103 protein-coding genes and 3 pseudogenes (2 of these 106 only partly in view) are annotated in these 113,468 nt (G+C 69.9%); 60 read left to right on the forward strand and 46 right to left on the reverse strand.

Annotation, left to right across the window (positions count from 1 at the left end):
• Positions 1–67, reverse strand: the 5' end (the start) of a protein-coding gene (locus O7624_RS27120; protein WP_282237806.1) for an SRPBCC domain-containing protein. 422 nt of this gene lie to the left of the window's left edge; 67 of the gene's 489 nt are visible here — the first part of the coding sequence; the start codon lies at positions 65–67; its stop codon lies off the left edge, out of view.
• Between the two features lie 141 nt (positions 68–208).
• Between O7624_RS27120 and O7624_RS27125 the strand changes: the two genes are divergently transcribed.
• Entirely contained in the window at positions 209–634 is a 426-nt protein-coding gene (locus O7624_RS27125; protein WP_282237807.1) for a helix-turn-helix domain-containing protein, read from the forward strand.
• Positions 635–911: 277 nt separating this feature from the next.
• Here the strand turns inward: O7624_RS27125 and O7624_RS27130 are convergent, their stop codons facing one another.
• The gene (locus tag O7624_RS27130; protein WP_282237808.1) at positions 912–1,517 is read right to left on the reverse strand and encodes a hypothetical protein; all 606 of its coding nucleotides are present in this window, start codon (positions 1,515–1,517) and stop codon (positions 912–914) included.
• 203 nt (positions 1,518–1,720) lie between these two features.
• On the opposite strand from O7624_RS27130, the gene O7624_RS27135 reads away from it, so the two are divergent.
• Together O7624_RS27135 and O7624_RS27140 are read left to right on the forward strand one after the other, a co-directional pair.
• Positions 1,721–4,426 carry a LuxR family transcriptional regulator gene (locus tag O7624_RS27135; protein WP_282237809.1) on the forward strand — a complete coding sequence of 902 codons (2,706 nt, stop codon included), beginning with the start codon at positions 1,721–1,723 and terminating at the stop codon, positions 4,424–4,426.
• 211 nt (positions 4,427–4,637) lie between these two features.
• Positions 4,638–5,108 (forward strand): UPF0158 family protein, encoded by a 471-nt coding sequence (locus O7624_RS27140; RefSeq protein WP_282237810.1) that lies wholly within the window; start codon positions 4,638–4,640, stop codon positions 5,106–5,108.
• A gap of 91 nt (positions 5,109–5,199) precedes the next feature.
• Here the strand turns inward: O7624_RS27140 and O7624_RS27145 are convergent, their stop codons facing one another.
• On the reverse strand, positions 5,200–5,829 hold the full coding sequence (locus O7624_RS27145; RefSeq protein WP_282237811.1) for a hypothetical protein: 630 nt from the start codon (positions 5,827–5,829) through the stop codon (positions 5,200–5,202).
• A 251-nt stretch (positions 5,830–6,080) separates the two neighbouring features.
• Positions 6,081–6,620: an ATP-binding protein gene (locus O7624_RS27150; RefSeq protein ID WP_282237812.1), complete on the reverse strand. Its 540-nt coding sequence runs from the start codon at positions 6,618–6,620 to the stop codon at positions 6,081–6,083.
• 419 nt (positions 6,621–7,039) lie between these two features.
• Between O7624_RS27150 and O7624_RS27155 the strand changes: the two genes are divergently transcribed.
• Positions 7,040–7,732: a response regulator transcription factor gene (locus O7624_RS27155; RefSeq protein ID WP_348774966.1), complete on the forward strand. Its 693-nt coding sequence runs from the start codon at positions 7,040–7,042 to the stop codon at positions 7,730–7,732.
• Complete coding sequence (locus O7624_RS27160) at positions 7,729–9,180, forward strand: HAMP domain-containing sensor histidine kinase (protein ID WP_282237814.1); 1,452 nt, start codon at positions 7,729–7,731, stop codon at positions 9,178–9,180. The genes O7624_RS27155 and O7624_RS27160 overlap by 4 nt, the downstream gene beginning before the upstream one ends.
• A gap of 352 nt (positions 9,181–9,532) precedes the next feature.
• Here O7624_RS27160 and O7624_RS27165 read toward each other — a convergent pair whose 3' ends face one another.
• The 4 genes from O7624_RS27165 to O7624_RS27180 form a co-directional block, all read right to left on the reverse strand.
• The gene (locus tag O7624_RS27165; protein WP_282237815.1) at positions 9,533–10,114 is read right to left on the reverse strand and encodes a VTT domain-containing protein; all 582 of its coding nucleotides are present in this window, start codon (positions 10,112–10,114) and stop codon (positions 9,533–9,535) included.
• Complete coding sequence (locus O7624_RS27170) at positions 10,105–10,752, reverse strand: DUF998 domain-containing protein (protein WP_282237816.1); 648 nt, start codon at positions 10,750–10,752, stop codon at positions 10,105–10,107. The genes O7624_RS27165 and O7624_RS27170 overlap by 10 nt, the downstream gene beginning before the upstream one ends.
• Entirely contained in the window at positions 10,749–12,509 is a 1,761-nt protein-coding gene (locus O7624_RS27175; RefSeq protein ID WP_282237817.1) for a glycosyltransferase, read from the reverse strand. Before O7624_RS27175 ends, O7624_RS27170 begins: the two co-directional genes overlap by 4 nt.
• Before the next feature lie 268 nt (positions 12,510–12,777).
• On the reverse strand, positions 12,778–14,196 hold the full coding sequence (locus O7624_RS27180) for a phosphatase PAP2 family protein (RefSeq protein ID WP_282237818.1): 1,419 nt from the start codon (positions 14,194–14,196) through the stop codon (positions 12,778–12,780).
• A gap of 183 nt (positions 14,197–14,379) precedes the next feature.
• Here O7624_RS27180 and O7624_RS27185 point away from each other — a divergent pair, with 183 nt between their 5' ends.
• Positions 14,380–15,588, forward strand: a complete 1,209-nt coding sequence (locus O7624_RS27185; RefSeq protein ID WP_282237819.1) for a monooxygenase — start codon at positions 14,380–14,382, stop codon at positions 15,586–15,588.
• A gap of 234 nt (positions 15,589–15,822) precedes the next feature.
• Here O7624_RS27185 and O7624_RS27190 read toward each other — a convergent pair whose 3' ends face one another.
• Positions 15,823–16,488 carry a response regulator transcription factor gene (locus tag O7624_RS27190; protein WP_282237820.1) on the reverse strand — a complete coding sequence of 222 codons (666 nt, stop codon included), beginning with the start codon at positions 16,486–16,488 and terminating at the stop codon, positions 15,823–15,825.
• Between the two features lie 557 nt (positions 16,489–17,045).
• Between O7624_RS27190 and O7624_RS27195 the strand changes: the two genes are divergently transcribed.
• From O7624_RS27195 to O7624_RS27225, 7 genes and pseudogenes are all read left to right on the forward strand, one after another.
• Positions 17,046–17,756 (forward strand): ABC transporter ATP-binding protein, encoded by a 711-nt coding sequence (locus tag O7624_RS27195; RefSeq protein WP_282237821.1) that lies wholly within the window; start codon positions 17,046–17,048, stop codon positions 17,754–17,756.
• A 53-nt stretch (positions 17,757–17,809) separates the two neighbouring features.
• Positions 17,810–20,287 carry an FtsX-like permease family protein gene (locus O7624_RS27200; RefSeq protein WP_282237822.1) on the forward strand — a complete coding sequence of 826 codons (2,478 nt, stop codon included), beginning with the start codon at positions 17,810–17,812 and terminating at the stop codon, positions 20,285–20,287.
• Positions 20,288–20,496: 209 nt separating this feature from the next.
• Entirely contained in the window at positions 20,497–20,892 is a 396-nt protein-coding gene (locus O7624_RS27205) for a DUF1232 domain-containing protein (protein ID WP_348774993.1), read from the forward strand.
• A gap of 823 nt (positions 20,893–21,715) precedes the next feature.
• Positions 21,716–22,099, forward strand: coding sequence for a DoxX family protein (locus O7624_RS27210; protein ID WP_093410945.1), 384 nt, complete (start codon positions 21,716–21,718; stop codon positions 22,097–22,099).
• A gap of 119 nt (positions 22,100–22,218) precedes the next feature.
• Positions 22,219–22,323, forward strand: a pseudogene (locus O7624_RS27215) (IS5/IS1182 family transposase); the annotation flags it as partial.
• Between the two features lie 276 nt (positions 22,324–22,599).
• Complete coding sequence (locus O7624_RS27220) at positions 22,600–23,577, forward strand: hypothetical protein (protein WP_282237824.1); 978 nt, start codon at positions 22,600–22,602, stop codon at positions 23,575–23,577.
• On the forward strand, positions 23,574–24,494 hold the full coding sequence (locus tag O7624_RS27225) for a hypothetical protein (RefSeq protein WP_282237825.1): 921 nt from the start codon (positions 23,574–23,576) through the stop codon (positions 24,492–24,494). Before O7624_RS27220 ends, O7624_RS27225 begins: the two co-directional genes overlap by 4 nt.
• Positions 24,495–24,721: 227 nt before the next feature.
• Here O7624_RS27225 and O7624_RS27230 read toward each other — a convergent pair whose 3' ends face one another.
• From O7624_RS27230 to O7624_RS27240, 3 genes are all read right to left on the reverse strand, one after another.
• Entirely contained in the window at positions 24,722–26,398 is a 1,677-nt protein-coding gene (locus tag O7624_RS27230) for a right-handed parallel beta-helix repeat-containing protein (protein WP_282237826.1), read from the reverse strand.
• A 538-nt stretch (positions 26,399–26,936) separates the two neighbouring features.
• Complete coding sequence (locus O7624_RS27235) at positions 26,937–27,686, reverse strand: SDR family NAD(P)-dependent oxidoreductase (RefSeq protein ID WP_282237827.1); 750 nt, start codon at positions 27,684–27,686, stop codon at positions 26,937–26,939.
• Entirely contained in the window at positions 27,683–28,648 is a 966-nt protein-coding gene (locus tag O7624_RS27240; protein WP_282237828.1) for an AraC family transcriptional regulator, read from the reverse strand. Before O7624_RS27240 ends, O7624_RS27235 begins: the two co-directional genes overlap by 4 nt.
• 228 nt (positions 28,649–28,876) lie before the next feature.
• On the opposite strand from O7624_RS27240, the gene O7624_RS27245 reads away from it, so the two are divergent.
• From O7624_RS27245 to O7624_RS27265, 5 genes are read left to right on the forward strand one after another with little or no spacing between them, the layout of a single operon-like run.
• A complete protein-coding gene (locus tag O7624_RS27245) occupies positions 28,877–29,416 on the forward strand; it encodes an RNA polymerase sigma factor (protein ID WP_282237829.1) in 540 nt (179 codons plus the stop codon).
• Entirely contained in the window at positions 29,413–30,219 is an 807-nt protein-coding gene (locus O7624_RS27250) for a zf-HC2 domain-containing protein (RefSeq protein WP_282237830.1), read from the forward strand. The genes O7624_RS27245 and O7624_RS27250 overlap by 4 nt, the downstream gene beginning before the upstream one ends.
• A gap of 14 nt (positions 30,220–30,233) precedes the next feature.
• Positions 30,234–31,040, forward strand: a complete 807-nt coding sequence (locus tag O7624_RS27255; RefSeq protein ID WP_282237831.1) for an ABC transporter ATP-binding protein — start codon at positions 30,234–30,236, stop codon at positions 31,038–31,040.
• Entirely contained in the window at positions 31,037–32,377 is a 1,341-nt protein-coding gene (locus O7624_RS27260; RefSeq protein ID WP_282237832.1) for a hypothetical protein, read from the forward strand. Before O7624_RS27255 ends, O7624_RS27260 begins: the two co-directional genes overlap by 4 nt.
• On the forward strand, positions 32,374–32,949 hold the full coding sequence (locus tag O7624_RS27265; protein ID WP_282237833.1) for a hypothetical protein: 576 nt from the start codon (positions 32,374–32,376) through the stop codon (positions 32,947–32,949). Before O7624_RS27260 ends, O7624_RS27265 begins: the two co-directional genes overlap by 4 nt.
• Before the next feature lie 17 nt (positions 32,950–32,966).
• Here the strand turns inward: O7624_RS27265 and O7624_RS27270 are convergent, their stop codons facing one another.
• Both O7624_RS27270 and O7624_RS27275 read right to left on the reverse strand, forming a co-directional pair.
• Complete coding sequence (locus tag O7624_RS27270; protein ID WP_282237834.1) at positions 32,967–33,425, reverse strand: MerR family transcriptional regulator; 459 nt, start codon at positions 33,423–33,425, stop codon at positions 32,967–32,969.
• Positions 33,426–33,440: 15 nt separating this feature from the next.
• Positions 33,441–34,460, reverse strand: a complete 1,020-nt coding sequence (locus tag O7624_RS27275; RefSeq protein WP_282237835.1) for an NADP-dependent oxidoreductase — start codon at positions 34,458–34,460, stop codon at positions 33,441–33,443.
• Positions 34,461–34,629: 169 nt separating this feature from the next.
• Between O7624_RS27275 and O7624_RS27280 the strand changes: the two genes are divergently transcribed.
• The 7 genes from O7624_RS27280 (at position 34,630) to O7624_RS27310 (ending at position 43,369) form a co-directional block, all read left to right on the forward strand.
• Positions 34,630–35,928, forward strand: coding sequence for a sensor domain-containing protein (locus tag O7624_RS27280; RefSeq protein WP_282237836.1), 1,299 nt, complete (start codon positions 34,630–34,632; stop codon positions 35,926–35,928).
• On the forward strand, positions 35,916–36,578 hold the full coding sequence (locus tag O7624_RS27285; RefSeq protein WP_282237837.1) for a response regulator transcription factor: 663 nt from the start codon (positions 35,916–35,918) through the stop codon (positions 36,576–36,578). Before O7624_RS27280 ends, O7624_RS27285 begins: the two co-directional genes overlap by 13 nt.
• Positions 36,579–36,708: 130 nt before the next feature.
• On the forward strand, positions 36,709–37,482 hold the full coding sequence (locus tag O7624_RS27290) for an ABC transporter ATP-binding protein (protein WP_164449663.1): 774 nt from the start codon (positions 36,709–36,711) through the stop codon (positions 37,480–37,482).
• A 3-nt stretch (positions 37,483–37,485) separates the two neighbouring features.
• A complete protein-coding gene (locus O7624_RS27295; protein ID WP_282237838.1) occupies positions 37,486–40,023 on the forward strand; it encodes an ABC transporter permease in 2,538 nt (845 codons plus the stop codon).
• A 95-nt stretch (positions 40,024–40,118) separates the two neighbouring features.
• Positions 40,119–41,354 carry a serine hydrolase domain-containing protein gene (locus O7624_RS27300; protein ID WP_282237839.1) on the forward strand — a complete coding sequence of 412 codons (1,236 nt, stop codon included), beginning with the start codon at positions 40,119–40,121 and terminating at the stop codon, positions 41,352–41,354.
• 195 nt (positions 41,355–41,549) lie between these two features.
• Complete coding sequence (locus O7624_RS27305) at positions 41,550–42,734, forward strand: serine hydrolase domain-containing protein (RefSeq protein WP_282237840.1); 1,185 nt, start codon at positions 41,550–41,552, stop codon at positions 42,732–42,734.
• A gap of 173 nt (positions 42,735–42,907) precedes the next feature.
• Positions 42,908–43,369: a hypothetical protein gene (locus O7624_RS27310; protein WP_282237841.1), complete on the forward strand. Its 462-nt coding sequence runs from the start codon at positions 42,908–42,910 to the stop codon at positions 43,367–43,369.
• A 134-nt stretch (positions 43,370–43,503) separates the two neighbouring features.
• On the opposite strand, the gene O7624_RS27315 is transcribed toward O7624_RS27310, so the two are convergent.
• Both O7624_RS27315 and O7624_RS27320 read right to left on the reverse strand, forming a co-directional pair.
• Complete coding sequence (locus O7624_RS27315; protein WP_282237842.1) at positions 43,504–45,306, reverse strand: carbamoyltransferase C-terminal domain-containing protein; 1,803 nt, start codon at positions 45,304–45,306, stop codon at positions 43,504–43,506.
• A 238-nt stretch (positions 45,307–45,544) separates the two neighbouring features.
• Complete coding sequence (locus O7624_RS27320; RefSeq protein ID WP_282237843.1) at positions 45,545–46,075, reverse strand: pyridoxamine 5'-phosphate oxidase family protein; 531 nt, start codon at positions 46,073–46,075, stop codon at positions 45,545–45,547.
• A gap of 248 nt (positions 46,076–46,323) precedes the next feature.
• Here O7624_RS27320 and O7624_RS27325 point away from each other — a divergent pair, with 248 nt between their 5' ends.
• The 4 genes from O7624_RS27325 (at position 46,324) to O7624_RS27340 (ending at position 48,900) form a co-directional block, all read left to right on the forward strand.
• Complete coding sequence (locus O7624_RS27325) at positions 46,324–46,833, forward strand: hypothetical protein (protein ID WP_139233254.1); 510 nt, start codon at positions 46,324–46,326, stop codon at positions 46,831–46,833.
• A 97-nt stretch (positions 46,834–46,930) separates the two neighbouring features.
• The gene (lepB, locus tag O7624_RS27330; RefSeq protein WP_282237844.1) at positions 46,931–47,581 is read left to right on the forward strand and encodes a signal peptidase I; all 651 of its coding nucleotides are present in this window, start codon (positions 46,931–46,933) and stop codon (positions 47,579–47,581) included.
• A 243-nt stretch (positions 47,582–47,824) separates the two neighbouring features.
• Positions 47,825–48,322 carry a response regulator transcription factor gene (locus O7624_RS27335; protein ID WP_282237845.1) on the forward strand — a complete coding sequence of 166 codons (498 nt, stop codon included), beginning with the start codon at positions 47,825–47,827 and terminating at the stop codon, positions 48,320–48,322.
• 71 nt (positions 48,323–48,393) lie between these two features.
• Positions 48,394–48,900: a hypothetical protein gene (locus O7624_RS27340; protein WP_282237846.1), complete on the forward strand. Its 507-nt coding sequence runs from the start codon at positions 48,394–48,396 to the stop codon at positions 48,898–48,900.
• Positions 48,901–49,005: 105 nt separating this feature from the next.
• On the opposite strand, the gene O7624_RS27345 is transcribed toward O7624_RS27340, so the two are convergent.
• The 3 genes from O7624_RS27345 to O7624_RS27355 all read right to left on the reverse strand — a co-directional run bounded on the left by O7624_RS27345 (position 49,006) and on the right by O7624_RS27355 (position 52,837).
• Positions 49,006–49,224, reverse strand: coding sequence for a hypothetical protein (locus O7624_RS27345; protein WP_282237847.1), 219 nt, complete (start codon positions 49,222–49,224; stop codon positions 49,006–49,008).
• Between the two features lie 127 nt (positions 49,225–49,351).
• Entirely contained in the window at positions 49,352–50,185 is an 834-nt protein-coding gene (gene pyrF, locus O7624_RS27350) for an orotidine-5'-phosphate decarboxylase (RefSeq protein ID WP_282237848.1), read from the reverse strand.
• Between the two features lie 66 nt (positions 50,186–50,251).
• Complete coding sequence (locus O7624_RS27355; protein ID WP_282237849.1) at positions 50,252–52,837, reverse strand: helix-turn-helix domain-containing protein; 2,586 nt, start codon at positions 52,835–52,837, stop codon at positions 50,252–50,254.
• A 482-nt stretch (positions 52,838–53,319) separates the two neighbouring features.
• On the opposite strand from O7624_RS27355, the gene O7624_RS27360 reads away from it, so the two are divergent.
• The gene (locus tag O7624_RS27360; RefSeq protein WP_282237850.1) at positions 53,320–55,245 is read left to right on the forward strand and encodes a serine hydrolase; all 1,926 of its coding nucleotides are present in this window, start codon (positions 53,320–53,322) and stop codon (positions 55,243–55,245) included.
• Between the two features lie 197 nt (positions 55,246–55,442).
• Here O7624_RS27360 and O7624_RS27365 read toward each other — a convergent pair whose 3' ends face one another.
• Positions 55,443–56,498: a sigma-70 family RNA polymerase sigma factor gene (locus O7624_RS27365; protein ID WP_282237851.1), complete on the reverse strand. Its 1,056-nt coding sequence runs from the start codon at positions 56,496–56,498 to the stop codon at positions 55,443–55,445.
• 77 nt (positions 56,499–56,575) lie between these two features.
• Here O7624_RS27365 and O7624_RS27370 point away from each other — a divergent pair, with 77 nt between their 5' ends.
• Positions 56,576–57,406 carry an alpha/beta hydrolase gene (locus O7624_RS27370; RefSeq protein ID WP_282237852.1) on the forward strand — a complete coding sequence of 277 codons (831 nt, stop codon included), beginning with the start codon at positions 56,576–56,578 and terminating at the stop codon, positions 57,404–57,406.
• 87 nt (positions 57,407–57,493) lie between these two features.
• On the opposite strand, the gene O7624_RS27375 is transcribed toward O7624_RS27370, so the two are convergent.
• Entirely contained in the window at positions 57,494–58,432 is a 939-nt protein-coding gene (locus O7624_RS27375) for an AraC family transcriptional regulator (RefSeq protein ID WP_348774967.1), read from the reverse strand.
• Positions 58,433–58,540: 108 nt separating this feature from the next.
• On the opposite strand from O7624_RS27375, the gene O7624_RS27380 reads away from it, so the two are divergent.
• From O7624_RS27380 to O7624_RS27390, 3 genes and pseudogenes are all read left to right on the forward strand, one after another.
• The gene (locus tag O7624_RS27380; protein ID WP_282237854.1) at positions 58,541–59,254 is read left to right on the forward strand and encodes an SDR family NAD(P)-dependent oxidoreductase; all 714 of its coding nucleotides are present in this window, start codon (positions 58,541–58,543) and stop codon (positions 59,252–59,254) included.
• 34 nt (positions 59,255–59,288) lie between these two features.
• A pseudogene (locus tag O7624_RS27385) lies at positions 59,289–60,149 on the forward strand (NAD(P)-dependent oxidoreductase); the annotation flags it as partial.
• Between the two features lie 566 nt (positions 60,150–60,715).
• Positions 60,716–61,459: a GNAT family N-acetyltransferase gene (locus tag O7624_RS27390; RefSeq protein ID WP_282237856.1), complete on the forward strand. Its 744-nt coding sequence runs from the start codon at positions 60,716–60,718 to the stop codon at positions 61,457–61,459.
• A 194-nt stretch (positions 61,460–61,653) separates the two neighbouring features.
• On the opposite strand, the gene O7624_RS27395 is transcribed toward O7624_RS27390, so the two are convergent.
• Entirely contained in the window at positions 61,654–62,022 is a 369-nt protein-coding gene (locus O7624_RS27395) for a nuclear transport factor 2 family protein (protein ID WP_282237857.1), read from the reverse strand.
• Between the two features lie 133 nt (positions 62,023–62,155).
• Here O7624_RS27395 and O7624_RS27400 point away from each other — a divergent pair, with 133 nt between their 5' ends.
• Positions 62,156–62,692 (forward strand): TetR/AcrR family transcriptional regulator, encoded by a 537-nt coding sequence (locus tag O7624_RS27400; protein WP_282237858.1) that lies wholly within the window; start codon positions 62,156–62,158, stop codon positions 62,690–62,692.
• A gap of 237 nt (positions 62,693–62,929) precedes the next feature.
• On the forward strand, positions 62,930–63,454 hold the full coding sequence (pyrE, locus tag O7624_RS27405; RefSeq protein ID WP_282237859.1) for an orotate phosphoribosyltransferase: 525 nt from the start codon (positions 62,930–62,932) through the stop codon (positions 63,452–63,454).
• Between the two features lie 87 nt (positions 63,455–63,541).
• Here pyrE and O7624_RS27410 read toward each other — a convergent pair whose 3' ends face one another.
• Positions 63,542–63,922, reverse strand: a complete 381-nt coding sequence (locus O7624_RS27410; protein WP_282237860.1) for a hypothetical protein — start codon at positions 63,920–63,922, stop codon at positions 63,542–63,544.
• A gap of 298 nt (positions 63,923–64,220) precedes the next feature.
• Between O7624_RS27410 and O7624_RS27415 the strand changes: the two genes are divergently transcribed.
• Positions 64,221–64,988 carry a class I SAM-dependent methyltransferase gene (locus O7624_RS27415; RefSeq protein ID WP_282237861.1) on the forward strand — a complete coding sequence of 256 codons (768 nt, stop codon included), beginning with the start codon at positions 64,221–64,223 and terminating at the stop codon, positions 64,986–64,988.
• 24 nt (positions 64,989–65,012) lie between these two features.
• Here O7624_RS27415 and O7624_RS27420 read toward each other — a convergent pair.
• Positions 65,013–65,639: pseudogene (locus O7624_RS27420) on the reverse strand (histidine phosphatase family protein).
• Positions 65,640–65,824: 185 nt separating this feature from the next.
• Here O7624_RS27420 and O7624_RS27425 point away from each other — a divergent pair.
• Positions 65,825–66,739, forward strand: a complete 915-nt coding sequence (locus tag O7624_RS27425; RefSeq protein WP_282237862.1) for an AEC family transporter — start codon at positions 65,825–65,827, stop codon at positions 66,737–66,739.
• A gap of 180 nt (positions 66,740–66,919) precedes the next feature.
• Positions 66,920–67,474, forward strand: a complete 555-nt coding sequence (locus tag O7624_RS27430; protein ID WP_282237863.1) for a GrpB family protein — start codon at positions 66,920–66,922, stop codon at positions 67,472–67,474.
• Between the two features lie 50 nt (positions 67,475–67,524).
• On the opposite strand, the gene O7624_RS27435 is transcribed toward O7624_RS27430, so the two are convergent.
• On the reverse strand, positions 67,525–68,451 hold the full coding sequence (locus O7624_RS27435) for a helix-turn-helix transcriptional regulator (protein WP_282237864.1): 927 nt from the start codon (positions 68,449–68,451) through the stop codon (positions 67,525–67,527).
• 133 nt (positions 68,452–68,584) lie between these two features.
• Here O7624_RS27435 and O7624_RS27440 point away from each other — a divergent pair, with 133 nt between their 5' ends.
• Positions 68,585–69,490 (forward strand): oxidoreductase, encoded by a 906-nt coding sequence (locus O7624_RS27440; protein ID WP_282237865.1) that lies wholly within the window; start codon positions 68,585–68,587, stop codon positions 69,488–69,490.
• A 68-nt stretch (positions 69,491–69,558) separates the two neighbouring features.
• Positions 69,559–70,116, forward strand: coding sequence for a dihydrofolate reductase family protein (locus O7624_RS27445; RefSeq protein ID WP_282237866.1), 558 nt, complete (start codon positions 69,559–69,561; stop codon positions 70,114–70,116).
• Between the two features lies 1 nt (position 70,117).
• On the opposite strand, the gene O7624_RS27450 is transcribed toward O7624_RS27445, so the two are convergent.
• Entirely contained in the window at positions 70,118–70,243 is a 126-nt protein-coding gene (locus O7624_RS27450; protein WP_282237867.1) for a hypothetical protein, read from the reverse strand.
• Here O7624_RS27450 and O7624_RS27455 point away from each other — a divergent pair.
• Positions 70,242–70,886 (forward strand): alpha/beta hydrolase, encoded by a 645-nt coding sequence (locus O7624_RS27455; RefSeq protein WP_282237868.1) that lies wholly within the window; start codon positions 70,242–70,244, stop codon positions 70,884–70,886. The genes O7624_RS27450 and O7624_RS27455 overlap by 2 nt on opposite strands.
• 210 nt (positions 70,887–71,096) lie before the next feature.
• Here O7624_RS27455 and O7624_RS27460 read toward each other — a convergent pair whose 3' ends face one another.
• Positions 71,097–72,035, reverse strand: a complete 939-nt coding sequence (locus O7624_RS27460; protein WP_282237869.1) for an alpha/beta hydrolase — start codon at positions 72,033–72,035, stop codon at positions 71,097–71,099.
• Between the two features lie 9 nt (positions 72,036–72,044).
• Between O7624_RS27460 and O7624_RS27465 the strand changes: the two genes are divergently transcribed.
• The 5 genes from O7624_RS27465 (at position 72,045) to O7624_RS27485 (ending at position 76,369) form a co-directional block, all read left to right on the forward strand.
• Positions 72,045–73,046 carry a WYL domain-containing protein gene (locus tag O7624_RS27465; RefSeq protein WP_198413264.1) on the forward strand — a complete coding sequence of 334 codons (1,002 nt, stop codon included), beginning with the start codon at positions 72,045–72,047 and terminating at the stop codon, positions 73,044–73,046.
• 69 nt (positions 73,047–73,115) lie between these two features.
• Positions 73,116–73,574 carry an FGGY-family carbohydrate kinase gene (locus O7624_RS27470; RefSeq protein ID WP_282237870.1) on the forward strand — a complete coding sequence of 153 codons (459 nt, stop codon included), beginning with the start codon at positions 73,116–73,118 and terminating at the stop codon, positions 73,572–73,574.
• A gap of 1 nt (position 73,575) precedes the next feature.
• Complete coding sequence (locus O7624_RS27475) at positions 73,576–74,349, forward strand: (Fe-S)-binding protein (protein WP_282237871.1); 774 nt, start codon at positions 73,576–73,578, stop codon at positions 74,347–74,349.
• A 17-nt stretch (positions 74,350–74,366) separates the two neighbouring features.
• Positions 74,367–75,776 carry a lactate utilization protein B gene (locus tag O7624_RS27480; protein ID WP_282240774.1) on the forward strand — a complete coding sequence of 470 codons (1,410 nt, stop codon included), beginning with the start codon at positions 74,367–74,369 and terminating at the stop codon, positions 75,774–75,776.
• Entirely contained in the window at positions 75,773–76,369 is a 597-nt protein-coding gene (locus O7624_RS27485) for an LUD domain-containing protein (RefSeq protein ID WP_282237872.1), read from the forward strand. The genes O7624_RS27480 and O7624_RS27485 overlap by 4 nt, the downstream gene beginning before the upstream one ends.
• A 511-nt stretch (positions 76,370–76,880) precedes the next feature.
• Here the strand turns inward: O7624_RS27485 and O7624_RS27490 are convergent.
• Positions 76,881–78,005, reverse strand: a complete 1,125-nt coding sequence (locus O7624_RS27490; RefSeq protein ID WP_282237873.1) for an NAD(P)/FAD-dependent oxidoreductase — start codon at positions 78,003–78,005, stop codon at positions 76,881–76,883.
• Between the two features lie 58 nt (positions 78,006–78,063).
• On the opposite strand from O7624_RS27490, the gene O7624_RS27495 reads away from it, so the two are divergent.
• The 3 genes from O7624_RS27495 (at position 78,064) to O7624_RS27505 (ending at position 79,958) form a co-directional block, all read left to right on the forward strand.
• Positions 78,064–78,669 (forward strand): TetR/AcrR family transcriptional regulator, encoded by a 606-nt coding sequence (locus tag O7624_RS27495; RefSeq protein ID WP_282237874.1) that lies wholly within the window; start codon positions 78,064–78,066, stop codon positions 78,667–78,669.
• A gap of 401 nt (positions 78,670–79,070) precedes the next feature.
• Positions 79,071–79,343, forward strand: a complete 273-nt coding sequence (locus O7624_RS27500; RefSeq protein WP_282237875.1) for a hypothetical protein — start codon at positions 79,071–79,073, stop codon at positions 79,341–79,343.
• A 174-nt stretch (positions 79,344–79,517) separates the two neighbouring features.
• Positions 79,518–79,958, forward strand: coding sequence for a DUF6223 family protein (locus O7624_RS27505; RefSeq protein ID WP_282240775.1), 441 nt, complete (start codon positions 79,518–79,520; stop codon positions 79,956–79,958).
• A 189-nt stretch (positions 79,959–80,147) separates the two neighbouring features.
• On the opposite strand, the gene O7624_RS27510 is transcribed toward O7624_RS27505, so the two are convergent.
• The 8 genes from O7624_RS27510 to O7624_RS27545 all read right to left on the reverse strand — a co-directional run bounded on the left by O7624_RS27510 (position 80,148) and on the right by O7624_RS27545 (position 87,482).
• Positions 80,148–80,909, reverse strand: a complete 762-nt coding sequence (locus O7624_RS27510; protein ID WP_282237876.1) for a serine protease — start codon at positions 80,907–80,909, stop codon at positions 80,148–80,150.
• Positions 80,910–81,061: 152 nt separating this feature from the next.
• On the reverse strand, positions 81,062–81,523 hold the full coding sequence (locus O7624_RS27515) for a hypothetical protein (protein WP_282237877.1): 462 nt from the start codon (positions 81,521–81,523) through the stop codon (positions 81,062–81,064).
• 224 nt (positions 81,524–81,747) lie between these two features.
• Positions 81,748–81,942 carry a DNA-binding protein gene (locus tag O7624_RS27520; protein WP_093411060.1) on the reverse strand — a complete coding sequence of 65 codons (195 nt, stop codon included), beginning with the start codon at positions 81,940–81,942 and terminating at the stop codon, positions 81,748–81,750.
• 92 nt (positions 81,943–82,034) lie between these two features.
• Positions 82,035–83,057, reverse strand: a complete 1,023-nt coding sequence (locus tag O7624_RS27525; protein WP_282237878.1) for a methyltransferase — start codon at positions 83,055–83,057, stop codon at positions 82,035–82,037.
• Entirely contained in the window at positions 83,054–84,217 is a 1,164-nt protein-coding gene (locus tag O7624_RS27530) for an aminotransferase class V-fold PLP-dependent enzyme (protein ID WP_282237879.1), read from the reverse strand. The genes O7624_RS27525 and O7624_RS27530 overlap by 4 nt, the downstream gene beginning before the upstream one ends.
• The gene (locus O7624_RS27535; RefSeq protein WP_348774968.1) at positions 84,214–85,479 is read right to left on the reverse strand and encodes a tryptophan 2,3-dioxygenase family protein; all 1,266 of its coding nucleotides are present in this window, start codon (positions 85,477–85,479) and stop codon (positions 84,214–84,216) included. The genes O7624_RS27530 and O7624_RS27535 overlap by 4 nt, the downstream gene beginning before the upstream one ends.
• Positions 85,480–85,565: 86 nt before the next feature.
• Complete coding sequence (locus O7624_RS27540) at positions 85,566–86,252, reverse strand: tryptophan 2,3-dioxygenase family protein (RefSeq protein WP_282237881.1); 687 nt, start codon at positions 86,250–86,252, stop codon at positions 85,566–85,568.
• Positions 86,253–86,627: 375 nt separating this feature from the next.
• Positions 86,628–87,482, reverse strand: a complete 855-nt coding sequence (locus O7624_RS27545; RefSeq protein ID WP_282237882.1) for a DUF6745 domain-containing protein — start codon at positions 87,480–87,482, stop codon at positions 86,628–86,630.
• A gap of 168 nt (positions 87,483–87,650) precedes the next feature.
• On the opposite strand from O7624_RS27545, the gene O7624_RS27550 reads away from it, so the two are divergent.
• Positions 87,651–87,938 carry a DUF2277 domain-containing protein gene (locus O7624_RS27550; protein ID WP_282237883.1) on the forward strand — a complete coding sequence of 96 codons (288 nt, stop codon included), beginning with the start codon at positions 87,651–87,653 and terminating at the stop codon, positions 87,936–87,938.
• Positions 87,935–88,063: a hypothetical protein gene (locus O7624_RS27555; RefSeq protein ID WP_282237884.1), complete on the forward strand. Its 129-nt coding sequence runs from the start codon at positions 87,935–87,937 to the stop codon at positions 88,061–88,063. The genes O7624_RS27550 and O7624_RS27555 overlap by 4 nt, the downstream gene beginning before the upstream one ends.
• On the opposite strand, the gene O7624_RS27560 is transcribed toward O7624_RS27555, so the two are convergent.
• The gene (locus tag O7624_RS27560) at positions 88,038–88,925 is read right to left on the reverse strand and encodes a LysR family transcriptional regulator (protein ID WP_282237885.1); all 888 of its coding nucleotides are present in this window, start codon (positions 88,923–88,925) and stop codon (positions 88,038–88,040) included. The two genes, O7624_RS27555 and O7624_RS27560, sit on opposite strands and share 26 nt — an antisense overlap.
• An 85-nt stretch (positions 88,926–89,010) precedes the next feature.
• Between O7624_RS27560 and O7624_RS27565 the strand changes: the two genes are divergently transcribed.
• Positions 89,011–90,324: an aspartate aminotransferase family protein gene (locus O7624_RS27565; RefSeq protein WP_282237886.1), complete on the forward strand. Its 1,314-nt coding sequence runs from the start codon at positions 89,011–89,013 to the stop codon at positions 90,322–90,324.
• Between the two features lie 70 nt (positions 90,325–90,394).
• On the opposite strand, the gene O7624_RS27570 is transcribed toward O7624_RS27565, so the two are convergent.
• The 9 genes from O7624_RS27570 to O7624_RS27610 all read right to left on the reverse strand — a co-directional run bounded on the left by O7624_RS27570 (position 90,395) and on the right by O7624_RS27610 (position 98,497).
• Positions 90,395–91,051: a response regulator transcription factor gene (locus tag O7624_RS27570; protein WP_282237887.1), complete on the reverse strand. Its 657-nt coding sequence runs from the start codon at positions 91,049–91,051 to the stop codon at positions 90,395–90,397.
• A complete protein-coding gene (locus tag O7624_RS27575; RefSeq protein ID WP_282237888.1) occupies positions 91,048–92,202 on the reverse strand; it encodes a sensor histidine kinase in 1,155 nt (384 codons plus the stop codon). The genes O7624_RS27570 and O7624_RS27575 overlap by 4 nt, the downstream gene beginning before the upstream one ends.
• Before the next feature lie 23 nt (positions 92,203–92,225).
• Complete coding sequence (locus O7624_RS27580; RefSeq protein ID WP_282237889.1) at positions 92,226–92,975, reverse strand: ABC transporter permease; 750 nt, start codon at positions 92,973–92,975, stop codon at positions 92,226–92,228.
• A complete protein-coding gene (locus tag O7624_RS27585; RefSeq protein ID WP_282237890.1) occupies positions 92,972–93,868 on the reverse strand; it encodes an ABC transporter ATP-binding protein in 897 nt (298 codons plus the stop codon). The genes O7624_RS27580 and O7624_RS27585 overlap by 4 nt, the downstream gene beginning before the upstream one ends.
• 169 nt (positions 93,869–94,037) lie before the next feature.
• A complete protein-coding gene (locus O7624_RS27590; RefSeq protein WP_282237891.1) occupies positions 94,038–95,090 on the reverse strand; it encodes an HAD-IIIC family phosphatase in 1,053 nt (350 codons plus the stop codon).
• Positions 95,087–96,223, reverse strand: a complete 1,137-nt coding sequence (locus O7624_RS27595; RefSeq protein ID WP_282237892.1) for an acyl-CoA dehydrogenase family protein — start codon at positions 96,221–96,223, stop codon at positions 95,087–95,089. The genes O7624_RS27590 and O7624_RS27595 overlap by 4 nt, the downstream gene beginning before the upstream one ends.
• A gap of 23 nt (positions 96,224–96,246) precedes the next feature.
• Entirely contained in the window at positions 96,247–96,495 is a 249-nt protein-coding gene (locus O7624_RS27600) for a phosphopantetheine-binding protein (RefSeq protein ID WP_282237893.1), read from the reverse strand.
• Positions 96,496–96,526: 31 nt separating this feature from the next.
• Positions 96,527–97,378 (reverse strand): 3-hydroxyacyl-CoA dehydrogenase NAD-binding domain-containing protein, encoded by an 852-nt coding sequence (locus tag O7624_RS27605; RefSeq protein ID WP_282237894.1) that lies wholly within the window; start codon positions 97,376–97,378, stop codon positions 96,527–96,529.
• A gap of 21 nt (positions 97,379–97,399) precedes the next feature.
• On the reverse strand, positions 97,400–98,497 hold the full coding sequence (locus O7624_RS27610; protein ID WP_282237895.1) for a ketoacyl-ACP synthase III family protein: 1,098 nt from the start codon (positions 98,495–98,497) through the stop codon (positions 97,400–97,402).
• 177 nt (positions 98,498–98,674) lie between these two features.
• Between O7624_RS27610 and O7624_RS27615 the strand changes: the two genes are divergently transcribed.
• The 7 genes from O7624_RS27615 to O7624_RS27645 all read left to right on the forward strand — a co-directional run.
• Positions 98,675–100,414 carry a condensation domain-containing protein gene (locus O7624_RS27615; RefSeq protein WP_282237896.1) on the forward strand — a complete coding sequence of 580 codons (1,740 nt, stop codon included), beginning with the start codon at positions 98,675–98,677 and terminating at the stop codon, positions 100,412–100,414.
• The gene (locus tag O7624_RS27620; protein ID WP_282237897.1) at positions 100,411–107,667 is read left to right on the forward strand and encodes a non-ribosomal peptide synthetase; all 7,257 of its coding nucleotides are present in this window, start codon (positions 100,411–100,413) and stop codon (positions 107,665–107,667) included. The genes O7624_RS27615 and O7624_RS27620 overlap by 4 nt, the downstream gene beginning before the upstream one ends.
• A complete protein-coding gene (locus tag O7624_RS27625; protein ID WP_282237898.1) occupies positions 107,664–109,301 on the forward strand; it encodes an amino acid adenylation domain-containing protein in 1,638 nt (545 codons plus the stop codon). The genes O7624_RS27620 and O7624_RS27625 overlap by 4 nt, the downstream gene beginning before the upstream one ends.
• Entirely contained in the window at positions 109,298–109,651 is a 354-nt protein-coding gene (locus O7624_RS27630; protein WP_282237899.1) for a deaminase, read from the forward strand. Before O7624_RS27625 ends, O7624_RS27630 begins: the two co-directional genes overlap by 4 nt.
• A 448-nt stretch (positions 109,652–110,099) precedes the next feature.
• Complete coding sequence (locus O7624_RS27635) at positions 110,100–111,947, forward strand: FAD/NAD(P)-binding protein (protein WP_282237900.1); 1,848 nt, start codon at positions 110,100–110,102, stop codon at positions 111,945–111,947.
• Positions 111,944–112,654 (forward strand): class I SAM-dependent methyltransferase, encoded by a 711-nt coding sequence (locus tag O7624_RS27640; RefSeq protein WP_282237901.1) that lies wholly within the window; start codon positions 111,944–111,946, stop codon positions 112,652–112,654. The genes O7624_RS27635 and O7624_RS27640 overlap by 4 nt, the downstream gene beginning before the upstream one ends.
• A gap of 92 nt (positions 112,655–112,746) precedes the next feature.
• Positions 112,747–113,468: the 5' portion of a kinase gene (locus O7624_RS27645; RefSeq protein WP_282237902.1), read on the forward strand. It continues 250 nt past the right edge of the window; the window shows 722 of its 972 coding nt (coding positions 1–722); it begins with the start codon at positions 112,747–112,749; its stop codon lies beyond the right edge, outside the window.

Consider the following 113,468-nt stretch of genomic DNA (forward strand, 5'->3'; position numbering starts at 1 on the left):
CCGTGAAGACCTCGCCCGGCGGCACGTCGAGGTGCCGCGAAATCGTGAACGTGTCGTGCCGGACCATGCCGTTCCTTCCGCCGTCACGGCCACAGAGGGTGGCCGCACACCAGTTACGATCAGTAAGAAACGTGCGCCCACCGGATTTAGTCCGGCTTTCCCATACGCACTTTGAAGTCAGCTACTGACCCATGAGGAACAAAGAGCCATGACAAGCACCCTTGGTGCCGTACTCGCACACCGCGGGGTCACGCCGGACTGCTTACAAACGATCGAGCTCGTCCGAGACGTACTCGCGCGGGTCGGCGACAAGTGGACGCTGCTGACCATCACGGCCCTGGCGTCCGGCCCGCTGCGCTTCACCGCACTACACGAACAGATCGCCGGCATATCCCAGCGGATGCTCAGCCAGACGCTGCGCGCACTCACCCGCGACGGGTTGGTGACCAGGACCGCATACCCGCAAGTACCTCCGAGGGTCGAATACGCCCTGACGCCACTGGGCCGCTCACTGAGCGAGACGGTGGATGGGCTCGTGCGCTGGGTCCGCGACCACCAGGGCGACATCGCCCGAAACCGCGACGAGTTCGACCAGGCGCCTGCCGCGAACACAGCCACCCCGCCTCACGCATAGCCGGGGGACTGCGGATGAAAGCCGTGGACGGGAGTCGGCTGCGGATCGGGTCGCGGAAGCTGGTCAGGGATCGTGTGGCGCGGTACCGGTCCTGAGCTGGGAATCGTCGCGGGTTCAGTCGGTCGTAGCGGGGGAAACCGGACTGCGCTGCTGGCGCAGCGGACGAAGGCGGCGCTGGACCTGGACCGAGACGGTAGCCGGTGGTGTGCGTGATGTCGCAGAGCCATCCCGACGACTCTGCGACATCACGCTGAATCGGCGATCGTACCGGGCGGGATCAGAGGCGGACGCAGCCCATGGTGAAGTCGTCCCAGGCGATCTGGGCCCAGTAGGGGTTGTTGAGGAGCCCGGTGGAGGTGAACGGGTAGGCGTACAGGCTGATCTCGATTGCGGTGGTGTTCGCGGTGAAGCTAGTCAGCGTGACCTTGGTCCATCCGCTGTTCGCGGGGAGGGTCTGGGTCACCGAGCGGAGGCCGGTGCCGTTGCTGGCGCGTTCGGCCCTGACCCGCACCCGCTGGCTGGTCGGCGACAGGTTGCGGACATAGACCGTTGCGGCGCACGTCGTCGCCATCGTGTTGTACGTGAGGGTACGTCGCGCCTCACCGGGGGAGTCGGCGCTCATACTGTTCTCCTGCATCAGCACACCCCAGCTTCCGCTGCGGACCGCCGAGGCCTGGGTCGTGCGGCCCACCCAGTGTCCCCAGTTGATGTACTGCCACGCCGGCTCGCCGGCCTCCCAGCTGACGTAGTGATTGGTGCTCGCGGCCTGGGCGGGCGTGGCCACCCCGACCACGCCCACCAGCGCCAAGGCGACGGCGGCGCCGATCCGGCCTGCCCAGGTGCTCCTGCGGCGGACGGGGCCCTGGCTGGCTGTGCGTGACATGCGATTCTCCTTGAGCTGTGGCCACTATGGATGGAGGTCCGTGGTGACCTTCGGATTGGTGATCAACACGCTACGGCTGCGCACCGTCGACATTCGTGAGTAGTGGGCACTCAACTTCGGCCGGGCGCGGTACTCACGTCCGCGCACACCGGCAGCCCTGGCCCACCCGCCAGGTGCGTACAGTCCACTGTGGGAGGTGTCTGGTGGAGGGATCGCGAGCGACGGTGATCGACCGGACGGTGCCGTTCGTCGGTCGCGAGGCGCAGCTGGCCCGACTGATCGACACGATCACCTTGCGCCCGGGCGCGGTGATCGTGACCGGGGCACCGGGGGTCGGCAAGACGCGCCTGGCCGAGGAGGCGCTGCGGGTGCTGGCCGGGCGCGGCTGGCGCTGCCTGCGCGGGTACGCGGTGGCAGCCGGGCGGGACATCCCGCTGGCCGCCCTCTCCGGCATCGTCCCGGCCATGCCGCCGATAGATGCGGACGGGCCGGCGGGCCTGCTAGCCGGCGTCGTCACCGCGCTGAACTCGCTCGCCGAGACTGGTCGGATCGTCGTGTTCGTCGACGATGTGCACCAGCTCGACAACGTGTCGGCGGTGGCGCTGCACCAGGCGGTCCGGGCCGGATCGCTGGCGCTGCTGGCCACGTTGCCCACCGGGGCCGAGGTGCCGGAGACCATTGGGGCTCTGTGGCGGTCCGGCCGGGCAGCCCGGATGGACGTCGACCCGCTGGACGCGGCGGATCTCGAACAGGTCCTGGTCGGCTGGTTGGGCGGCCCGGTGGCCTGCGGAACCCTGGACCAGGTGCGGCGGGCCACCGCCGGTAACCCGCTCTACCTGCGTGAGCTGGTGCTGGCCGCCCACGACAGCGGTGCGTTGACCCACGACAACGAGCTGTGGCAGTTGCGCGAGTTGCCTGCGGCGGCTGGTCGGCTCGACGATCTTGTCCGGTGCCGGCTGGCTGGGCTCGACTCCGCCGAGCGTACCGCGCTCGAGGTGCTGGCCCTGGCCGAGCCGGTCGGCGTCCGGCTGCTGCACGACGTGCTCGGCGGTGACGTGGTGGAGACCCTTGAGCGGCGCGGCCTGATCACCGTCCGAGCCGACGGCCGCCGATGGGAAGCGCAGCTGGCCCACCCACTGTATGGGGAGGTCCTGCGCGGCAGGATCCCCACCAGCACCCGTCTGCGGTGGTACCGGAGGCTCGCCGACGCCCTGGAAGCGTACGGCGTGCGCCGGTGGAGCGATCTGCTGCCGTGGGCCGTGTGGCGGGTCGACGGGGGCGGCCCGGCTGACTCGGCGCTGATCGCCGCCGCCGTGCGGGAGGTCGCCGACCAGCCCGCCGACCCGCGTCTGCGGGAGCGGCTGGCCCAGGCGGCCTGGGAGTCGACCGCCGACCTCGACGCCGGGCTGCTGCGCTGTCGAGTGCTCATCGAGCAGGGACGCACCGGCGCGGCCCTGACCGCACTGGAGGACGTGGCGGCGCACGCCGGTGACGACCGCGCCCGCCGGGACGTGGCGACCGCCCGGTCGTGGTTTCTCGGCTGGTGCCACGGGTCGGTCGCGGATGCGTTGTGGCGCCTGCGTCAGGACGCTGCGGCGCTGGCCGACCCGGTGTCACAGGTGACCCTGCGGGTGGATCGGGCCAACCTGCTGGCCTGCGCCGGCCGGCCTCGCCACGCCGCCAGACTGGTGGCCGACGTGGATGTTGCCGACTCTCCCGAGTTGACGGTGCGGGTCGCCGCCGTCCAAGGGGTGGGGCTCCTGCTCTCCGGCCAGCTTGACCAGCTACGAACCGCACTGGCCGGCGCGGTCGCCCCGCCGGTGAGCCGGTGCGCCATGTATCCGGCCGAGTACGCCTCCGGCGCGCTGCCGGTCGACGTGTGGGCGTACGACGGGATGATCGCGCAGGCCCGGGAAACCGGCCACGAGGTGCTGACCCACACCTACGGCCTGGGCGACCGGATCGCCCACGCTTCCGCGTTGACCAGCCTTGCCCTTGCCGAGATCACTGCTGGCGCGCTCGGTACCGCCCGGCGCTATGTGACCGAGGCGCTTCCGGTGCTGCGCGACTTCGGGGTACGCCACCATGAGGGACGGTGCCTGGCGGCTGGGCTGCTCGCCGCCACCTACCAGGGGGATGAGGCGGCGGCCGACCGGTTCGAGAGCCGGCTCGCCGAGATCTGGCCGGCCCTCGCGCAGATCGAGCTGTTCCGGTTCGAGGTGGACCGGGCGCGTGCCTGGCGGTGGTGGCAGCGGGGCGAACCCGGGGCCGCTCACGCGCTGCTGGCTGCCAGCGCCCGGCGCTGGGACCATCGGGGCGGCCTGCTTCCAGCGGTGCTGCTTGCCAGCGATCTGGCCCGGATGGGAGAGCCCACGACTGCGGCCCGCCTGCTGCCGGCGGATCCGATACCGGCGCGTTGGGGGCTGGGCGTGGCGTTGGTGGACCTGGTCCGGGCATTGGCCGCGCCCGACGTGGCGGAGCTGGAGCGAGTCGCGGCGATCCTGGCCGAGCTGGGATGCCACCTTTACGCCGCTGAGGCGACCGCCGCAGCCGCGGTGGCGGGGGCTCGCCGCCGGGCGACCGGCCGGACGGGTACCGGCGTCCGCCGTGGCGAGGTGGATGACGCCGCCCGCGCAAAGGCCCGGGCGGCGGTGGCAGCCGGCCGGTGCGATAACGCGCGCACCCCGCTCCTGGCCTCGGTCGGCGACCGTTCGCACCTGACCAGACGAGAGCGGGAGATCGCCGCGCTGGTGGCGCGAGAGCTGTCGAACCAGGCGGTCGCCGAGCAGCTTGCCCTGTCGATACGCACGGTGGAGAACCACCTCAACCGGATCTTCGCCAAGCTCGGCGTTCACGGCCGGGCCGAACTCGCCGACGTGCTGCGGCAGGGCCGGCGCGACCAGCTCTGACTCGAATTCTGCGACACCGAATCCTGCTCGGCTGACCGGCACTCACCGTCACCACCGAATGTGAGACAGAGCCATTCGCCTTGCGGTCGGCCGGACTTCGATGCCAGCTGTCGCAATGTCTAGCGGGTGCTGCCAGCGACAGTGCCCGGATCTGCCGCTGGTCGCGCTTTGGCTGGTCGAAGCTTGGACGGTAGTGGTTTAGGGTGGCCGGATGCTTGACCTGAGCAGGTTGGATCTGGAGGAGATCGCTACCGCGCTCGAGGACCAGACGTACTACGACCATCGATGGCTGATCGACCCGCGAACCGGTGAGATCGTGTTCTGGACGACGGACGGGGGCGTCGACGGGCGTACGCCGGTTGACCTTGACGACCTTGACCTGGTGGGTATCGATCCGCTGCCGTCCTCCGTGTGGTACCGGGACATGGTCGACTTCGCTGAAGGAATCAGTGACGCGGCGGTCGGCCGCAGACTCGCGCGAGCGATCCAGGGCCGGGGTGCCTTCCGCCGGTTCAAGAACACGTTGCATGAGGAGTATCCGCACCTGCTGCCGGCGTGGCACGCCTTCCGCGACGCGCGCTCACGGCGGCGGGCGGTGGAATGGCTGGTCGACAACTCGCTGATCGACGACGAAACGGGCGAGCGTTGCATGGTTGAGCACCCGGATCCCGACCTTCCCTGAGCTGGCGCCTGCGCCGCAACGTCCCCGACGACGAAGGCACGCACCTACCGCTGGTGCTTGCCGTCGTTCGCCCGCTGCCTACACATGGGCGTTACTGCGAGTAGTCGGCGTGTAGTTCGGCGTACGGCCGACGTTGGTCAGGGTGGCGGCGGATTCTGCCCATGCTGATCTCGGCGCAGCAGTGCGTACCCGGCGTGCGGGCACGATGAGCCGGACACTCCTCGGCCAGGGCGCGGACCTGGTCGGCTTCCAACTCGAATGCCTCGCGGCTGCCGGTCAGCACCAACGTGTCAGCGGCGATGTCCCACCGGAGATGATCACGGAACTCCTGATGCCAGACTCGTTGATGGTCGGCGACCGACCGCACCGGCCATGCATCGTCGGGTAGGACGACGGTGTGCGGCCGGCCGGTCCCCAACCGGGACCGGACCTGCTTCCACCGTGACGGCGGGAACGCCAGACGGCGATGCAGCAGCACCAGGTCGAGCGGGCGTCCCCAGACATGGTGGGTGGGCAGTTCCGCGCGGCGCAGCGGGAGGCAGACGATCGTGTGCGGCGACCGGGCAGCCAAGCCCCACGCCAGGGCGAACATGGCTGCCGTTTCCTTGTCGAGGCAGAACTGGGCGCCGAGACGGCCCTCGTAGAGGCCGGCGAACCTCGGTGCCTTCGCCGGGCGCACGACTCGATAGCGGCGGCCGCCGAGGTGGACGGTACTGACCATCACCGGCCATTCGCATCCGCCCAACCGTCGACCCACTCCCGCAACACCCTTCGACACGTGCCGTCTCGCCGTTCGGCGAGCATTGTTGCCCGACCTGGCACAACACGGCGACCGAGTTACCTGACGGCATTTTCCACCCGAGTCCGGATCGAGTGCGCTCCAATGCCGCGTGTGGCGCGGTTTGCACTTCGTGACGGAGATCAGTTGCCCGGATTGGCGTCCTTCCGGTGGGCGGGGGTGATGAGCAGGGCTCAGCAGATCGATGGCGGCCAGCGATGCCTGCGCCACTCGTCCCATGTCGTGAACCCGGTCGGTGGGTTGTCAACGGGTTCACTGCCGTCGAGTTCACCTGGCGTGGGGATATCGAAGCGGTCAGCCCACTGCGCGAGTTCCCGATCGGACATGGGCCACGTGGTGTGTGGCGCTGCCGCTTGCCGCTGGTCGCGTCGTCTCCGCTGCTCCGTGGGGGTGAGTTCGAAGTAGCGCATCTCCACCGCCGCACCGAGGTCTGCTGCTGCCTGGCGGAGCGCGGAGCGCTCGTTGCGGTCCCAGAGGCCGAAGTCGATCACAACGTTGTTGCCGAGTTCGAGGACGCGCAGCCCGATCTGGAGGAGCCGTCCCTCGATCACGTCCCCGGCCGAAGGCGGATTCTCGTGCCCGTAGAGGGCCTTCACCCACTCGTCCTTCGTCAGGCGAAGCGCTTTCTGCTCGACCTCAATGCGCCGAGCGGCCGTGGTCTTCCCGGTGCAGGGGAGCCCCACGGTCAGGAACAGTGTCGGTTGCCCCACCATCACCTCCGTACGGACGCCCCATCATTGCTGACACCCGCTCATGCCGCGGCGCGGGCGCGCGGATCCGGATCTGCCGCGGACCGTGCGTCACGTTGAGTGAGGGAGTGGCGGCGCTCGATGCGCGGTCCTGCCGCTGGGCGTACGTCGTATCGTGTTGGTCATGGTCGAGGCCGTTGCACACACCGAGCGCTTTTGATCGACCTCGACGCACCCGATGCCGTCACCGTCTACCTGTACGCCAGCCGCGGCTGAACCCTTCAGGCGTACCCTCCGCCGCAAGCAGCGGACGCCGGACGTCGGCTGCGGATCGGACTTCAGTATTCGTAAGAGCGCGGTTCCCCAGCGACGCTCTAATCCTGGCCTCAGCTTGATCGGGGACGATGAGCAGCAAGGCATCGACTGGAAGGGGGCGGGTCGGCGTGCGGATCATGATCGCGGATGACGACGCGGCCATTCGTGAGTCGCTGGAGCGGGTGCTCCAGGTCGAGGGTTACGACACCAGCACCGTCGCCAACGGCCTCGCCGTGCTCGACGAGGTCGGTGGGGCCGGCGGTGACACCTTGGATCTGCTGATCCTCGACGTGATGATGCCCCGCCTCGGCGGGTTGGAGACCTGCCGGCGGTTGCGGGCCGCGGGTCGGGATCTGCCGGTGCTGATGCTGACCGCCCGTGACCAGGTCTCCGACCGGGTCGCGGGGCTGGACGCGGGTGCCGACGACTACCTGCCCAAGCCGTTCGCCACCGAGGAGTTGCTGGCCCGGGTACGGGCCCTGCTGCGCCGGCGCACGCCGGGCGACGGCGAGTCGCAGGTTCTGTCGTTCGCCGATGTCCGGCTCGATCCCGACAGGTTCGAGGCGCTGCGGGGCGGACGGCCGCTGCGCCTGACCCGGACCGAGTTCCTCCTCCTGGAGGTCCTCGTGCGTAACGCGACCCGGGTGTTGACCCGCGAAGCGCTGTTCGAGGCGATCTGGGGCTTCGACATGAGCGCCACCGCCAACAACCTCCAGGTGTATGTGAGCTACCTGCGCCGCAAGATGGAGGCCGAAGGTGAGCCACGTTTGATCTACACGCTGCGCGGCCTGGGATACACGTTGCGGGAGACTCCTCCGTGAGCAGGCCCGCGGGCCGGGAACCGCGTCGGCTGACCCGATGGTGGCGTCGACGGTCCCTGCGGACCAGGTTGACGGTGATCGCGGCGACGGCCATCGCCGTCAGCGTGTTCCTGGCCTTCCAGGTGTCCAGTGAGCTGCTGGACTGGCAGCTGCGGGACAGCGCCGAGAATCAGCTGCGCGCCGACTCCCGCGTCCTGGCGGCGACCGCGGAGCGCGCCGGTCTGGGGCAGGTCCCGCTACCGCCGTATCCCGGATCCGGTCCGCTGGTGCGGGTCATCCTGCCCGACGGCTCGACCCGGACGCCGGTCGGCCAACCCGCGCTGCCCCCGGTCAGCGAGCACGCCGGGCGCGTGGCGCAGGGCGGCTTGGCCGACCTGATGGAGTCGAACGACAGCGACGAGGACGGCTACGTCATCTACACGCTCCGGGCGGGCGACGGCGCGGTCCAGGTGGCCCGCGTCGTCGACGACAGCCCGATCAACCAGTTCGGGTTCGGGATGCTGCTGATCGGGCTGCTCTGCGTGGTCGGCGGCGCCCTCGTCGGGCGGACCGTGGCGCGGACCGGGCTGGCACCGATCGACCGGCTGGCCGCCGCTGCGGAACGTGTCGCGCACACCCGGGATCTCGACGCCCACATCCCGGATGAGGGCGGTGGGGAGATCCGGCGGCTGATCCAGTCGATCAACGACATGCTCGCCGCGCTCCGCGACTCCCGGCAGGCCCAGCGGCTGCTCGCCGAGGATGCCGCCCACGAGCTCAAGACCCCGCTCACCAGCCTGCGCCTCAACGTCGAGCTGCTTATCCGGCTCGATCGGCGCGGCACCCTGGACAGCGCACTGCCGGCGGACAGCCGAACCCGGCTGCTCAACGATCTCGGCGGCCAGGTGGCCGAGTTGAGCACCCTTGCCGCCGAGCTGACCGACCTGGCCCGCGGTGACGTCAGCGACGAAAACACCGAGCTGCTCGACCTCGCCGACCTGGTGGTGGCCGCCGCGACCCGGGCGCGTTCCCGCGTACCCGACATCGAGATCGCGCTCGACCTCATCTCCGTGTGGGTGAGCGGCCGTCCCGCCGCGCTCCAGCGGGCGGTGCTCAACCTCATCGACAACGCTGGCAAGTGGTCCCCTGCGGACCAGCCGGTCCAGATCCGGCTCCGTGCCGAGGGCACGTCGGCGGTGCTCGAGGTCGACGACGCCGGACCGGGCATCGACGCCGCCGACGTACCTCGGGTGTTCGACCGTTTCTACCGTGCCGACAGCGCCCGGGCGTTGCCAGGATCCGGTCTCGGGCTGTCGATCGTGCAGCGGGTCGTCGACGCCCATGGCGGCCGAGCCACCGTCGCACGCTCCGCACGCGGTGGCGCGCTGCTCCGGGTTGATCTTCCGGCCGCGACCCCGCCCGCCCCGATCGCGCGCCGTACCGCGGGGGAGGACAGCGCGGTGCGCTGACCCGTCCCCCCGCCCGGCGGACGCGGCGTAGGACAAGGGACGGCGGCCCTCGGGCATGGCTCCGGGGGATGGCCGGTCAGATCCGCCTGCCGAGCACCCACGAGCACCGCTGGGAACGGCGTCAGCATGGCCAGACGCACCCGACCTCATCCGACCAAGGGTGTCTCTGGGCCTGGATGAAACGCGGGCGTCACCACCATCGCGTCCACGGCGTCGACCACCTCGCCGACCTGGTCCGACAGCTGCTAGTTGGGTCGGTGTGTCGTGGGGTGGTCCGGGTGGGGGCGGGCAGCTGAGCCCGCCCGCACGTAGGCGTACGACTCGGGTACGACGTACCCGGTGCCCGACGACGTCATCCGGCCGCGATCGCCGCTCGGCGGCGGCGCAACACGTAGCGGACCAGCTCGCCGAGCGCGGTGATGGACAGGGCGAGACCGAGGCCGACCGCCAGGCCCAGCATCCGGTCGGATTCGAAGGCGGCGCCGCCGAGGTAGCCGATCAGGCCGGAATAGCCGGCCCAGGTGACGGCCGCGATGGCGGCGAACGGGGCGAAGCGGGCAAGCGGGTAGCCGGTGGCACCGCTGGCGGTCACGATCGCGGTACGGCCGCCGGGGACGAACCGGCCCGCGATGATCAGGGCGCCGCCCCGGCGGTGCAGGTGCGGGGCGATCCTGTCGGCGGCGCGGATCAGGCGGCCGCCCGGACGGCGCCTGCGCAACAAGCGCCCGATGAGGAAACCGATGTGATCACCGACGAAGGCGCCCAGCGCGGCGAACACGATGATCAGCGGAAGCGACGGGATGCCCGACACGGCGAAGACCGCCGCCGCGATGACGACCGACTCCGACGGCAGGAACGGCAGGAACGCGTCGAGGATCGCCAGATAGATGAACGGAGAGGTCATCGCGTTCTCGATCGTAGCCATCAGGTCCATCGGGACCGCTCCTCCCCTTCGAGCACCCAGGCGCAGAGCCCGACTACGGCGAGCACGAGCGCCAGCAGAACCCGTTCGGCCAGGCCCGCGAACGGGAGATGGCCTTGGCCGAGCAGCACCGCCGGCCCGTTCGCCGCCGCGAACGCGACGCACGCGGCGAACGCGGACCACCCGGCCGCGCGCAGCCAGCGAACCCGCGCCGGGTCTGCCCCGCGCCCGGCACGCCGGGCGATGTGCAGGGCGAAGAGCGGTGGCAGCGCTGCCATCAGCGCCGCCCCGAAGCGGTGCACCGCGGCGGCGACGTCCGGTTCTGTCCCCGGGAGGTTCGTGGGGAATGCCACCACCGCGACCAGGGACACGCACCACACCGACAGCAGCACGGTGAGGGGCCAGGACGGTGGCAGCGCGCGCCGGGCGCCGACCAGGAGCCATGCGCCGGCTGCCGCGAGCCCGCACGCCGCCAGGGCCAGCAGGACGGCGCCCGGCACCGTCCGGATCGATTCGCTGACCATCTGGTCCACCGGGTCGACGTCGCCGACCAGCAGCAGGCCCGCCCCGGCCGCCGTGCCCAGGCCCAGGCTCAGCTGGACGTTGCGATACCAGCGGGAGGAGCCCGCTCGGATGATCGTCGCTGTCATGCGGCGACCTCGGCGGGCGCGGGCGACTCACGGGCCGGACGCATCCGGTAGAGCTGCTCGAACGCGGACACCGTGTGGGTCTGGTCGTGCTCCTCGGCCACGGCACGAGCCCGGTGCCCCAGCTCTTCTGCGTGCTTCGGGTCGCCGAGCACGGTGAGCAGTCGCTCGGAGAGCACGACCACATCGCCGGGCGGGAACAGATAGCCGGTCTCCTTGTCCCGGACGAGGTGGGGCAGGGCTGCGGCATCGGCGCCGATCACGGGCCTTCCGCTGGCCATCGCTTCGAGCGTGACCAGGCTCTGCAGCTCGGCGGTGCCCGCGTTGACGAAGACCGCCGACGCCGCGTATGCGGAGGGAAGGTCCTCATCAGAGATGAAGCCGGTGAACGTGACATGCTCGGCGACGCCTAGTTCCCCGGCGAGCGACCGCAGCGTCCGGTCCTCGGACCCGGTGCCGACCAGAAGCAACTGGACGTCGAGGGAGCGCCGCACCACCGCGAACGCCCGCATCACGACGTCGAGGTTCTTCTCGGCGTCAAGCCGGCCCACGTACGTGATGGTGGGCTTGTGCGCGAGGCTGTAGGCCGATCGGAACTCGGCCGCGGGCGCCTGCTCGCGAAAGCGGGTGAGGTCGATGCCGCACGAGATGGGCAGGACCGGTCCGGACACACCGGAGACGACGGCGAGCGTGGCGGCGTACGGGGTCGGGGCTGTGACGATGTCTGCCTTGGCGAACACCCGGGCGGCGTCGCGCCATGCCCAGTTGTGCGCCCTCGTCCGGCCAGCGTTGCCGATGGGCAGGTAGTGGATCAGGTTCTCGGGCATGAAGTGGTTGGTGGCGATGACGAACAGGCCGCGCTCGTGCGCCGCGTCGACCAGCGCCCGGCACAGCGGGAAGTGGCTCTGCACGTGCACCACGTCGGGCTGGACCTCGTCGAGGATCCGGCGGGCTGCCGCGCGCAGCCCCAGCGGCGGGCAGAACCGAAAACGTGGGTGGCCCGGCACCGGCAAGGAACGCACGCGGTGCTCGACGACGCCGTCGCTGGACATGCCGGCATGGTTGCGGGTGTCCGTCGACGGCGCGACCACGTGCACCTCGTGCCGGGCGGTCAGTGCCACGGCCAGGCGCTGGGCGAAGTAGGACGCCCCGTTGACGTGCGGGGCGTAGGTGTCGGCACCGATGAGGATGCGCATGGGACGAACTACCTTTCGTCGGTGGTATCGCTTGATGACGAGGCGGAAGACAGAGACCGGCACGGCGACGGCTGCGGTGAGCAGGAAGATGCCGCCGGGCAGTGCGAGCAGGCCGGACAGTTGGCTGCCGAGCAGTGCACCGAGACCGATCAGCACCAGGCCGCGTACGGCGGCGGCGGCACCCACCCAGGCGGCGAATCTTGGGTACGGGAGCCCGGCGAGCCCGGCCGACACGAACGCCGGGAGGGCGAAGACGTCGACGAGCTTGGCGGTGATCACCAGCCGAGGCAGTGACATCCCGGTCAGCCGGTCGAGCAGCGCCGTCGCCTTGAACCTGCTCAGCAGTGACGCCACCCAGGGCCGCCGGGCCGACCGGCCGATGAGGTAGAGCAGGCTGTCGCCCACCACCTCGGCCAGCGCGACGATCAGCCAGATCGGCCAGAACGCCGCAGCGCCGGCGCCGACCAGGGTGCCCGCGGTGATCGTCGCGGCCGGCCCCTCGATGAGCACGAAGGGACCGAGCACCAGGTAGGGGTGCTCAAGCACGGCCTGTGTCAGATCCATGTCGTGACGCTTCGGCCGAAGGCTGTGCACCGGTCGTTCCTGCGCGAGGCCGAGCGATGCAGCTCCGTGGTAGGGGCTCCGATCACCGACCGCGGCACCCATCGGCCTGCCAACCGACCGGCCCGCGCTTGCCCGGGCGGCGCTGCGTTGACTGCCATCACTAGCCCCCTACGTGCGGGTTACGTCGCTTGTCTGAGACCTACTGATACCGAGCGAATCTGAGGCGAGCGTTAATGCGGCGCTCAGCCCGGGTGGCCGAACCGGGTGCTCACGTACGCAACTCGACCGGCACCGCCCGCGCGTTCGGCCGTAGCGCCCACCACAGCAGGCCGACCCAGAGCGCGGTCAGGATCGCGGCGCCGAGCAGGTCGGTCGGGTGGTGCATGCCGCGGTACAGCCGGGACAGCGCGACACCGGCCGGCATGACCACCGCGAGCACCACGGCGAACCAGCGCCACCGGCTGCTCACCCGGCCCATGATCAGGACCGCGATCGCCACCGAGATGCACATCGTCGCGGCGATGTGCCCCGAGGGGAACGACGACGTGGGCATCGGGCCGTCGAGCTGCGGCACCGGCGGGCGGTCCCGCTGGACGCTGGCCACGGTGCACAGGAACAGGGTGAGCTCGCCGACCATGGTGAGCACCACGAACACCACCGGTCGCCACTGCCGCCACACGACCAACGCGATCAGGCAGAACACCAGCGATATGGCCAGGATGGCGCGGGTGTCGCCGACCTTGCTCCACACCCAGCTCACGTCGTCCAGGGTGGGCGTGCGCGACGTCCGCAGCCACCGGACCACGCCGTCGTCGACACGTCCGAGCCAGGTGCCCTCGGTGTGGTTCTTCACCAGGTAGCCGACGACGTACAGGATGCCGAACGTGAACACCCAGCCGGTCAGGATCTCGGTGGCCTTGACCCACCGGTACGGAACAGGTCGGCCGGAGTCCGGCACCGGTTCGATCGCCTCGACGGCCTCCGGCTCCAGGCCGTCGTCGAGCGGCGCCACCGGGTGACCCGTCTCGCGCCGCCACAGCCGGAACGCGTACGCCGTGACGCTCAGCCACAGCGCGCCGAGCAGCCAGCCGGCCAGTACGTCGGTCAGATAGTGCACGCCGAGCGCGATCCGGGTCACCCCGATCGCGACCACGAGCAGCGCGACGGCCGCCGTGAACAGCTTCCGGTAGCGCACCGCGGGCAGGAACACGAGCAGCAGCGCGCCGTAGACCACCATCGACCCGAGCGCGTGCCCGCTCGGGAAGCTGTTGCCGAGCCCGATCGCCACCGGTGCCTCGACCACCGGGCGCAACCGGCCGACCAGCGACTTCACCGACGGGTCGAGCAGCAGCGCGCCGGCGGTGGTGGCCAGCAGGTAGACGGCGAGGCGGACCCGCCGGCGCACCAGCAGCAGCGCGGCGACGCCGACGAGCCAGAGCATGACCGGCCGCCCGCCCAGCCGGGTTATCCCGTTGAGCGCGTCCACCAGGTACGACCGGGGCGACACGACCTCGTTGAGCTCCCGGGCAACAGCTTGGTCAACGCTCGTCACCGGCTCCAGGTGCAGCCGGACAAGGAGCACCAGCAGCCCGAACCCGAGCCCGATCGCGACGACCAGCAGCGGCGCCCACCGGTCGGCCAGCCGACCGGGCGGCGCTTTCCCGCACGGCGCCGCGTCGGTCGCCATCAATCGCCTCCAGGTACGAGCTGCATCGCTTATCCGATGCGAATTCGTACCGAGCGAATCTGAGGCGACGATTAATAGACATCCGGGCGGTGAGGTGAAGTGGCACCGTGGTACCGCCTCACTGCGGAGGATTGCAACCGCAGTACGACGAAACAGGGCGGAATCGGGCCTAGCTTGGAGGCTATGACGAAGCTTGACAGTCCACTGAGGAGGGTTGGTGCGGCCACCATGGCGCTGGCGACGGCGCTCGCTGCCGTCGCCTGCGGGTCGGACGCCGACAACAGTGCGGCGCCTGTTGAGGCCGGCTCGCACAGCGCGCACGCGGGCGGGTCGTCAGCTCCCTCGCAGCCGCTGCGCGCTGGCGAGCGGTTCGTCGGCCTGAAGATGGCCGAGGCCTACACGCCTGCGCCGCCGGAGGGGGGCGGCTCGGACGAGTACCGGTGCCAGGTGCTCGATCCGGGCCTGACCGCCACGGCGTTCCTGACCGGGACCCAGTTCATGCCGGAGAACGTCGCCATCGCGCACCACGCCATCGTGTACGCGGTGCCGCCGGGCGGCGCGGCCGCGGTGCGCGAGCACGACGCGAAGACCCCCGGCCTCGGGTGGCAGTGTTTCGGCGGGACCGGCGTGGCCGGCGCTGAGGTAGAAGAAGGGGACGCGGCGTGGGTGGACACCTGGGCACCGGGCGCCACGGAGACGCTGCTCAGCCAGGACGCCGGCTACAAGCTGGAGCCGGGCAGCCTGCTCGTGCTCCAGATCCACTACAACCTGCTCGCGACCGGCGGCAAGCCGGCCGGGTCGGACCGCTCGGCGGTGCGGCTGCGGCTGACGGACGGTACGCCACGGACCCGGGAACTCGATACGTGGTCGCTCGACGCGCCGATCGACCTGCCCTGCGCCGCCGACGAATCGGGTCCGCTGTGTGACCGGGCGGCCTCGATCGTGGACGTGACGAAGCGTTTCGGGGCGGAGGTTGGTGAGATGGCGGACCGTCAGGTGGAGGAGTGCAACCAGGGCGGCGTGCCGAAGCCCGGTGACATCCAGACCTGCGATCACAAGGTGGAGGCGCCGATGACGTTGTTCGCCGGGTTCGGCCACATGCACATGCTCGGGCGGGCCTTGAAGGTCGAACTCAACCCGGGCACGTCGAAGGCCAGGGTGGTGTTGGATGTGCCGCAGTTCGACTTCGACAACCAGCGGCTGATGAGGCTGCCGTCGCCGGTGGAGATCGGTCCGGGGGACACGCTGCGGGTGACCTGTACGCACGACGCGGGGCTGCGGAAACTAGTGCCGCAGCTGAAGAAGCTGCCACCGCGCTACGTGGTGTGGGGCGACGGTACCAGCGACGAGATGTGCATCGGCATCATGGTGGTCTCCCCACGCAAGCCCTGACGAAGCGTCGAACGTGTGTGAGTTCACGGAGGTCACAAGCCGAACAGCTCCGAGCTCACACACGTCCGCACTGAACTCATACGCGTACGGCGTCGTGGCGGTGGGACGGGCGGTGACGTGAGCGGCTGCAGGCTGATCCGGCGGCGGAGCTGTCGATCACGCGGAGCGGATCGGCCCGGAGCAGCGCGGCTGGGAACTACGGTCGCGCTTCCGACGGACGCGCGAGATGAAGCGTCAAACCGGGCGGGCGAGTCTCAGGTCGTAGGCGAGGGTGACGGCCTGGATCCGGTCTCGCGCGCCGATCTTGGCTAGGACCCGCCCGACGTGGGTCTTCACGGTCGACTCCGACAGCGTGAACCGTTGCGCGATCTCGCCGTTGGTGAGGCCGTGGCCGATGGCGACGAAGACCTCGCGCTCGCGTTCGGTGAGGGAGTCCAGCCGGGGATCCTGCCGCTGCACGGGCCCGCGGAGTTCATCGTCGATTCGGTCGGCGAACGCGTCGAGCAGCCGCCGAGTCAGCGCCGGCGCGATCACCGCGTCCCCGGCGGCGACGGCCCGGATGCCGGCGAGCAGCTCATCCGGGCGGGTGTCCTTGAGCAGGAAACCGCTCGCCCCGGCCCGCAGCGCGGCGAGCGCGTTCCGGTCCACGTCGAGCGTCAGCAGCAGGATCCGCGAACGTCCGCCGGCGGCGACGATGCGCCGGGTGGCCTCGATCCCGTCGCCGTCCGGCATACGGATGTTCATCAGGACCACGTCGGGATGCAGCTCGATGGTCCATCGAACGGCCTCGGCACAGTTCTCGACCTCGCCGACGATCTCGATGTCGGGGGTGTTCTCCAGCAGCATGCGAAACCCGAAGCGTTGCAGCGGCCGGGTCTCCACCACGAGCACAGTGATCATGAATGGCCGCCTTTCCGGGTCGCGTGCACGAAGCAGCCGCCGTCCGGTGCGGGCCGGCGCTGACCGTGCCGCCGGAGGGCGCGGCGCGCTCGGTCATGCCGGCGGGGCCGAGAGCCGCGTCGCCCGGCGATGCCTACTTTCATAGAGGGCGAACCTGAGACGACTGTTAGAACCAGTGACGTACGGGGCACGTGCCGCCGACGTCGTACTCCCACATGTCAGGGCGGACCGGGGTGATCTCTCCCTCCGCCACCAACTTGTGCGTGGCGCTGGGCAACTGGTCCGGCCACCCGGCCTGAGCGCCGCATTAACGGTCGCCTCAGGTTCGCTCGGTACCACTAGGCCTCAGACAGCGACGTAACCCGCAGTAGGGGGCTGGTGATGGCAGTCAACCCAGCGCCGCCCGGGCAAGCGCCAGCCGGTCGGTTGGCAGGCCGGTGGGTGCCGTCCCTGACCAACCACTCATCGGAGGTCTCGTGTCGTCACGTCCAGGTTCCACGGTCGTCGATAGGCAGCCCGGCAGCCCGCTGCCAGCCAACGCTGATGACGCTGCGGCCATGCTCGTCGGCGCCGTCAAGCGATACGGCTCCGACCGGTCGGCCGTCGTCGCGCTCGACGATGTCACCATCGCGTTCCCGGCGGGGAAGTTCACGGCCGTGATGGGCCCGTCGGGTTCGGGAAAGTCGACGATGATGCACTGTGCCGCCGGGCTGGATCAACTGACGTCGGGCCGCGCATTCGTCGGCAACACCGATCTGTCGACGCTCAACGATCGCGAGTTGACCAGGCTGCGCCGAGAACGGATCGGGTTCGTGTTCCAGGCATTCAATCTCGTGGCGACGCTCACGGCCGAGGAGAACATCTGCCTGCCGATGACGTTGTCGGGGCGCCGGCCGAGTGTCGCAGTGCTCGATCAGGTCGTGTCGCTGCTGCGCCTGGATGATCGGATGCATCATCGGCCGGCGGAGCTCTCGGGTGGCCAGCAACAGCGAGTTGCCGTCGCCCGGGCGCTGGTCGCCCAGCCGCAGGTGGTCTTCGCCGACGAGCCCACCGGCAACCTCGACACCCGGTCCGGACAGGAGATCCTCGGATTCCTGCGATCAGCAGTCGATCTGCATCACCAGTCGATCGTGATGGTCACGCACGATCCCAACGCCGCTGCCTGGGCGGACCACGTCGTGTTCGTCGTAGACGGCCGAGTGCACGACGTGATCGATCACCCGTCGGCCGATTCGGTGATCGACGTCATGAAGGGCCTGGGGCGATGAGCCAGATGATGCGGAGTGCGACTCGAAGCGTGCTCGCGAGTCGGGGTAGGTTCGTGCTGACGGGCACGGCGATCATGCTGTCGGTGGCGTTCCTCGTCGCGACGCTGGTGCTGTCCGACTCGATGCGCGGCCGAGCAGCCGGTGACATCGCCAAAGCGTTGGCCGGGACGGATGCCGTGGTGCAGGGCGTCGTCCTCGGCGAGCCCGGCGGAGGGCCGGGAGATCCGGAAAGGTCGGTTCGGCGCTCGCTGGATCCCGACATCACCGAACGCGTCGCTACGGTCGATGGCGTCGACGGCGCCGCCTCGCAATGGATCGGCTTCGCGAAGCTGGTCGTCGACGGATCGTCAGTCGGAACGGGCACGGCGAGCGACGTCGGTCGCAACTGGGTTGCCGACTCGGCGCTCAATCCGTTCCGGCTCACGAGCGGGCGACCACCGATCGAGGTCGGAGATATTGTGATCGACCGGTCGCTCGCCGATGACGCGCGCTTGGCTCCGGGTGACGTCGTACAGGTCCTGACCACGACGGGGATGCACGACGCGACCATCACCGGTGTCGCGACGTTCGCGTCGGCGGACGCGGCACCGCTGCAGCGAACGGTGTTGTTGCCCGACGGAGCGGTGTCCGCCTGGCTCGACACCGCAGCGCCGACGGAGGTGCTCGTCGACATCGCGGAGGGCGCTGACCGCGCCGAGGTGCTCGACCGATTGTCAGCGCTGACTGATGCCGAGGTCATCGACAGGTCCGACCACGTCCGGACGATGCAGGACGCCGCGACGTCACCGCTGCAGTTCCTGACCGTGTTCCTCCTGGCATTCGCCGTGGTCGCGGTGTTGATCGGTGTGACGATCATCTTCAACACGTTCGCGCTCACCGTCGCCCGCCGCCGGCGGGAATCGGGGCTGCTACGTGCGATCGGTGCGGAACGACGCCAAGTGCTCGGCGGAGTGGTGATCGAGGCGGCCCTCGTCGGGACGATCGCCACGCTTGCCGGCCTCGTGTGCGGGGTCGCGGGAGTGGGCGCGCTGCGCTGGCTCGTCGGACTCGCCGGGGTCACGTTGCTCACCGGGCCGTCGATCGTGAGCACGACCTCGATCGCGGTCGCCGCGACCGTCGGAATCGGCGCAACGATCCTCTCGGCCTGGATCCCGGCTCGCCGCGCGGCGGCGACACCGCCGATCGAGGCGCTACGCGAGAGCGCGGCGGAACCCCGGATCGTGAGCCCGGCGCGAACTGCGAGCGGGCTCGTGCTCGCCGCGGCGGCGATCGCTGGAGGAACTGTGGCTGTGGTGCGCTCGAGCGCGACGTGGGTCATGCTCATCGCTGCAATCGTCCCGGCGCTCGTGCTCTGCGGCCCGGCGATCGTGACCGCCGCAGCGCGTGGGAGCGCTCAGTTGGCCCGCCGCGCCGCCGGTGTGTGTGGCTCGATCGCAGCGGGCAACCTGGCTGCCAGCCCCCGTCGATCGGCGTCAACGGCGCTCGCGCTCATGCTCGGCACCGCGATGGTGACGATGTTCGCCATCTTCGCGAGCTCACTGACGAGCGCAGTCGGGACGGACGTTCGTAAAGGACTGCAGGCCGATCTGGTGGTCACGTCGGCGACCGCCGACTTCCCGACGATCGATCCCACCCTGGCCGGCCGGATCGCAGCGCTGCCCGACGTCGACGCAGTCGCTGCGCTGTCGGTCGCCGAAGGGATCGTGGCAGGTAAGGCCGAGGCGATCGGCGGCATCGACCCGACGGGACTGCCCACCATGTTCGACCTCGACCCGATCGCCGGCGACCTCGCCGAGCTGAGCGAGGGGGGCGTGGCCGTGGTCGGCGACGACCCGACGCTGCTGGGCGGCACCCTCGCGATCGAGTTCGAACGCTCGACACTTGAGGCGCCGATCGTTGCCGTGGTGGCGAGGAGCACCGGCGGTTTCGAAGCCCCTTTGTACTTCGTCGACCGTGCGACGCTCGACGACTCGGTCGGTCGTTTGCTCGACGCTCTGTTGTTCGTCGACCTCGCCGACGGAGTGGTCGCGGACGCCGAGGAAGCCGTGCGGGCCCTGGTCCGAGCCACGCCCGGATCGTTCCTCGAGACCCGGGCAGAACACGTCGCCAACAGCGGGAGCGAAATCGTCGCGTTTCGGAACTTCATCGACGGAATGCTCCTCCTCGCTAGCTTCATCGCGCTCCTCGGAGTCGCCAACACCACGGCGCTCGCGATCAACGAACGCTCTGGAGAGCTCGGGCTGCTGCGAGCGGTCGGCGCGACTCGCCGCGAGCTGCGTCGAATCGTGCGGCTCGAGGTGGCACTCCTGTCGTTCGTGGCAGCATCGATCGGTATCGCCGTCGCAGTCGGTTTCGGCTGGGCGCTGATCGACGTCACCGGTGGCACGGAGATCCCATCCGTCGTCGTACCGTGGTCCCGCCTCGCAGTGACGCTCGCCGTTGCGGTCGCAGCCGGAGTCGTCGCCGCGGCGTGGCCCGCGTTCCGGGTCTCCCGGGTACCCGTGCTTGAGCTGGCGGGCCGGGACCGCTGATGCGCAGATCCTGTTCAAGCAGAGAGTGGCAGCACCGGTGTCACCGATCTGCTGGTGATCGTGTCACAGCCGACGTCGCAGCAGAACGGCTCGGCCGACGACTACACCTCATCACCGACGCGCCCTGCTGGTCGCGGTGATTCGCGGCTGGGCGTACGTGCTCGATGTGCTCGCTACCGGGACGCCAGTGGCATGCTGAGCCCGTGAGCGTGCGTGACTGGCTCGTCGGCGCGGCCATCGCGGTCGTGCTGCTGCTTGTCTCCTGGGCATTGCTGATCCTGCTGGTCCGTCGCCTGCCACCGGGCATCATGCGCGACCTGGCCGCCTTCGTCCCCGACTGCGTCACCACCGTCCGTCGACTGCGCGCCGACCCGCGAGTGCCCCGCCGAGCAAAGATCGCCGTGCTGATCGCCGCGATCTGGGTAGCCAGCCCCGTCGACCTGATTCCCGAGTTCCTGCCCGTCATCGGCCCCCTCGACGACATCGTCGTTGTCGCGCTCGCTCTGCGTTACGCCGCACGCCGAGTACCTCGAGACGTCATCCTCGCGGCCTGGCCCGGTCAACCGCGGCTGATCGAACGGCTGCTCGGCACGCCGCCACCCTGACAGACCGGACCACCCAGGCAGACTGACCTTGTGATCGTGCACAACCTGTGTTGATCCGCGCCGCCGGTACGCCGCCCTGCGCCCTGGCGCGCCATCTCGCGGTCGCCGGTCTCGACGGCGGGACGCTGCTGCCCGTGCCCATTCAGCAGCCGACAGTTCCCGGCAGCTCGCGTCTCGCGGGTCGTTGATGGTGTATCTCGCTGCCCCGGCCAGGCGGCCATGGCCAGTTCCGCAGTGTCGCTGAGCTCGGCCGTCGTGGCGCCATCGCGGGCGCGCTGGGACATGCCGTGCATGACGGCCCAGATGGACTCGCCGGCCGGGGAGCGGCCGTACGTCTCGATGACCTCGTTGAACAGGGACCGCTTGTCGCCGAACGCCGCGTAGAGGCTGCCGGGGTCGGATGCCCACCGCCCGGGTCAGGTCGTTGATCGAGGTCCCCTCGTATCCGTTCTCCCAGAACAGGCGGGTGGCGGCTGCCAGTGCCGCCGCCCGGTTGAAGGTCGGCGGCCGGCCTCAACTCGCGGCGCAGCAGACGGCGCGCGTCGCCCTCAGTCGGCTGGGCGAGGCGGACGACGTGGTCAGCATCATCGCCTTCCTCGCCTCCGAGTTCGTGGGTGGCGTTGATGGTGCGTGTTGGCCCACGCCTGTGCAGTTGTCTGCCTCACACCACGTCAGAAGGATCAGGCACGCGGTGTCTTGAGGCTGAACCCCTGGAAACGAACGGAGGGCCTGCCCTCTTGGTCACGCATCGGCGATCCCCATCCATCGGTGCTGGACGCTTCCAGGACATCTGAGCCATCTGCACCCAGCAAGGAGAAACCGGATGAACCTGGCTCTTTGGATTGCTGCCGGACTGCTGGCAGCGGTCGCCCTAGCCGGCGGCATCAGCAAGACATTCGTGCCCAAGGAGAAACTGGCTGCGCACAGTGGCGGGGAGTGGACCGGACACGCCAGCGTCGTCTTCGTCAAGACTCTCGGGGTCCTCGAACTCCTGGCTGCGGTTGGCCTGATCCTGCCCGCCGTGCTCGACATCGCGCCGTTCATGGTGCCGGTGACCGCCGTCTGCTGGATCTTGCTCATGGTCGGCGCGATGATCACCCATGGCCGCTTTGGTCAGCCCAAGTTGGTAATGCTGAACTTGGTCTATCTTCTGCTTGCAGCCTTCATCGCGTGGGGCCGCTTCGTCCTTGAGCCTTTTACCGGCTGACGAAGACGTGCCGCTGGCCGGGGTGGTGTCCTGTGCGCGGGTAATCCGCAGCACGGGCCGCCCCGGCGGTGGCTTCGGCCGGATCGACCGGCTGCCTCTCGTGGTCGGTCGTCGGGCGCGGGAAGAAGTTCAACGGCCGCAAGCGGTTCATCGTCACCGATGCTCTGGGCCTGTTGGTCATCGTCCGGGTCCTGGCCGCCTTGTGGCAGGACCGCGACGGCGCCAAGGGCGCTCTGCTCGCCACGTACACCATCGAGCAGCGAACTGTATTCCGTCATCCGGGCGAATCGCCGCCAAAGGATAGAATGCTCGGGCACGACGAGTGGCCATAGTGGATCACTGGAGGCGATCTGGTGCGGTGGCAAACGGCGGCGATGCACGACCCGCGCCTACCGCTCCGGCTGTCCGAGCGGGCCGGCGCGCCGTCAGGCCGGCGTCATCTCCCGGGCGCGGCACCGTCGGCCGGCCAGGCGCCGGCGCGAGCCTGGTCAACGAGGGCCATGCTCGCCGGACTGGTGAGTCTGCTGCTTGCCGGTTGCACCACTGAGCCGGAGCCGACCCGACTGGACGGCACCGATCAGATCGTCGAGCCGATGGTCAGCACTGCGGCACCGCCCGGTCCTGAGTTTGACCTGGCCCGTCGGAGTCTTGCCGGCGCCCAGCTCACCCGGGACGGCAAGTATCAGGCTCGGCTGGCCGGTGACTGGGTGGTCGTCTCCACCGCCGACGGTGCCGAATTCGACCGGTTCGGCACCGGCGCCGAAGACGCCCGGATCAAGATGGACTTCTCTCCCGACGGGCGATACCTCGCGGTCGGACTACCGGACTCGGTGGTCCTCTACGACTTCACCACGAAGAACCCCACGGCGCTGCCCCTGCCGGAGGAGGTAAGGCGGCCGGACGGCGCACCCCAGCCGCGCGCCGGCAGGTTGCGCTTCTCGGCCGACAGCGGCCATCTGGTGGTCGAACTGTTCGATGAACGGAACAACAGTCGCTACTGGCTCCACGATCTGCACAGTCGTCGCGAGATCGTTTCGCCGCTTCCGTCGAGCATCGAGGTTCCGAGTGATCCGGGTTCCATCTTGTATGTGGCTGGGCTGGCCGTGGTCAACGGCGGAAAGCGGGTGGTGATCGCGGGTCAAGAAGGCTTCCTGGTCTGGGCACCGGACGAGCAGACATTCCAGTGGCGGCTCTGCGCCTGCGGCAGCACGCTGACCAGCACGGTGGACCGGCAAGCTCGGCACGTGGCATTCCTGACTCTGAACGACGAAGTGGTGCTCTGGGACCCAGGCCCTCCCCAAGAGGTTGGACACTGGAAGGTGCCGGCCGTGCCACTTGGCGCCAAACCGGCAGTGAACCCCGCCGAGATGGAGTTCACCGAAGACGGCGGCTGGCTGCTGGCCGGCCCGGAACACGGCCACGTGTGGTCGGTCCCGGACGGCAAACTGGCGGGTTCGTGGCAGGGGCCCGGGTCGTGAGCGGTGGCAAACCGAAACGGCGGCGCGGCACCAGCGGTCGGGACCGGAAGAAGGCAGTCCGGGGTGGGCGTCCGACAGCGGCCCAGGACAAACCGGGTGGCGATCAGCCGCTACCGCGGCTGCGCCGGGTGCTGGGATCGTTACATCGGGCCTGGTGGTTCGTGCTGGGCACTGCGGTAGCCGCCCTCCTCGGCGCCGTCGCGGGCATCTATGTTCCCAGGTGGGTTGACCATCTGGACCCGCAGGTCGTCGCGGTACACGTCGTGGCGAATCCGGCCACCGTGGACACCTGGGGCACTGCTGAGTTCGCCATGGTGCTGCCGAAGGACGTCCGGCCCCCCGATGATCCACCGGTGGGCTGCGCGACGCTGATCGACTGGGCGCGCGCCCTCGGCGCTGTCGATCACAAGGTGAGCCGGGTGCGCGTCGTCGTGCAGGGCGCCAGCGATCAGGGAGTGCTCATCGACAACCTGCGTGCTCGCGTGATCCGGCGCAGCCAAACTCCGGAACCGGCCGGTGTGCAACTGCGCTGCGGCGGCCAGCAGGGAGCCGTCGAACCACGGGACGTCGAGATGGACCTGGACGCTCCCCAGCCGGCCGCACGCTACCGCACCCTGATCGAGGGGCGCAGGCCACTGTTCGGGTTCACCCTCGCCAAGGGCGAGACCGAGGTGTTCGACCTGACCGCGTCCACCACCGGCACGGTGGAGTGGACTATCGAACTCGACCTGGTGGTCGCTGGGAAACGGAAGCGGGTCGAGGTGACCAACCGGGGTCGGAGCTTTGTCACGACCGCAGCGCCCGGACCCCGGACCTACCAGGTACCCCCAGGCGGCGACCACTGGATCGAGTGTGCGACGCCCCGCCGCGCATGCCCGGAGGGCGGTCCGCCGGCACACTTCAGGTACGACTCCTGACAGCTCCTCAGCCTGCAGGAACGGTTCCCTCCTATGCGAAGACGGTCGGCTGCAGCTGACCTTCGTCGATGCGGCAGTCGTGGCCGTACCCGGCGGCAGGCGTCGCCCGCGCGTCGGTAGAAACCGACGGCAGGGCGCACCCGGTCTACGGACGGCTGCAGATCCCCGGTGGACCAGAGCCGATGCCGGCGTCGCCTCGGCGGTGACGCCGGCATCGGCCGCGCTCGTTACGGAGTGACCACTCGGCCACCGAAGGTCACGACCAGCCGACCGTCGGAGGCGAAGGACCAGCCCAGAGCGCCGGTGTACGACGAACACCGGGTCCCGTTGGTGCCGGACCAGAACTGGTTCGAGCTGTCGGAGTTGCCGATGATCCGGTCGTTCGAGCCGCCGTTGCACGAGGTGTTGTTTCGGAACACCGAGGAGCCGCCGTCGAAGTTGAAGTTGCGCTCGGCGTTGCCGATGTTGGCGTTGTTTGACACCGTCATCGTGCCGAGGTTGCGGTTGTAGGTGAACCCGTGCTTGCCGTTGGCGTAGGCGATGTTGCCGCGGATGGTGTGGTTCACCGCGATGTCCTCGCCGCCGAGCTTGAATCCGTTGCGGTCGCCGTTGCCGGCCTGGCCGCCGTTGCTCAAGGTGCCGTTGTGGTAGGCGAGGGAGGACTCGATGGTCACCGCGCCGATGGCCCCGGTGTCGCTCTTGGTGTAGAGGTCGTAGCCGTCATCGATGTTGTTGTGTGCCACCGTGTAACGGAAGACGTTGCCGGGACCGACGGTCAGCTTCGGGGCGAAACCGTCGGCATCCTCGCCGTCGGAGTCGACGTTGTCGTGCGACACCGTGCTCACCACGAGGTTGTTGGAGGGCCACTGGTCGCGGGGCGCGTTTGCGATCAGCCGCGAGAGTTGCAGCCCCGAGTCCCGGTTGTGGCGGGTGATCGTACGCTCGATGATGTTGTTGTTGCCGGCCAGCAGGATGCCGTTGTCGCCGGCCCGCTCGACGATGATGCCGCGGATGTGCCAGTACGATCCGCCCACCGCCAGGCCCCGGTTGGCCGGGTCCTCGCTCTGCGCCGAGAAGTTCAGGATCGGGGTCTCACCCGCGTACGCGAAGATGTTCTTGCGTGCGCTCGACGTGCCGTTGTTGCCCTGGGCGATGGTGATGGTCTGCGAGTAGCGGTAGGTGCCGCCGCGCAGGAAGATCGTTCCGCCGGTGGGAATCCGGGTGATCGCGGAAGTGAGCGTCGTCGGGTTCGCAAGCGTGCCGGCCGCGCTGTCGGTGCCGGTCGGCGCCACGTACAGCGTGCCGCTCGACGGCGGGGGCGGGCTGGTCGGTGGGGGCGTGCTCGGTGGCGGGGTGGTCGGCCCGGTCGTCGGCGGCGGGGTCGTCGGCCCGGGCGTGGCACCTGAGGCGTACGTCTCGAACTCGGCGATCCTCGGCGTGCCGCTTGCGCCGGTGATCTCGAAGTTGATCTTTCGTAGCGAGGTGGCGGGGAAGTTGATGACCCCGGCCCCGGCGCCACTGGCCAGGGTGGCGCCGGTGTCGTTGTTGACGAGACGCCAGGAGCCGACGACACCTACCGCGCCGGCCGCCTCCCGGATGTTCACCGACGCCACGGTGGTGGCGGTGCCCCACTTGACGGAGATGCGACCGGTCGTGCCGGTCGGCGACCAGTAGCTGCCCATGTCGCCGTCGATCACGTTGCCGTAGCTGGTGCCGCTGGCCTTGCTGGAGCCGTCGGCGCCGGCCCCGAGACTGAGGTTCGTCGCGTTGGCGCTCACCGATGCGGCGGCGAATCCGTCGGCCGAGCCGGACGCTTGGGACACCGGCAGCGCCGAGGCAACGGCGGCTGCGGCGGCCACGGCGGTGCCGCCGGCGAGCAGCCTTTGTCGCACGGTAGTTCTCACTGTTCGTCTCCTCGGGGAGTGAGCACGGTGCGAGGCGTCTCCTGCGCAGCTCGACACCGCAGGATGGCTACATGTTCATGTCATCAGCCTGGCTATAGAGCTAAACATCGATGTAATGCCAGGCTAGGAAAGCGCTTGCCGGCATGGCAAGCCCAGCGATGTGCAGGTTTGTTGCAGGATTGTGGGCAGCCGCCCGTCGAGCCGAGAAGACACGGGCAGCACGGCGGCGCGAACCGCCTCCACCGCGCACGGCCCGCATGTGCAACCCGGCTGGAGCAACGGGCAGCCAAGGTACGCGCGAGACTCGCCACGATCGACACCGAACGTTCGACGCGCGCCATGGAGCCTTGAGACGCTGACGTCCTAGGACGATCTGCAGCGGATGAGGCGTCTCATGAAAGCGAGGATCAAGCCCACCCGTGACGCCTTACCGGCAGCCGGCAAGGACTGGTCGGGGCGGTCAGCGGTAGGGCGTTGCAGGGCTCGCCAGCGGGGGAGGCGATGGGCTGGCCGGTCGCCCAGCGGGTCCGGCGGCCGGTCAGCCGTTGCGTAGGACGCGGTAGCCGAGCGTGGGTGAGAGCCGCATGATCGTGCGTAGCAGCTTGGTCCTACCGACGTAGATCTCGTCGCCGCCGCGGCGCATGCCGTCGAGGACCGCAGCCGCCGCCTGACTGGCGCTGATCTTGCCGCGGCCACGCCCGTGCGTCATATCGGTGTCGACGAGGGCCATGACTGCATCGATCACCCGTACGTTCGGGGCTGCGTCCTGGCACTGGTAGCGAAGCGCACGGGTGAAGGTGCGCACACCCGCCTTGGTCGCGCAGTACACCGGTGCCGATTGTTTGGGTGCCAGTGCCAGCCCGGTGGAGACGTTCACGATCGCTGCGGAGGGCTGCCGGCGCAGGTGTGGCAAAAGGCCGGTGGACAGCGCAATGACGGCGTCGAGATTGACGGCGACCTCGCGACGCACGGCCGGCCGCAGGGAATGCGGGTCGGCGCCGAGGAAGTCGGTGAGTGTCTGCACGCCGGCATTGTTGATCACCACCGAGAGAGCGGGGTGTCGGTCGGTGACCTCGCCGATGAAGGCATCGACCGCGTCGGGATTTGCCAGGTCGACCGTCCAGGGGTGGACGCGGCCGCGGTGCTCGGCCTCCAGCGCGGCGAGCTGGCCGTAGTCGCGTCCGACAGCCACCACCTGTGCTCCACGTTCGACCAGTTGCCGAGTGAGCTCTCGGCCGATGCCCCTGGCGCCGCCTGTGACAAGGATCGTTCTGCCTGCGAGGTTCATCGCCCCGCCTCCTTTACTCGCGCCAATTGGTGGTCCCGGTTGCCGAGGTGAGGCTGGGAGGTCGGGCGGGCGAAGGCCGTCCGGTACGCTGCGGGCGTCATGGCGGTCCGGCGTCGGAACTCGCGGGTGAAGTGCGGTTGGTCGGCGTAGCCACAGGCGAAACCGACCACGCCGAGCGAGTGTCCGGCGTTCATCAAGAGGTCGGCGGCGGCCTCGGCGCGCGCGGCGGCGAGCAGCACGGCGAAGCCGCCCTCGGCCTGCAGCCGGCGTTGCAGGCTGCGTGGCGCCATGCCCAGCTCGGCGGCCAGGGTACCCAACGTCCAGCGGTGGGCGAGGTTGCCGGCGAGCAGACGCCGGGCCCGGGCTGCCACGTCGGTTCCGGTGAGCGGCCGATCCGCCCTTGCCGTCGGCGCAAGCGACGACCATGCCAAGTGCCAGACCGCGGTGGCGTGACCGGGCGGTGGGGCCGTGAAGACCCCGTCGGCGTACACGACCAGCACCGGGCGTGAATCGAGCGCGACCGTTACCCCGCGCGCACCGATCGCCGCCAGCAACGCAGTCAGCACGCCGAGGATCAGCGCGTCCTCGGCGGGCTCGGGCGGCGCTCCGGGCGGCCCGACGTGCTCGGCGACGAGGTGGGACGGGCCCGCCTCGCGCACCACGACCCGGTGGCGCGAGTGGGTGAAACGCTCCAGCCGGCCCCACCGCGCGAAGAGGTCGTCGGGGGTCCTGGCTGCCGCGAGCGCCAACAGGGCCGGATCCGGCGGCAGCCGCGGCAGGAACAGGCCCACGCGCAGCAGTGGCAGCAGTCCGTGGGCCTGCGCTACGCCGGCCAGGAGCCGGCGTTTGGCATCGAGCGGCATCAGCGCACCACCCGACGGGTACGCCGGGACCGCGATCGCCTCCTCGGCGAGCGCGCGCCGCACCGCTGCGATCAGGACCGCGCTCGCGAACTCGTCCACCGGCTCCTCGTCCCATCTCCCAAACTGTTTCGGGGAAGGCTATGCCGGCAGCGACCGGACGTCTTGAACAATGACGCCAGCCCTGCAACGCGAAGGTCCCCCCGGGGGGCCTCGACTGCGAATCCACAGACCGCAAAGATCGGGCCGCCGGCACGCCGCCTGGCTTACCAGCAGCCGAGTTGTGGAATCATCGGCGACGAGAACCTGATCTTGGTGGTCGGCGTCTGTATGGACGTGAGGCAAGACGAAGGGGAGTTGCTGCGGCGGATCGCGCGTGGCGACGGCGCGGCGTTCGACGAACTGTACCGCCGGACGTCTCCGTGGTTGCTCTTTCGTCTCCGCCGCCGCTGCGCGGACGACGACCTGATCGCTGATGTCATCCAGGAGACGTATCTCGCGGTGTGGCGGGCCGCCGACTCCTACGCGGGTATGAGTGCCGGTAGCGCGGTCGGCTGGCTGTGGTCGATCGCCGCGCGGCGGCTCGTCGACGGATTTCGGCGACGCGCGAGGGAATCCCAGGCGGTACCGCTGCCGCTGGCCCTGGAGGACTCGCCGGCGGCGGAGGACGTGGTGTTGGCCAGCGCGATCGGCGACGACATGGGTGATGCGCTGCGCCGGCTGGCACCGGAGCTGCGCCAGGTGCTGCACGCTCTGGTGTTGGACGGACTTTCGGTCCGGGAGACCGCGCTCATGCTCGGCCTTCCGGAGGGAACCGTGAAGACTCGCGCCCGTCGTGCGCGACTGGCACTGCGGGAGGCGTTGTCGTGAACGCACACATCCCGGTCCGGGCATTGGGCCGCTATGCCGCCGGTGATCCGGGCATCGCAGCGGACGTCCTGTGGGCGATGGAGACGCACCTGGAGCAGTGTGCCGACTGTCGGAGTCGGCTGGCGGACGCCAGCGACGGTGATTCGATGGCGCTGCTGGCCACCGTCTGGGTGAAGGTGGAAGCTGCGATGTCCGCCGCCGAGCCGGCGACTGTCCGGCGCCGGTGGATGCCTGCGCGGTCCGCCCGGTGGGTGACGCCGGTGCTCGTTCCCTGGCTCGTGACGACGGTGCTGGTGGTGCTGGTCGCACTCGGGTTCGACCTGGCGGTCGCCGGCCGGGGCGTGGCACCGCCGTCGCTGGTGGTGCTCCTGGCGCCGGTCGCGCCGCTCCTCGGGGTCGCCACCGCCTGGACCGGGCGGCTCGATCCGGCCCACGAACTGGTCGTCGCGACCGCCCGGGCCGGCCTCGGGATGGTGCTGCGACGAACCCTGGTCGTGCTCGTGGTGGTGATCCCGGTGCTGACGGTGGCCGGTTGGATGGTCGGCGCATCCCCGGCGCGCTGGTTGATGCCCTGCCTGGCGTTCACGGCGGGTGCGCTGGCGCTCGGCAAGGTGGTCGGTCTGCCGAGGGCGGCGTGGGGCCTGGCGTTGCTCTGGGCCACGGTGGTCGTCGGGCCGAGCATCGTCACCGCCCGGCTGCCGGTACTGCTGACCGAGGCCGCCCTGCCGGGCTGGGCGGCGCTGACCGTGATGGTGGCTCTCGTCCTCCTGCCTCGTCGCAGTGGTTACGCGGAGCTCCGATGAGAAGAAGGTACGGAATGAGGAAAGGGATCAGTGCCGCCCTCCTGGCGCCGACGACATACGCGTGGGCGATCCGGGCGGTGGAGCTTCGGGTGCGAGCGGGCAGACGCCTGGCCGTCGATGGCCTCGACCTCTCGATGGGCAACGGCGTGCACGGGCTGCTCGGGCCCAACGGAGCCGGCAAGACGACGCTGATGCGGGCGCTCGCGACCGTGTCGCGCCCGGCCGGCGGCGTGCTCGAACTACTCGGTCACCCCGTGCACGCACGATCCGACCTGCGGACGTTGCGCCGGTCGATCGGCTACCTTCCGCAGGAGTTCGGGTTCTACGGCCGGTTCACGGTGCGGGAGTTCGTCGAATACCTTGCCTGGCTGAAGGAGGTGCCGGCGCACGACATCCCGGACGCGGTGCAGCGTGCGTTGGAACGTGTGGGCCTGGCCGAGCGTGGCGACTCACGTCTGAAGACGCTGTCCGGTGGGATGGTACGGCGAGCCGGCATCGCGCAGGCGATCGTCAACGATCCGGAGATCCTGCTGCTGGACGAGCCCACGGTAGGTCTCGATCCCGAGCAGCGGCTGGCCTTCCGCTCGCTGCTGCGCGAGCTGGGCGAGCACACCTGTGTCGTCGTCTCCACCCACCTGGTGGAGGACGTGGTCGCTGCCTGCACGAACGTGGTGCTGATGGATGCCGGTCGGCTGGTGTTCCACGGTGGTCCGGCGGATCTGGTGGAGCTGGGCCGCGAGGGGGTGGGCGACAGTTCGGCCGAACGCGGGTACACCGAGCTGTTGCGCCGGCACCGCGCGGCGGGGGAGCACACCGCATGACCGGCCGGATCCTGCGCATCGAGATCCATCGGTCGGTGGCGCCCTGGACGGCCCTGGGCGCCGCGCTGGTCGGCGCCGCCCTGCTCTACGTCGCGCTGGACGGTTGGGGGGGACGCTGGATGCTGCTGGCGCTCTGGCAGCGGGAGTTTCTGTTCATCCTCTGGCCCATGGCGCTGGGCCTGGGCGCGTGGCAGGCCGGCCGCGACCGCCGCTGCCGCACCGAGGAACTGGTCGCGGCGACCGCCCGTCCGCGGTGGCAGCGGGTGCTGCCGGCAGCCACGGCGATGGCGCTCGCCGGGGCCGCCGGCTACGTCCTGATGTATCTCGGCGGCGCGGTCCAGGTCGCGGCGTATGCGAGCTATCTGCCGGGGCAGTCCATCGTGATAGCCGGTGTCGGTGTGCTGTGGATGGTGTCCGGCGTCTGGCTGGGCATGACCGTCGGGGCACTCGCCCCGTTCCGCCTGACCCCACCCGTCACCGCCATCGTCGGCGCCACCGTGGCGCTCGTCGCCATCACCGACCGGGGGTACGCCCACGTGCCGAAGATCGTTCATCTGCTGACGCCGTCACCGTTCGGGTTCTGGGGCGACTTCGTGACGGTGCTGGGCAGAGTCAGCGTCGCCCACACTGTCTGGCTGGTCGGCCTGGCAGCGAGCGCGCTCGCCGGCTTCCTCTGCGCCACCCGGACCGCCCGGATGGTGGCGGCCCTGCCCGCCGTGGTGGCGGCCGTGGTGGCCCTGGCGGTACTTCCCGACGGCCGGCAGCGGCTGCCGGTGCCCGATGCGGCGGCGGTCGCGCTGGTCTGCACCGCCGGACCGGGGCCCGAGGTGTGTGTCACCCGGGTTCACGCCAGCGCTCTGGCGGAGCTGCGGGATCCGGCGCGGCAGGCGCTCGCGACGATGTCGGCGAAGCTCCCGCAGGCACCGACCTCGGTCCACGAAACACCTGAATCCTGGTACGAGAACCAGCCGACACCGCGACCGGGCGATGTGCTGCTCGTGGAACTCGAGCTCGCGCCCTGGGGTGGCGTGAAGGGAACCCCCGACGAGTTGCGGTGGCGTCTCCTCGACGGGGCGGGCACCCGGCCGTGTGCGTACACCATCGGAAAACCCGACGCGGCCCGGGCGAACCGCGTCGCGCGGCTGGCCGCGGCCGCCTGGCTGGCCGACAGTGCGCCACCGGACGGCCCGGACGGCGACGCGGCACGCCAGGCGTGGCAGGCACTTCGCGCGTTCCCGGCGGCCGAGCAGCGGGACCGCGTGGCCGCGCTGCGGAGGGCGGCGCTTGCCTGCACCGAGGTGAATTTGCTCGACCTTCTGGTCGGTGACCACCCATGAGATGGCTCACGTTGTACCTGCGGTGCCGGGGCGTCCCGGCCGCCGCCGGGGCGGCGGCGGCCGGCGTACTCGTGTTGTGGGGGCTGGGCCAGACGGCCGAGGAGCCGCGACTCAGGCTCGCGGTCGCGTTGTTGTCGACGCTCGTCGCCGTCGTCGCGTTCGGTCCCGGGCTCGCCGGCGCCGATCCCGCGTTGGAGCGGACGGCGTCCCTGCCGTGGCCGCCGCGCCGCGCCGCGCACATCCTGGCGGTGATGGCCACCGCGACGCTCATCGCCGCGGTGCCGGCGCTGACCGGTGAACCGCTGGCGACGGCGGCGCTGATGATCAGGAACACCACCGGGCTCGGTGGGCTCCTCGCCGTCGGTGCAGTCTGGGGTGCGCAGTGGGCCTGGCTTCTCCCGGTCGGGTGGACACTCGTGGTGATCCTGTCCGGGCCGGCGAGCGGGCACCTGTATCAGGAGATCCTGACCTGGATGCTGCAGCCGGCCGCCACCGCCTCGGCCGCTGCCTGCGCCGCGACCATCGCCGTCGTCGGCGTGGTCACCCACGCCGTTCTCGGGGGCCGCCGGTGAGCACCCGTCCCGGCGGATCACCGAATCGCCCCGGCCCGACCCGGAGCACGGCCGTCACTGTTCCGACCGAGGGTGTCTGCCGTCGCGGGCGGCGCTTTCTCGGCCAACTGAGCGTGGCAGACGGACAGCAGTTGCCGCAGTCGGGTCAGTCGGGCGATGTGCTCGTCGATGATCTCCAGCCGGCGGCGGAACATTTCGCTCGCCTGTGGCAGCCGGATGTGGTCGGGCACGGTGTGTTCGGGCAGAGTGTCGCCGTCGAGCAGATGAAGATGGGCGCTGAGCGTGGCGATGTCGTCGACGGTCAGGCCGAGCGACAGCAACTCGCGGATGATCTTCACTCGGCCCACGTCGGCATTGCTGTAGGTCCGTTGCCCGGTGCGGGTGCGTATCGGTGGCGCCAGCAGTCCCCGCTGTTCGTAGAAGCGTAACGCCCGCGGTGTGGTTCCCGCTGCCGCTGCGGCGTCACCGATACGCATCGTGCCTCCCGAGTGTCAGAGCGCTACGAGGACGGCGCCGACATGCCGTCCCTCGACGACCTCCTGGAACGCTCGGGCGGCGCGGTCGATTCCATGGATGCGGGTATGCGGAAACCGGATGCTGCCAGCCTGTAGCCAGTCGCCGAACCGCTGCGTCCATTCGGCGAGCGCGTCGGGGTGGTCGGCGGCGTTGAACCCGCGCATGCTGATTCGCTTGAGCACGATGGGCGCGAGGTCCAGTTCCAGCGGTGCGGTCGTGCCAGCGCCCTCGGCGGCGAGTTGCGCCGACAACGCGCCGATCAGCACGATGCGGGCGTGGGGCCGGGCGGCTTGCACCGCAGCCTGAAGTTGTTCGCCGCCGACGGTGTCGAGCGCCACGTCGATGCCGTCGGGGGCGGCGGCGGCGAGTTGCGTGGTGATCGGTTCCGCTCCGCGTACGACGACCGCATCGTAGCCGAGTTCGGTGGTCAGGAGGCGGGCCTTCGCCGGTGAGCCGGTGGTACCGATGACTCTGGCCGCGCCGAGACGACGGGCGATCTGGCCGGCGAGGGAACCGACGGCACCGGCGGCGCCGGTGATGAGCACCGTGTCGCCGGCACGAACGGCGGCGGTGCGGGTCAGCGCCGCGTACGCGGTCCAGCCCTGCGACAGGTGAGCCAGCGGATCCGGTAGCGAGTCTCCGAGCCGACGGCACTGATCGACCGGGACGACCGCGTACTCGCGCCAGCCGAGGTCGTGCCCGACCAACTCGCCCGGACGCAGGCCGCTGGAGTCAGGGGCGGCGACGACCTCGCCGATCGCGGCGCCGGGCAGCGGATCGCCTGGTCGCGGACCGGGCAGTCCCGCCGCGGCCGCGCCGATGAGGGTCCGGAGCAGGGCCGCGGAGACCAGGAAGGCACGGTTGCGGACCAGAACCTCGCCGGACGAGCGGGGTGGCACCGGGACCTCAACGAGGGTGAAGTCTTCCGGGCGCGGCAGGCCGTCCGGAGTCGTGAGCAACTGAACCTGACGATGGGTGGAAGGCAGTGAAGGCACGTGACGCTCCTTGCTCGGTCGGTGGAGCGCGACCGTAAACCCTGACCCATGCGTCAGCTGCAAGTCTCAAGGGCACACCCACATGACTGGTACAGCAGGCTGTACTTTCTGGGCCGCGGCACGCCGGAGCCGACCTTGCGTCGCTATGGTCTCTGCCGGGAGGTACGGGATGCCGCGCAGGGACGCCGCTGGCGCTTCGGCCGCTGTGGGACGACTGGGCCCGCAGCTCTGGCGGGCGGCGCGGCGACACCTGCGTCGCCGCCTACGAATGTCTGTCGACGCCGTCGAACACCTCGTCGGCGGCCTCGGCACGTCGATCCTGGCGCTGGCGGCCGTACTGCTCCTGGTCCTGGTGGCGCTCGCCAGCGTGGTCGGCGTCGGCCTGGCGATGGTCCCGTCGGTGGCGAAGGCGGTCCGGCTCGCCGCCAACCGGGAGCGGGCCCGGCTGTCGCGATGGGACCGCGATCTGCCCCTGCCGCCGGCGGTCCCCACCAGCCTGCGCGACGTCCTGCGCGATCCGTGGTTTCGGCGTGAGTGCGCGTTCGTGGGCATCCACGGCACCGTCGGGTTCGGGCTGGGTGTGCTCGGGCTGTCGCTGCCGATCTCCGCCGTGCAGAACCTGCTCTTCCCGCTCTACTACTGGGTGCTGCCGCCGGAGGCGGGCGGCCCGGGTTTCATCGACTGGCGGATCGACGGGCTCCCCGACGCGCTGCTGGTGGGGCTGATCGGGGTCGGCTGGCTCGCCGCGACCGTGGCGCTCAACCCGCCGCTGGCCGGGCTGCAGGCGCTGCCGGGGCGACGGTTGCTGGCACCCCCGCGCGACGTCGACATGTCGCTGCGGATCGCCGAGCTGACCGCCACCCGGGCGGCTGCGCTGGACGCGCACGCCGTCGAGCTGCGGCGCATCGAGCGGTCCCTGCACGACGGGGCGCAGAACCGGCTGGTCGCGGTCACCGTGCTGCTGGGTGCCGCGCGGCGGGCGATGCTCCGGGATCCGGCGCGGGCGGTGGAGATCCTGGACCGCGCGCACGACTCGGCCGAACTGGCCCTCGCGGAGCTGCGCAGCGTCGTACGCGGGATTCTGCCCCCGGTGCTCGACGACCGTGGGCTCGCCGCCGCGCTCGACGGACTGGCCGCCGGCTGCGGGGTGCCGTGCACGGTGGAGGTCGACGTCCCGGGCCGATGCGCCGCGTCGGTCGAGGCGACGGCGTATTTCGTGGTCGCGGAGGCGTTGACAAACGTCGCCCGGCACAGTGGTGCCGCCTCGGCGGCGGTCACCGTGCGGCGCAGTATCGACCGGCTGTACGTGTCGGTCGTCGACGACGGCCGGGGCGGTGCCGACGAGGGCCACGGCTCGGGCATCGGCGGCATCCGGCGGCGGGTGCAGGGCCACGACGGCCGGTTCACTCTGACCAGCCCACCCGGTGGGCCGACGACCCTACTCGTGGAGCTGCCATGCGGATCGTGATCGCCGAGGACGACGCCCTGCTGCGGGAAGGTCTGTCGCTGTTGCTGCGGGCCGAGGGGCTCGACGTGGTCGCCACCACCGACTCACCGACGACCTTCCTGGCCGCCGTCGACGAGTTCCGGCCGGACGTCGCGATCGTCGACGTCCGGATGCCGCCCACCCACACCGACGAGGGCATCGTGGCCGCCGTCGAGGCCCGGCGTCGTCGACCCGACCTCGCGGTGCTGGTCCTGTCGGCGTACGTCGAGCAGGCATTCGCCACCGACCTGCTCGCCGGCGGCGCGGTCCGGCTCGGCTACCTGCTGAAGGAGCGGGTCGGCCGGGTCGAGGAGTTCCTCACCGCACTGCACCGGGTCGCCGAAGGCGGTACGGCGATCGACCCGGAGGTGGTCGGCCAGTTGTTCGCCCGCAGTCGTCCCGACAGCACCCTGAGCCGGCTCAGCGCCCGGGAACGCGACGTGCTTGCCCTGATGGCTGAAGGGCTCGGCAACGGGGCGATCGCGCAACGGCTGTTCGTCACCGACGGGGCCGTGCACAAGCACATCCGCAGCATCTTCGCCAAGCTCGGTCTCGCCCCGGACGACCGCGCCGACCGGCGGGTGACGGCGGTGCTGCGCTACCTCGAGGACGCCCAGCGCCGCAGTTGGTGAAGCCGGCGACGCGCGATTGGTACAGCCTGCTGTACCCCGGTTGGCCAGCACGCTAGATCGTCCGGCAACCCATCTGACCATAGCGTTCTCCATGTCATCGTCCTCTGACGACATGGAGAGGTTGGTCCAGATGTCCGTCCGCGTTGGACGCCCCGCCGACCCGGCGGTCCGCGTGATACAGCTCGCCCGTACGTATGGTTCCGGACCGCAGGCCGTCACCGCGCTCGCCGGCGTCGACGCGGAGTTCCACCGCGGCACGTTCACGGCGGTGATGGGGCCGTCCGGTTCCGGCAAGAGCACCCTGCTGCAGACCGCAGCCGGCCTGGACCGGCCCTCCTCCGGGCAGGTGTGGATCGGCGGCCAGGATCTGTCGCGGCTGTCGGAGACGAAGCTGACCAAGCTGCGGCGCAGCCGGATCGGCTTCGTCTTCCAGGCGTTCAACCTGATCGGCGCGCTGACCGTCGAGGAGAACATCCACCTGCCGCTGCGGCTGTCCGGGGTACGCCCGGACGCCGCCTGGCTGCGCCAGGTGGTCGAGCGGGTCGGGCTCGGCGACCGGTTGCACCACCGCCCGGCCGAGTTGTCCGGCGGGCAGCAGCAGCGGGTGGCGATCGCCCGGGCGCTCGCGATGCGTCCCGAGGTGATCTTCTGTGACGAGCCGACCGGCGCGCTGGACACCCAGACCGCCGCCGACGTGCTGGCCCTGCTGCGGTCGGTGGTCGACGACGCGCAGCAGACGGTGATCATGGTGACCCACGATCCGGTGGCGGCCTCGTACGCCGACCGGGTGATGGTCCTGGCCGACGGTCGGATCGTGCGGGACATGCCCCAGCCGGGTGCGGAGCAGATCGCCGAGCAGTTGGCGTGGCTCGGTCGCCGCCAGCTCGTCACCCAGGAGAGCTGAGCCATGCTGATGCTCGCCCTCCGGATGCTGCGCCACCGCATCGGCAGCGCGGTCGCCACCCTCGTCGCGCTCACCTGCGGCGTCATCATCCTCATGTCGATGGGCGTGATGGTCGAGTCCGGGATGCGGTTCACCCCCGCACCCCAGCGGTACGGCGCCGCCGACATCCTGGTCGCGGATCGCGACATGACCATCGAGACCACCGAGTTCGGGGAGACGTCCGCGGTCACCGTGGACCTGCCCACCGGCGGAAGCGTGCCGGTCACCCTCGCCGAACGCATCGGGCAGCTGCCCGGCGTGGCGGTCGCCGCCGCCGACCGTTCGATCCAGGCGGTCGTGCCGATCGACGACTCCGCACAGGGGGCGGTCGCGCACGGTTGGAGCAGCGCCGCGCTCACCCCGTACCGGATCGTCGACGGCAACCAGCCGGACACCACCGAGGAAGTCGCCATCGACGGCCGGCTCGCCTCGGCAGCCGGCGCCCAGCTGCGGCCCGGCGACCAGATCACGGTCCTCGCCGCCGGCTCGGTCAACCAGTACCGGATCAGCGGCATCGTGGACCGTACCGCCGCCGGTGACACCCCGTCCGCGCTGTTCTTCACCGACGAACACGCCGCGGCGCTCAGTGGCAGCCCGGACCGGGCCGGACTGATCGGGATCGTCCTGGCCGCCGGCGCGGACTCGGCGGCCGTGACGGCCGAGGTCGACCGGCTGGCCGCCGACTCCGGCGCGACGGTCTACACGGGCACCGAACGGGCCGGAGTCGAACAGTCCGAGGCGCTCATGGCGGCCGACATGCTGATCCAACTCGGTTCGGTACTCGGTGGCTACGTCGCCGGGCTCGTCCTGTTCGTCGTCGCCGGAACGATCGGCCTGGCGGTCCGCCACCGCCGCCGCGACCTGGCCCTGTTGCGCGCTGTCGCGGCGACCCCGGGACAGGTACGGCTGCTGGTCGTCGCCGAGGTCGCGCAGCTGGCCATCGTCGCGGCGGCGATCGGCATCCCCGCCGGCCTGTGGGCGACCGACTGGGTGCACCGACAGCTCATGGACCGCGGCTTCATCCCCCACGGCTTCCCGTTCGACGGCGGGGTGCTCACCGCGGTGGCGGTCAGCGTGGCGACCGTGCTGGTGGCGGTCTCGGCGGCGCTGATCGCGGCCCGTCGCACGCTGCGGATCCGGCCGACCGAGGCGCTCGGTGAGATCGCCGTGGAGCCGGCCCGCAGCAGTCTCCTCCGGCTCTTCGCCGGTCTGATCGCACTCGGCGGCGGCGTCACGTTGACCATGTTCACCACCGCCCTCCGTGGCCAGGCCGGACTCGGCGCGGCGCTGGGCATGCTGTTCGTCTTCGTCCTCGCCGCCGCACTGCTCGCGCCGTGGATCAACCGGTACGCCGCACAGGTACTCGGCCCGGTGCTGCGCGCTGTGTGGGGCGACAGTGGATACCTGGCGGCGGCCAACCTGCGGGCGAACGCGCAGGGTATGGCGACCGTGCTGACCGCGCTGGTGCTGTCGGTCGGCTTCGGCGGCTCGATCTGGTTCCTGCAGGACAACCTGGACCGGGAGGCCGTCGCCCAGACCCGCGACGGGCTGCTGGCCCAGCACTCGCTGGTGTCGGCGGTCGGGCTGCCGGCGAGCGCCGCAGCGGACGCCCGCGAGCTGCCCGGCGTCGTCGCCGCCACACCGATCCGGCGTACCTCGGTGATCGTGCCGGTGATGGGGGGCGTCGAACCTGTCGGTGCCCAGGCGATCGACCCGGACGGGGCCGACCAGACCATGGACCTGTCGGTCACCGAGGGCAGCCTCGCCGACCTGCGTGGCGACACCGTGGCGCTGTCGAACCTGCAGGCTTCCACCCAGGGGGCGGAACTCGGCGACCAGGTCGAGATCTGGCTCGGCGACGGTACCCCGGTGACGCTGCGGCTGGTCGCCATCTACGAACGCGGGCTCGCCTTCGGGGACGTGACCCTCAACCGGGAGACGGTCGACGGCCACGCCCCGACCAACCTCGACGACGAGGTTCTGATCCGCACCGCACCGGGCGACGCCGAGGCCGTCGCCGGGCTTGCCGGCCTGGTCGAGCGGTACCCGGGCAGCGGCCTGGTCGACACCGGGGCCGTCGGCGCCCAGCTCGCCACCGACCTGGCGCTCAGCGCCTGGATGAACAAGCTGGTCATCGGCGTCATGGTCGGCTACGCCGCCCTCGCTGCCGCCAACACCATGATCATGGCCGCGCTGACCCGGGGCCGTGAACTGGCCCTACTGCGCCTGGTCGGTGTCACGACCCGTCAGGTCAAGCGGATGGTGCACGCCGAACAGGTCGGCCTGCTCGGCACGTCGCTGCTCATCGGTGGTGCCATCGCCGCCGTCACGTTGGTCTCGGTGGTCCGGATGATGACCGGACAGCTGATCCCCTACGTCCCGCCGCTCGGCTGGGTCTCGATCATCGGCGGTACCACGCTGCTCGCGCTGGTCACCACCATCGCTCCCATCAGCGCACTCCTGCGGATCCCGCCGGTCAACAGCATCGGCGTCAAGGAGTGACCGTCAGCCAGTCCACCGCAGGCTTCGACGAATCGTCGTCGGCTCCGTGGATCGGCGCACAGGGCGCCCGATCCGAACACTCACCAGGAGATTCCATGTCACCGCAACACACGGACAGGTCCGGTAAGGCGATCAACAACGACGATGGCGCCGCGACGCCGCGTAAACGGTTCGGCGCCGGCCGTCGCACCGCCGCCGCACTGGCGCTCGTCGCGCTGGTCGCGTCCGCCGGCATCGGCATCCAGTACGCCGACGCCGCGCAGGCCCAGCGCCCGAAGAAGGACACCGTCCAACGTAGCCTGGACGCGCTGGTCAAGGCCGGCGTCGCGCCCGGGGCGCTGGCCTCGGTACGGGACAGCAAGGGTCGCGTCACCAACTACACCGCCGGCGTCAACGACCCGCGTACCCGGGCGAAGGTGCCCACCGACGGGTACGTACGGATGGCGAGCAACACCAAGATGTTCACCGCCGTCGCCGTCCTGCAGCTCGTCGACGAGGGCAAGGTGCAGCTCGACGAGCCGATCGAGATGTACCTGCCGGGGCTGGTCCGCGGCAAGGGCTTCGACGGACACACCATCACGGTCCGGCACCTGCTGAGCATGACCAGCGGGCTGCCCGAGTACGACCTGCCGGACGTCTCCGTGTGGGGCAACAGGTACTACGAGCCGCGCGACATGCTCGACTCGGCGTTCGCCCGCGAGGCGCACGCTCCGGCCCCCGGCGGGCAGGTGCAGTACCGCAACGCCAACTACATCGTGGCCGGTCTGCTGGTGCAGAAGGTCACCGGTCGCCCGATCAGCGAGGTGATCACCAACAAGATCCTGAAGCCGGTCGGGCTGCACGAGACGTACTGGCCGGGTGTCGGTGACAAGACCATCCGCCGGCCGTACGCCAAGGGCTACCTGCCTGACCCGGAGACGATGAAGTGGGTCGACACCACTCAGGTGGACCCCTCCATCGCCTGGGCGGCCGGCCAGATGATCTCCACCCCGAGCGACCTCAACAAGTTCCTGGTGGCGCTGCAGTACGGGAAGCTGATCTCGCCGGCGACCCTGGCCGAGATGCGCGACAGCAAGGTCTTCCACCCCGGTGGCGAGGCTTTCCCGGACCTGGTGTGGCAGTACGGCCTCGGCGCCACCGGGTACGACCTCTCCTGCGGCGGTCGCGCCTGGGGGCACGGCGGCGACATCGACGGATACTCCAGCCGTTCCGCCATCACCGCCGACGGTCGCGCCGTGACCATCGTGGTGACGGCCGGATCGAGCCCGGTCCCCGACGGCGTCTTCCAGGTCCTGGACGCGTTCGACGCCGCCCTGTGCGCCGGCAGGTAGCCGTCGCCGGTCAACTGACCCGATCCCTTCGCCCGACCCGCCACCGACGGGGCGACCCGCCTCGCCGGACCGCCGCCTGGACACCGCCTCGGCTCGACCGAGGACTTCGACACGGGCCTAGCCGGAACGCCTGGCGCACCCGGGCCGGGCGGCGGTCCGGCCGCCATCCGTACCCAGTCCAAGGAGCAGCCTGCCATGCCCACTCACCCCACTCGACTCCGCCGGCCCACCCGGTCGCGTCGCCGGGTCGTCGCCATGGCGACGACCGCGGTGATCGCGGCGGGCGGTCTCACGGCCGCCGGCCCGGCCGGCACCGCCTGGGCCGAGACCCGTCCCGACGCCATCGGGCAACGCATCGAGAAGCTCGTCGGTACCGATCGGCACCCGGGGGCGCTGGCCGCCGTCCGGGACCGTCGCGGCCGGAACCAGCACTACTCGGCCGGGCTCGCCGATCTGCGCACCGGCGCCAGGGTGCCGAAGAACGGCCGGGTACGCATCGGCAGCGCCAGCAAGATGTTCGCCTCCGTCGTCGTGTTGCAGCTCGTCGGTGAAGGCACACTGGATCTCGACGAGTCGGTCGAGACGTACCTGCCGGGTCTAATGCGCAGCCCTGGTGTGGACGCCGACGCGATCACGGTCCGCCAACTGTTGCAGCACACCAGCGGGCTGCCCGACTACACCGACACGATGTTCCCGGAAATGATCGACATCCCGCGGTACCAGCACACCTACTTCGAGCCGCGGGACCTGCTCGACATGGCCAACGCCAGGGCAGGCCGGCCGGCCGGCGACTGGGCCTACAGCAACACCAACTACCTGCTGGCCGGCCTGATCGCCCAACGGGTCACCGGCCGGCCGTTCAACGAGCTGGTCACCACCCGGGTCATCGAGCGGATCGGCCTGCGCGACACCTACACGCCCGGGGTCGGTGAGGAAGGTATCCGCGGCCGGCATCCCAAGGGTTACCAGCTCGACGAAGCCACCGGCGAACTGCTCGACTTCACCCGGATGGACCCGAGCTGGGGATGGGCCGCCGGCCAACTGGTCTCGACTCCGGCCGACCTCAACACGTTCCTGCGGGCCCTGCTGACCGGCAAACTGCTCAAACCCGCGCAGCTGGCCGAGATGCGGACCACCGTCGCGCTGCATCCGCGATCGGGAGTGGGGTACGGGCTCGGTCTCTTCCGCACCCCGTTGAGTTGCGGCGGGGTGGCATGGGGCCACGGCGGTGACATCCCCGGTTACTCGACCGTCAACGGCGCCACCGACGACGGTCGCGCGGCGACGCTTGTGGTCACCTCGCTCAACGGGTCGGTCACGGACGGCTCCCTCGCCGCCGACCGGGCCGCCCTCGTCGACGCCGCGCTCTGCGCGAAGTGACCGGCATGGCAGGAGTACGACTCTCAGCATCGCCCGATCAGCAGTAGGCCATGCTCATGGGAAGTACCGCAGGACCGGGGTTGCCGGTCAACGCCGGCTGAACTTCTCAGGCGTAGCCGACACTGCGCGACATGGGCGGGTCAGGTGTTGGTCGATGTCAGTACCCTGCCGACATGTGTCGGTTCGCCCGCAACCGCGTCAGAGGCCACACGGTGCAGGGTTTGCCACCCGCCGCGTACGGCGGCTTTGTGCTGGTTTTCGGGGTGGTCCTCATGGTGATGGGGGCCGAGCGAAGCTACGCGTTCGTCGCCGGGGTGCCAGGGCACGTCGCGGTCAGTGATTGCCACTTCGAGTCTGACGGTAAGCGGGACGGTTGGGCGTGTTCGGGTCCCTTCACCGCAGACGACGGCAGCGTCCGCATCGACCGGGTACACATCCGCCCCTTGCGCTACGACCGGCCCAACGGCGCGATCAGGGCCAAGGTGGCGCGGCCGGGCGCCACCTTGGCCTGGGAGCCGGACCCCTGGTTGCTGCTGCCAGCCGGCGGAGGTCTGGTCCTTTTCATGCTCAGCGCCTTCGGTCTGTGGTCGACGCTGCGCCCCGACCGGGGCGGCCCGGAGTTCGCCACCCCCTGACAGGCGGTGGCTCCGGTGGGGAACACGTGCACCCGCCACTGCGTCGACGCCCGCAGCTCTACGGACAGCTCCTCAAGTCGACGTACCGTTGCCGCCAGGTCCACGTCCCGTTACCGGAGGGCGCCTCATGACGCTCAGGCACCCGCGACACGCTTGGCGACCAGGCGGTTGCCGAGCACGAGGTGGTCGATCTCGGTGCTCAGGAAGCAGTTCAGCGCGTCGGTCGGGCTGCACACGATCGGTTCGCCGGCCACGTTGAAGGACGTGTTGATCAGGCACGGCACGTCGGTAAGCGTGGTGAACCGCTGCAGCAGCGCCGCCAGCCTTGGGGTCTGCTCGGTGGTGACGGTCTGCACCCGGGAGGTGCCGTCGACGTGCACAGCACCTGGGATGACCTCCCGGAACTCCGGCCGGACCGGGAAGACGAAGGTCATGTAGGGCGACCGGATCTTCCGGCCCATCTCGAAGACTCTCGGCGCGTCGTGCTCCATCACCAGCGGCGCGAACGGCCGGAACGGCTCCCGGTGCTTGACCCGCTTGTTGATGATGTCTTTGATGTCGGGGAAGTTCGGGTTCGCCAGGATGCTGCGGTGCCCGAGGGCCCGGGGCCCGTGCTCGATCCGGCCCTCGAACCAGCCGATCACGACCTTGCCGGTGAGCAGCTGGGCCACCTGGTCGACGACCTCGTCATCGGTCAGCCGGGCGGTCCACTCCACCCGGTCGGCGAACTCACCGAGCGCCCGCTCGACCTCGACATCGTCGTACTCCGGACCGAGGTAAGGGGTGACCGACGGCGCGTACTTCACCTCGGCGGTGTTGGCCGGGTGGTTGACCCACGCGAACACCGTCGCGCCGATGGCCACACCGGTGTCACTGGCGCCGAAGCTCACCGAGACGTCGGAGAACCGCGAGCCCTCCAGCAGCTCGGTGTTGTTGACGCAGTTGAGCGCCACCCCACCCTCGACCAGCAGGTGATCCAGGTCGGTCCGGGTCTCCAGCGCCGCCACCTGGTGCCGGGTCACCACGGTCACCATCTCCTGGACCGCCGCCGCGACCCGGGACTGGTACTCGATGGTGGCCTCCGCTGGACCGAAGTGCTTCTCGATCAGGGGCTCGAACTGCCGCGGGTTCTCCAGGTCGTTGGGCAGGACCATGGTGTACCGCCCGCCCTCGTGCAGTTCGACGAAGTGCTCCAGGAACGGGTTGGGAGACGGCGGCTCGCCGAACCCGGCCAGGCCCATCACCTTGTATTCATCGTTGTTGGGCACGAATCCCAAGAACCGCGTGACGCAGGAGTAGAGATTGCCCAGCGAGTCATTTGCCGTCACGAACGAGTCCTCGAAGACCCGGATCCGGCCGTCCCGGATCTCCCCGGTCAGCGACGACAGCAGCTCGGCCCGGCCGTCGCTGATCAGGAATGCCGCGTCCTTGACCCCCGCCATGTAGTACCCCGTCATCGCGTGGGCGAAGTGGTGCGGGACGAATACCACCTTCGCAGGGTCCGGGGTGAAACCGGTACGAGCGGCGAAGTCGGCCAGGATCGCGTCGTGTCCCAGCACCGTGGCGAACACCATGCCGATATGGTTGAGACGAACCAGCTTCTCCATCGGCGGCATCGGGATCGATGCCAGTTCGCCCAGCGTGCTGTCGAAGACCTTGGCGTCGAAGTTCCACGGGATCGCGATCAGGTCGACGTCACCGAAATCGATCCCCGCATGATCCAGGACCCAGCGGATCGAGTTGATCGGGAAGTCTGAGGTCTTCTTCTGCCGATTGAGGCGCTCCTCCTCAACCGCGGCGACCAGCTCGCCGTCCACGAGCAGCGCCGCGCCGGCGTCGTGCCCGAGCAGGTAATGCTTCTCGGTGCCAACTGCGCCATAGTGTTCGGCAAACATCTCCGCACTGCGGGAAAAACCGTTGCACCCCAGAATGATCATCAGCTGGCATCCTTTACTCTGGCGTCACGCTGCGGTTTCGGCTGCGTTGCGATTAGATCTCCCTATCGGAAGCTATCCGGGTGCCGATCACCGGGCAAGGTGCGTAACACACCAGTGGGCATGCATTCCTCACGGCTGTATTCCGTTTCTGGCTTGAACGGTTCGCCCTTGGCTAGGCGGTAACGAGACCTCCGACGAAGCGGGTCTTGGACGCGCATCGGTTGGCCGGTGCTGTGGATCAGGGCTGGGACGCCACGGTGAGCTTTGCGATGTCTGGGGCATAGACGGTCATCCAGTGCGGATGCAGCCGGTAGTAGACCACGTCGTTGTCCCAGTCGAAGAGGTCTTCGCCGTAGAAGTCCTTCAAGTACGCGAGCACGTCCGGCCAGTCCGCGGCGTGGTCGCCGTTGCGGGGGTTGAGGATCTCCACCTTGCCGTGCGTGAAGACGCCGAGGTCCTCACCGCGCATATGTGCGGCGCTGACGGCGGGCCGCGCCGCGAGGTGGCGCGCCTTGGCGGCGTCGGGCGCCGTGCCGAAGTACCACTTGCCTCGCAGGAAGTGCCCGTCCACGCCGCTGATCCGCGGCTCACCCTTCGCCGTCACGCTGGCCAGAGCGAGGGTGCACATGCCGGTGAGGACCTGGGTGAGCTGCTCTGCGTTCAGTGTGCGCGCGGTGTTGATGATCGAGCGGAGGTGGGAGGTGGAGCCGGCGAGGGAGGCGTCAAGGAGGGCTTGGAGCTTTTCGAGATCTTCTGGGGTTTCGCGCATGGAGGTCCTTGTCTTTCCCTATCTATCTGTGCCGAGGTCCGTGCCTGTCACCGGCGCCGACCGATGAACCCATGCTCCACCCAAAACCTGACACCTTGCGTCATATTTCTTCAACCCGGCTTGCGGACACCAGCTGGCCGCACGGCAGCCGGCGCGACATGAATGGCTCCCGGCTGGCGACGCGCACGCTCTGCGGCTGGAAGAGGACGGGCTCACGTTCGCCCGACGCGATCGTCATAATCGGCCTCGTGAGAGAGGCGCTGTTCGCGTTGGCAGGTACTGCCTTGGGTATCGTCGGCACTCTGCTCACCGACCTGTGGCGGGCCAGAAAGGCCGACATCCGCGAGCGGCGCGAGCGGCTGCGCAATGCGTGCGTCGACTTCACTGCGGCCCTCGTCCGCCTGCGGCAGGCATTCTGGGGGCGAGGCTACGATGCGGAGGGCCGCCGTACGACGATGCGGGAAGCCCACGACGAGGCCCGGGTTCAGTTCGAGCGGTTGAGGTTGAGCACGACCTCGCTCCAGGTGCAAGAGGAAGCCCGGTACGCATTGCGGTACGGCTACGGACTCCTGCGCCAGCTCGAAGGGCTGCCGCCGCGGGAGGACGAGGTCGAGCCGTCGGCGCTGGATCAGCTCGAAGACCACCTGGTCCGGCTGTTCGTGGAGGTCCGTCAGGAACTCGGGGTCCCACGCCCCCACCACGTACTGTCCGAACGCGCCTTCTTCGAGAAGATCTCCCCGACCGCAGCCGTCGATTGATCGACAATCGCCGGAGTCCCAACCACACTCCGAGGACGTGCCACACCGACCGACTTTTCCTCGTGTTGGCGAACGGACACTCACTCCGAAGCCCCGCATGGCCGTCACCACCACGGGCACGAGCGGACGGCGGCATGACAGCGCATGTGACCCTGGGGCAGCAGTACCGAGTAGCGCCGCGCCCGGCGGACCGCACGGCACCGTCGATTCTGGCAGGATCCGTCGGATGCGCAGACTGCTGGTGTTCCTTCTCGTGATGGCTGTTGCCGGCTGCGGCGACGGTGACGCGACCGGGACGGGAGCCACCGAACAGTTCACCCAGGGCGGCGTCAGCATGGAGCCGACGGTCAAGGCCGGCCAGGTTGTCACCGCACAGACAGTAACCGGCACCTATGAGGCACGGCGCGGCGATGTCGTCCTGCTCCGTTCCCCCGGCGGTCTCTGGGGTGACCGTAAGGCGCCGCTGCTCAAACGCGTCGTCGCGGTCGGCGGCGAAACCATCGCCTGCTGCGATACCTCAGGCAAGGTGACGGTCGACGGTAAGCCACTGGCCGAGCCCTATGTGAGTGAGGACGCGTCGCTCGACGAGCCGCCGAACCCGAACTACTGCGGGCCGCGCCGGTTCGCCGCGGTCACCGTGCCGGCCGACTCCGTCTTCGTCATGGGCGACAGCCGCGCCCGGTCGAACGACTCCCGGTGTGCCGGGCCGGTGCCGGTGTCGTCGGTCTTCGCCGTAATGGTCGACTGACCAGGGCGCACCTGACACTTGCCACGGACGCGCCCGAGATGGCCGACGCTGAGCGATCGGACGGCGGCATGAGCGCACAACTGCTCTTGACGCATCGTAAGGAGCCCCGGGCCTGACCTGAGGTTCTGATCTGTGGCAGATCGGTAGCTGTGACCGGCCACCGCAACCCCAAGGTGGAGCATGGCGAGAGGCAGGATTTCCCAGGTTAGGCTCGACGCGGTTCCTGACTTCGGGGAGTTGCCGATGCGCGTCACCGCCTGGCTCCGATCACCGTCCATCCGCAGGCGCCTGTCCATCGCCGCCGTGCTGGTCGGCTGTTTCGTCTGGGCGATCGTCATCGTTGGGCTATCGTTCGCGATGGTGGAGCGCGGCAGCGGACAATGGTGGGTGATCCCGATTTTCGGCGCGTTCGTGCTGGCGATTGCGGTGCTGGCCGTCAGCTGGGTTCCTGCGGCACCGTCTCGGGCCCACGCGGCACCAGCAGGTCTGTCCGTACTCGTCGCCGCCCAGGGTCCGCCGCCGGTTGCCGTGCAGCGCAAGCCCGCCGAGACGCTCAGCTCGCGCGAACTGGAGGTGCTGCACCACCTGGCGGCCGGCCACACGAACGCGGAGATCGCCAAGATGCTCTTCGTCGCGCCCGGCACGGTGAAGGCGCACCTCAACCACATCTTCCGCAAGCTCGAGGCGGCGAGCCGTCTGCAGGCCGTTGCCCACGCCCGCGAGGCCGGTCTGCTCGACTAAACCCCTTTTAAACCGCCGGTAGACCGTTCGGCAGATGCCTTACCCGGCGGTCCCTCCTAGCGTCCCGGGGCATGAAGCAGCGTGCTGATCGGATCGCGTCGTTCGCCCTCGTCGTGGCGTTTACGGTCGTGGTGCAAGGTTTGTCCCTGATGGAGTTCCTCCCACTGCCGATCGCACTGCTGATCGGAGCCGGATGGGCGGTCCTCATCTGCATTCCCATCGCGATCGCGGCGAACGTCCCCACCGAACTCGTCATCATCCCGGTTCTGCTGGTCCTCGGATGGCGTCCCGGCAGCCGCCGGATCCTCTTCGTCACGGCGGCCGCGCTCTACTTCGTTCACCGGATCTGGACCTACCTCGTGTTCGCCCCCGACCGCCTGGACTTCGCCGCGGCAGAGCGGTCCACCGCCGTGTTGACCGCGGCGGAGAAGGACCAGTTCACCGCAGCGCTGCATGTCGACGACCCCCGGTGGATCAACAACCTGTTGATCTTCGCGGTCCTCCTACTTTCGGCGTTCTTCTCCCGGCTACGGGAGGTCAACAGCCCCACCGTTGCCGCGCCCACCGCCCGCGGCTGACTCGGCTCCGTGGGCCCAACGCACTGACATCGGCCACGTCCGGACGCTGGGTGGCCTCGGGAGCAGTCACCGCCCGTGGCACGCGGTCGGCGGTAGATCTGCGTGCTATCCGCCGCGTGTGGAAAGGTCCTCACCGCTGATCACGGTGCAGTCGAACATCTCGCCGAGGACGGCCCGCTGGTGCTCAGCCAGCGGGTTCGCGAACACCACCACCTGAACCTGCCTCGCCCGACAGGCATCGGCGACTTCGCGGGTCTTGCCCCCGCTCACCAACGTCCGCCGCGAGAACGGAGCAGAACAGGCCCACGAGTAACACCTCGGCACCCGGCAGCACTCGCGCTGACTCCGTCCGGCGTTGGGTCACGCAGCGATCATGCCAACGCCGGCCGCTTGGCGCACTCATCAGCACGAGCGCGCACACCCCGCCCACGCCGCAGAGGTTCAAATCAAGTTAGGGGCGTGTGGTGGATGCTGAGGCGAGGCGGGCGTTGAGCGTGCTCGCTGCACGGTGGGCGGCGTCGGCGAAGTCATCTCCGGCTGACGCGTACAGGATGTCGCGGGAGGAGTTGACGATCAGACCGAACGTCGCGCCAGCCGTGCCGCCGCTCAGGCACGCGTCGATGTCGCCGCCCTGTGCACCGATCCCGAGAAGGAGGATCGGCATCTCCCCGACGGCAGTGCGGATGCGAGCGAGCTTGGCAGGATCGTTCGCACCCGCGGTGACCGCACAATTGGCGTGGACATTCCACTTCTCCGCGACCGTTCGGCAGACGTGCTCGAACAGCGTCGAACCGTCCGCGAGAGCGAGGTCCTGGAACTCGGTCGCCCCAGGATCGGAGTTGGCGCCCATGACGATGGCACCCTTCTCCGAGCGGCGGAGGAATGGTTTGAGCGAGGCTCCACCGAAGTACGGGTGAACTGTCACGACGTCGGCGCCCCATGTGTCGAACACCGCGGTCGCGTAATACTCGTTGGTGTTTGCGATATCGCCGCGTTTCGCGTCCACGATGACGAGGACACTCGGGTGCCGATCCTTGATGTAGGCGATCACCCGCTCCATGGCCACGATCCCGTCGGCACCGAGCGCTTCGAAGAATGCGCTGTTCAGTTTGAACGCGGCAGCGTAGTCGTGGGTAGCGTCAACGATCTCACGACAGAAGTCAGCGGTGCGACGCGCGTCACTGCCCCGGATGACCGACGGCAGCCGAACTGGATCGGGATCGAGCCCGACGCACACGAGCCGTCCCGCAGCCCACCGACTGCGCACCATCTCGTAGAAACCCATCGAGCCCTCCAGCGACCAGGCTACCGACAGCGGCCCTGAACCTGACCGACCTCAGGCCCAGCAGGTTCATGTAACCCCGCCGCGAGTCGAAGCAGTGTCCACCGGACGCCGCGGCACGCTTGCCGGTCGGTGGTCCCGCAGCCTGCGTCGCCTTGAGCGTCGACTGATCGGACGCGCTCTTCTGCTCGTCGCGCGTTCGTGTCGCCCGCCCCGGGTGATGCGGACGATCTGCTCGCGGACGCACTCCGCGTCGGGGTGACCGAGCTCGTCAAGGATGCGCAGGGCCCGCTGCCAGGTCTGCACGGCACCCGCCCGGTCGCCCGACGAGCGTCGGCTGGCACCGAGCCGGATCAGGCTCTCCGCTTCGTCGTACCGGTCACCGATCTGCACGAACAGGCGCAGCGCCCGGTGGTAACACCGGACCGCTCGACGGTGGCGACCGAGACGGTCGTGGATGAAGCCGAGGCTGTCCCAGGTGTTCGCCTCGCCGTGCCGGTCGTCGGTCTGGCGCAGCAGCACCAATGCCCGCCGGCAGTGTTCGAGCGCCGGCCCGTACTGGCCGAGTTGCGCGTACGCCCAACCGATCCCGTTCTGCGCGCTGGCCTCCCCGGACAGGTGGCCGACGATCCGATACAGATCCGCGGCGCGTTGCGCGTGGTACAGGACCTCGGTGTGCCGACCGAGCCGGTCCAGCATTGCGCAGAACGCCCGATGGGTACGCGCCTGCCCGGCGTGGTCGTCGAGTTCACCGAAGAGCTTCAGCGCTGCGCGGTAGTGACTCTCCGCCCTTTCCTGCTCGCCTGTGCGGGCCAGCACCCGGGCGAGGTCGCGGTGGGCGCTGGCGTGCCCGGACGGGTCGTTCGATCGCCGAGCCGCGGCCAAGGCGGTCTGCTGCACGTCGACCAGGTCGAACCAGTGGCCCCGGCGTTGCAGGAAGTCGACCAGGGTGCGGGCCAGCCGCCACGCGTGCCCCTCGAACCCGATCCGCGCTGCCTGGGCGACTGCCGCGAGGAGGACGCGATGCTCGGCGGTGAACCAGGCCAGCGCGTGGCGGTGGTCGCTGATCGCCTCGGGCACCACCCCGGGTGGGGTAGCGGCCAAGGGGATCGGATCCCAGCTGGGCTGCAACCGCAGCGCGGCGTTGTGTGCCGAGTGCAGGTAGTGGTCGAGGCCGCGTTGGATCGCCGCGCGGTGGGTCTCGGGTGTCTCGGTGTTCTCGATGAGCTCGGCTGCGTACTCACGTAACAGGTCGTGGGTGCCGAACCTGCCCGGCGCGTGTTCGGTGACGAGGTGGGCGTTGGCCAGTTCCGTCAGCAGCCGGTGCACCTGATCGCGGGGCAGCCCAGCCAGGCTGGCGGCGGCGGGTATCCCGATTTCGGGACCGCAGTGACAACCGAGGAGCCGGAACAGTCGCGCGGCGGGCGGGGTGAGGCTCTGGTACGACCAGGAGAAGACCGCCTGCACGTCGGTGACGACGTCGCAGGCGTCGAACGCGTCGCGTAGGCACTGCGTCTGCCGCAGTTCGGCGGCGAGGGTGGCCAGGGGAAACCCCGGGTGTGCCAGTCCTCGGGCGGCGACCACGGCCAGCGCGAGCGGCAACCGCGCGCACCGCTCGATCATGTCGTCGACGGCCCGTGGTTCGACCGTCAACCGGTCGACACCGAGGCGCCGGGCCAGCAGCTGGCGTGACTCCTCGACGGTGAGCAGGTCAACGGTTATCGGTCGGGTTCCCTCGGCGGCAACCAGACCGCTGAGACGGTTGCGGCTGGTCACCAACGCCAGGCAGCCCGGGCTGCCGGGCAGCAGGGGGCGCACCTGGTCGGCGTCGTGGGCGTTGTCCAGCACCACCAGCATCCGCCGGCCGGCGAGAAGGCTTCGGTACAGCCCCACCTGTGCGGACAGTTGGGCGGGGATGCGCTCGGGTGGCACGTCGAGGGCCTCAAGGAACCCCCGGACCGCCTCGGCGGGCGTCGTCATCGGGCCGGCGGGATCGAATCCCCGGAGGTTGACGTAGAGCTGTCCGTCCGGGTACCGCTCGGCGACCCGGTGCGCCCAGTACACCGCAAGGGTCGTCTTACCGACCCCTGCGGTGCCGGAGAGCACGACGCTCGTCGCGGCGGGTTCACCGGCGCCACCTGCGTCCGGGACGGCAGACCCGTTGCCGACACCGCCGGCGGCGTCGAGTTGGGCGAGTTGCGCGGTACGGCCGACGAAGCTGGCCAGGGCCGGTGGTAGCTGGTGCGGGACGACGGTCGATCTCCGCACGGCACCTGCTGCCGGAGTGCTCGCCTGGGCCACCGGGACTTCGGTTTCCTCCTGCCGGTCGGCCGGATTCGGCGGCCGCCGACCTTCCTCGACCCGGTCACGCGCGGTGGCCAGCGCTCCCTGCTCGGCGCCAGTGGCGCCGAGCAGACCGGTCAGGATGTCGAAGCGCTCGGTGGAGGGCAGCACGTTTCCCGCGAAGTACTCCCCGATGACGCCGCGCGACCAGCCGGTCTTCGCCGCCAACTGCCGGTACGTCAAGGGGGTGTCGCCCTGCTGCCGGGCATGTCGGCGCCGCAGCTGGCGCAGCAGCCCGGCCAGATCGTGCACCGTCCGCACCTCGGCGGCCTCGCGCACGATGGCGAGTGCGGAACGGGATCCCTCAGACATACGGTCGATCGCCGGTCGGGCGTCGGGACGTACGGACATGCGGCCTCCGCGTGCTGGCCGCCCGGCGGTGGGCGCTGGTATCCGGGAGCGTAATCAACCCGGTTGATCACCGAGAGCAGATCGACCGATATCCGTCAATGCACCCAGACTTCGGGAAGGCGCTTGCTTGCGGCGCGTCCGTCCACGGTGGTGGACGGTCGGCGCGGGCCCGGCATCCGGGTCGAGGGTGGTGGCCGGTAGCCGGCAGATCGGTTTCGACGGTGCCGACCGGCACCGGTGTCTACCCCGGTTCGGTCTCGTCTGCCCGTGTCCAGTGGCGTCCAGTGGCGTCCAGGATGCCCCGCGCTCGGCTGGAACGCGTGCCACCGTCCGTGGGCGGGATCGTCCCGCCCATCAGATCGAGGAAGGAACACGACGTGAACTTCCGGCATGTGACACCGCGAGGTCCGGCGACGGCACCGCGCGACCGAAGGGGAGGCCCCATGACAGACACCGATCGCCTGCTGCGCGTCAGCCGCACCAACTCGACGGTTCTCATCAGCCCTCAGCGGCTCGGCGCCCTGCTGTTGGCGCTCGTCCTCGCCACCGTCTTCGCCGTCTGGATCGACCAGCGGCCGGCGCGGGCCGATGCCAACGCTCTCACCGACGACAAGTCGGTGTCCGTCGCCACCGGATGGTGGTCCTACACCAACGTCACCGAGCAGTACGTGACGGACCGGCTCGACGAGCACGACGCCCGGTTGACCGATATCGAGGTGTACGACGCCGCCGCCGGCACCTACACCGTCGTCATGGTCCGTGACTCGGGCGCGTACGCGGTGCCCGGCTGGTGGTGGTACCCCAGCCTCACCTTCGCCGAGGTGGGCCAGAAGATCAACCAGCACACCGCTCGGCTGATCGACATCGATCCGTACGTGATCAACGGCCAGGTCCGGTACGCCGTGGTGATGGTCTCCAACACCGGCTCCGCCGCGCGCGCCTGGTGGTGGTCGAGTGGCGTCACCTCCGCGGCGGTCGGTGACTTCCTGGCGGCGAACAAGCCCAACGTCGGTGACCCGGTCAAGCGTCTGACCGATCTGGAGACGCACACTGTCGGGGGCAACAAGGTGTACTCCGCCATCTACGTCGCCAACACCGGGACCGACGCCAAGTCCTGGCAGTGGTGGCTCAACCAGAGCGCTGCCTCGGTGCGGCAGAAGATGGACGATTTCGGCGGACGGATCACCAACCTGGAACGTCAGGCCGACGGAACGTACAACGTCATCCAGGTGCACAACTCGGGCAGCGACGCCAAGGCGTCCTGGGTGCATTTCGGCCTCACCTCGCTGAGCCAGGCGCTCGACGTCGCGGCGCAGCACGGGGCGCGAGTGTTCGACGTGGACACGTACCTGGTCGGCGGCGCACGCCGGTACGACGCTGTCATGATCGACAACGTCAGCGCGGAGACCCGGCGGCTTACCGATCTCATCGCGCCCGCGTACACCGACGCCGATGGGCTGCCAACCGCCGACTTCGGCTTCTACCTCAAGCGGGTGGGCGGCAGCCAGAGCACCGGCCTGCGAACCACCTTGCAGTACGAGCCGGCCAGCTCCATCAAGGCGGTGCACAACCTGACCGCCATGCGCAGCGTACGCAACGGCGAATCGCTCAACTCGTCGTTCACCTACTACAACTACCCGAACAGCCCGTTCAACGCGAACACGAAGGACGCCTGTCCGATCCCGGCGGACGAGGTGCTGGCCAACCGGGTCACCAGCACCCTGGACTTCGGAAAGGACAACATGATGTCCATCTCCGACAACCGCACGACCAGAGGCATCGTCCTGAGGTACGGGTTGGGAGCGGTCCAGGGCGCGGCGAACGCGGCCGGGATGACCTCGACCACCATCAATCAGGACCAGGCCGGCTGCGCGTACCTCGGCGGGAAGCGCAACTTCACCACGCTCGTCGACATGGGCCGGCTCTACGAGGGGGTGGAGGACGGCACCCTGCTCGGCGCAGGGCAGTTCCGCACCGAGTTCTACCAGCCGATGAACACCGGCGTGGGTGGCGGCAGCCCGCTGGCGGCGATCGTGACGGCCGAGGCCAACGCGCAGGGCAAGGGCGCCGTGGCCGCCCAGTTCATCGCCCTCATGCGCAACCACTTCAAGGGCGGCAGCTACAACGTGCCGTGCTCCCAGGTCGGTTGCTCGAACGGCTGGGTCTACGTCCGCACCAACGCGGGCAGGATGGCCCTACCGGTCAAGTCGGGCGGCGTCGTGGGCGAGCGGGTCTTCGTGTACGGCACGTTCGTGGACAATCAGTACGTCTGCAACACCTGCTCGACGGTGTCGCTGGACAACGCCGTGGGGACGATCAACGCCGAACTGTTCCGCGCCGAGATCCGATCCGCCCTGCTCACCTGGTAGTCGAAGGGCCCGACCCCGACATCAGCAGGACCGCACCGCTGCTGTAGCCGGTGGGGCGTGCCGCGTCGCGCGCCCCACCGGTCATTGAAGAGACATCTGGTCCGGCGGGTGCGGCCGTCCAGCCACGCCGAGAGCGATCGATTCGCTCAGGTAACACACCGGGGGTGGCTACGGCAGCCCGAGACGGTGTGCCGTGATCAGGCAAGGGTGTCCGGTAGCCGGAAGTGCGCGAAGTGCGCCGAACCGATGAATGAGGTAATTGCAGCGATCTTCTCGCCGTCCAGGGTCAGGACGTTGATCGACCAGGCAAGGTACCTGCCGGCGTCGGCGTTCCACAGATAGCAGCCGACGGTGGGCTGGCCGTTGGCGCTGGTCGGCAGGTGCCGCCAGGAGCCGCATCCGGTCAAAGGGACCCGCACCGCGAAGTCCATTACCGCATCGACGCCCTGGTACCAGTGGGGCAGCGGCGGCATCGACCAGGTCACGTCTCTGGTCAGCAAGGTGACGAGGCCGTCGGCGTCACCGTTTTCGAGCGCGGCGGAGAACGCGACGACGATCTCTCGTAGGCGGCCGTCGTCGATCTTGCGCAGTGTCTGCTGTTGCGAGCGGGAGGGAGTCCGTTGCGCGATGACCTTGCGGGCGCGCGCCAGCGCGGAGTTCACCGATGTCGTCGACGTGTTCATCATGGTGGCGATCTCGGCGGCGGTGAAGCCCAGAACGTCGAAGAGCAGCAGCGCAGCCCGCTGGTTGCCCGGTAGGTGCTGGAGGGCGGCCACCATCGCGAGTTCGACGGCTTCGCGCTGTTCGTACCGGGCGTGCGGGCTCGCCCGGCCGCCGTCGAGACCCGCGTCCGGGTATGGCCCGAGCCAGGCGACGTCGGTGCGGGGGGCCGCGTCGAGCACGGTGTGTTGGCTGGACGGGCCAAGATCGACAGGCACGGCTCTCCGCTGCCGGGTTTCCATGAGATCCAGGCAGGTGCGGGTGGCCACCGTGTAGAGCCACGAACGCAACGAGCCGCGCCCCTCGAACCGGGCGAGTCCTCGCCACGCACGAAGCAGCGCTTCCTGCAGCGCGTCGTCGGCGTCGTGGGTGGAGCCGAGCATGCGGTAACAGTGGGCGTGCAGTTCCCGACGCAGCGACTCGACCAGGCGCGTGAACGCGGCGTTGTCGCCGTCGCGTGCACGGGCCAGGTCGGCGTCGGCACCGTCCGCGGTCGTCGCATCCGGCGTAGGCCTGAGAAAAAGATCGCTCACGAGCGACGATTCTGCCCCACGACGCGAGTCACCTACTTCCGAAGGAGCAACACAGTCCTGTTCCCAGGAGGATCACGATGAACGCCGCATCGACCGTTCCCGTCACCGCCGCGACGCTGGAGGTACCCGGCGCGCGGCTGTACCACGAGGTCCGCGGCCAGGGGCCACTCGTGGTGCTCGTCGGCGCCCCGATGGACGCCAAGTCGTTCGCGCCCCTGGCGGACCTGCTCGCCACCGACCACACCGTGCTCACCACCGACCCCCGCGGCATCAACCGCAGCCCCGTCGACGACCGCGACCGGGACTCCACCCCCGAGATGCGCGCCGATGACCTGTCCCGGCTCCTGTCCCATCTCGGCCGCGGCCCGGCCGCCGTGCTCGGGTCCAGCGGCGGCGCGGTCAGCGCACTCGCCCTCGCCCAGACCCACCCCGAGCAGGTTCATACGGTGATCGCCCACGAGCCGCCGCTGGACGAGTTGCTGGACGACCGCCAGGAACTGCGCGAGCAGACCGAGGACATGATCGCCACGTACCTCTCCGGCGATGTGCGGGGTGCCTGGACGAAGTTCCTGGCTACGGCGAACATCCAACTGCCGGACGAGGTGTTCGAGGCAATGTTCGGCGAGCGGGACGCGCAGACGGCCGCGGACGAACACTTCCAATTCGCCCACATGCTCCGTGCGACCACCCGCTGGCAGCCGGACGTAGCGGTCCTGCGCTCCGCGCCGCCCCGGATCGTCGTCGGCATCGGCGAGGACTCCAGCGGCCAGCTCTGCGACCGCACCTCAAGGGCCCTCGCCGCGGCGTTGGGTATCGCCCCGACCATGTTCCCCGGCGGCCACATCGGCTTCGTCGAGGACCCTGAGCGGTTCGCCACCCGGCTGCGTGTCGCTCTGCGTGAGGGCTGATGCGACACCGGGCCGCCGCACGGAGAGACAGCGGGGGACAAGGGGATACGGCGGTGGCCCGGCGGTCGGCCGTGTCGTCTGGTGTGGTTACCCGGTGGCGGCGTGTCGGCGGTAACGGCCGGGTGGTTGGCCGTGGGTGCGGGTGAAGGCGCGGTTGAAGGCGAATTCGGAGGTGTAGCCGACCTCATGGGCGATGGCGGCGACAGGCCGGGTGGTGTCGCGGAGCTTGCGTGCGGCTACGTCGAGGCGCCAACGGGTGAGGTAGGTCAGCGGGGGTTCGCCGACGTGGTGGGTGAATCGTCGGGCGAGGGTGGCGCGGGAGACGTTGACAATTGTGGCGAGGGTGTCCAGAGTCCAGTCGTGGCCGGGGCGCTCGTGTAGCACGGCGAGGGCACGTGCGGTGACCGGGTCGCGCAGGCCGCGTAGCCACGAGGGGGCCATGGTGTCACCTTCGGTATCGAGCCAGGCTCGGACGACGTGGATCAGCAGCAGGTCGAGTAGGCGTAGCGCGGCGGTGCCGGAGCCGGTGGCGGTGTGGCTGCGGGTCTCGTGGGCCAGCAGGTCCAGCACCGAGCGCAGCCAGGGTCCGCTGTCCGGCTGGGCGGTGGCCACGTGCAGCACCGGCGGCAGCAGCCCCAGCACGGGATGGGCGATGTCGGTCGCGTACTGGTAGCCGGCGCACAGGATCCGGGTCCGCGCCCCCGGCCCGTCGAGGACCAGTTCCCCGTCGGGACGGATGAGGCTGCGCTTGAGGTCCTCGTCGAAGCGGCGGGTCGGCAGGCCCGGATCGGTGGCCAGTTGGTGGCGGGTCCCGGCGGGCAGCAGCACGAGGTCGCCCGGGGACAGCAGGCGAGGCGGCGCGGCGTCGGTGGTGAACCAGCAGGTGCCGGTGACTACGGCGTGGAATGCGGCTCCGTGGCGGGCCGGCAGCTCGATGGCCCAGGGTGCTCGCGCGTCGAAGGTTGCCATGAGGCTCGCGTCGACCCGGGCCAGCGCCAGTACGTCCCCCAGAACATCCACCCGCACAGCGTAGGGCCGTAGCAGGGACAGCAGCGGACCGGATGAGACGGACGGGCAAACAAATGAGTAGCGCAGGCATTCATGTCCTCATCGGCGAGCGGCAGGGTGGTCGGCATGGAGATCACCGGAAGCACCGCCCTCGTCACCGGAGCCAACCGGGGCCTGGGCCGCGCCCTCATCGATGCCCTGCTGGAGCGCGGCGCCGAGCGTGTCTACGCCGGTGCCCGCGACCCGGGCATGGTCCGCCCCGATGAGCGGATCACGCCCGTCGCCCTCGACGTCACCGACCGGGCCGCCATCGCGCAGCTCGCCACCGTCGCCACCGACATCGACCTGCTGATCAACAACGCTGGCGCAGCCGCGTTCGCCCCCGCCCCGGACGCTGACCCGGACGGGCTGGCCCGGGAGTTCGCCGTCAACTTCACCGGCCTCTATGACATGATCCGGGCGTTCACCCCGATCCTCATACAGAACAAGGGCACGCTGGTCAACGTGCTCAGCCTGCTCGCCTACGCGCCGGCACCCCCGATGGCGGGCTACTCGGCATCCAAGGCCGCGGCACATTCCCTGACCCTCGCCCTGCGGCCGGCGCTGACCCGAGCCGGGATCGGTGTGCACGGCGTCTACCCCGGCGGCATCGACACCGACATGCTCGCCGGTGTGGACGCGCCCAAAGCAGCGCCTCGCTCCGTGGCCGCCGCGATCTGCGACGGCATTGCGGCCGGAGACGAGGACATCTACCCCGACCCGAGTTCCGCGCACATGGGCGAACTGTGGAATCGCGACCCGCGGGCCTTCACCGCCGCGTTCGCCGCGATGGGCTCCTGACCGTCGCACCGCCACCCACCGACAAAGGAAAATTATGAAGATCACTGTGTTGGGACTCGGCGCGATGGGCTCGCGGATGGCCCGCCGACTGCTCGCCACGGGCGAGCACGACATCACCGTATGGAACCGCACGGCCGAGGCGACGCGGCCCCTGATCGAGGTGGGTGCCGCTGCGGCGACGACGCCGGCGGCCGCCGCCGAGCGGTGTGACCTCGTGCTCAGCATGCTGCGCGACGACGACGCCGGCCGCGAGGTGTGGCTGGCGCCGGAGAGCGGCGCGCTGACCACGATGGCACCTGGGACGGTCGCCGTCGATTGTTCCACTGTGACCCCGGCGTTCTCCGCCGAACTCGCTGCCCGGTGCAGCCGGCGCGGGGTGGATTTTCTCGACGCCCCGGTCCTTGGCTCGCGCCCCCAAGCGGACGCCGGTACACTCATCTTCCTCGTCGGCGGCCGACCGGCGGTGGCGCACCGGGTGGAGCCGGTGCTGCGACAGATCGGCGGCGCCGTGCACCAGATGGGACCGACCGGGACCGGCGTACGGATGAAGCTGCTCCTCAATTCTCTGTTTGCCGTCCAGGTCGCCGCCGTCGCCGAGCAGCTCGGCGCCCTGCACGGCACCGACCTGGACACCGCCCGTGCGGTCGAAGTCCTCGCCGCCACTCCGGTGGCAAGCCCGGCCGCCGCCACCGCCGCCACCGCCATGCTCGGCCACACGTTCCCGGCGTCCTTCCCCATCGATCTGGTCGCCAAGGATCTGCGATACGCCGCCGCAGACGCTGCCTCCCGTCACGTCACCGTCGTCCTGACCCACACGGCCGCCGACACCTACCAGCAGGCGATCGACCGAGGACATGGCCAGGACAACATCACCGGAGTCGTTCAACTCTTCCGAGCGTTGCGGCCCGCCTGACAGGCGGCGGCGCACCTCGGCGATGCTGCCAGCAGCAGCGCCAACACATATCGGCTTCGTCGCACCACCTAGACGTGGATAGAGCGGAACGTCGGATGCTCCGTCATCCGGGTGTTCGCCGGACACCAGGGACGGTCTGAGGCGGGCACGGCCATCGCGCGCGTACGGGCCGACATCTACGACATCGCACAAGGCCACGCGCTCACGGCGAGAATGACCCCACGCCTCACCGGCAGGCCCCGACGGGCTATGACCACCGGAGAGGGGCACGGGCCGTGTCGGCTGCCTTTCCCGGCTTGCCGCCGCCGTTGGCCGTTACGCCCTTTCAGGGCTCACTGTTCCCGGTCCCCCGGTGTCCGGCCGCCGCAGACGGGTAGACGTCGGCGAGGGCTGGTCGATCGGTTGGGCCAGACGATGGCCCGGCGGACCCGGCCACGCGCCGAGAAACGCGACGCCCTCGGGCCGCTCGTGAGCAGCAAGGTCAGGCGCTCGGGCAGAGCCGCCTGGCCCTGACCAAGGGAGTCGATGTCATGCACATTCCTTACGGCATGATCGACGAACTCCGCGGGAGCGTCGTCGCGCCGCAGGCCCCCGATCTGGTCCCTGCCGTCGAAGGTCGGCTTGCGCTCCGCCAGGCGGGGTCTCGGGATCTGCCGGCGATGTCCCGGGCTCACGTCCAGTTGCTTCCGATCGGGCTGTTCCCGTCGCTTGGAGCCCGCTTCATCCGCCGATGGCAGCGCACTTATCTGAACTCACCACACGGCGTGGGTGTCGTCGCCGTCGACACCGCTGCCCCCCAGGATGAGGTCGTCGGGTTTGTGCTCGGTGCCAGAGACCACGCCGCCTACACGACCGAGTTGACGAAGGACAGGCGCGTACTGGTGCCCCTGGCCCTCGCCGGGTTGGCCGCGCTTGCGGTCCGGCCCCATGTTGCCCTCCGCGTCCTACGAACGCGGGCCCGGCCGTGGATCCGCCGGGTGCTGGGACACCGGGCGACTGTGGTGAGACCGGCGCGCGCTGGGTCGGTTGCGGCTCCACAGGTGGCGGTCATGACTGCGCTGGCGGTGCAGCCGGAATGGCGCAAGAGCGGCATCGGGATGATGCTGGTTGATCGTTTCGTCGAGCTTGTGCAGGAAACGGGCGCGAGGTGGGTCGAAGCGCAAACGTCGACCGGGCCCCTGGGGGCTACCGGATTCTACGAACGGTTGGGTTGGGAGGCTCGGACCCACTGGTCCACACCCGACGGTGACCGGGTACGGACCTACCGCTGCCGGGTCGGCCGCGCGGATTGAAGCCCTGGGCTCCTTCGGTGGCTGCCGACTGGGGTGCGGTATCGACAACCCGCCGATGACACTCTCGGTGCCGAGCGCTTCCCGGCAATCAGGACGCCCTGCGGGTTGCAGGTACGACAGTCAGCAGGTGTCGGCGAGCAGTGCGGTGATCCGTGTGCTGGGTTGGGCGGTCGCTGACCTGGGTCGGGCCCGGGTCAGCGTCCGGGTGACACGTCGCGGGTGACCTGGTCGATCCGCCGAAGTCGCCCGTCCGCCGAGAGCTGCCCGAACATGTAGATCTCCGTCGCGATTGTCTTCCCGGTGGCCATGTCTGCGGTCAGGGTGTATCGCGCGGCCACCCGTTCAGCCGAGTTCACCGTCTCATGGACCTCGACGCGGACGCTTGTGGCGCGCTTGCGGGCCGGTCGGACGTGCGCCAGGAGCCTCTCCCGATCGAGATGGATGCCGTCATTGCACATGACGAAGTCGGGCGTGTGGTATCGGTCGAACACCGTTGCCGCGTCCTCCCCGAAGGTGACCTCCTGCGGGTAGTGCATGAGATAGGCGGTGACATTGGCATCCATGTGTTCGCCTCCAGGTGCATCAACGTAGCTCTGACAGTACCGTCAAATTTAGCGCCACCCGGTAGGCTTGACAAACGTGTCTGAGCTAGGGGAGTCGCGGCAACGACGGCAGCGGGCCGACGCGAGGCGCAGCATGGCCGCAGTCTTGGACGCCTCGGTCGCGTTGCTGGGGCGGCAACCAGACGCGTCGATGGAGGAGATCGCAAGGGCGGCCGGGGTCTCCCGCCAGACGATCTACGCGCACTACCCATCGCGCAGCGCGCTGCTGGAGGCTGTGACGCAGCACGTCACAGCAGAGGTCGCGCGGGAACTCGGCGGCGTCGACCTCGACCGGGGCAGCGCCCTTGACGCCCTGGGACGGTGGGTCGACGCCAGTTGGGCACTGTTGGAGCGTTACCCGGTGCTGCTCACTCCGGCGATTGCCGCATCGGGGGACGGCGACGAACGGGAGCGCCACGAGCCGGTCGTCGGCGGACTGCTGCGGCTGTTCGAGCGAGAGCGCCGCTGCCGCGAGTTCGACCGGGCGATGCCGACGACCTGGTACGTCGCCGCGATCATCGGCCTCGGCCACGCCGCAGGTCGGGAGGTCACCGCTGGCCGGATGACACAGGCCGAAGCCGGTGCGGCATTCCGGGAGAGCGTGCTCAGGGTGTGCCGCGCCCCGCTGTGACAAGGCGTGCAACACCCCGCCGATTTGGCGGACGAAGGAGGGCGGCAGAGGTGTGCAGTCGGGGTTGGGGATCGAGGCAACCCGGCATGGATCGTCAGGATGGATGCCGCCGTCAGGTCGGCAAGGGATAGTGAGGCGTTGTCCCGCAGAAGCATCACCGCAGGCTCCGCTCGGGACACCACGATGCTGACGCGGGCTCGGTGTTCCCGATTCAGACCGGGATGCGAGGCTGGGCGGGTGACCTACCCGCTTGCGCGTCGCGTCTACGACACCTGCCATCTGACCGGACGGTTCCGTCTGCGCTCCGGGCAAATCAGCGAGGAGTACTTCGACAAGTACCTGTTCGAGGGAGAACCGGATCTGTTGCGCGAGGTCGCCGAAGCGATGGTGGCGCTGCTGCCGGAGTGCGACGTGCTGGCGGGGATGGAGATGGGCGGCATCCCCCTGGCCACCGTGATGTCGCAACTGACCGGGCTGCCCACGGTCTTCGTGCGGAAGCACGCCAAGGAGTACGGCACCAGCAAGGTCGCCGAAGGCGGTCCCGTGAACGGGCGGCGGGTCGTTCTGATCGAGGACGTCGTGACCACCGGAGGCGCCCTCCTGGCGTCGTGCGGACAGCTCCGCGCCATCGGCGCCCAGGTGGACACCGTGGTCTGCGCCATCGACCGTGAACAAGGCGGTCGCGAGAACCTGGCAGCCGAGGCGCTACAGCTCCACGCCGCCCTTACCCGTCGCGATCTGGAAGCCTCCCTGATGGCGTGAAAACACCGGTGCCGGCTCGATCTGCGGCAGAAGGAGTGTGCGTCGGCCGCCCGGTATGAGCGGCTGTGGCATGCCGAGGAGTCCGGATCAGAGCTCATCCAGCAGCAGAACGCCCTGTGGTGAGTAGAAGTAGTCGCGTACGTGCCTCGCCCAGTCTTCGATCTTCGGGTCCTCCGCGTGCACCAACCACTCGGACAGATGCGCGTACTCGTCGGTGTATCCGTTCTCCCAGAGCCACCGCAGCGTTTCGTGTCGACCCGCTCCGAAGATGGCCTGGGCGTCGAAGCCGGAACCCAGATCCATGTCACCAGTGCGGAACTTCGCGCCGTACAGGCGGCACGAGTCTGCGGGATCACCGATCAGGAATAGCAGGAAGGCAGCTACGTAGATCTGCTCGTACTCGTCGCTCTCCCCGTCGTCGGGACTCTCGCGCCAGGCCCTTTCGCGGTCGAAGATCTCTCGCAGCATCCCGTGATGGGGACGCGGGTCGCCGACGTCCACTATCCGGAGTGCTTCCCGGCGCGAAGCCGGACTCGACAGGTCCACAGACATGGGCACGCGTGCACAGTAGTCGAGCACGATTCGTCCAGTTGAGTCGTGGAAGAACAGGCTCGCCCTGGGTTGCCGAGCACGACGGCAGGTAGCTGACGATTCCCGGCCCCTCGGGCAGATCCATCCTGACGGATGGGCCTTTCGTACGATGGCGACGCAAGAGACACGGGACAAAGTGGTTGCCTCCCGGGTGCTCGTGCGACAGGTTTCCCGCATGGACGAGATGACGCTCGCCAACCGCACCGCTTGGGACAAGGCGTACCAGGCGCAGCAACTCCACGCCTACGACGAGATGTCGGCCGAGGCGGCGACCGGCGTCACGCTTGTCGCCAGTGAACTCGAGCTGCTCCGGGACATTCTGACGGCACGGCCCGTGGTGGTCCATCCACAGAGCGGCAATGGACAGGATGACATCGCCCTGGTCCAGGCCGGCGCTCGTGAGGTGATCGGGGTCGACTACAGCGAGACCGTGGTCCATGCCGCGCGGGGACGCGCAGACGCCCTCGGTGTCGCCTGCCGCTACCTGATCGCGACGGTCCCCGGCGTGCCGCTGCTCGACGGCTGCGCGGACCTGGTCTACACGGGCAAGGGCGCCCTCATCTGGATGCCCGACATCGATGCCTGGGCCGTCGAGATGGCCCGCCTGTTGCGGCCCGGCGGACACCTGTTCCTCCACGAGGGCCACCCGGCGACCGAGCTGTGGACCTGGGATCTGGACGAGCCGCGCATCCGACCCGACCGCAGCTACTTCGGGCGCTCTTTCGTCTGCGACGACAACAGTTTCCCAGCGAACGGGGCTGTCATGTGGCAGTGGACGCTCGGCCAGACCGTCAGCGCGGTCGTCAGGGCGGGTCTGCAAGTCCGGTGCCTTGAGGAGTATGCGGAGCCGTTCTGGCGCATGGGTGACATCGACGCGGCCGCTTTCCGCGGTCGTCTCCCGAACACGTTCGCACTGTTGGCACGTCGCCCCGCCGCGCCATGAGCCGGGTTGCGCGAATTGCGGCAGTCAGGCCAGGTGGTGGGTGTCATTGAGTTGGACCATCCAGCGGTTGTGGAAGTAGTCGTCCTCGCGCAGGTGGGTTATGCCTCCAGGGGAGAAGCGGATGCCCACCAGACCGGCCGCGTCGATCGGCATGCCAATCCAGGCCGCGAGCAGGAACGTGGCCGTTCCCCCGTGGGTCACCACGACCTGATGCTCCGCCTTCGACCGTAGGATCCGCTCCAGCGCGGCGTAGGTGCGTACGGCCAGCTCCCATTTCGTCTCAGCACCGGATACGCCCTCGTCATGACGCATCCGCTCACCGTTGGCGGGCGGCGGTATGAACCGTTAGTCCAGCCATGCCTGCGGGCGTCCTCCTGCCTCGCCGTACGACTTTTCGCGTAGGTCGGTGTCCAGCACCACGCGCGCTGCGAGCCGCTCGCCGATCACCTCCGCTGTCCGCCGGGCTCGCAGCAAGTCGGACGAGAACACCTCGACGCCAGCAGCAGACGACAACCGGTCGGCGAGCGCCTGCGCGATGAGCTCAGCGTGCGCACGGCCGCGGGCAGTCAGGTCAGAATCGAACCAACCGCCGACCAGTCCATCGACGTGGTGCGTCGCCTCCGGGTGCGTGACGACGTACAGGTTCCTCATGGGCGCAGGATGCCATGCCGCTGGTCGTTACCGTTAGGCTCCCGAGGGGCGCGTGCTGCGCAGCGATGGCGGCCTTCGGCGGGTGGCGGGCTGATGGGCATCGATTACGGACACGACCATTCGTACGCCCTAGACGCCCGCCAGTCCCTGAGCCGGCGCGACACCAGTGTGCCGGTGACGCCCGTATGAGATTGGTGTCGGCATTCGTACCGATCTGGATCCTTACCGCGCTCGGCTACGCGGCCTGTCGTTGGGGCCTGCTGGGTGAGACGGGGGCGTCGGTGCTCGGCCGGTTCGTGTTCCACCTTGCGATGCCGTCCGCGCTGTTCCTGGCTCTGTCCCGAATGCCGCTTTCCGGGCTGGCCGGTCGCTCGCTGCTGGCCTTTGGGGTGAGCACGGCTGCGGTCGTCGGGCTCGGGTGGCTCGGCGCGAGTCGGCTGTTCGGTCGCGAGCCCGGCGAACGGCCGATCTGGGGCATGGCCGCCGGGTACGTGAACTCGGCGAACCTCGGCATCCCGATCGCCACGCAGGTTCTCGGCGATGTGGCGTTCCTGGCAGAGGTGGTGCTGTTGCAGGTGCTGGTGGTGACGCCCGTGATCCTGGTCGCGCTGGACCGGCACCGCGACCCGGCCGGGCGGGTACGGGTTCGCCGTATCGCCTCCCTGCCGGTACGCAATCCGGTGATCCTGGCGTCGCTGCTCGGCGTCGCATGCTCGGCTGCCGGCCTGCAGTTGCCGTCGGCGGCCAATGCGTCGCTCGCCCTGCTGTCAGGCGCTGCGGTTCCGGCCGCCCTGGTCGCGCTCGGGGCGTCGCTGCACGGCACGACACCGTTCCGGGCCGAGCCGGCCGAGCTGGCCGTGATCACCGCGCTGAAGCTCGTCGTGCAGCCCGTCATCGCGTACGCGGCCGGATTGGCCATGCAACTGTCCGCGCCGCAGCTGCTCGCCGTGGTGGTGTGCGCGGGCCTGCCGACAGCGCAGAACACGTTCATCTTCGCCCAGGAGTACGGCGTCGGCGAGACGGTGGCCAACCGGGCGGTCATGGTGACCACGACGCTGTCGCTGGCCACCCTGGCCGCGGTGGCGGCGCTGCTCGGGTAGGTCCGTCAGCGGCGACTCGTTCAGCGATCACGGCGGCGGAAGAGGGCACTCCGGGAAAGGCTGGTCAGACGGCCTGGTCCGGTCAGAGCAGGATGGCGGATAGCGGCAGAGAAGTGAACCTGTGAGAGAAGGGACGATGAGGCACCGCACGGTCCGTACTCGCACTGAGAGGCAGTTGTCGTGAAGCACGCACCGGTTACCCTCAGCCCGTACGACCCGCAGTGGGCTGCGCTATTCGAGCAGGAGCGGGTCAGCCTCGAAGCCGCTCTGGCGCAATGGCTGGTCGGGCCGGTTGAGCACATCGGCTCCACATCGGTTCCCGGGTTGGCGGCGAAGCCGATCATCGACATGATGGCACCGGTGCGCAGCCTGTCAGAGGCGGCAGCCGCCATCGAGGTGGTGACCGCTCTCGGCTACCGCAACGGTGTGCACCGTCCGGAAGAGGCGCACTACTTCTTCAAGCCGGAGACCGACAACTGGTGGGAACGTACCCACCAACTTCATCTCACCGAGCCGGCCTCCCTGCTCTGGCGGCGACGAGTCGTCTTCCGCGACGCGCTCCGGTGCCGGGCGGACTACCGGTCCCGGTACGAGCAGCTCAAGCGCGATCTCGCGCACGCTCGCGGCACCGACCTCATGGCCTACGCGCGCGATAAGGACGACTTCGTCAACGAGGTCCTCGGCGTGCGCGACAGGACGCAAGCTCCGACCGTCAGTTACTCCCGGAAACCGTGACAGTCTCCGACACCCGACGGATAAGGCCGAGCGGATCAGCGCGCACTCGATCATGAAGTCGCGCTGGGGGTGGGGCCGGCGGCGGTCCTGTCCGTACGGCAGGGGTGTGTGTTGGTGGATGCTGCGCGGGTCGCGTGCAGCGATGCCAGGAGTCGTAGCCGGTCGGCGTCGGCGCTGCCCGGCTCGGTGGTGAAGACGAGCATGACGGGTCCGGGGTTTCCCGGTAAGGGGTAGGTGTCCCAGTCCAGGACGATGTCGCCTACCTCGGGAATCCGGAAGGTCTTGGTGCCGCTCACCGACTCCCGTACGTCGTGCCGGGCCCACAGCCGCCGGAAGTGGGCGCTGCGGATGCTCAGTTCGCCGACGATCGCGGTGGCGCGTGGGTGGGTGGGGTCGGTGGCGACGGCGGCGCGCATCATGCCGATGTAGTCCAGAGCCTGCTGCTCCCAGTCCGGGCAGCTCCGCTCGCCGGTCAGCGTGTCGTCGAACAGCAGCAGAAGCATGTTGAGCCGGTCGCTCGGGTAGGCGTCCGGGTCGCCGAGCAGCGCCTGCGCCATCGGGTTCCAGTCGAGCAGATCGAGATGCCGGCCGAGGATGACCGCGGGGGTGTCCATCACCCGCAGCAGGCGCCGGGTGCTCTCCGGTACCCGCTCCGGATCGCGGTTCACGCGGGCGGGGGTGGGCCGGCGGGCGGCGTGGGCCAGGGTGAACAGGTGCCGGCGTTCCTTGTGGTCGAGGCTGAGCGCGCCGGCAAGGGCGTCCAGGACGTCGTCGGACGGGCGTACCTCCCGGCCCTGCTCGATGCGCTGGTAGTAGTCGGTGCTCAGCCCGGCCAGCAGGGCCAGCTCCTCGCGCCGCAGCCCGGTGACCTTGCGCCGGCCACCCGGCTCCAGGCCGACGTCGTGTGGACGCAGCCGGCCACGCCGCGCGCGGAGGAAGTCGCCGAGCTCCCGAGCGTACGGATGAGGACCGTTCATGCCGCAAGTGTGCCGCGGCCCGGACCGCCGAAGGTAGGTCCCGCAGACCTAGGCAACCGCGAACGATGGAACCGGCCCGGATCGCTCCTAACGTCGACGGCCGCAGCGCACCGACACCCCTCAGGAGCAGCAGATGACCGGATGGACCGCCGACCGCATTCCCGACCAGCACGGTCGGGTCGCCGTCGTGACCGGCGCGAACTCGGGCCTCGGCCTGGTCACCGCCACCGAACTGGCCCGCCACGGCGCCCACGTCGTGCTTGCCGTCCGCAGCACTCCCGCTGGCGAGGAGGTCGCCCGCCGGATCGGCGGCGACGTCGAGGTCCGCGAGCTGGACCTGGCATCCCTCGCCTCCGTGCGGGCCTTCGCGGCGAAACTGACCGGCGACCACCCGGCTATCGATCTGCTCGTCAACAACGCCGGTGTGGTGCTGCTCGGCCCGCGCCGCACCTCCGCCGACGGATTCGAACTGCACCTCGCCACCAACATGCTGGGCCACTTCGCCCTGACCGGTCTGCTGCTCGGGAACCTGGCCGCGGCGCGGGACGCCCGCGTGGTCAGCCTCAGCTCGATCACCCACAAGAGCGCGCACCTGGACTTCGCTGACCTGATGTTCGAACGCGACTATCGGGCAACCACCGCCTACGGCCGGTCCAAGCTCGCCACCACGATCTTCGGCATCGAACTGGACCGGCGCCTGCGCGCCGCCGGGGCGCCGATCGTCAGCGCGCTGGCCCACCCCGGTCTCACCCGCACCAACCTGACTCCGCGCGCCTGGGAACACCGTGGCCGGTTCGGGCGAATGATCGCCTGGGCCGGGCTGCTGGCGACCCAGCCGGTGGAGCAGGGTGCGCTGCCACAGTTGTGCGCCGCGACCGAGCCCGGTGTACGCGGCGGCCAGTTCTTCGGACCGTCCGGGCTCTGGGAGACGCGGGGCAGGGTCACCGAGGCCCGGCTCAGCCGGGAGGCCGCCGACCCGGCCGTCGGCAAGCGGCTGTGGGCGGCAGCCGAGGACCTGACCGGCGTCACCTATCCCTGACCCACCACTCGGTGGTCGACATCTGCTTGGGGCGGCGACGAGGGTGGTGGGCGTTAAAGTCGCCAGACATGGGACTTCTGACCTTCAGCCTCAACGTCACCTTGGATGGTTGTGTCGACCATCAGGAGGGGATCGCCGACGACGAGACGCATGCCCTTTTTACCCGTCTCATGGATGAGGCCGGCGCGATGCTGTGGGGCCGGGTCACCTACGAGATGATGGAGAGCTACTGGCCTGCCGTCGCCCGCGGCGACGTGGAGGCGCCGCCGGCCTTGCGTGAGTGGGCGGTCAAGCTGGAGGCCAAACCGAAGTACGTGGTGTCGTCGACGCGCCAGGACTTCCCGTGGACCAACAGCCACCACATCGCCGGCGATCTACGCGAGGGCGTGCAGAAGCTCAAGGACACGACCCCGGCGGGGGTCCTCCTCTGCAGCGGCAAGCTCGCGACCGAGCTCGACCGGCTGGACCTGATCGACGAGTACAAACTGCTCGTCCATCCCAGGATCGCCGGCCACGGTCCGACGCTGTACCAGGGCGGGCTTCCCGGCACGCGTCGGCTCGAGCTGCTCTCGGCGGATTCGCTGCGCAACGGTGCGGTGGCCATGCACTATCGCCGCGCCAGCTGAATCACAGCAGTCCGGTCGCCGCCAGCGCGGTGCCATGCTGGCGGGTGAGGTCTTCGGTGGCCGACCTGGTGTGGAGAACCGGGCAGTGCGGCTGGCTGTCGTACCCGTGTGTGAGGCTTCGGGGCATGGCGACTTTCGTTCTGATCCACGGCGGCGGGGGCAGCGCCTGGGACTGGCATCTGCTGGCCCCTGAGCTGTCCGGAGCGGGCCACGACGTGGTGGCGCCGGAGCTGCCGATCGAGGACAGGTCTGCGGGTTTCGCCGAGTTCTGCGAAACGGTCGTCAGCGCGATCGGTGACCGCAGTGACCTTGTGGTCGTCGGGCACTCGTATGGGGCTTTCACGGCTCCACTGATTGCCGACAAGCTACCGGTGCAGCTGATTGTGCTGCTCACGCCGATGGTCCCGCTGCCGGGTGAGCGGCCCGGGGACTGGTGGGACAACACCGGTTACCGCGGCACGGAAGGGCTCAGCGAGGAGCAGCAGTTCTACAACGGCGTACCGGCCGAGATCGTCGCTGAGGCTGCGGCGCACGGCCGGGACCAGGTCAGCGCGGAGTGGAACGAGCCATGGCCCCTGGACGCCTGGCCGGCCGTGCCGACGAAGGTGCTCATCGCCCGTGAGGACCGGTTCTTCCCGGCGGATTTCCAACGTCGGGTGGCCGCCGACCGGCTCGGCGTGACTCCGGACGAGATTGACGGTTGCCACGCTTTGGCGCTCAGTCATCCGAGGCAACTCGCCGACCGGCTGACCGCGTACCTGCGGCACTGACGCCTACCACGGGCGGGCCGGGAGGCTGTGCACCGGTGTCGCCGAGGAGGTTGAAGGTCCGTGGTGGCGTGAGACGGATCGCTCAGGCAAGGGGCGGCGCATCCTGCGGGTTGGTGGCGTCGGGCCACCAACCCGCAGCGCAGGGGCATGATCAGTGACTACAATCCGCAATCCCTCAGCGGACCGTGAAGCGGATCTCCTGCTGCGGTGCTAGACGGCATCCCGCTGGTCCAGCCACTTGAGAATCGCCTGGTTCGTCTCTTCCGGCTTCTCCTGCTGAATCCAGTGACCGCAATCCAGACTGATCACTTCCACATTCGGCACGAATTCCGTCAGCCTTTCAGACCTCGCGACCGGGTCGCGGTCGCCGTAGATCATGAGGGTGGGCTGTTGGATGATCGGGTTCACGTCGGCGAGCAGACGCCAGTTGCGGTCCAGGTTCCGGTACCAATTCAGACCGCCCGTGAAACCTGTTGATTCGAAGGCGGAGACAAAGACGGCCAGCTCGTCGTCGCTCATGATGGGATCACCGAGTGGGGTTTCCATTCTGGCGAGGTTGATCCACACGTTGCCCGGCTGCGGCTCTGTGAGGGGCACGTTCTTCCGGTACAGGTTCCGAAGGAACTGGAACGTGTTCTCCTCGAACACGGCGTCCGCGACGCCCGGCTGTCGGTTGAAGTGGACGAAGTAGAAGTCGCTACCGAGCACATCCTCCATGAACTCGATCCAGGGCCTGTCCCCGCGCTCGAGGTACGGCAGGCTCAGGTTGATCACCTTGTTGACGCGGCTCGGGTGCAACAGGGTCAGGCCCCAGACGACGGCCGCACCCCAGTCATGGCCAACGAAGGTGGCATCGTCGTATCCGTAGTGATCGAGCAGTGCGACGAGGTCGCCCGACAGGTGTGCGATGTCGTAGTCGGTGACTTCGGCCGGGCGGGACGAGTCGCCGTAGCCGCGCTGATTCGGGACGATGACGTGGTAGCCCGCTGCGGCTAGGGCGGGCATCTGGTGACGCCAGGAGAAGGCGTGCTCCGGCCAGCCGTGACAGAGCACGATGGGGTTCCCCGCGTTCTGCCGGCCGGCTTCGAAGACTTCGAGCTCTACACCGTTGACCGGAACGCGGGTCGGCTCGGGGAATTCGGTTGTCATGCCGGGATCATGCCGACCGATACCGGTCACCTCCTGACCGGTTTTCGTGGAAGTGTTGTCGAGGTGCGAGCCGACCGGTTGATGGCCATCCTCCTGCTGCTGCAACAGCGCGAGCAGGTGACCGCAGCGGAGGTCGCCCGGGAGTTGGAGATCTCCGAGCGCACCGCCCGCCGCGACCTCGACGCGCTGGGTATGGCCGGAGTCCCGGTGTACTCCATTCAGGGTCGAGGCGGCGGCTGGCGCCTCGTGGGCGGTGCCCGCACCGACCTGTCCGGATTGACGGCGAGTGAGGCCCGCGCCCTTTTCCTGGTCGCTGGCCCGGCCTCGGCTGCGACGCCGGCCGTGAAAGCGGCGCTGCGCAAGCTCGTCCAGGCCCTGCCGGAACCTTTCCGGGCGCAGGCCGAGGCGGCAGCGTCGTCGCTCGTGATGGACCCGCAGCGATGGGGGGCGAGCCGGGGAGAGCCGCGACCGCCCCGTTTCCTCGACGCGCTCCAAGACGCGGTGATCCGCGGGGTTCAGGTCCGGCTCGGCTACGTCGATCGCGAAGGGACCGAAACCGAGCGAACCGTGCACCCGCTGGGCATCGTCGCCAAGGGCCCCTCGTGGTACCTCGTCGCCAACACCGAGGCCGGACGGCGGACCTTCCGGATCGACCGCGTCTCGTCCGCCGATCCGACCTGCGATCCCGTACACCGGCCCGAGGACTTCGATCTCGCCGAGAGTTGGCGCGCGATCGCCGACGAGGTCGACCGCAAACGAACGCCCCTCGAAGCCCGGGCGGTGTGCGCGCCCCGGGGGATAGGCGTGCTCCGGATAGGATTCGGGGGCCGGCTCGAGGTGGGAGGCGCCACGACCGACGGCCGCATCGAGGTCGTGATCCGCGGCAACGACGAACGCACACTCGCTGGCGAGCTTGCCGGGTTGGTCGAATGGATCGAGGTGACCGGCCCTCCGGGTGTGCGCGACCACCTGGCCTCGATCGGCACTACGCTCGTCGAGCGATACGGCTGAGACCGGCAGCCCTGGGGAACCCGGACCTGAGCGACCTGTTGGCCGCCGCCGAAACCGGCATTCCGCAGCGTGGTCGACAGCGACGCGCCGACGTTCCTGCCCCCGGGCGACACACCGGCCCGGATCACCGAGGCGGGCCGACTCGCCGAGCAGCCGGTACCGCAGTCGCCGGCCGCCGTCGTCCGTTGCGTCCTTGGCAGCCTGGCCCTGGCCCACCGCCGGGCGGTGCGTCAGGTGCAGGACCTCTCCGGCCGGCAGGTCGACGCGGTGCACATCGTCGGCGGGGGAGCGCGCAACGCCCTGCGCTGCCAGCTCACCGCGGACGCGTGCGGGCTACCGGTGCTGGCCGGGCCGGTGGAGGCCACCGCGATCGGCAACCTGCTGGTCCAGGCGCGAGCGGCCGGCGTGGTCGGTGGTGACCTTGCTGCGTTGCGGGGGCTGGTGCGGCAGACTCAGCGGATCGTGCGCTACGAGCCTGGCGACGGGTCCGGGACGGCGCGGGCAGCCGAGCGGCGGGTGGGGGTGTGAGGTGCGGATCGCGTTGTTCGTGACGTGTCTGGCGGACACCCTGTTTCCGGAGGCGGCGAAGGCGACGGTGCGGTTGTTGGAGCGGTTGGGGCATGAGGTGGTGTTCCCGCCGGGGCAGACGTGTTGTGGGCAGATGCACGTGAACACCGGCTATCAGGAGCAGGCGGTGCCGTTGGTGCGGCGGCACGTGCGGACCTTCGACCCGTTCGACGTGATCGTCGCGCCGTCAGGGTCGTGTGTCGGGTCGGTACGGCATCAGCACACGATGGTGGCGCGGCGGGCCGGTGATGTCCGGTTGGCGGCGCGGGCGGAGTCGGTGGCAGCGCGGACGTTCGAGTTGTCGGAGCTGTTGGTTGATGTGCTCGGGGTGACTGATGTGGGGGCGTTCTTCCCGCATCGGGTGACGTACCACCCGACGTGTCATTCGCTGCGGATGTTGCGGGTGGCCGATCGGCCGGTGCGGTTGCTGCGGGCGGTGCGGGGGCTGGATCTGGTGGAGTTGCCGGCGGCCGAGCAGTGTTGCGGGTTCGGTGGCACGTTCGCGGTGAAGAACGCGGACACCTCGACGGCGATGCTGGCGGACAAGCTGCGGCACGTTGTCTCCACCGGTGCGGAGGTCTGCACGGCCGGGGACGCGTCGTGCCTGATGCACATCGGTGGCGGGCTGTCGCGGTCGGGTGGCGGGGTGCGTGCGATGCACCTCGCCGAGATCCTGGCCTCGACCGAACAGGACGAGAGCCCCGGCGAGCGGGATGAACTGGTGGTGCGGTCGTGAGGCGGACGTTCCTCGGCATGCCGGCGACCGCCCCGGCGGGTGTCGGGCACCTGCGGGGTGAGGAGCCGTTCCCGGCTGCCGCCCGGCGGGCGCTGGCGGACACGCAGTTGCGCCGTAATCTCGGGCACGCCACGGCGACGATCCGGGCGAAGTCGGCGGGTGTGATCGGTGAGGTGCCGGACTGGGAGCAGTTGCGGGCGGCCGGTAGCGCGATCAAGACCGACGTGCTGGCCCGGTTGCCGGAACTGTTGGAGCAGTTGGAGGCCCGGGTGAGCGCGGCCGGGGGAGTGGTGCACTGGGCGGCCGACGCCATTGAGGCGAACGCGATCGTCGTCGACCTGGTACGCGCCACCGGTAGTGACCGGGTGATCAAGGTCAAGTCGATGGTGACGCAGGAGATCGGTCTCAACGAGGCCCTTGAAGCGGCCGGGATCGCGCCGGTGGAGACGGACCTGGCCGAGCTGATCGTGCAGCTCGGCGACGATCGGCCGAGTCACATCCTGGTGCCGGCGATTCACCGTAATCGGGCCGAGATCCGGGAGATCTTCCTGCGGGCGATGCCGGGAGTGGATCCGGAGTTGACCGACGAACCGGCGGTGCTCGCGGCGGCGGCGCGTCGGTTTCTGCGGCAGACGTTCCTGTCCACGTCGGTGGCGGTGTCCGGGGCGAACTTCGCGGTGGCGGAGACCGGCACCCTGGCGGTGGTGGAGTCAGAGGGTAACGGTCGGATGTGTCTGACCCTGCCGGAGACGCTGATCACGGTGATGGGTGTGGAGAAGGTGGTGCCGACCTGGCGGGACCTGGAGGTGTTCCTGCAACTGCTGCCCCGGGCCTCGACCGGGGAGCGGATGAACCCGTACACCTCGATGTGGACCGGGGTCACCCCGGGTGACGGGCCGCAGGCGTTTCATCTGGTGCTGCTGGACAACGGCCGCAGCGCGGTGCTCGCAGACGAGGTGGGCCGGCAGGCGCTGCACTGTATCCGCTGCTCGGCGTGTCTGAACGTGTGCCCGGTGTACGAGCGCACGGGTGGGCACGCGTACGGGTCGGTGTATCCGGGTCCGATCGGTGCGGTGCTGTCCCCGCAGCTGACCGGGGTGGCCGACAACGCGTCGCTGCCGTACGCGTCGTCGCTCTGCGGAGCCTGCTACGACGCCTGCCCCGTGAAGATCAACATTCCGGAGTTGCTGGTGCACCTGCGCGGCCAGGCGCCACATCCGCGCGGTGAGTCGGCCGCGATGGCCGCCGCCGCGTACGCCATGGACCACCCGGCGCTGTACGCGGCGGCGCAGCGCGCGACCCGGCTGAGCCGGCTGGCCGGCCGGCGTGGTCGGGGCCTGCCGCCGCCGTTGTCCGGCTGGACCGCCGGCCGCGACCTGCCCGAGGTACCGGCGCAGACCTTCCGGCAGTGGTGGGCGCAGCGGTGAGTGCCCGGGAGATCATCCTCGCCCGGCTGCGGGCCGCCCTCGATCCCGCGCCGGCCCCGGTCGAGGTGCCACGTGACTATCGGCGCGACGGCGCGGTCGACCTCGACCGGCTGGTCGACCGGCTCACCGACTACCGCGCCCACGTGCACCGGGTCGCCGAGACGGCCGTCGCCGACACCGTCGCCGCCATCCTGCCGACCGGCGCGACCGTCGTCGTACCACCGGCACTGCCACCGGCCTGGCTGCCGGCGACGGTGACCGCCCTGCCCGACGACGACCTCGACAACAAGCAGATCGCCGCCGCCGACGGCGTGATCACCGCCGCCGCCGTCGCCATCGCCGACACCGGCACCGTCGTGCTGGACGGCTCACCCGACCAGGGACGCCGCGTCCTCAGCCTCCTACCCGACCTGCACATCTGCGTGGTCCGCGCTGCCCAGGTCGTCGCCAACGTGCCGCAGGCACTCACCCGGCTCGCCCCGCACCGACCACTGACCTGGATCAGCGGCCCGTCAGCCACCAGCGACATCGAACTCAACCGCGTCGAGGGCGTCCACGGCCCCCGCACCCTGCACGTCATCCTGCTGCCCTGAGTTCACCCGGCATCGGCTGACCACCGGCGACGGCATCCCGCCGACCCCAAACGGGGGCGGCGGGGGGTATCCGTTAACCACCGGCGAAACTGCCCGATGTGGCCGGACGCTGACGCCCACCCTGACACGACGCCCGGGCGGGGAGGTGAGCGCTCACCGCGTCGGGGTCGATGAGTTGATGGAGGTGTCCGCCGGGAACCTCTGCGACGCTCCAGCCCCGGGTGCGTGCCTCTTGCGCCATGCGGTCGTACGGCGGCCGGCGGTCGGGGAACAGCGGCGCGACGGTGTCCTCGTCCCACCAGTTCGTCCATTGCGGCAGCCGGCCCTCCGTTGCGATCGACCGCAGGTAGGTCAGGCGTTCGGGTGACGCGGTAGGCGTGGGCCCGTACCGCGAGGGCAGACTGGCATCGACGAACACGCACCCGACGACCGGACGGTCGGCAGCCGGTACGACAGTTGGCACCAGAAGACCGGCGTTGCTATGAGCAACCTGCGCCGCACGACCGCAGTGTCAGACCGTCTCGTCGTCGAGAACGCTGCTGACGCCGCGAAGCTGCGCAACGTAAGCCCTACCGACCAGCCTCGGCGGAATGATCCGGGTCAGCACGCGTACCGGTGGGGGAACGGGTTTGTTGGTTCGTTCGCGCACGGCTCGCCGCGAGACCTTGCGCACGCGGCGGGCTCGCAGCATCTCGTAGCGGCGCAGCGTTCGCGGTACGTCGGCGGGGGCGACGCGCAGCGCGCGGCTGAGCAGCCAGGCGTCTTCGAGTGCCTGGTTGGCGCCCTGCGCCTGGGTGGGCGGGAAGGCGTGCGCGGCGTCGCCGAGCAGGGTCGCTGCACCACGACCCCACTGGTCCGGAACCTGATGGGTGACGTGCCGGAACGGCTCCAGGTCCTCTTCGCGGATATTCCCAAGCAGTTGTTCGACGAGCGCGCCGTAACCGGTGAACCGGTTGGCGAGGGCGGCGACGGGCGAGCCCTCCAGCGGCTGGTGGACGTCGAACCACCACATGAGAAGCCCGTCGCCCGAGGGCAGGAGGCCGACCAGACCAGCAGGGCCTACGACACAGACACCCGTGGTGCCGGTGGCCAACTCGGGCAGGACCGGCGACAGGCCCTGCCAGGTGGTCCACTCGTTCGCGGTGGCGGGCGTCGGGTCGAGGACCGCGCGGCGCACGGTGGAGCGGTGCCCGTCCGCCCCCACAACGACGTCGGCCTCGTGGCGGTCACCGGTGGCGTCGATCGCGGTCACACCGTCGGGGCGGACCTCGACGTCAACGACCTTTCGGGAGAACTCCACCGACACCCCCTGCGCGAGGTGCTCGATCAGGGCGTACCGCGGTACCGAGGTCACCGGGAAGCCGGTGCGCTGGGCGAGGACCGTCAGGTCGGCGCTGACTATGGTGCGGCCGTCGGCGGTGCCGAACCGCAGCGTGTCGAGACGGCCGCCGAAGCCGTCGAGTGGCGCGCCGAGCCCGGCCAGCGCCGCCGCACCGTTGCTGAAGATGGTGACCGCCGCGCCCCCCGTCCGCAGCTGCGGGGCCTGTTCGAAGACGCGTACGCGATGCCCCGAGGTCGCGAGCCCGCGGGCGAGGGCGAGCCCGCCGACGCCGGCCCCGGCGATCAAGATGTGCACAGAACCCTCCCCGTTCACTACGGCCGTTGTACTACGGATGCTGTCATATGATGGTCGGGTGCCGCCACCGAACGAACGACGCCGGGCGCAGCTCGCGGATGCCGCCATCGATCTGCTCGTGGAGTCGGGCATCCACGGCGTCACACACCGGGCCGTCGACCGGCGGGCCGGGCTGCCAGCCGGAACCGCGTCGAACTACTTCCGGAGCCGGGAAGCTCTGCTGGTGGCGACCGCCCGCCGGATCGTCGAGCAGCACCAGGCCGACATGGCCGAGGCGAGCCGACCTGACGCTGCGGCCGTACCGGGCAAGGGAGACAGCGTCGAGCTCGCCATCGACCTGATCTCGGGCTCGCTGATGCTGGCCGCGGGCCCGCACCGCGCGCGGTACCTGGCCGTCTTCGAGCTACGCCTGGAGAGCCTGCGGCAACCGGCGCTCGCTGCGGTGATCGACGAATTGACGGCGGCGATGGCGGCATTCACGGGCGGGTACCACGCCGAGCTCGGACTGCGGATTCCCCCGGCTGCGATCCCGCCGATGCTCGTGATGTACGCAGGCGCGCTCTTCGCGTTGGTCACCGGGCCCGCGGAGGCCGTGACACCGGCGGCCGTACGACCGCTCGCGGCCGCGATCGTGCGAGGCGGAATCGCGGCGGCACAGGCGTAATCGTGCCGCCGAGGCCACCGCCAGGGTGGCCGCGCCGTGCGGTCTCCTAGCGGTGCGCTCGGCTTCGTCCGCCCACCGCTCGGCCTGCCGCAGCCGAATCCTGGACCGTCCGTGACTCATGCGCGCATCTTCTCCGGACGTCGCCCGGGCGACTCCTGCCCGCGGATGAGCGGCCGCCTACCGCGCCGGCGATACTTGCGCGGCGCCTGCCGCGTCTGCGGCAGCCGGTTACGCCGTCGGCCGCAGCGCGAAGTGCATCCATCTGCGGGACGACCAGCGGTGCGTCCGGCGACATGATCGGGCGGTACCCGGCCATCGAGGAGAAGATGATGACAACTGGGGCTCCCGGTACGGACGGAGCTCTGGCGGGGCTGGCCCGCTTCTGTCAACGACGTCGCCGCTTGGTCCTGCTGGCCTGGACCGTCGGCGTGATCGCCGTGGGGTTCATCGGCTTCGGCTTCACCACCTCCCTGCTCGGCCCCGACGTCGCGGTCAAGCAGGGCGGGCTCGGCATGGCCGTTGCCGCGCTCATCGACGCCACCATCGTGCGGATGGTGCTCGTCCCCGCGGTGATTGAGCTGTGCGGCAAAGCCAACTGGTGGATGCCCGGACGCCGGGCACCGAAGCCGACCCTGCCCGTGCCGACCAGGCTCGCGGACGAGGCCAGCGTCTGACCCTTTCCAACACCTACAGCGCCGCGCAGCCGTACGCCACATGCGGCGGCACGAACTCTCGCCGCCGCGCGACGACCGGGCGGTGCGACCCGAAGACATCGCACTTGCTGAACGAGATGCACGAGAAGGAGAAGGCACATGGGTTCATCGAGAGTCTCGATGCCAGTCCGACGGATGCTTACGGTGACCGCAGCCGTCCTGGTCGGAGGCATCACCCTCGCCGTACTGCTCGGAGCGACCGGGCTCGGCGGACCGGCGGCCGCCGACGGACCGGGAGCCGCCATCGACGCCTACGAACTGACCACCGGGCGATTCGTGTCCCTCGTGGGCGCGCTTGCGGCGCTGGCCGGCGTGGTCATCGGCGGACTGGCTCTGAGCCGCCCCAGTAGTCGCATCGGCACCCGCCGCGGGCGGCTCGGAGCCACAATCGCGCTGATGGCAGGGCTGGTCGGCATGGCCCTCGGCGGATATGTGGTGGCCGCCGCCAAGGGTGGTCCCGGCACCGGCTACGGAATAGTCGGTGGCGTCATGGCCCTGGTGGTGGGGCTGATCGCCGTGGCCCTCGGCGGACTGGCCCTGGCCCGCTACCGCCGGACCGGCCGGCTGAGCAGCTGACCGGGCGTGCTGAGGCGTCCCCCTGCTCGTATCAGACGGGCAGGGGGACGCCGGCAACAGCGACAACCAGCGCTGTACTCGCCGAGACCAGTTCACCGGACAAGGCCGTAGCCGGCGACCGTCGTCGGGTTCGAGGCGATCCAGCAGAGGATTGCCGTGTCCGGTTGGGCTACCACTGCCGGGTGGTGATCAGCTGGAGCTTGTGAGCAGTTGGTCGGCGGCGCGCTGGATGCTCTGGCTGAAGTAGGCGACGTCGGTGTAGTTGGGGGTCGGCTCCTCGCCGATGTCCCAGTCACAGTCCGAGCCGGCGCTCACGATGCCGACCTGCTCCCAGACGCCGTGGGGAAGCCGGTGCAGGGCTGGCCCGCCGGAGTCGCCGGGGCAGTGGCTCCTCTGGTCCACCGACTTCGCGCAGATGGTCGACCTCGGGTACTCAGGGTGCTCATCCCACCAGGGGTCGTCGAAGCACTGCTCGTCCGGCAGGAACGGCAGCTTCACCTTGTGGAGGAAGCGTTCCTGGGGGCCGCCTGACTTCTTCGTGCCCCAGCCGGTCACGGTAAGCGTCCGTAGCTGTCGGGGCTCGGTGGCCAGCCGCAGGATGGGCAGGTCGAGCGGCCGTTCCAGCTTGATCACCGCCCAGTCCGGTCCATCCCACCACTCGGTTCCGCCGATGTGAGCGGTGGATCTGGTCATCGTCCGGCGTGGGTTCTTGAGGTCGACGGTGCCGGAGACGACCGTCAGGCTGTCGGCTGGCTGCTCATCGACGCAATGCTGGGCGGTGAGCACCAGCTGCGGGTGAATAAGGGTCCCGCCGCAACCCACCGGCAGAAGCCGGACCATCCACGGGAACTCACCGGGCGCGGCCCGTTCACCGCCGCTGATTGCCGCGGCCGGAGCCGCCGTTACCAGCACGGCGGCCGATGCCACCACGGCGATCAGGAGTCGTTTCAAGCGCATCTGACACCCTTCGATGGACTACCGGTACGGAGGTAGAACGGCGCCAGCGGGCGTTTTTGTTGCAACCCGAGGGAGATCCGACGGCCGGCACCACCCCTGTACGCCGTGCGGAGCGTCGCGGCGGTGGGGCTGTGGTGTTCGGGGGTTCAGTCGGACGGGGTTGTTTCGGGTACTTGAAGGGCTCGCCCGCACACTGCCACCCAGTTGGCTTCGACGGCGACGTGGTCGACGGTGTTGGCCAGGTATCTGATGGGAGCGTTGGGCTTGAGCGGCAGGAGCGCGTCGAGGATGTCCATGTAGAGCGACTCCCGCAGGATCTCGGCGAGCAGTCCTGGCAGTCTCGTGGGCATGTCGGACAGCGGTGGGCAGCCGGCAGCGACGAGAGCCTCGATCTCGGGCCAGTCGTCGCTGCCGTTACGGACATCGGCCAGTCCGTCGTTGAAGAAGGTGTCGTAGACCGGTTGGAACACCGTGACGAGGTGCTGGATCGGCACGTGCAGGCAGTACGGTGCCACCGACCAGCCTGGAACATCCTGGCCGAACTGCATCGGCCCTCGGCGGACGAGCTCACCGGCTGCGACGGGAGTATCGGCAACAAGGGCGAACACGGCAGCCAGTATGCCTCCCTCGGTGCGGGATGCCCTACCCGCTTATGAGAAGGCCAAAAGTGGCATCGGGCTGTGCCGGATGCTGCTGAACGCATCCTCGTGCAGGTCGAGGAGGATGCGAGGCTCGTGCGCCGCGACGCTGATTACCGGACGGGTCTCCGCAGTCACTGAGCGCCAACGCCGCCGGTCGCGTAGGTATGAGGTGCCGCTGAGTCGGGCCAGCGTCAGCTCAGCCTCAGATTGTGCTGTTCGAGGGCGGCCTCGATGGTGTCCAGTGCTTTGGGTCCCATGCCGTGCAATCTGGCCAGGTCTGCGCGCGGCACGCCCGCGAGCTGGCGTAGGGCGGTGTAGCCGGCGGCGTTCAGCGCCCGCGTCGCGGGTGCGCTGATCTTCGGCAAGGTGTCAAGGGACGAATCCATCGCTCGATGCTAGACCGCCGACACCCGATGGAGACCTGTGACGCTCTCCTTGAGCAAAAGATCAGGTGGAGAAGGGGCCAGATGGGACAGGATCATCGGGTCGGTTTGTACGCGACGACGAGCTCCCAGGTGCCGGGCAGCACCGCCACGTGGTGGAAGCCGGTCTCCGTGAGCAGGGTGGTGTAGAAGTCCACCTCGCGTAGGCGGCTGACGCTGCTGTCGACGCCGATCAGGAAGTAGCTCCAGAAGAACTGCATGGCGAGCCGGTCGGGGGTGCGGAACTCCTCGCAGATCAGGATCAGCCCGCCGGGCTGCAACGCCGCGTACGCCTGGCGGACCAGGTCGCGGGCGACCGCGTTTGGCCAGTCGTGCAGAACCCGGACGAAGGACAGCGCGTCGTAGCCGCGCGGTAGGGGTTCGGCGAAGAAGTCGCCGCCGACGAAGCCGAGCCGTTCCGGGTGACCGCGGTCGTCGCGGGTGGCCGCCACCAGTGGTTCCACCGCCGGCAGGTTGTACACGTCGGCCCGCAGGTGCGTAGCGGCGTCGAGGATGTGTGCGGCGAGTGTCCCGTCACCGCCGCCGACGTCGAGCAGGCGGTGCCGGTCCGACCAGAGTCGAGGTGAGTGCCGGCGTATCGTCTCGATCGCCGGTCCCAGCCCGAGGGCCATGCTGCGTTCGAACTCCGCGGTCTGCTCGGCGGTCTTCGGTGGCCAGGCGAAGCCGTCGTCGATGCTGACCTCGCCGCGTAGGCTCTCGGCCAGCCGGCCGTGCAGCTGCCGCCACGGGTAGCGGTCCCGGTCCCGTTCGGTGGCGCCCGGCCCGACGACCGCGTTAACCGCGTCGCGTAGCCCTGGCACGGCTCGGTAGCTGGTCGCGCCGATGTCGTCGCCGGGCTCGTCGCGGATGACGAAGCCGAGGCTCTCGATGCAGTCGAGGAATTTGTACAGCCGTAGTGGGAGCACCCCGAACCGGGTGGCCAGCGCGTCGAGGCGGACCGGTCCGGCCTCCAGCGCGTCGAGCAGCCCCAGGTCGAGTGCCGTGTGCAGGACGTCCATGGCCTTGGGGCCGTTGACGAGCAGGCTCATCAATGCCCGGGGCGAGAGGGTGACGGTCACCGGTGCAGCTCCTCTTCCAGCGCATCCATGAACAGGTCGATTTCGTCGAGGGTGTTGTAGACGTGCGGGCCGATCCGCAGATAGCCGCGCCAGCTGCAGATCGCGTCACGGGCGGCCAGCCGCCGCTTGACGGCCTCGCCGTCGGGGATGTCCAGGCACACCACCCCGCCTCGCCGGGCGATGCTGGTGGGGCTGACCACGACGATGCCGGCGGCGTCGGCCCGGTCCAGCAGCCGTTGGGTGAGCGCCAGCGAATGCCGCCGGATGGCGTCGATACCGACACCGAGCAGCAGGTCCAGACCGATCTGGGAGATCAAAGAGGTGAGCGGGTAGGGGGTGCCGCCGGCGAAACGACGGATACCGGTCGCCCAGCCCGGTGACGGTCGGAAGGTCAGCGCGCGGTCGCCGGCCTGCCAGCCGGTGGCGGCCGGAGTCAGCAGTGGCACCAGGTCCGGCCGGACGTAGAGGAATCCGGTGCCGACACCGCACAACCATTTGTGGGAACCGCCGATGACCACGTCGACGCCGAGCGCGGTGACGTCCAACGGCATCACCCCGACGCTCTGGAAGGCGTCCACCACCACCAGCGCGCCGACCTGGTGGGCGCGGGTGACCAGGCGGGACAGGTCGGTAGTGGCGCCGGAGGTGAAGCTGGCGTGCGGCACGCACACCAGCAGCGTCCGCTCGTCGATCCGGGCCTCCAGCGCGTCCTGGTCCAGGTGGGGACCGCCGGTGCCGACCACGTCGAGCTGCGCGCCATATCGGGCGTACGCCCGGAAGATGAACGGCACCGTCGGATAGTCGAGATCCGTGATGACGACGCGGTTGCGGGGCGGGCGGTAGTCGAAACAGGACGCCACCCGGGCCAGGAAGGTGCTCAGATTCGCATCGGTGATCACGCTGCCCGGCGGCGCGCCGATCAGCGCGGCCACCGAGTCGGCGTACCGGTCGAGGCCGACGTGCCAGTCCTGCCAGACGTCGTCGCGCCAGGTGCGCAGCGTCTCCCAGTAGTCGTGCAGCACCCGCTCACCGCCCCGGGGCACCGCGCCGGTGGAGTTGCTGTTGAGGTAGACGCAGGTGTGCACAAGCGGGAACTCGGCGCGCAGGGCGGCGTGCGTGCCCGCGTCGAGGCATCGGGGGCTGTGCTCGGGCTGGCTCATGCGCAGCGCCTTCCAGTCGGGCCGGCCGCCGGCGGATCGGTGGTCATGGGGGTGAAGACCGGTGCTGCGCTGTTCGCCGCGAGGTACGGCGTGCCCTCGGTGTAGCCGGTGCCGGTCTGGGCGCCGAGCATCCACACCGCCACGCGGAGATGGGTCCGGCGCCATTGCGTCAGGGCACCGGCGAACGCAGCCATCCGTCGCGCCACCAGGGCGCCGTCGGCGCCGGTGAGCCGGCCCTCAGACACCGCCGACCGGTACGCCTGGTCGACCGTCGGCTGGCCGACGCGTACCCGGGCCTGTATCTCCGGTACCGACTGGTAGGCCACCGAGTCCAGCCGATCCGCCTGCGGGGTGCGACACAGCGATTCGATGAGCTTGTACGAGCGGGACTGGATCGCGCTGGCGCCCTCGGTGTACTGCCGGAAGGTACGGAACGACTCGGGCTGCATGGTGGCCAGGAGGGAGAAGAGTGGAGCCGCGGCGCGCAGCAGGTCGCCTGCGTACCCGAGCCGGTCGGCGGCGGTGCCCGGTGTGTGCCCGGCCAATGCGGCGACCGCCGCGCGAAGTTCGTCGGCGACCCCGGCGAAGAGGCACTCGTAACCCTGGAGTACCCGGATGAACAGGTACTCGTCGTGCGTCACGTGGACCGGCAACATGGTCAGCCGCAGCAGCGGATCCCCGGGGAACGCCAGGTCCCGGGCGATGGTGTGCAGGTTGGCCGCGGTCGTGGTCGGGGCGTCGCTCCCGATCGCCTCGGTCATGCCGAGACGGGCCAGCGCGGGTGCGGCGGCTCGGACACCGAGTCGGCAGCGTTTGACGACCACCGCTGGCCCAGGTCTCTGCAACGGAAGTAGCCCGGTCGTGCGCGCGTCGGCGGCCAACTCGAATGCCAGTGCGTCGGCGACCAGGCGGACGAGGAGCCGATCCCGGGTCTGCCGCCGGGCGGCGGTCTGCGCGCCCGGGGTCGGATCGTTTGGTCCGCAGGGCAGTCGGAGCAGCCGCAGGGCGAGGTAGCTGCGGTAGTCGTAACGGCCGTCCCACTTGTCCAGTGCGACGTCCAGAAAGTCGGTCAGCTGCCGGACCGCGGCGTCGCCGGTGCCGGAGACCGGGCGGGTCACCGCCTGCCGGGCGCTGTCGAGCAGGGCGAGGAAACTCTTTTCCGCGAAATGTTTGCCGCTGCGGTGAAACTCCTTCAGCACTGGGGAGTAGGGAAAGCGGCGCGGTTCGGTCGGGCGCGACAACCAGTGAATCAATGGACGCACGTGCCACCCCTCGAAGTTGACGAGACGAACCTCACTGACGGTCGCCGGAAATGCCGGCGACCGCAGCTGCGTATGGTTCAGCCGGGCTATTCGTCAGTGGTGGGGCGCAGTCGCGCCTGCCACAACTCGGGAAAGAATCGGTGTCCGGCGAGTCTTGCCAGCATGTTCGCTGGGCTGCCGGGGTCACCGGCCGGGGGATGGCCGCCAATTCGCAGGGCCACCTGGTAGTGGCGGACCCGCCACACCGACACCCGTTCATCCCATTCCACCATCGCCTCGGCGAGCCGGTGCAGCGGATCCGACGGATCCGCCGGGCACAGGTCGGCCGCCTCGACACCGTGGGCGGCAAGCTGCTCGCCGAACGCGCGGCCGAGCTGTCGGCTGGCGCCCTGGACCTGCCGCCAACCGGGTGACTCCGCACCAGAACCGTTGCCGAGGGCGGGCTGCATCGCCTGAAAGTCCACTGGGGACAAATATCGCAGCATCTCCAGTTGGTCGGTGATCAAGCGGACCGCGAGCGTCGCCCGGGCCAGCAGCGCCTCCGCGGCCGGTAGCTGACCGGCAGCCACCTGGGTGGTCGCCTCCGCCAGCTCCGCCGCAGCCAGTTTCAGCCACAACTCGGTCGACTGATGCACCACCTGAAAAAGCAGCTCGTCGCGATGTATGACCTCGTCCGGCCTACGTTGGAGACCGAGCAAAGTATCTGTCCGCATGTAGCGTGCATAGTCCGTAGCGCCGTGACCTGGCAGAACAGGTGAATGGTCGTGCTTCACGGAATAGGCCCTCCGTTTGGCGCTGACGCCGGATCAAAAATACGCTGGCGGACATCATTCCAACGACGGACACCGATGCGCTACCCCTTGGTCTCGATGAATCTGGAAACGTGTCGAAGAGCTTGCCGGTTTCCCCCGTGTCTTCCGCATATCTGGGCAGGCCACCGCGGACAGCGTTGTCGTTGGCCGTGATGGGCGCGTCGCCGGCTTCCCGGCCTGAGGTCATCGCCGTCGCCCGTCGGCAGCGGGCCCGAGCGGCTTGGCGGGCGGGGACCGGCTTGTCCTTCCCGGCCCTTCCGCGTTTCGACGTCGTTGGCTGCCGAAACGGCCGCCCGCCAAGCCTCTCTCGTCCTCGTGTCGGTGTTCAGCCGTCGGTCAGCACGGCGGTGGTCGCCAGCCGTCGCGGTACCCGACCCCGTCCGGTCGTAGCCGGACCTCGTCGTACCACGAGCCGGGTACGGGTTCGGTGCGGATCACCGCCGGCCGCTCCACCACGACGCAGACGTCCGGGCCGGGCCACCACCAGCCGCCGGATCGCGCCAGGTCGGTCCAGGTCCGCAGCTGGTCGCTCGCCTCGGCGGTGTACGCGGCCAGTCCGAGCCGGTGCAGGGCGTCGTAGTACCCGACCCAGAATGCGTCCTGCTGGCTGTACCAGCAGACCGGCGTCTGTCGGTCGCCACCGGGCAGCCCTGCGCGGACCGGTTGCGTGAAGCCGGGGATCAGGCTGCGGTGCAGGGCGTTGCGGACGCCTCGGTGCAGCACGACGCCGAGTGGCACCTGCCGGTCGAGAGCATCCTGCGGTGGCAGGTCCGGCCAAGGTTCGCGGGTCCTGCCTCGGCGAACGGGAGACAGTTCGGGGTCGGTGTGCTGGACCCCGTCGCCGAGCGCGGCCCTCAGCCGGGACGCCACGGTGGCTATGTCGCTGGCCGGGGGCGGTGGGCCGGCCGGGGCGGGGTCACGGACCCGTTGGAGGAGCTGGCCGAGGGTGGGCAGTTGCCGGATCAGTGGCAGGGCCGCGGCGGGGGAGTCCGCCCAGACGAACCGGGGCTGGTGGCGGCCAGCTCGGGCGTAGATCGCCGTGAGGCACCGTTGCGTGGTGGGTCGGTCGGCGGGTTCGGTGGAGAGGGCGTACCCCAGCCACTCCTGCCGGATCACTTCGGCCTGCCGCCACAGATCGCGGGGGGCCGGGGAGAGGGGCGCGGCATCGTCGTGCCGCGTGGGCGCGGTCAACGCGCCAGGGCGTGTCCGCCCTTCCGGTTGGAGATCATCGCTAGATGATGGCCGGTCTTGCCACGATGCGCAACTGCTCTGAGTGGCCCCGGGGAGACCTCAGGGTGGGCTCGCGTGGTGACCAGCTCGGCATGCTGGCCTGGCGGTTGTGCGTGGCATGGTGGAGGCATGTGCAGGAACATACGCGTGCTCCACAACTTCGAACCGCCGGTGACCGACGATGAGATCGAAGCCGCCGCCCTCCAGTACGTGCGCAAGGTCAGCGGCACGACCCGGCCCTCAGCGGCCAACGAGGAGGCGTTCGGCGAGGCGGTCCGCGCTGTCACGGCGGCCACCCGAACCCTGCTGGACAGCCTTGTGACGAAGGCGCCTCCCCGAGACCGCGAAGCGGAGGCAGCCAAGGCCAAGGCACGCGCGGCCGAAAGGTACGAGCCTCGAACGATCACCTCGGGATGATCCGACCTGCCGGCCACGCGTTGGTCGGCCCGTTCCTGCTCGAACGGGATTCGGCGGAAGGCGACGTGGCCGCTGTGGCGAAGCTCGACACCCCGGCGGTCAGTCACCTGCTCTCAGCGCGCTGAGCACGGCCGTCACCTCGGGTCGTGACGCAGCCGGTCGCCGGACCGCGGTCGTGATGCGCCGGGTCAGCGGCGGGTTCAGCGGCCGGGTCACCACCCGGTACCGCGGGTCAACCGCCAGCTTGGGCAGCATGGTGATCGAACGACCGCTCTCCACGTGCTGGAGCGCCAGCATGTAGTTGTTGAACCGGCAGATCACCACGGGCTCGAAGCCGGCCTCCCGGCACAGCCGGGTGGACAGCTCGGACATGTACGAGCCGGCGACGTCGAACGTCCAGCGCTGCTGCGCGCACGCCTCCAAGGCGACCGACTCGGCGCTGGTCAACGAGTGCTCCGGGGGCAGCACGAGCACGATCGGATCGGTGGCGAGCGGCACCAGGTCGATCTCCGGCGAGAGTTCGGCGCCGGTGAAGTCGGCCGTCGTGATGATGAGGTCGACGTCCCCCCGACGCAGCGCCGGCATGCTCTCGTGCGGCTCCAGTTCCAGCAACACCACGCTCACGTCCGGGTGCCGGGCCGCGAGCCGGGCCAGCGCCGGTTCGGCGAGGGCTTGCACGGCACTCTGGAACGCGGCCACGGTGACCGTGCCGGCCGGTTCGTCGGCGAGGCGGCGCAGCTCCGCCTCGGCCCCGTCCATGGCCGCGAGGATCTCCCGAGCCCGGCCGGCGAGCAGTACTCCGGCTGCGGTGAGCCGCACCCGCCGCCCGGTTCGTTCCAGCAGCGCGGTCCGGGTCTCCCGTTCCAGCGTGGCCAACTGCTGGGACACCGCCGACGGGCTCAGGTTGCCGCGCTGTGCGACAGCCCGGACGGTGCCGTAGGTTGCCAGGTCGGCGAGCAGGCGCAGCCGCCATGGATTCAGCGTCATGCCCCCCGACTGTACGGCTCTGCTTAACAGCGACAGCGGAAATGTGCGATGGACGTGCCTTAGCGGGGCTGCCTAGCGTCGGCTCATGGCTGATTCGTTCTGGTCCGACGCCGATCGTCACCTGGTCCGCTACATCGGCGCGGGCAGCTTCGTCCGCGAGATCATCGACCACGCCGAAGGCAGTTTCGTGTTCACCGCCGACGGCCGCCGCCTGCTCGACTTCACGTCCGGGCAGATGAGCGCCATCCTCGGTCACTCCCACCCGGCTGTGGTGGCCACGATCCAGCAACAGGCCGCCACCCTCGACCACCTGTTCAGCGGCATGCTGAGCCGGCCCGTGGTGGAGCTGGCCCGCCGCCTCGCCGGCTCCCTGCCCGCGCCGCTCGAGAAGGTTCTGCTGCTCACCACCGGCGCAGAGTCCAACGAGGCGGCGATCCGGATGGCGAAGCTGGTCACCGGCCGGCACGAGATCATCTCGTTCGCCCGGTCGTGGCACGGGATGACGCAGGCGGCGGCGAGCGCCACCTACAGCTCGGGACGCAGAGGGTACGGGCCTGCGGCGCCCGGCAACGTCGCGATCCCCACGCCGAACGCGTACCGGCCCGACTTCACCCTCCCGGACGGCGAGCTGGACTGGCGGCGTCAGTTGGAGTTCTCGTTCGAGCTGTTCGACGCCCAGTCGGTGGGCAGTCTGGCGGCGTGCATCGTGGAGCCGATCCTCAGCTCCGGTGGCGTGATCGACCTGCCGCCGGGATACCTCGCGGCGCTGCGGGACAAGGTGCACGAGCGCGGCGGGCTGCTGATCCTCGACGAGGCGCAGACCGGTCTGTGCCGCACCGGCGAGTGGTACGCGTTCCAGCGGGACGGCGTCGTGCCGGACATCCTGACCCTGTCCAAGACGCTCGGTGCCGGCCTGCCGTTGGCTGCGGTGGTGACCAGCCCGGAGATCGAGCAGACGGCGCACGAGCGCGGTTTCCTCTTCTTCACCACGCACGTCTCGGACCCGCTGGTGGCCGCGGTCGGCAACACGGTCCTGGACGTGCTGGAGGCCGACCGGCTCGACGAACAGGCGGCGCACCTGGGCGCGTACCTCCGGAAGGGGTTGCGGGAGATCGGCCAGCGACACCCGGTGGTCGGCGACGTGCGCGGCCGCGGGCTGCTGGTCGGGCTCGAACTGGTTAGCGACCGGGAGTCGAAACGACCGGCCGACGCGCTGGGCGCCGCCGTGACCGGGCGGTGCCTGGAGCTGGGACTGCACATGAATGTGGTGCAGTTGCCGGGCATGGGCGGCGTGTTCCGTATCGCGCCGGCGCTCACCTCCACGCACGCCGAGCTGGACCTGGGCCTGGAGATCCTCGACCGGGCGCTCGCTGACGTGGTGCCGCAGTTCACGGCCTAGCGGTCAGAAATCCGGGTGGCCGATGGCGTCGTGCCCGCGCCTGGCGAGGAGGCCACTCCACGACGACCGTTCAGGCACGTGGTTCGACCAGGCCGTTGTCGTACGCGAAGATGACGGCCTGGATGCGGTCTCGCGCCCCGATCTTGGCCAGGATGCGCCCGACATGCTTCTTCACGGTGGATTCGGTGAGGGTGAAGCGTTCGGCGATCTCGGTGTTGGTGGCGCCCTGGCCGATCGCTTCGAGGACCTCTCGCTCTCGCTCGCTGAGCGTGGTGAGGCGAGGGTCCGCACGGATGGTCGACGCCGGTTTCTGGAGGTAGGCGTCCATCAGCTTGCGGGTCAGGCTGGGGGCCACCACCGAGTCTCCGCTCGCAACGGCGCGGATGCCGGCGATCAGCTCCTCGGGGCGGGCGTCCTTGAGGAGGAAGCCGCTCGCGCCGGCCCGCAGTCCCGCATACACGTACTCGTCCAGGTCGAATGTGGTCAGGATCAGCACGTGGGTGCGGGAGCCGGCCGCGGTGATGCGGCGGGTGGCTTCGATGCCGTCCATGCCGGGCATGCGCACGTCCATCAGCACCACGTCGGGCCGGGTCTGCTCGACTTTCCGTACTGCCTCGGCGCCGTTGGCGGCCTCGCCCACCACGCTGAAACCGGGTGTGCCGTCGAGCAGCATCTTGAAGCCCATCCGTTGCAGCTGCTGGTCGTCGGCGATCAGGACAGTGGTCATGCAGGCTCCTTGAGGACTACGTCGACGAGCCAGCCGTGCTCGGTCGGGCCGGCGGTCACCACCCCGCTGTACATGGCGGCGCGTTCCCGCATGCCGAGCAGGCCGTGGCTCGGGGCGGCGGGTCTGCCACGGCCGTTGTCGCGTACCCGTACCCGTACCTCTCCATCGGAGGCAGCGAGAGTGACGTCCGCGGTCGCGCCGCTTCCCGCGTGTTTGAGGGTGTTGGTGAGCGCCTCCTGAACGATGCGGTAGACCGCGAGCTGCACGCCTCGGCCGAGGGTGTGCAACTCGCCCGAGGTCGAGTAGGTGACCGGCAGCCCGGCCGCCCGCACGCTCGGCAACAGCCGGTCGAGATCGTCGATGCCCGGCTGCGGGCTCAGTTGCGGATCGTTGTCTCCTTCGCGCAGTACGCCCAGCACCCGGCGTAGCTCGGACAGCGCCTGCCGGCCGGTGTCACCGATCAACCGGAGCGGTTCGGCGGACTGCTCAGCCCGCGAGGTCGCGAGCGCGGCACCGCCGTCGGCCAGGCCCACGATGACCGAGACGTGATGGCCGACGATGTCGTGCATCTCGCGGGCCACCCGGGCCCGCTCCTCGGCGACGGCGAGGCGGGCCTGCTGATCCCGCTCGACCTCCAGGCGGGCGGCGCGGTCCTCGAGAGCGATGAGGTACGCCCGGCGGATGCGCACCGCGATGCCGGACGCGACCGCGGCAACTGAGGTGCCGATCACCAGGAACAGCGTGATGGTGCGGTTCTCCGTGACCGGATTGATCAGATAGATCTGGGCGACCAGCAGCGCGAGGGTGATCCCCGAGGCCCAGGCCAGCGCTCGCCACGAACCTCGGGAGGCCACGCCGAACAGCATCACGAGCAGGATCACTCCGGCGCCGACGCCGACGTCCAGCAGTCCCTCTGTCAAGTCGATGGCCGCGGTGACCAGGAACGCCGGGAACGGGTACCGCCGTCGCCAGTACAGCGGCGGTAGCAGGACCAGGGTCGCGATCGTCGCCGAGAGGGGATTCTCGATGATGTTCGGGATGCTGAAGAGCACGATCGGGACGGCCACCAGGGTGTCCATCACCCACGGGCGGCGCCGGTCGAAGGCTCGTAACCGGGCCTGCCGGTCCACCAGCCATCCCTGGGTGCTCATCACCGGATTCTCCCTCTACCCGCTCACGCGTCGGTCGTCTTCAGCCGGTACGCCGTCGCGGCGAGCGTCACGACCACGTACCCGGCGAAGACCGCGAGGCCGGCCCACGGGGCCAGGGCGCCGTCCGAGTGGGTCAGCGTCATCACGGCGCTGCCGGCGTTGCTGGGCAGGTACGGGGTGATGGCCTCGGAGATCGAGTCCGGCAGCAGAGCGGCCAGACCGGGCACGATCAGCAGCAGGCCGGCCAGGATCGCGATGGCGCCGGCGCTGGAGCGGACGAGCATGCCGAGCGCGACCCCGAGCACCGCGACCAGGCCGAGATAGAGGCCGGCGCCGAGCAGTGCCCGCAGCACGCCGTCGTCGCCGAGGTCCAGAGCACCGATCTCGGCGTTGAGCACGGCCGACCCCGCCACGAAAGCGGCGAAGGCGCCGGCGGTCATCGTGACGAAGGCGGCCGACCCCGCCACGAGGCTCTTCGACCAGAGCACCGGCAACCGGCGCGGCACCGTGGCGAAAGTCGCCCGGATCATGCCGGTGGTGTATTCGCCGGCGCCCAGCAGCGCGCCGAGCACGCCGACGGACAGCGCGGCCAGGGCGCTGCCGGACAGGGCGAGGTCGATCGAGGTCAGGTTGTCGCCCGAGAAGGAAGCCGAGGCGATCATGCCGAAGGCGATCAGGAGGAAGACGGATATGCCGGTCGTGATCCAGGTGGAGCGCAGCGAGGAGAACTTGGTCCATTCGGCGGCGACGACGCCACCAGGAGTGATCTTCATCGGGAGGCCTCGTATTCGACAGCGTCGCGGGTCAGGTCCATGAACGCCTCTTCGAGGGAGGCGTTCTGCGGGGTCAGTTCGAACAGCGGGATGCCACGGGATGCCGCGGCCAGCCCGATCACGCGGGCGGAGGCGCCGGCGACGAGCAGTTCCTCCGCACCGGTCGAGGTGACCGTGACACCCGGGCCGGCAATCGTCGTGCGCAGCGCGTCAGGGGCGGGAGTGACGACCCGGACACCCTCGGCCGTCACGAGGTCGGCCACGGTGGTGTCGGCCAGCAGCCTGCCCCGGCCCACGATGACCAGATGGTCCGCGATCAGCGAGACCTCGCTCATCAGGTGCGAGGACAACATCACGGTGCGGCCCTCGGCAGCCAGGCCGGTGAGCAGCTTGCGCACCCAGAGGACACCCTCCGGGTCGAGGCCGTTGACCGGTTCGTCGAGCATCACCACGGCCGGGTCACCGAGCAGGGCGGCGGCGATGCCGAGCCGCTGGCCCATGCCGAGGGAGAAGGCGCCGACCCGCTTGTGGGCGACGGCCGAGAGACCGGCCAGGCCGAGCACCTCATCGACGCGCGAGCGCGGAATGCCGTGCGTACGGGCCAGGGCCAGTAGGTGGCTGACCGCCGTCCGGCCGGGGTGCGCGGCCTTGGCTTCGAGCAGCACGCCGATCTCGCGCAGCGGCGCCTTCGACGACGCGTACGGCTTACCGTTGACCAGCACGTCGCCGGAGCTCGGCGCGTCGAGGCCGACCACCATCCGCATGGTCGTCGACTTGCCAGCCCCGTTGGGGCCGAGGAAGCCGGTGACCTGTCCGGGCTTCGCGGTGAACGACAGGCGGTCGACGACCGTCTTCGTGCCGTACCGCTTGGTTACTTCACGTATCTGAATCATGCCCGCAACGCTAGGTGCGCCCAGCGTCAGGTCCGTGGCACCGCAGTCGACACTTTCCGGGCGCCCGTGGTACTCCGGTACCACCGACAGCAGTCTCCTGGGTATGTCGGACAGCGGATGGGTGGCACACCTGCCCTTTGCGCCTGCCGCACCAACGTCGCTGCGTACGTCAATCCGCGATCAGCCGGACGAAGGGCGGCACGGGCGGAATGACGTCCAGATCTGCGCGCAGCGTCACATGCTGATCGGCTCGATCGATCTCCCGGAAGCCGGCGAAGGCATAGGTGATCTGCATCATTCTGTTCCGGCCGGTCTCGACCAGGTCCGCGTGCAGCTCGACGCAGGCATCCCGCGCCTGCCGCATCAGGTGGCTGAGCACGATCCCCCCGACGCCGCGGGACATCACGCGGCACGACATCAGCAACAACCGTAGCCGCCAGACCTTTTCTGACGTCTCGATCAGGACGAGCCCGATCTTGCCGTAGGAGCCGAAGCGGTCGTCGAGGGCGACGACATAGAGACGGTGGTCGTCTGAGGCGCGCGACTTGTCGAGGTCGTCGTAGGAGTACGTCCGACCGGTCGAATTCAGCTGGTTGGTGCGGATTGTCAGTTCCTGGGCCCGTTGCAGGTCGGCCCGGGTGGCGGATTCGATCCGGACGACCAGCCCCAACTGGGAGAGGAACTCGTCGGGGGTGCCGATGAACCGCTTCTCCTCGTCGTCGCGTCGGATCTGGTTGCGGTACATCTGGCGGCGTTCCCGCGACTCGTCGGTGCGGAACCGCGGCTGGAATGCCGGCGTCCGCATCGCCTCGACGAGTTCCGCCGGGTCCATGCACAGCACCTGCGGACACGCCATGGCGACCTCCGCCCGCTCGAACTCCTGATCGTCGACGAAGGCGATCGTGTCGAGCCCGATGTTGAGCTTCTCGGCGATCTGCTGAACGGAGTGTGACTTGGCGTTCCACCCGATCTGCGGGCAGAGGAACATCTCGGCGAGACCACTTCGCGCTATCTGTGTCCAGGCCGCCTGGTGATCGTTCTTGCTGGCGATGGAGTGCAGAATTCCCAACCGGTCGAGCGCCTCGATCGCCTCGACGACCTCCGGCTTCACCGTCACCGTCGCGTCCTCCAGCAGGACGCCGGTCCAGATCGTCTGGTCGAGGTCCCAGACCACACACTTGATCCGACCGTGCCGCTCCTCCTCACACGGGTCGTCGCTCACCGAACATCCCTTCGGTACGCGTCGGCCGCGATCGTGATCCGCTGGATCTCGTTGCTGCCTTCGATGATTTCCATGACCTTGGCGTCGCGGTACAAGCGCTCCACCAGATGGCCGGGGGTGCAGCCGACGGCACCGTGGATCTGTACTGCCTCGGCGGCATGTCGGGCGGCTGCGGTCGAGGCGAAGTACTTGGCCACCCAGGTGGCCATCAGTGTGTCCGCGTCGCCCTGGTCCTTCAGCCGCCCGGCGGCCTCGTAGAGCAGTCGCGCGGCCCGGGTGTCGGTGACCATGTCGGAGAGCTTCGCCTGGATGAGTTGCCTGTCGCGCAACGCGATGCCACCGACCTTGCGGTGCGTGGTGTGGTGGGCGCAGGCGTCCAGGCAGGCTTGGAGGATGCCGACTGAGCCGGCGGCCACGCTGTAGCGGCCGAAGTCCAACACAGCGCTCATCACCATGCCGTTCACGAAACCGTCCGGACCGACGAGGGCGTCCGGTCCCACCCGTACCCCTGCCAGGGTGAGCCGTGCGAGCATGCTGCCGCGGGTGCCCAGCATGCCGGGGATCGGCGTCACCGTCAGCCCTTCGCTGTCGCGGGGCACCAGGAAGGCGGCGATGCCGGCGCCGGTGCGTGCGAACACCAGGAACAGGTGCGCCCGTTGGCCTCCGGTGATCCACGTTTTGGTCCCGTGCAGGACCCATCCACGTTCGTCCCGGACCGCTCGGCTGGTGAGGTTCACGGCGTCGCTGCCGGCGTCCGGCTCGGACAGGCAGAAGGCCCCCAGCACCGATCCGGCGGCCAGGCGCGGGAGCCACTGCTCCCGTTGCCGGGGCGTGCCGAACCTCAGCAGCGCCCAGGAAACCATTCCGTGCACGGTGAGCAGGCTGCGTACCGATGAGCAGGCGTGTCCGATCTCCTCGTGCACCTGACCCACCGTCAGCATCGAGGCGCCCTGCCCGCCGTACCCGACCGGTAGGAACGGTGCCCACAGTCCGGCCGCGCCGATACGGTCGAGCGTCTCCGACGGGATGCTGCCGGCCTGATCGAACCGGGTGGCCAGCGGTGCGAGGTGGGTCCGGGCGAAGCAGCGGGCAGCAGTTCGATCCGTTGGTACGCGTTCGGTGCTCGCAGCCATCGGTGACATCGCCGGTGCCGCCGTCACACCGTCGCGGACTGACGGTCGACCAACGCGCTTATCGCGTCGATGCTGCGGAAGCTGTCGATCCGCATCTCGTCGCTGGGCACGGTGAAGTCGAAAGTCTTCTCCACGAACATCACCAGCTCCAGCGCGAACAACGAGTTGACCAGGCCGAGGGCGAAGATGTCCTCATCGTGGGCGATCTCCACGTGCGGGAACCGCTGCTGGAGGAACGCGGCGACGACGGCGCTGGGGTCGTTGTGGGACATGTGTTCCCCTCCTGTGCTGGTAGCCGGGTAGTCAGGCGGTCGGGCCGTACTCGTAGAAGCCACGACCGGACTTGCGCCCGTGCCGGCCGGCGTTGGCCATGGTGCGCAGCAGCGGGCAGGGCCGGTACTTGCTGTCGCGGTAGTGCTGGTAGAGCACGTCGATGCTGTGCAGGATGGTGTCGACGCCGATCAGGTCGGCAGTCTCCAACGGGCCCATCGGGTGGCCGAAACAGCTCCGAAAGACCTCGTCGACCGCTTCGGCGGTGGCAACGCCCTGGTGGACCAGGAAGGCCGCTTCGTTGACGGTCAACATCAGGACGCGGTTGGAGACGAAGCCGCAGACGTCCTTGACGTCGATGGCCTTCTTGCCCATCGCGTTCAGCAGTTCACGGGTACGCCGAACCGTCTCGGCCGAGGTGTGCTCGCCCGCGATGAGCTCTACGGCGGTCTTCATGGGTACCGGGTTCATGAAGTGCACGCCGACCAACTGCTCCGGTCGGCCGGTCACCGCTGCGAACTCGGTGATCGGAATCGCGGACGTGTTGACGACGAACACCGTCGCCGGATCGCAGATCCGGTCCATCTCCAGGTACAAGGCTCGTTTGAGGTCCCACCTCTCGGGGATGTTCTCGATGACGAAATCCACCTCGGCGAGCGCCTTCGGATCCACGCCGGTGCTGATCAACGCCATCGCCGCAGCCGTGTCCACGGCAGGACCGCCGAGCATCCGGCTCATCCGCAGCTGCGCCTCGATCTTCTGCAGAGCCGCGTCGAGAACCTGCTGTTCGGTGTCCACAAGGACCACCCGATGCCCGGTCTGGGCCAGGTTCTGCGTCACGCCGATCCCCATCACGCCGGCTCCGGCAACGCCGACAACGCTCATGGTCGGGTTCCTCTCCTCAGGTCAGATCACACGTCCGTCTCGGGAGCTGGTGTGGTGTCCAGGAACCCCGTCGGTCGTCGGCTGGGCCCGGCGCGGCCCGGCCCCGAGCCGGTCACCGACGGTGAAGTCACCGGGATCGCCGACGACCTCGACCAGCACCATGCTCCAGGCGGCCACGGGACTGGCGCTGATCAGCACGGCCCGCTCACCCTCGCGCAGCCGCCCGGTCCCGATCTCGGTCGCCAGGTTGAGCAGGACGTCGTTCGCGCCGAGATGGCCCAGGTCGCGCAGGTTGTCGTGGCAGGCCGCCGCGATTGTCACGCCGAGCGTCTCCTCAAGGAACCGGAACCCGCCCAGGGACAGGTTGTGGCACACATTCCGGGCGACGTCCCCCGGCGCGAGCCCGTTGCGGTCCAGCAGGCGTCGGTACATCGCGCCCAGCCGGTCACGGCTCTCCAGCGCCAGGGTGAAGGAGTACTCCTGGAGGTCGCGGCACTGCTCGGACCAGCGGGCCGACGGGCGGTCCCGGTAGTCCACCCGGAACAGGTCCCAGTAGTGGCCGTTGGTCTCCTGCAGCACGTCGAGAACGCGCAACGGCCCCTCCCTCGAGACGACCGCGGCCATGCCCCCGTCGCCGCTGACCGTCACCGGGTGCCGGTAGCGCCGCGGCGTGGCCGGCGTACTGCCGTGCACGACGAGGACGTCGCTCAGATCCGGATCGGCGGCCAGCAGGCCGCGCGCCACCAGCAGCGCCGGCGTCATCGACACACAGCCCAGCCCGCCGACGGAGAACGTCAGCGCCCGGTTGGCGCCGAGGTGTGCCTGCAACCGGGTCTCGGCGGAGCTCATCAGCGTGGTCGGCGCACGGGACTCGACCGCGACCAGGGCCCCGATCTGATCCGCGTCGAGGCCGGCGGCGACAAGCGCCCTGCTGGCGGCGCCGGCGGCCAGGTGGAGCGCGTCCAGCTCCGGATCGGTGCGAATCCGCTCGATTCCGAGGTCGGCGCAGAGCTGCCGCTCGGCCGGTCCCAGGTACGCCAGTTCCGGCAGCTCGGCCACGGCGACCGACCGTTCCGGCAGGAACGACGCCACCGTGCGTAGGGCGAACGTCCCGGACATGTCGCCGCCTCTCCCCGGTTTCCGCTGACTCTGCCGACTCTGCCGGCCCCGCCCGGCCGCTGGCAGAGAAGGACGGGCAGAGGCGGGGTTGCTGGTCCGGCTCTGGTCCGGGCCCGCCCGTGGGCACCACTCTCGGAACCGATGCCGATGCCGATCGCCGGTGAAGGGGGGCCACTGATGTCGGCCCGAGTTGGTACCGCGATGAACATCCCGCCGCCGATCCGGCCGGTGCCGCGCACCGGCGTGCTGCGGCTGTCACCCGGGCAGGAGCGGCTCTGGTTCCTCGACCGGCTGCACAGCGGCGGTACCGGGTATCTCATCCGGTCACACCTGCGCCTGCGCGGCGCATGGGATCCCGCGGTGTTCGAGCGCGCCGTGACCGAGGTCGTCCACCGGCACGAGGTGCTGCGCACCCGGTACGAGGACAACGCCGGCGATCCCGTGCAGGTCATCGATCCACCCGGCCCGGCCGACGTCACGGTCGTGGACCTGACCGGCGGCCCGGCGGGGGATCCGCATGCCGCGACCCGGGCGGCGGCGATGCTCGACGCGGCGGCGGCCCGGCCGTTCGACCTGCGCCGGGAACACCCGCTGCGAGTCGTCGTGGTACGGCTTGCGCCCACCGAACACCTGGTCGGGCTCACCCTGCACCACATCGCGGTCGACGGTTGGTCGTGCGACATCCTGATGCGCGAACTGGATCAGGCGTACCGCGCGCTCGCGGCCGGCCGGCCCCGGCCGGCGCCACCGCCGGTGCAGTACGCCGACGTCGCGGCCTGGCAGCGGAGCCGTCGGGAGGCCACCGGCACGTCCGGCATCGAGTACTGGCGGGACCGGCTCGCCGGGCTGGACCCGGTCACACTGCCCACCGACCGGCGGCGCGATGCCGGCCGCGACCGGCGCGGCGACGTGTTCACCGTCGACGTGCCGCGGCACGTCGCCCGGCTGGTCGACGGCATCGGCGAGCGGCACGGCACGACCGCGTTCATGACACTGCTGGCCGCGTTCAAGGTGCTGCTGGCGCACCGGACCGGCCGCACCGACATCGCGGTCGGGCTAGCCGACGCCGGGCGGGACGAGCCGGAGACCGAGGACCTGATCGGCTTCTTCATCAACACCCTGGTGCTGCGGACCGACCTGTCCGGCGGGCCGTCGTTCGTCGAGGTGCTGCACCGGGTGCGCGAGACGGTGCTGAGCGCACTGATGCACAACGACGTGCCGTTCGACGACGTCGTGGCCGCGGTCCGACCCGGCCGGGACCCCGCCCGCAACCCGCTGTTCGACATCATGTTCCAGGTCCTCCACACCTCCGGTACGCCCGGCACGCTCGGCGGCGCCGCGGTGGAGCCGCTGCCGGCGACTGCCACCGCCGCCAAGTTCGACCTGGTGTTCACCGTTCACCGCACGGCGGCGGGCGACCTGCAGTGCATGCTGGAGTACGCCGCTGATCTGTTCGACCGGACGACGATGCAGTGGCTCGCCGAGGACTACGTGGCGCTGCTCGAGCGGCTGGCCGGCGCACCGCAGGTCCGCGCGGTCCAGCCGGCCCCGACGCCCGGCGCGCCGACCACGGCGGCCACCCCTGCGACACAGCCGGCAGCCGCCCCGGTGCCGCCGTCCGGCCCGGTCGAGCAAGCCGTCGCCGGAATCTGGTCGGCTCTGCTCGACGTCGACGACATCGCCGCCGACGACGACTTCTTCGACCTCGGCGGCAACTCGCTGCTGGTGATCCGGGTGCGCGCCGCGCTGCGGCGCACGTTCGCTGTCGATCTGCCCGTGCAGGTCCTGTTCGAGGCCGCCACGGTGGCCGAACTCGCGGCTGCGGTCACCGCCGCGGTCCGCGCCGACGTCGGCCGAATGTCCACCAGCCAGGTGCAGGGCGTACTGCTCCGGGCCGCCCCGAAAGGAACCCGATGACCGAGATGTTGGAGTCGCCCAGCCTGCACGAACAGCTGCTGGAGCGCCGGCTGCACGGCCTGGAGACGTTCACCGAGCCTGGTATCCCTCAGGTGTCACGGGCCGTCGCGCCGCCGCTGTCACCCGCGCAGCGCCGGCTGTGGATTCTCGACCAGCTGCGTCCCGGTGGTGTCGAGTACGTGGTCCAGATCGCGCTGCACATGGTCGACCACCCCGGCAGCCGGCTCGACGTCGCCGCGTTGCAGGCCGCGCTGGACGGGCTGGTGGCGCGGCACGAGGTGCTGCGCACCCGCTACCCGGCCGGCCCTGACGGCGAGCCGGTGCAGCTGATCGACCCACCCGCCCCGGTCCCGTTGCCGGTCCGGGACCTCACCCACCTCGACAGCGAGACGCAGGGCACGCTGCTCGACCAGCTCATGTCGGTCGACCGCGAGCCGGTTGACCTGGCCGCCGGGCCGGTCTTCCGCGCGCTGCTGGTCCGGCGTGAACCGGACCAGAACCTGCTGCTGCTCACCACCCACCACATCGCGATGGATCTCTGGTCGGAGAACCTGCTGGTGGACGAGCTGCGCCGCCGCTACACCGCCGCCCTCGACAATCGCCCCGCCGACCTCGCCCCGCTGTCGGTGCAGTACGCCGACGTCGCGGCCTGGCAGGGACAACGGATCGCCGAGCTGCGCGGCACCCAACTCCCGTACTGGCGTCGGCAGCTCGCCGACGCCACGCCGGTGGACCTGCCGACCGACCGGCCGCGGCCGGCGGTACGCGACGCCGCCGGCGACATCGTGCCGTTCACCGTGCCCACCAGCGTGGCGGCGGCGCTGGGCCGGCTCGCCCGCGCGCACCGCGCCACGCCGTTCATGGTCCTGCTGGCGGCGTACGCGGTCGTCCTCGGACGGTGGAGCGGCCGGACCGACGTCACGGTCGGAACGCCGGTCGCCGGCCGTGGGCACGACGACACGCACAACCTGATCGGACTCTTCCTCGACACCGTCGTGGTGCGGGCCGACCTGGAAGGCGACCCGACGTTCGGTGACCTGGTCGACCGGGTCCGTGGTGCCGCGTTGGGCGCGATGGCCCACCAGGAGCTGCCGTTCGATCAACTCGTCGATGACCTGGCACCGGTCCGCGACCCCGCGCGCACCCCGCTGTTCTCGACGATGCTCGTCTGGCAGGAGGCCGGTCCGGGCGGCTTCCACGCCCCCGGCCTGCACGTCGAGCAGGTACCGATCCCGTTCGCCGACGCCAAGGTCGACCTGACCTTGGCGGTGGCGCCCGGCCCGGACGGCACGCTCGCCGGTGCCCTGGTCTACGCGACAAGTCTGTTCGACCGCGACACGATCGAGCGGTTCGCCGCGCAGGTGGGGCAACTGCTGGCGGGTGTCGCCGCGGCGCCGGACACCCCGCTGTCCGCCATCACCATCCTGCCGCCGACCGAACGCGAGCTGCTGCTCGACGGCTGGAACGACACCGCGTCCGACGTGCCGGCCGGCACGGTGCCGGAGCTGTTCCGGGCCCAGGTGGCCGCCACCCCGGACGCGGTGGCCGTACGGACCGAGGACGGCAGCCTGTCCTACGCCGAGCTGGACGTCCGGGTCACCGCGCTGGCGCACCGGCTGCGTGCGCTCGGCGTCGGCCCCGAGTCGGTGGTCGGGGTGTGCCTGGAACGCGGCCCGGAGCTGGTGACCGCGCTGCTGGCCGTGCTCACGGCCGGCGGGGCCTACCTGCCGCTGGACACCGAGAGCCCGGCCTCGCGGCTGGAGGACCAGCTCACCGAGGCCGGCGTGCGGATCGTGGTGACCGACCGGACGACCGTCGGCCACACCACGCGGACGCTGGTCCGGCCGGACGCCGTCGATGGCGCCCCCGACGGGCCGCTCGGCGCCGACCTCCACCCGGACCACCCGGCGTACGTGCTGTACACCTCCGGCTCGACCGGCCGACCCAAGGGCGTGATGATCACCCATCGGGCGCTGCTGAACCGGCTGACCTGGATGCAGCGCGAGTACCCCCTCGACGGCACGGACCGGGTGCTGCACAAGACGCCGTACGGCTTCGACGTCTCGGTCTGGGAGCTGTTCTGGCCGCTGGTGACCGGCGCGACGCTTGTGGTCGCCCGTCCGGGCGGGCACCGCGACCCGGCGTACCTGGCTCGGGTGATCGCTGAGCACGGCGTGAGCACGCTGCACTTCGTGCCGTCGATGTTGCGGGCCTTCCTCGACGAGCTGCCCGGCCCGCTGCCGTCGGTGCGGCGACTCTTCGCCAGCGGCGAGCCGCTGCCCGCCGAGGTGGCGGCGACCGTGCATACGAAGATCGGCTGCCCGTTGTACAACCTCTACGGTCCCACCGAAGCCACGATCGACGTGACCGCGGCCCGGTGCCGGCCCGGGGAGCCGGTCACGATCGGCCGGCCGGTCGCCAACACCCGCGCCTACGTCGTCGATGCGGACCTGCGCCTGCAGCCGGTCGGCGTGCCCGGCGAACTGGTGCTGGCCGGCGTCCAGCTCGCCCGTGGCTATCTGCGCCCGGCGGACACGGCCGACCGGTTCGTTCCCGACCCGTTCGGCGCCGGGGGCCGGCTCTACCGCACCGGCGACCTGGTCCGGCACCGCGCCGACGGCACGATCGAATACCTGGGCCGGCTGGACCGGCAGGTGAAGCTGCACGGCAACCGCATCGAGCCGGGCGAGGTCGAGGCGGTACTCACCGCGTACCCGGACGTCGCCGCCGCCGTGGTCACCGTGCACGACGACCGGCTCGTCGCCTACCTCGAAGGCTCGGTCGATCCGAACGTGGTCGCGGCGTACGCCCGGGCCCGGCTGCCGCTGAACCTGGTGCCCACGCGCTGGATCGTCCTCGACGCGCTACCGCTGACCGCCGCCGGCAAGGTCGACGTGCGGGCGCTGCCGGCGCCGCCCGCGCATGTCGGGCCGGTCGAAGCGGAGCCGCTCACTCAGCTTGAGCGGACGCTCGCGGACGCGTTCACCGACGCGCTGGGCATCGACACGATCGGCCGGCACGACGCGTTCTTCACCCTCGGCGGTGACTCGATGCGGGCGATCCGGGCCGTCGGTGCGCTGCGGGCCGCTGGCCTGCCGGTGTCGGTGCACGACCTGTTCAGCCACGCCACGGTGGCCGAGCTGGCCGAACTGGTCGGTACGCGGGAACCGGTCGAGCCTGGTGCCGGCCCGTCGGCCGTGGCGTCGTTCGCGCTGCTGTCCGACGCCGACCGTGCGCTGCTGCCGCCGGGCGTGGTGGACGCGTACCCGATGGGCGAGATCCAGGCCGGGATGGTGTACGAGATGCTGGCCGCACAGCGGCCCGTCTACGTCAACGTCAGCTGCTACCGCATCGCCGACGAGCTGCCGTTCGACCTGGCCGACCTGCGCGCAGCCGCGGCGTTGCTGGTGCAGCGGCACGATATCCTGCGCACCTCGTTCGCGCTCACCGGCTACACCCGGGCGCTGCAACTGGTGCACGAGACCGCTGAGGTTCCGGTGGAGCTGGACGACCTGCGCGACCTGCCCCCGGCCGCGCAGCGCCAGGTCCTGGACGAGTTCCTGATCGCCCAGCGCGACGTGCCGTTGGACCTGGCCATGCCGCCGCTGCTGCGCTACGCGGTGCACCGCACCGGAGAACGCGAGTGGTGGCTCACCCACGTCGAGTGCCACGCCATCCTGGACGGGTGGAGCCAGACGTCGGTGGTCGGTGAGCTGATCCAGACCTACCGGACGCTGCGCCGGGGCGACACCCCGCAGCCGGCGCCGCCGCCCGCCGTCCGGTTCGCCGACTTCATCGCCGCCGAGCAGGAGTCGCTGGCATCGGCCGCCGATCGGGACTTCTGGACCGCCACCATCACGGCCACGGACAAGCTGGAGATCCCGGCCGGGTGGGGCGATCCGGAGGCCGGCGCGGACCGGACCGACGACGCGCCGGACTCGATCGACGTCGGGTACGCCGACCTGGAACCGGCGCTGCGCCGGCTGGCGGCCGACGCGGGTGTGTCGCTGAAGAGCGTGCTGCACGCCGCCCACCTCACGGCCTGGGGCGTGGTCACCGGGCGGCAGCGCTTCTCCGCCGGGCTGGTCGTCAACGGCCGGCCGGAGCTGCCACGCGGTGACGAGGTGATCGGCATGTACCTGAACACGGTGCCGTTCCCCGCCGATCTGACCGCGGCGAACTGGCCGGACCTGGTACGGGCGGTCTTCGCGCAGGAGGCCCGGCTGTGGCCACACCGGCGCTACCCGATGGCGGCGATGCGACGCGACGGTCGGCACCTCTCGTCGCTCGTCGACGTCAGCTTCACGTACCTGGACTTCCACATGATCGACTGGAGCTCCGGCATCGGTTTCGAGTCCGACTTCAGCCCGAGTGAGCTGCCGTTCTCCGCGGTGTCGTTCCCCGGCCGCCTGTGCCTGGTGGGCCGACCGAGCCGGATCCGACGGCCGTACCTGGAACTGGTCGCCCGCACCTACCGCCAGGTGCTCGCCGCGATGGCCGCCGGCCCGGACCGCGACCCGGCTGCCCTCCCGGACGCGGCACCGGCCACGGGGCCGCGCACCGTGACGCTGGCACCTGTCGACCGCGACCGGGTCCTCGTCGCGCCGAACCGCTCCGACCGTATCTGGCCGTCCGACGAGCCGGTACACCGGCTGATCGCGCGGCAGGCCCGGTCCACACCCACCGCGGTCGCGCTGCGGCAGGGCGCCGTCAAGGTCTACTACGCCGAGCTGGACCTGCGTGCCAACCGGCTGGCACACCGACTGCGCGCGCTCGGCGTCGGCCCGAACACCGTCGTCGGCGTCTGTCTGCCGCGCACACCCGACCTCGCCGTCAGCATTTTGGCCGTCCTCAAGGCGGGCGGCGCGTTCCTACCGCTGGACCCGCAGTACCCGGTCGAGCGGCTGCGGTTCATGCTCGACAACGCGGCGGCCGCAGTGGTTCTCACCGCCGGCCCGCCACCGGCCGGCCTCACCGGGGCCGGTTCCGCGCAGGTGCCGACCGTCGACGTGACTCACGAGTCCGCCCTGCTGGACCTGCCGGTCACCGCGCCGCAGGAGACCGTGTCACCGGACGACCTGGCGTACGTCACCTACACGTCCGGCTCGACCGGGCGCCCCAAGGGCGTCGCCGTGCCGCACCGGGCCGCCCGCAACCTCCGCTACGCCCAGCAGGAGATCTTCGACGTCCGGCCGGGCGACCGGATGCTGCAGTTCTTCTCGGCGAGCTTCGACGCATCGGTGTCCGAGTTGCTCGCCGCGCTCACCGCCGGCGCCGAGCTGGTCCTGCCCGGGGTCGGCCGCGACCCGGGCGACCTGCGCGGCGAGGCAGCCACCCTCACTCACATCCTCCTGCCGCCGTCGATGCTGAGTCGGTTGGACCCGGCGGATTTCCCGAAGCTGCGGATCACCCTCGTCGGGGGCGAGGCGTGCCCCGCGGCGCAGGCCGACCGGTGGGCGCGGCACGCCGCGTTCGTAAACGTCTACGGCCCAACGGAAACGTGCGTGTATGCCACGTATGCGCCGGTCCTCGCCGGCACGCCGGACCGGGTACCGCCGATCGGCACCCCGCTGGCGAACGTGCGTTGCTACGTCCTGGACGCCGAGCTGCGACCACTGCCCGCCGGGGTGCGCGGCGAGTTGTACGTCGCCGGCGCGGGGCTGGCCCGCGGTTACCTCGGCCGACCCGGCCTGACTGCGGACCGGTTCGTTCCGGACCCGAACGGAGCGCCCGGCAGCCGGATGTACCGTACCGGCGACGTGGTGTCCCGCGCGGACGACGGCGCCCTGTACTTCCACGGCCGCGGCGACCAGCAGGTCAGCGTCCGCGGCTTCCGGATCGAACTCGGCGAGGTGGAGCACGCGTTGCAGGTGCATCCGGCCATCGCGGCCGCGGCGGTCGCGGTCGCCGCGGCGGGCACCGAGGACGCGACGCTTGTGGCGTTCGTCCGGCTCACCGACGGCGCCGGCGGCGCTGCCCCCTCGGCTGCCGAACTGCGCGATCACGTCCGCCGCCAGCTGCCGGCACACCTGGTGCCGACCCGCTGCCACATCGTCGCCCAGTTCCCGGTAACCGCCTCCGGCAAGGTCGATCGCGCTGCGCTGGTGGCGGCCGAGCCGGAACCGGTCGCCGCGCAACTGGAGCGGGTGGCGCCGCGGACGCCGCTGGAGCGGGCGATCGCCGGTGCCTGGGAGCAGGCGCTGCGGCTGGACCGGGTCGGCGTCGACGACGACTTCTTCGACCTCGGCGGCCACTCGATGGCGATGATGCGAATCATCTCGCTGCTGCGGGAATCGCACGGCGTGGAGCTGACGTTCCGCGCCTTCCTGGAGCACCAGACCGTCGCGCGGCTGGCTGCCGCGATCGTTGCCGGCGCGGTCGGCATCCCGGAGCAGCCGGCCGAGGCCGGTAGCCGCAACTGCGCGATGCTGTGGCTGCGTCGCGGCACCGGCGCGCCGCTGTTCTGCATCCACCCGGGCGGCGGCAGCGCCCACTGGTTCCAGCGTTTCCTGCCCTATCTGGACCCCGAACTGCCGCTGGCCGCGTTCGAGTGGCCGAAACCGCACGGTGACAACGCGCCGATCCCCACCGCCGACGAGATGGCCCGCCGGCACTTCGACGAGCTACGGGCCGTCCAGCCGCACGGGCCGTACCGGATCTTCAGCTGGTGCGGCGGCAGCACCATCGCGGCGGCGCTCGCCACCATGCTGCTCGACGCCGGCGAGGAGGTGATCTTCATGCTTCTCGACCCGGTACTGGACGCAAAGACCAGGCCGAAGTTCTACGAGCAGATGGGCTTTGTGCGCCGGCTGGAGAAGCTGGTCCTGGAGATCGACCGGGGTGGGCCGCAGATGGACACACCCGAACGCCGCGCCGAGATCATGGACCTGTACGGACGGGTCGCCAACGACATCGACGACAGCGAGGGTATGGCGCTGCCCGAGCGCGGTGTCGGCACCGCCTGGCCGCGGATGGTCCGCGTCTGGCGGGAATCGCTTGAGGCACTGATCGAGTACCCGAACCCGACCTACGCCGGCAAGCTGCACCTCATCGTCAGCGACGCGCTCGCCAACAGTCGGCACGTGGTGACCTCCGGCCAGGCATTCACCGACTACTACGCTCGGTGGGAGGAGCTGATCGACGGTGGCATCGAACTGCACCGGGTACCCGGAGACCACATCGGAATCATGAAACCGCCCCTGCTCAAGCACCTGACCGATGTGATCAGCGCGGTGCTGGGTGGCTCCCGATGACCACGACGACGACCGGCACGGCCGCACTCGGGCCCACCGCGCAGCAGCGGGCGTGGAACACCACCACCCGCGGGTTCACCGCGGACGGCCCCGTGCACCGGCGGTTCGAGGCGCAGGCCCGGCTCCGACCGGACGCGGTGGCGGTGCGCTGGGCAGGCGGCACGTTGACCTTCGCCGAACTGGACCGGCGTGCCAACCGGCTGGCGTGGGCACTGCGCGACCGCGGGGTCGGACCGCAGACACCGGTCGGGATCCGGGTGCCGCGCGGCCCGCAGCTGGCGGTCGCCGTGTACGGCGTGCTGAAGGCGGGCGGCTACTACCTGCCGGTGGAGCCGACGCTCCCGGCCGAGCGGGCACACACCCTCCTGGCCGAGGCCGGTGCGCGGGTACTTGTCGTCGCGGCCGGCGGGGACAGTTGGTCGGTACCGGCCGGGGTAGCTGCGGTGTCCGCCGACCACCCTGTCCCGGACCGCCGTGAACTGTGCGGCCCCGAACCCGGCACCGACGCCGACTCCACCGCCTATGTGGTCTTCACCTCCGGCACCACCGGCCGACCCAACGGCGTCGAGGTGGCGCACCGGTCGCTGCACAACCTCTTCGCCTGGTGTCAGCGCACACACGGTTTCGGCCCGCACGACCTCGGCCTGTCGGTCGCCTCGTTCAGCTTCGACCTGTCCGTCTTCGACCTGCTCGGCCTGCCCGGGTACGGGGCCGGCGTGTACATCGCCGACGATGCGCAGCGACGCGACCCGGAGCTGCTGATCGACGTCCTGCTACGCGAGCCGGTGACGTTCTGGAACTCCGCGCCGACGACGCTGGCCCACCTCGCGCCGTTGCTCGACGGACACCGCGACGACGCTGGGACGGGCGACCTTCGCCTGGTCTACCTCGCCGGCGATTTCCCACCGCTGACCCTGCCGGACGACGTGCGGTCGGTTTTCACCCGGGCGACGATCGTCAACCTTGGCGGCACGACCGAGACGACCGTATGGGCGAACTGGTACGAGGTCGGGGCGGTCGACCCGGCCTGGCGGAGCGTTCCGTACGGCCGGCCGATCGACAACGCCCAGTACTGGGTGGTCGACGAGAACCTGCGGCCGTGCCCGGTCGGCGTCCCGGGCGACCTGCTCATCGGCGGCGATGTCCTCGCGATCGGCTACCACGGCCAGCCGGAACTGACCGGGCAGCGGTTCATCCCGGACACGCTGGGACCCGACCCCGGGGGTCGGCTGTACCGCACCGGCGACCGGGCGAGCTTCGGCCCTGACGGTGTGCTGACCATCCTGGGCCGGGTCGACGGGCAGGTGAAGATCCGCGGCGCGCGGGTCGAGCTCGGGGAGGTCGAGCACCGCCTCCGCGGCCACGCTGACGTCCGGGACGTGGTGGTGCTGGCCCGGCCGAACCGGGACGGCGACCGGGTGCTGGTGGCCTACGTCCGGCCGGCACCCGGCTGCCGTCCGACCGTACGGGAGCTGCGTCGGCATGTGGCGGCGGGACTGCCGGACTACATGGTTCCGGCGGCGGTCGTGTTCGTGGACGGCTTCCCAGCCACCGCCAACGGCAAGCTCGACCGCGCCGCGCTGCCCTGGCCGGCGCAGACCGGCAGCACGCACACGCTCGGTGCCCCGGGGTGAGCCCTGCGGCGACCGCCGCGCCACCCGGGCACCGTCGCGGGCTGCGCGCGGTGGTCGCCGCCGGTGCCGTGTCCGCCTGCGGCTACCAGGCCAACACCCTCGCGCTGCCCTGGCTGATCCGGGAACTGGGCCCCGAGGTGGCGGCCGGCACCACGATGTACACCAGCTGCCAACCGTGCCCGATGTGCGCCACCGCCATCGAACGCTCCGGCCTCGGCCGGTTGGTGTTCGCGCTCTCCGCCGAGCAGTTCGAAAGTGTCAAGCCGGCCACCCCGGCGCCGGCTCCGGTCCGGTACGACGGGCCGGCGCTGTTCGCCGAGGCCCGTCGACCGATCGAGGAGCACTACTGATCGGAGCTGCGGAAATGCGGCCGGTCTGTGCAGCCGCACCAATGATCAAAGGCCCGACCTCTGGAGTATGTCCGTATAACGGCCCACCCATGATTTACGGGGATTGACAGGCCCGGATCCAGGCCGGTAATGTGTGCCGCACCGCGAATGCAAATGCGCATGTGCACTGTCTCTGTACGCGCCACGATGGACCGCGTCCAACATGTGGATAACTATTGACGGATCGCCGTCACGTCGACATAGGATTCGCTGGACACATTTCTACGTCCACTTGATGGTGGATTCTGCTGGTCAGCAGAGAGGTCGGGGCACGTTGGGGTCGCCCCGCCGGAGTGAACCTAATGTTCATCCGGAATTCTCGCCGTCCGTGAATGGGGCTGCGGCGAGTCCTTTCTGAACGCCGCGGTGGTGGCGTCTCGTTCGTTTCGTGTCACGGGGGAAGCATCGAATGCCGTCCGAGTACGCGGTGGCAATTGTTGGTCTGGGCTCGAGAGGGTGCAGCGTCTTCGAGCGTATCGTCGCGCTCGCCCGGCTCGGGGTACCCGGTGCGCCCACCCGGGTGGAGATCATCGACCCGCGCTCCGACGGTCAGGGACTGCACGGCACCGACCAGCCGGATTACCTGCTGCTCAATACGCTCTGCGGTGAGATCTCCATGTATCCCGACGAGGAGTCGGTCGGGTCGTACTGCGGGCCGGCCGGCCCGGATCTGCACAGCTGGGTGACCGAGCGCGGCCTGCGGCTGGCCGAGGACGGGCACACTCTCGGGCCTGCCGGCCGCCCGGTCCGGCCCACCGATTTCCTTCCCCGACGCGTCCTCGGCGAATACCTGCGCTGGTTCTTCGAGCAGGTACGCCGTGGCGTTCCCGACGGTATGCGGGTGACGGTGCACCGTTCGGCCGCCGTCGACCTCGACTCCGACCAGCGCGGTGGTGTGACAATCACCTTGGCGGACGGCTCCCACGTCCGCACCGACTACGCGTTCCTGACGATCGGACACACCGGCAACGAGCCGCCGCCCGAGGGTGCCGGGGACGCCGGGGCGGACCGTCGGATCACCGATCCGTACCCGCTGCCCCGGCGGCTCGACGTGATCGGCGCGGGGGAGACCGTCGCCGTCGCCGGCTTCGGACTCTCGGCCATGGACGTCATCGCGAGCCTCACGGTCGGACGCGGCGGGAGGTTCGAGCGGCAGGGCGGCGCGCTGCGGTACCGGCCGAGCGGCGCCGAACCACGAATACTGCTGTACTCCCGGTCCGGCGTGCCCTTCCGGGCCCGGCCGGACCGGGCGGAAATCGCCACCGCCTTCCCGCCGATCGCGCTCACCCGGGCCGCGGTACGCCGACTGCGCGACGCCGGGCCGATCGACTTCGACCGCGCGATCCTGCCGCTACTGATGATCGAGATGCGGGTCGCGTACCACAGGTGCCGCACCCTGCTCCGGGACGGGCCGGACGCGCAGGAGCAGTTGGCCGCCGGTCTGGCCGAAGCTGCGGGTGACGGCAAGCTGGTCGCCGCGGTGGACTCGCTCGACCGGCTGCACGGTGGGATAGATCCCGCCGAACTCTGGGACGGGTCAGCGGCCGTGCGCATGGAGGACAGCGACAGCTACCAGCGTTGGCTGCTGGCCACCATCCGGGCTGACCTCGACGAGGCCGACCGGGGGGTGCTGGGCAGTCCGATCAAGGCCGCCCTGGAGGCGATCCGCGACGTCCGGGACTTCCTACGCGACGCGGTCGCGGCCCAGGGGCTCGCCCCGGGCTCCCGGGAGCACTTCTTCGGGCAGATGGTGCCCCTGATGAACCGGGCCGTCGTCGGCCCGCAGAAGGATCGCCACCACGAGTTGGTCACCCTGGCGGAGGCCGGCCTGATCCGGTTCCCGCTGGGGCCCGCGCCGCGCGCCGCCTTCGACCCCGGCGCCGGTCGCTGGGAGCTGACCTCCACCCGCCTGGCCACGGTGCACCGCGAACACGCGGACTGGCTCTGCGCCGGCAGTTCCCCCTGGCCCACCGTGCACTCCTCGGCCAGCCCGCTGGTGCGCTCGTTGTACCAGCGAGGACGCCTCCGGCGGCACGCGCCCGGCAGCGCAGCGGTACACGCCGCCGACGTGGACGCGAACCTGCATCCGGTGGGTGAGGACGGCAGCGATCCGCGGCTCTGGTTGATCGGGCCGCTGTGTGAGGGCCCCACCTTCTACAACCACCTGATCCCCACCCCGGGATACTCCCGCGCTTTCGTCGACGCGCACCGCTGCGTCGCGGAGATGTTCCACAAGCAGAAAGGACCGCAGTCATGAGTACCCTGGCCGAGGCCGACGAGGCTGCCAAGCACCAGTGGAACGAGGCGTATCAGCTCGACGGGCACCCCAACCTCTGGGGTGATCCGCCGGTGCCGTACGTGGTGAACGCCGCGAAGCTCTTCGCCGACCACGACGCGATGGTCGTGCTGGACCTCCCCTGTGGCGACGGACGGAACCTGTCTCCGTTGGCGCAGGCCGCGACGGTGGTGATCGGTGGCGACACCTCCGTCAACGCGATGGGCCTCGCCCGTCGGGTGATCGCCAAGGCGAACGCGGACAATGTCGTCCTCCGCGCGGTGGACGTCTTCGCCACCGGTCTGCCCGACGACGCCGTGGACGGCATCTTCTGCTGGGATCTGCTGGGTCACCTCACCGAGCCGGTCAAGGCGCTTCAGGAGCTGTACCGGATCTGCCGGCCCGGTGGTCACATCGTCGCGAACATGTGGACCATGAACGACTGCCAGGTCACCGACCCCGGCATGGTCGAGACCGGGCCCAAGGAGTACCTCGACCACGCCGGTTTCTACTGCAAGTTCTACGACCGGGACGATCTGGCGGCTTATCTGGAGGCCGGCGGGGTCAGCGAGGAGGTCGCCGGGGTGGAACTGCTGCGCTGGACGGAGCCGCCGCATGCCGGCTACCGGCCCTGGTTCCACGAGCACGAGAGCCTCGCCTTCACCATTCGGAAGCGGGCCAGGCGGTGACGGGTCGCTAGCGGGTCGGCGCCGCCCTTGCCGGCGGCGACCGGCCGCGCATTCTTCATCCCACCGAAATTGACACCACCAACGGGGACTCGATGTATCTGCGGAAGGTAACGGGCTTCGGGACAGCCAACGGCACGTTCGGGGAACTGCTGCAGGGGGTCCTGCCGGAGGACGAGCGCCACTTCCTGGTGACCCTCCCGATAGCCGGCTGGGCACACGCGGCATTCCACTATCTTCCGGACCGGCCGGAGGTCGAGGTGCGGCCGGCGCACAAGACCAAGGCCCGCCGGCTGGCGATGCGCCTGCTGCGGACGTACGGGATATCCGGCGGCGGCGTGGTGGAACTCGGTGGTGCGTTGCCGGAGGGCAAGGGCCTGGCCAGTTCCTCGGCGGACCTGGTCGCCACTGCCCGGGCGATCGCCGATGCCATCGGCATTTCTCTGGACGCCGCGGCGATCGAGGGTTTCCTGCGTGATGTGGAGCCCTCCGACGGGGTGATGTATCCGGGCATCGTCAGCTACCACCATCGAGAGGTACGGCTGCGGGAGAAGCTCGGTTTCCTGCCGCCGCTGACCATCGTGGCGCACGACCTCGGCGGCATGGTCGACACGATCCGGTTCAACCGGTCGACCGCCCTGCCCCCGATGCGGGTCCGCCACGAGTACCGCGCGCTGCTGGCCGAGATGGCCACCGCCGTGCGAGCCGGTGACCTGATCACGGTCGGTCGGATCGCCACCCGCAGCGCCGAGTTGCACGTGCACCGGCATCCCCGTGCTGACTTCGCGCAGCTGCGTCAGGTGTGTCGTGAGGTCGG

The organism is Verrucosispora sp. WMMD1129 (genome assembly GCF_029581255.1).
Lineage (GTDB): Bacteria > Actinomycetota > Actinomycetes > Mycobacteriales > Micromonosporaceae > Micromonospora > Micromonospora sediminimaris.

Excerpts from the sequence above, each read along its gene's own strand:
- O7624_RS27125 (WP_282237807.1), top strand. The coding sequence starts at position 209 with ATGACAAGCACCCTTGGTGCCGTACTCGCACACCGCGGGGTCACGCCG.
- O7624_RS27130 (WP_282237808.1), bottom strand. The coding sequence starts at position 1,517 with ATGTCACGCACAGCCAGCCAGGGCCCCGTCCGCCGCAGGAGCACCTGG.
- O7624_RS27140 (WP_282237810.1), top strand. The coding sequence starts at position 4,638 with ATGCTTGACCTGAGCAGGTTGGATCTGGAGGAGATCGCTACCGCGCTC.
- O7624_RS27145 (WP_282237811.1), bottom strand. The coding sequence starts at position 5,829 with ATGGTCAGTACCGTCCACCTCGGCGGCCGCCGCTATCGAGTCGTGCGC.
- O7624_RS27150 (WP_282237812.1), bottom strand. The coding sequence starts at position 6,620 with ATGGTGGGGCAACCGACACTGTTCCTGACCGTGGGGCTCCCCTGCACC.
- O7624_RS27165 (WP_282237815.1), bottom strand. The coding sequence starts at position 10,114 with ATGGACCTGATGGCTACGATCGAGAACGCGATGACCTCTCCGTTCATC.
- O7624_RS27170 (WP_282237816.1), bottom strand. The coding sequence starts at position 10,752 with ATGACAGCGACGATCATCCGAGCGGGCTCCTCCCGCTGGTATCGCAAC.
- O7624_RS27175 (WP_282237817.1), bottom strand. The coding sequence starts at position 12,509 with ATGGATCTGACACAGGCCGTGCTTGAGCACCCCTACCTGGTGCTCGGT.
- O7624_RS27180 (WP_282237818.1), bottom strand. The coding sequence starts at position 14,196 with ATGGCGACCGACGCGGCGCCGTGCGGGAAAGCGCCGCCCGGTCGGCTG.
- O7624_RS27185 (WP_282237819.1), top strand. The coding sequence starts at position 14,380 with ATGACGAAGCTTGACAGTCCACTGAGGAGGGTTGGTGCGGCCACCATG.
- O7624_RS27190 (WP_282237820.1), bottom strand. The coding sequence starts at position 16,488 with ATGATCACTGTGCTCGTGGTGGAGACCCGGCCGCTGCAACGCTTCGGG.
- O7624_RS27195 (WP_282237821.1), top strand. The coding sequence starts at position 17,046 with ATGCTCGTCGGCGCCGTCAAGCGATACGGCTCCGACCGGTCGGCCGTC.
- O7624_RS27210 (WP_093410945.1), top strand. The coding sequence starts at position 21,716 with ATGAACCTGGCTCTTTGGATTGCTGCCGGACTGCTGGCAGCGGTCGCC.
- O7624_RS27220 (WP_282237824.1), top strand. The coding sequence starts at position 22,600 with ATGCTCGCCGGACTGGTGAGTCTGCTGCTTGCCGGTTGCACCACTGAG.
- O7624_RS27235 (WP_282237827.1), bottom strand. The coding sequence starts at position 27,686 with ATGAACCTCGCAGGCAGAACGATCCTTGTCACAGGCGGCGCCAGGGGC.
- O7624_RS27245 (WP_282237829.1), top strand. The coding sequence starts at position 28,877 with ATGGACGTGAGGCAAGACGAAGGGGAGTTGCTGCGGCGGATCGCGCGT.
- O7624_RS27255 (WP_282237831.1), top strand. The coding sequence starts at position 30,234 with ATGAGGAAAGGGATCAGTGCCGCCCTCCTGGCGCCGACGACATACGCG.
- O7624_RS27260 (WP_282237832.1), top strand. The coding sequence starts at position 31,037 with ATGACCGGCCGGATCCTGCGCATCGAGATCCATCGGTCGGTGGCGCCC.
- O7624_RS27265 (WP_282237833.1), top strand. The coding sequence starts at position 32,374 with ATGAGATGGCTCACGTTGTACCTGCGGTGCCGGGGCGTCCCGGCCGCC.
- O7624_RS27270 (WP_282237834.1), bottom strand. The coding sequence starts at position 33,425 with ATGCGTATCGGTGACGCCGCAGCGGCAGCGGGAACCACACCGCGGGCG.
- O7624_RS27280 (WP_282237836.1), top strand. The coding sequence starts at position 34,630 with ATGCCGCGCAGGGACGCCGCTGGCGCTTCGGCCGCTGTGGGACGACTG.
- O7624_RS27285 (WP_282237837.1), top strand. The coding sequence starts at position 35,916 with ATGCGGATCGTGATCGCCGAGGACGACGCCCTGCTGCGGGAAGGTCTG.
- O7624_RS27290 (WP_164449663.1), top strand. The coding sequence starts at position 36,709 with ATGTCCGTCCGCGTTGGACGCCCCGCCGACCCGGCGGTCCGCGTGATA.
- O7624_RS27295 (WP_282237838.1), top strand. The coding sequence starts at position 37,486 with ATGCTGATGCTCGCCCTCCGGATGCTGCGCCACCGCATCGGCAGCGCG.
- O7624_RS27300 (WP_282237839.1), top strand. The coding sequence starts at position 40,119 with ATGTCACCGCAACACACGGACAGGTCCGGTAAGGCGATCAACAACGAC.
- O7624_RS27305 (WP_282237840.1), top strand. The coding sequence starts at position 41,550 with ATGCCCACTCACCCCACTCGACTCCGCCGGCCCACCCGGTCGCGTCGC.
- O7624_RS27310 (WP_282237841.1), top strand. The coding sequence starts at position 42,908 with ATGTGTCGGTTCGCCCGCAACCGCGTCAGAGGCCACACGGTGCAGGGT.
- O7624_RS27315 (WP_282237842.1), bottom strand. The coding sequence starts at position 45,306 with ATGATCATTCTGGGGTGCAACGGTTTTTCCCGCAGTGCGGAGATGTTT.
- O7624_RS27320 (WP_282237843.1), bottom strand. The coding sequence starts at position 46,075 with ATGCGCGAAACCCCAGAAGATCTCGAAAAGCTCCAAGCCCTCCTTGAC.
- lepB (WP_282237844.1), top strand. The coding sequence starts at position 46,931 with ATGGCCGTCACCACCACGGGCACGAGCGGACGGCGGCATGACAGCGCA.
- O7624_RS27335 (WP_282237845.1), top strand. The coding sequence starts at position 47,825 with ATGCGCGTCACCGCCTGGCTCCGATCACCGTCCATCCGCAGGCGCCTG.
- O7624_RS27340 (WP_282237846.1), top strand. The coding sequence starts at position 48,394 with ATGAAGCAGCGTGCTGATCGGATCGCGTCGTTCGCCCTCGTCGTGGCG.
- pyrF (WP_282237848.1), bottom strand. The coding sequence starts at position 50,185 with ATGGGTTTCTACGAGATGGTGCGCAGTCGGTGGGCTGCGGGACGGCTC.
- O7624_RS27355 (WP_282237849.1), bottom strand. The coding sequence starts at position 52,837 with ATGTCTGAGGGATCCCGTTCCGCACTCGCCATCGTGCGCGAGGCCGCC.
- O7624_RS27360 (WP_282237850.1), top strand. The coding sequence starts at position 53,320 with ATGACAGACACCGATCGCCTGCTGCGCGTCAGCCGCACCAACTCGACG.
- O7624_RS27370 (WP_282237852.1), top strand. The coding sequence starts at position 56,576 with ATGAACGCCGCATCGACCGTTCCCGTCACCGCCGCGACGCTGGAGGTA.
- O7624_RS27380 (WP_282237854.1), top strand. The coding sequence starts at position 58,541 with ATGGAGATCACCGGAAGCACCGCCCTCGTCACCGGAGCCAACCGGGGC.
- O7624_RS27390 (WP_282237856.1), top strand. The coding sequence starts at position 60,716 with ATGATCGACGAACTCCGCGGGAGCGTCGTCGCGCCGCAGGCCCCCGAT.
- O7624_RS27395 (WP_282237857.1), bottom strand. The coding sequence starts at position 62,022 with ATGGATGCCAATGTCACCGCCTATCTCATGCACTACCCGCAGGAGGTC.
- O7624_RS27400 (WP_282237858.1), top strand. The coding sequence starts at position 62,156 with ATGGCCGCAGTCTTGGACGCCTCGGTCGCGTTGCTGGGGCGGCAACCA.
- O7624_RS27410 (WP_282237860.1), bottom strand. The coding sequence starts at position 63,922 with ATGCTGCGAGAGATCTTCGACCGCGAAAGGGCCTGGCGCGAGAGTCCC.
- O7624_RS27415 (WP_282237861.1), top strand. The coding sequence starts at position 64,221 with ATGGACGAGATGACGCTCGCCAACCGCACCGCTTGGGACAAGGCGTAC.
- O7624_RS27425 (WP_282237862.1), top strand. The coding sequence starts at position 65,825 with ATGAGATTGGTGTCGGCATTCGTACCGATCTGGATCCTTACCGCGCTC.
- O7624_RS27435 (WP_282237864.1), bottom strand. The coding sequence starts at position 68,451 with ATGAACGGTCCTCATCCGTACGCTCGGGAGCTCGGCGACTTCCTCCGC.
- O7624_RS27440 (WP_282237865.1), top strand. The coding sequence starts at position 68,585 with ATGACCGGATGGACCGCCGACCGCATTCCCGACCAGCACGGTCGGGTC.
- O7624_RS27445 (WP_282237866.1), top strand. The coding sequence starts at position 69,559 with ATGGGACTTCTGACCTTCAGCCTCAACGTCACCTTGGATGGTTGTGTC.
- O7624_RS27455 (WP_282237868.1), top strand. The coding sequence starts at position 70,242 with ATGGCGACTTTCGTTCTGATCCACGGCGGCGGGGGCAGCGCCTGGGAC.
- O7624_RS27450 (WP_282237867.1), bottom strand. The coding sequence starts at position 70,243 with ATGCCCCGAAGCCTCACACACGGGTACGACAGCCAGCCGCACTGCCCG.
- O7624_RS27460 (WP_282237869.1), bottom strand. The coding sequence starts at position 72,035 with ATGACAACCGAATTCCCCGAGCCGACCCGCGTTCCGGTCAACGGTGTA.
- O7624_RS27465 (WP_198413264.1), top strand. The coding sequence starts at position 72,045 with ATGCCGACCGATACCGGTCACCTCCTGACCGGTTTTCGTGGAAGTGTT.
- O7624_RS27480 (WP_282240774.1), top strand. The coding sequence starts at position 74,367 with ATGCCGGCGACCGCCCCGGCGGGTGTCGGGCACCTGCGGGGTGAGGAG.
- O7624_RS27505 (WP_282240775.1), top strand. The coding sequence starts at position 79,518 with ATGCTTACGGTGACCGCAGCCGTCCTGGTCGGAGGCATCACCCTCGCC.
- O7624_RS27520 (WP_093411060.1), bottom strand. The coding sequence starts at position 81,942 with ATGGATTCGTCCCTTGACACCTTGCCGAAGATCAGCGCACCCGCGACG.
- O7624_RS27530 (WP_282237879.1), bottom strand. The coding sequence starts at position 84,217 with ATGAGCCAGCCCGAGCACAGCCCCCGATGCCTCGACGCGGGCACGCAC.
- O7624_RS27550 (WP_282237883.1), top strand. The coding sequence starts at position 87,651 with ATGTGCAGGAACATACGCGTGCTCCACAACTTCGAACCGCCGGTGACC.
- O7624_RS27555 (WP_282237884.1), top strand. The coding sequence starts at position 87,935 with ATGATCCGACCTGCCGGCCACGCGTTGGTCGGCCCGTTCCTGCTCGAA.
- O7624_RS27560 (WP_282237885.1), bottom strand. The coding sequence starts at position 88,925 with ATGACGCTGAATCCATGGCGGCTGCGCCTGCTCGCCGACCTGGCAACC.
- O7624_RS27565 (WP_282237886.1), top strand. The coding sequence starts at position 89,011 with ATGGCTGATTCGTTCTGGTCCGACGCCGATCGTCACCTGGTCCGCTAC.
- O7624_RS27570 (WP_282237887.1), bottom strand. The coding sequence starts at position 91,051 with ATGACCACTGTCCTGATCGCCGACGACCAGCAGCTGCAACGGATGGGC.
- O7624_RS27575 (WP_282237888.1), bottom strand. The coding sequence starts at position 92,202 with ATGAGCACCCAGGGATGGCTGGTGGACCGGCAGGCCCGGTTACGAGCC.
- O7624_RS27580 (WP_282237889.1), bottom strand. The coding sequence starts at position 92,975 with ATGAAGATCACTCCTGGTGGCGTCGTCGCCGCCGAATGGACCAAGTTC.
- O7624_RS27585 (WP_282237890.1), bottom strand. The coding sequence starts at position 93,868 with ATGATTCAGATACGTGAAGTAACCAAGCGGTACGGCACGAAGACGGTC.
- O7624_RS27595 (WP_282237892.1), bottom strand. The coding sequence starts at position 96,223 with ATGGCTGCGAGCACCGAACGCGTACCAACGGATCGAACTGCTGCCCGC.
- O7624_RS27600 (WP_282237893.1), bottom strand. The coding sequence starts at position 96,495 with ATGTCCCACAACGACCCCAGCGCCGTCGTCGCCGCGTTCCTCCAGCAG.
- O7624_RS27605 (WP_282237894.1), bottom strand. The coding sequence starts at position 97,378 with ATGAGCGTTGTCGGCGTTGCCGGAGCCGGCGTGATGGGGATCGGCGTG.
- O7624_RS27610 (WP_282237895.1), bottom strand. The coding sequence starts at position 98,497 with ATGTCCGGGACGTTCGCCCTACGCACGGTGGCGTCGTTCCTGCCGGAA.
- O7624_RS27615 (WP_282237896.1), top strand. The coding sequence starts at position 98,675 with ATGTCGGCCCGAGTTGGTACCGCGATGAACATCCCGCCGCCGATCCGG.
- O7624_RS27620 (WP_282237897.1), top strand. The coding sequence starts at position 100,411 with ATGACCGAGATGTTGGAGTCGCCCAGCCTGCACGAACAGCTGCTGGAG.
- O7624_RS27625 (WP_282237898.1), top strand. The coding sequence starts at position 107,664 with ATGACCACGACGACGACCGGCACGGCCGCACTCGGGCCCACCGCGCAG.
- O7624_RS27635 (WP_282237900.1), top strand. The coding sequence starts at position 110,100 with ATGCCGTCCGAGTACGCGGTGGCAATTGTTGGTCTGGGCTCGAGAGGG.
- O7624_RS27640 (WP_282237901.1), top strand. The coding sequence starts at position 111,944 with ATGAGTACCCTGGCCGAGGCCGACGAGGCTGCCAAGCACCAGTGGAAC.